The sequence below is a fragment of the Streptomyces sp. NPDC127117 genome, from assembly GCF_042677325.1.
Lineage (GTDB): Bacteria > Actinomycetota > Actinomycetes > Streptomycetales > Streptomycetaceae > Streptomyces.
In genome coordinates this window covers 112,494-225,632 of sequence record NZ_JBHXTM010000001.1, presented here as the reverse complement: position 1 = coordinate 225,632, position 113,139 = coordinate 112,494, and the positions used below count along the sequence as shown (strand labels likewise).

The following is a 113,139-nucleotide window of genomic DNA, read 5'->3' as shown; positions in this document are numbered from 1 at the left end:
TCGGGCGGCTGGCGGTGGGCCGGCCAGGGAGCCGACGGAACACGCGGTGAGGCCGACAGCGCCTCGCACTACGCGACGAAGGAAGAGGCCGCCGCCCACGCGGGTGCCTTTCTGAAGGAGCACGCCACCGACGGACGGTAGGCGCAGCAGTCGCTCACGAGGGGCTGCGACGGGAAGCGGTCGACGCGCCGGTCACCACTGACCGATCACTCCACCGCCGGGGTCGACGCCGCGAGGACACACGCCCGGCGCGTGAAATCCCCACCGACGACGTCTCGCCGACGCGCCACACGCACATGCGCCACAAGCCGTGCACCGGGATGCCAGGGCGAGTTGCGGAATCGCTGGTCCCGAGCGCGGGCGCCGAGTTGTCAGTGGTGTGGTGCATGATCGGCATGTTGGCTTTTCGAGGAGATGGGGCACGATGCCGATCACGAACCAGCGGGTGGCTGAGCACGCCTTTCTGCGGCCGCTGTATGCGGACACCTACTTTCCGGACCACGTCCTCGACAAGGGCACGGCGATCCTGCTGAATCTGTGCGAGCGGATAGAGGCAGAGCAGCCGGCGGACCTGCCGGCGCTGTACGTGCTCACGAAGGCGGCGACGGAGCAGTTCAATTCGCTGGAGGCCGAGTTCGAGGCCGCAGGCAGCGAGATCGAGACCGTCGCCCGGGAGGAGATATGCGAGGACTTCTGGTTCGTGGCGACGGCGTACGGTTTCTCGGACGCGGATGCCGAGGAGTTGATCGCCGCCAGGGAGTGGTGAGCGGCATGTGATGAACGGAAGGCCGGGGGCCTCGTCGATCCACGGCGGGCACCACCGCTGGAGCCGGGACTCCACCGGTTCCAGTCCCAGCCAGGGCGCTTGTGCGGTCGCGGTCGCCCGACCCGGCGCTGGTCCCGACGGCTGACGCGACCGTCGGGATCCGGCACCCTCCGACTCTCAACGCTGAACGGTGTCAAGCGCGGCGAGACCGCTGCGGACAGCGGCAGATGCCTCGTCGAGCTGCTCTCGCCGATGAACGCGCCAGTCGGAGCCGATGCGAAACGGATCGCCGATGAAGCGGGGGATGACGTGGAGGTGCACATGGAAAACCTCCTGGAACGCCGCCTGGCCATCCGCAAGAAGCAGGTTGACCCCCTCACACCGCAGCCCTGATCGTCGCAACGCCCGCCCGAGCCGGTGCGCCACCTTCCAGACCTGGACGCCGTCGTCCTCCGGGAGATCTTCCAGCCCCACCGCGTGCGTCTTGGGAACGACCAACAGGTGACCGGGGTTGACGGGCCGGAGATCCATGAAGGCGATCACCGATTCGTCCTCATGAACGATGCTGGCATCCGCCCGGCCGCGAACTATCGCGCAGAAGATGCATTCGTAGCCTGCCATGAGCTGCCCCTCACGCTCCAAGTCCCTTGTGGCGTCCACCACATCAGATGACTCGAACGAGCGCGAACGAGTTCGTACGCATCTGCCGGCAGATATTGTCATGTTCCACGTTGAGAGGGGATCTGATCATGGCAGAAGGTGCCGTTGCGCCTCGGGTGGTGGCAGCGGAGCGTGTCGCCGCCGAGATGGGGTTCAAGAAGAGTTGCATCCCTGAAGTGGGCAGGCTGCTCAAACTGGCCGCTGCCGCGAAACCCGACGGAGTAATCGCGGAGAGTGGCACCGGCTCCGGAGTCGGCACGGCCTGGCTGCACAGCGGCCTCGGTCCCGGTGCACGTCTGGTCACCGTGGAGCGTGACGAGGAACTGGCCCGCCGAGCGGCCGGCATCTTCGCGGACGACAAGCGCGTCAGCGTGCTCATGGGGGACTGGCAGCTGCTTGAGCAGCACGCCCCGTTCGACGTCTTCTTCTGCGACGGCGGCGGAAAGCGGGACGATCCGCAGCGGGTCGTCGAACTGCTCACTCCCGGCGGCCTCATCATCATGGACGACTTCACCCCCTCGCCCCATTGGCCTCCTCGCTTCGAGGGTGAAGTGGATGAACTCCGCACGTTCTACCTCACGCATCCGGACCTGGATGCCACCGAGGTACTCACAACACCGGCCAGTTCAGTGGTTATCGGGGCACGCCGCCCCTAGCCGACAGCCAACGTCGTACGCGCACACTCTCACCGGACCCCGGGCCGGACCAGGTGCCATCACCCAGGCCCCTGTTCGGTCCCGCCCAGCTGCTCGGTGGAGTGGGAGCGTCGGTGGGCCGAGACCCGTTCGCGGGTTGCGCATCGGCGGGAGCAGTAGCGGCGTTCCGGGCCACTGCCCTGCGTGATGAAGACGTTCCGGCAGCTGCGTGATGAGCAGATCCTGCCGGGCGGACGTTGGTGTTCCCAGACGAGCACGGCCAGGGCCATGCACGACGAGGCGAGGAGCCACTCGTCCCAGGGGGCATCGTCGTCCTGGTCGAGATGGGGGTGCCAGGGAGAGCTGCCGCCGTGAGAAGTCAGGCGGAATGGGCCGGTGTGTTCCGCCAGAAGGCGATTGAGGTGGCCGGCCGCACCGTCTGCAGTCTCGGCGGCGAGGACCTCCCGCAGCAGGACTGCGGCCGCACGCATCCCGTCGACATCGCAAGCGGTGAGCTCGGTGTCGTCTGCTTCACCGTATGCGCGGAGCACGACGGCGACTTCACTCGGATCGGGACGGTCGGCATCGAGAGCATTGATCAGATCGGCGGTTCGCCGAGCCATGGCCAATACGGAGTGCCTGGTGGACCAGTCGTCGATGTTTGGGGACACATGCGCAATGTAACGCATATTGCAGAGGTTTGAGTTACCTACGTAACGTCCAGCTCATGGGAACGCGTTACGCACTTCGTGTCCATCTCGTCGGAGCAGTGGCGGCTCGCGCCGGGGACGAGATGTCAGGACCGGCGTTGATGCTGGCCGGTTTCGCGCTGACCGGATCCACTACCGACGCGTCGTCGCTGCTCGCGGGCATCACGATCTCCGCCGCGGTAGGAGGGCCACTGCTCGGGACGCTCATCGACAGAGCCCAGCGACCGGGCAGCCTGCTCGCCGGAGCGCTTGTCCTGTACGCGGCCGGCCTGGGGGCGACCCTCGTGGGACTCGGGCGTCTGCCGTTCGCCGTCACCATCCTGATCGCAGTCCTGACGGGACTGCTGGCGCCGGCGCTGTCGGGCGGATGGACAGCCCAACTGCCCCGGGTCGTAGCGGATGGCGGCCTGCCCCGGGCGAACGTGCTCGATGCCATGACGTTCAGTGTGGCGAGCCTGGCCGGTCCGGCCCTCGCCGGTGGAGTGGCGGAGGCGCTGGGGGCGCCGACGGCAGTGGTGGTCTCCGCGGGGCTCATCGGCTTGGCGCTACCCGCTGCGTTGATACTCCCCGCCCGTCCCGTACGGGCACATGGTCTTCGGCAGACCTCGGTGGTCAGCGACCTCGCGGCCGGAATACGGGTCATCGTCAGGAGGCCGCCACTGGCCCGGGCGACTCTCACCTCGGTCGTCTCCTGCGTTGCGCAGGGCATGCTGACGGCCTGCATGGTGTTCGTCGGCGAGCATGTCCTGGGCGGAGCCGGTCGCGGCGCGATGTTGCTCTCCTGCGCGGCGGTCTCTTCGCTCATCGCCAACGCCGTACTGGCGAGGTTTCCGCACTCGCTCGCCCCGGACACCGTCATCTGGGCCGGTGCCCTGGTCCAGGCCGCCGCGATGGCCCTGGCCATCCCGGAGCAACCAGTGCTGCTGATCATGGCCCTTCTGATGCTCGGGGTCGGCGAAGGACCCCAACTGGCCGCATTGTTCGCAGTCCGCCACCGGGAGGCCCCGGAGCACCTGCGCGGCCAGATCTTCACCACCGGCGCCAGCTTGAAGATCACCGGATTCGCCCTCGGAGTCGCGGTCGCCGGGCCGGTCGCCACCTGGTCCCTGCGCGGCGCCATGGCCCTCGCAGCGAGTGTGGCGGCCTTCGCGGCGCTGGCCTTCTTCGCGCGATCGGGCAGGCCTACGGACGGCGCCCCCAAGCGGAGACCATGGGAGCGGTCGCAAGGTCGAGGCGTCCGGTGGCGACGTTCGCCAGGTGGCGGTCGATCTCTTCGTCGGTGGCAAGCCCTTCCGCCACCAGACGGCTGCGGATCTGCCGCACGGTCGCGGCCTCAAGGACGGAACAGGCCGGCGAAGTGATCGGGAAATACGCGTCGGCCTGAACGTCCTCAAGACCCGCCTCACGCAGCAGTCTGGGGAGCGTCCGCCCGTACGCGAGGTCCGCTCCGCGTGCCGCCATCAAATCGCGGAAGCCGGATCGCAGCCGGTTCGCAAGCCGCTGTTCGGGACCGGACTCATCCGGACACAGCAACGGCTGCAATCCCGGGTCGGCATCTTCCAGGAGCAGCCGGCCGCCGGGCCGCAGAGCCCGGACCATCCGACGCAACGCCTCGGCACGATCGGCGACATGTACCAGGACCAGTCGGGCGTGGACGAGGTCGAAGCCACCGGGCGGCGGCGGGTCGGCCGCCACGTCGTGCCGCAGAACCTCGATCACGCCACCGCCGACCTCCCGGGTCCACGACACATCGATGTCGGTGGCGACCACCGCACCCTTCGGGCCGACCCGCTCGGCCAGCCCGAGGGGGACGGACGGAGAGCCGGCACCGACCTCCCAGCACCGCATGCCGGCGGCGATCCCGAGCTGGTCGACGTGCCGGAACGTCACCGGGTCGAACAACTCGCTGAGGGCACCGAAGCGGATACCTGCCTCCGATTGCCGATTGTCCAGCAGGTAGCCCTGATCCGCGTTGTGTTCAGCCATGTGGCGATTCTGGCAGAAACAGCAGTCGGACCCCGGCCACCGAACCGTCCTGTCGGCCGACCCTGCGGGCCGATCAACATCGCATTCCGGCTCTGTCGCGGGTCGGTGCGGCGCCGGCATCGGCTCCAGCCGAGTCGCATACGCCCTTGTGGAAGGGGCGGGCCTTCTCGCATCGACCTGCTGGCGGTGCCCCTCGCCGCAGTGCTCAGGACACTCCCCCCGACCTGACCCAGCTGCACTCCTCTGGAGCGTACGTTCGTACGCTCCAGAGGTGTACGATCGTACGCATGCCGACGGACCACTTCGCGCAGGACCCCCGCACCAACCTCGAACGCATGCTGGCGGGCGACCTCTACATTGCCGACGACCCCGAGATCGCCGGCCGTCAACAGCAAGCCGTACGCCTGTCCGCCCGCTACCAGGCCACCTACACCGAAGACGCGGAAGCGGCCCAGCCCCTCCTTGCCGAACTCCTCGGCTCGGTAGGGGACGAGGTTCACGTGCGGCCGCCCCTGTACGTGGACTACGGGAGCAACATCGCCATCGGGGCGCGCACCTTCGTCAACTACAACTTGACCGCACTGGATGTCGCGGCCATCACCATCGGCGAGGACTGCCAGATCGGCCCCAACGTCCAGCTGCTCACCCCGACGCATCCCCTGGAGCCGCAGCCGCGTCGTGACAAGCTGGAAGCCGCGAAGCCGATCACCATCGGCGACAACGTATGGATCGGTGGAGGCGCGATCGTGCTCCCCGGGGTGACCATCGGGGACAACTCCGTCATCGGCGCCGGTGCCGTCGTCACCAAGGACATCCCCGCGGACGTCGTAGCAGTCGGCAACCCCGCCCGCCCTGTCCGCAGCCTCTGAGGCCACGACGACCATGGCTACCGGACACACCGATCCGCAGCGCCGCGAACGCATCCTCACGGCCACGCTCGACCTCATCGCGGAGGAAGGCACCGCCGGTGTCTCCCACCGGAAGATCGCGGCGCGTGCGGACGTTCCGCTGGGCTCGATGACTTACCACTTCAGCGGGATCGACGAGGTACTCCGGGAGGCCTTCCGCCACTTCACCGAACACATCGTCGCGTTGTTCGACACGCACCTCGCCGCACCGGCCGACCGCGACCAGGCCCGAGAAGCCGTGGCCGACCTCATCCACGTCCTGTCCGACGGAAGCCGACGAGACCTCATCCTCACCCAGGAGCTCTACACCCTCGCCGCCCGCCGGCCCTCCTATCGGGAACTCACCCACGAGTGGATGGCCCGCAGCCGCAGCCACCTGGAGAGGCACTTCGACCCGGACACGGCCCGCCAACTCGACGCCCTCATCGAGGGGCTGACCCTCCACCGCGCCCTGGCCACGGAACCCCACGACCGCGTGCTGACCCTCGACGCCGTCATGCGCATCACCGGGCCCTCCGGTTCCGGCGCAACCACATAGCCGCCCGTGCGGCACACACCTGACCGCTGTGCCGCACGGGCACCACTTGGATGCTACGACTCGCACACCACCCGCGCTCTGCTGAGCGACCGCGGACTCCACAACCGCATCGCGCAAAAAGGCGAGAAGGCGCCGATCCAGGCCAGCCAGCATTGGCACGTCGAGCGCAGGCACGCCTGGCAGAACGCCTTTCACCGACTGGCCCGCTGCTACGAACGCCGCGCGACTTCTTGATCAGATCCTGCCCGGTTCCGGCAGGAGCGGCCTGAGTCGCCGTCACCGCGTCCGTCGCGAGGCACACATCTCTCGCGCGACTCGCCGACCGGCGTGGTCGGGGGAGTTCTACCGCCTCGGTAGTCCGGCGAGTCCCAGCGTCACAGTTCCGGCGACGACCGAGGGCAGCCGCCTCAGGGGTGATCATTTTGGTCCAGGTGGTGTCCCTGCCGGCTCTGCGGACGTCACGGTGCACAGCTGGGAGGAGCGGTGGAAGCGAACCGCCGCGATCTGCTTGTCTGAGGCCACATGCTGCGACGTGACCGTGCGGCGGGACTCGCCTTGGACTGACGCCGTGCCGGGTATCCGTGCCAGAACGAAGCAGACCAGCCGCGCAACCCGGTCCTCGGCGATCCGCGCAGAGCTGGTCGACTGTAGCGTCCGTGTGCCGCCTTTGCGGCGAGCGGAGGCCCGCTATCCAGGGAACGGGGAGATTGCCTCTTCGCCGGCCAGCGCGTTGAGTCGTCCGGCCGCGTAGTCGTCGAGAAAGAAGAGTGTCATGGCCTGGCCGTTGTGCCGGACGTGGAAGCGCCGGTCTCCGTGTTCCAGCTCGTCGATGAGGTAGCCGACCACCATCAGGTCGGCCCAGTCGTCCCTGACTTCGACGGGCCAGTTGACGCGGCGGCCGTCGGCCGTGTACTCGATCCACGCCTCCTCCGCGCCGAGGTCGACGTGGTCCCGCAGGTCGGACAGGCCGTCCGGCAGGCCGGAGATCCGGCACAGCTGCCTGGCGATCGCCACGTATGAACCCTGGCCGCGGACGCACTCGGTGTCGAAGTGCCATGCCCGGTCGCAGAACCACCGCTCCCACGGCTCGTCCTCGACCGCGCAGCCCAGCGCGAACAACACCAGGTCGAACGGCTTGCGCTCGTACGCCTCCCGCGGCCACGAGTACAGCAACTCGTCCACGGTCCGGCCGGCCGCGAGCGGCATCCCCAGTTCCGCCAGTTTGTCCAGCTGCTCTTCAAGACGCATGCTCGGGATCGTAACCACCACCTCGGACTCGCACACCCCCGCTCCGTCCGCCCATATGCGAGGCCTCTAACATCATGTGGCGTTTCGCCGTCGGACGCCGATGCCTGCCTGGCCGCGTCCGTCGCCCAACGCCGACGACATCCGCCGCACAGCGGTGGAGTCGGGTATCCAGCAATCGAGGAGAGGAACGTTCATGCGTGCTCGGAGCATCGGCGCGGCCGCCGCGACAGCATTGGCGCTGGTGGCCGCCCGCGACCTCGTCCAGAAGAAGCACGCGCTGCTCAGAAACTTCCCCGTGGTCGGGCACGCCAGGTACCTGTTGGAAACGATCGGGCCGGAGCTGCGGCAGTACGTCGTGACGTCCAACGAGGAGGAGCGCCCGTTCAGCCGTGACCAGCGCACCTGGATCTACGCGTCGGCGAAGGAGGAGAACAACTACTTCGGGTTCGGCACCGACGTGGACGTCGAGCACGTGCAAGGGCATGCGTATGTGAAACAGCGGACCTTCGCCGGTACGCTGCCCGATCTGCACGACCCGCAGGCCCCGCTGCCCTCGGCCAAGGTGCTGGGCGGTCCGCGCGGGCGTGCCAAGGCGTTCCGGCCGGCGAGCGTCGTGAACATCTCGGCGATGAGTTTCGGATCGCTGTCCGGCGCGGCCATCACGGCGCTCAACAAGGGTGCGGCGCTGGCCGGCGCGATGCAGAACACGGGCGAGGGCGGCCTCTCGCCGTACCACCGCAACGGCGGTGACCTCGTCCTCCAGATCGGAACGTCGTACTTCGGCTGCCGCAACGAGGACGGCACCTTCAACCTCGACAAGCTCAAGGACGTGGTCGCCGGCGCCCCGGTCAAGGCGATAGAGATCAAGCTCTCCCAGGGCGCCAAGCCGGGGCTCGGTGGGATGCTGCCGGGCGCGAAGGTGACCCCCGAGATTGCCGAGATCCGCGGCATTGCGGTGGGCAAGGACTGCGCATCTCCCTCTCGGCACACCGCGTTCCACGACGTCGACTCGATGCTCGACTTCGTGGAGCTGCTGGCTGCCGAGACCGGTCTGCCGGTCGGGATCAAGAGCGCTGTGGGTGAGATGAGCTTCTGGCAGGAGCTGGCCACGCTGATGGCCCGGGGTGATCGCGGGGTCGATTTCGTGACCATCGACGGAGGCGAGGGCGGCACCGGGGCGGCTCCCCTGATCTTCACCGACTCGGTTTCGCTGCCGTTCCGGATGGGCTTCTCCCGCGTCTACAGCACGTTCGCCGAGCGAGGTCTGGCCGACGACCTCACCTTCATAGGCTCCGGCAAACTCGGCCTGCCCGAGAACGCTGTCGTTGCTTTCGCTCTGGGTGTCGACATGATCAACGTCGCTCGCGAGGCAATGCTGTCCATCGGTTGCATCCAGGCGCAGAAATGCCACACCGACAAGTGCCCCACCGGCATTGCCACCCAGAACCCGTGGCTGGTACGCGGCGTCGACGCGCCCTCGAAGGCCACCCGGGCCGCCGTCTACCTGCGCACCCTGCGTAAGGAACTGCTGAAGGTCTCGGGAGCTGTCGGCGTCGCCCACCCGGCACTCATCACCACCACCGACATCGAGATCATGAACGGCGACTATGACGCCCGCACTCTGGCGAGTGTCTACGGCTACAAGGACGGCTGGGGTGAACTCGGCCCGGAACTCGCCCAGGAGATCACCGCGCTGCTCACCACCCGACCTGACTCTCTCCAGAAGCCTGCCGACTGACGCGTGACATGCGACGCGTGCCGAGTTGCCGGTTCCTGATCTGCGAGGTCGGGCGGTACGCGGCGGCGGTCAGCCGCATCGACTGCGAGCCAAGGTCTGTTGCCCCGGGCAGGTGGGGCCGGCACAGCGGCGTCCCGTAGCGTCCGGCCACGACGTGCTCGGGGGCGGTTCGTCGTTGACGTAGCCGAGTTGCTGGACTGCCTCGGAGCGAGTGGGACTCCGACAGACCGGCCGGTGGGTCTCCGGGAACTTGTTCGAGAAATCGTTCGGGATCGTGGCACGATGTACGTCATGACGACGAACCGAAAGGTCCATGCCGCGTAGACGGCCGGGACACGTCCGGTCCGGTATTTCCCACCACCGGACACCAGATGCAAGACCAGCCATCGACGGCTTGTCCTCGCGTGCACTGTCCGAGATCTTTCGTCTCGAACGTACCCGTAATTATCTGCAACCAGGAGACGTCAGCGCGGCCGTGCGCTTGTGGAAGGACTACGTCCACCGTCCTGAGTGCGAGCTCTGGCACGACTACGAGTGGGGCGATGTGCACTGGTACTGCTGCGGCAATCCGTTCGAAGCCCGCGCCCTGCTCGAAACCGTGATGCAGGCGATGACACCACGAAGCGCCAGTGAACTCCGCCAGATCATCCGCCGGTTCGACGCAGTCTGGAACCAAGCATCACCCCCGTACGACGCGGACGGAGACCAAAGAACAAGCTGAGAGCGTGTCGAGGAAGGATGCCGCCCTCGGAGCGGCCCACCGGCCCTGGGGGATGGTGGACCGCTGCTCGCCGTTTCAGCCGAGGACGTTTTTGACTTCGGCAGGGTCTGCGCCGGGAAGTGGGCGGTGCCCTTCGGCCCAGTGGTTGGACCACCCGCAGAGTCCGCACGCGTACCGTCCGTCGAGCCCGTGGACTTCTGCGTCGCAGCCGCTGCACCGGGTGGTCGTGATCTCCGGGGTTGCTGCGACAACGCGGGAAGACCAGCCACACTGATTTGAACAGATCCAGGACCCGTCAGGGCCCTGGCCGGCGGCGGCGCCGCAGTTTCCACACGTCATGGAGCAGTCTCCTTCGAGGGCGGAGCCGCCAAGAGTGCGGCGGGTCCTGTCCATTTTGGCAGGCGTGCGAGGTGTGGAGGTAGGCCGTGTCGGGGGTGCGAATGGGGGCTGGGGCGCGTAATTCGCATCCGATGCCCAGATCGCGCTCCGTCAGCCCCGCGCCGCGTACGACAGGTGCTCCATCACGCTCCCGTGGTCGGTCGCCTGGCCGATGCCCGTATGGTGCTGCGGCACCCCGACGGCGAGGCGGCGTGGCCATGCCCAGCAGCATGTCGGAGCCGGACGGGAACCGGGCCCCGGCCCAGTGGCTGGTGCTGTTCGAGGACTGTGACGGCGCGGGCGCCGGGGCTCCGATGATCCAGGTGGCAACGGTGCTGTGGGGGTCGTGCTCGCCCGTGAAGGCGAGGCCGGTGACCGTCCAGGGGCAGCAGGGGCAGGGGCAAGGGCGGCCGGAGCAGGCGAGCAGTGTGCAGGTGCTGCCGCGGCGCAGGTGCTTGATCTGGCTGTCACGCATCCCTGATAGGTAGGCGATCAGGATGTGGCAGGCGCCGTGGAGCAGTTGTAATGGACCTGGTCGCCTGGTCGCCTGGTCGGTTGGCGGGTCGGGGTCAGACCGCTGACCAGCCGTCGTCGACGGGGAGGACCGCGCCGTTGATGAAGGCGGCAGCATCGGAGGCGAGCCAGACGATTGCGGCAGCCTGTTCATCGGCGGAGCCGAGGCGGCCGATGTTCGCACCGATGAGGCTCGTGACGACGGCGGGGCCCTGCGCGTCGGGGTGGCTGTCGACGCTGATGCCGGTCGCCGTCGGGCCGGGCGCGATCATGTTGGTCCGGATGCCTTGCTTGCGATACATCACTGCCAGGTTCTTCACCAGCCCGGTGATCCCGTGCTTGGCGGCGGTGTACGCGGCTCCGGCAGCTCCGCCGCGCAGGCCCGCCTCGGAGCCGGTGAAGACCAGACAACCGGCGCCGACGGTCAGCATGTGCGGTAGTACGGCGCGGGTGAGGAGAAAGGGAGCCGTGAGGTCGATCCGCAACACCCGTTCCCACTCGGCGTCGTCGGTCTCGTGTGCTGCCGACATACGGTCCATGACGCCTGCGTTGTTGACCAGGACGTCGATCCCGCCGAACTCTGCGACCGCCCGGGCCACAACGGCGTCCACCACCCGCTGTTCTCCCAAGTCACCGATGGCCGCCAGCGCGACGCCCCCGGTGGCCGTGATCTTCCGTACGGTCTCCTCGGCGCCGTCCGCGTCGAGGTCGGCAATCAGGACACGGTCACCCTGGGCAGCGAAGGCCAGGGCGGCGGCCCGGCCGATGCCGGACGCGGCCCCGGTGACGATCACGCTCCGACGGGCGCGAGGGGCAATCTCCGCATCGGATATGGGTGGGGTCATGGGGCGGTCCTCCGGAGGCGTGCGTGTGGGGGATTGGGGTGAACGTCCGGTAGTAGCCGAGGCAGGGACCGGTGCGGATCCGTCACAGGGCAGTCCTGGCCTGGAGGATTTCGCCCACGGACTCCTCGCGCCACTGCTTCAGGAGTTGATGGAAGGCGACGGCGCCGTGCGGGTAGGCGTTGGGGCCGTTGGGCCGGCCGCGTCCCTCGCGGTTGTAGTAGCCAGGGGTGCATTCGGCGTGGAACCACTCGTGGTCGGGGGCGTCCTCGGCCAGGACGGCGAGCCAGGCGTCCTCGGTCTCCCGTGACGGTTCGATGAGGGCGCCCTCGGCTTCGGCGGCCGCGACGAGGGCGGCGGCATGGATGGCCTGCTCGTCCAGGATGTGGGTGAAGTTGACGCTGCTGGCGTTCTGGAGGGGGCCCAACTGGATCAGGTTCGGGAAGCCGTTGCTGGTGAGACCGTGGAGCGTGCGGGGGCCCTGCCGCGCCCAGGTGTGCAGCAGTTGGACGCCGCCCCGGCCGTGCACGGGGAGCTTGCCGGAGTGAATGCCAGAGGTCCCGACATTGAACCCGGTGGCGAAGATCAGGCAGTCCAGTTCGTACGCGGTGTCGCCGACCACGACGCCGTGTTCGGTGATGCGCTCGATGCCGTGGGTGTCCGCGGTGTCCACAAGGGTGACGTTGTCCCGGTTGAACGCGGGGTAATACAGATCGGAGAACGTGGGGCGTTTGCAGGCGTAGCGGTACCAGGGCTTGAGCTTGCCGGCGGTCTCCGGATCGGTGACGGTCTGCTCGATGCGGGCGCGTAGCTCGTTCATCTTGGCGGCATCGGCCACCTCGTAGGCGGCTTCGAAGGTCTTCCGGTCGCCCTGGCGCCGGAAGCTCGGCAGGAGCTTTTCCAGCAGGCCCGCCGAGGCGGTCCACTGGTCCGCCACGAGGTCCCGGTCTTCCGGTTCGCCGGAGACGATGCGGAGGTAGTTCTCGCGTCGCTCGTGGGCCCAGCCCTCACGGTCGGCGCCGACGTCCCTCGCGGTGGTACGGCGGTTGGCCCGCACGTCCACGGTGGAGGGGGTGCGCTGGAAGACGTAGAGGTGCGCGGCGTCCTCGGCCAGCAGTGGAATGACCTGGATGCCAGTGGCTCCGGTGCCGACGATGCCCACCCGCTTGTCCGCGAGGCCCGACATGCCGCCCTCCGGGGTGCCGCCTGTGTAGGCGTAGTCCCACCGAGAAGTGTGGAAGGTGTGACCCTTGAACTCCTCTATGCCGGATATCCCGGGGAGCTTCGGGTCGGTGAGGGTGCCTGTGGCGGTGACGACGTACGTGGCGCGGAAGGCGTCACCGCGGTCGGTGGCCACGACCCATGTCTCGGAGGCCTCGTCCCAGGTCAGAGCAGTGACAGCGGTGGAGAACAGCGCTTCCGGGTAGAGGTCGAACTTGCGCGCGATCCGCATCACGTGGCGGCGGATCTCGTCACCGGGGGAGTACTTCCACTCCGGTACGTATCCCGTCTCGTCGAGCATCGGCAGGTATACGTGTGCCTCGATGTCGCAGTGGACGCCCGGGTACCGGTTCCAGTACCAGGTTCCCCCGAAGTCGCCGCCCTTGTCGATGATCCGGACGCGCTCCACTCCCTGCTGCCGCAGCCGCGCCCCGGCGAGAATGCCGCCGAACCCGCCGCCGATCACGGCGACGTCGACGGTGTCGTGAAGAGGATCGCGCTCGGCCGGCCCCTCTATGTACGGATCGGCGGCGTAGTAGCCGAACTCGGCGTCGGCGTCGCGGTATTGGGCGGCGCCGTCGGGGCGAACGCGTCGCTCACGTTCGACTCGGTAGCGCTGCCTCAGCGCGGCGAGCTCGTGGGGAGTCGGAGCGTGAGGGGTCGTCATGTGGGGGGCCTCGATCCTGGACGGCGGGGCCACCACGAGTGGGCGGCCGTCCGCTACGGTAGCAACTACCGGACAGTGGTGTCCGGTTGGAGTTCGGTGGTACGGCGAAACTCGGCCAGGGAGCGTTCACGCCTCCGGCGCGCCACGTACCCCCTGGCCTTCGGAACCAGCGCAGCGGACAGGAAGAGTGATCCCCCATGCAGCGACTTTCGGCCCGATCCTTCGCCACGTTGGCCACGATCGGCACGCTGGTGCTGACCGGATGCGGCACGGAGAGCGGCGAGACCCAGGGAGAGGCGGTGTCCGTCTCCGCGGGCAGGACCATCCGCGCGCAGGAGTTCATGCAACTGACCCAGGTGCACAGCGAGACCGGGATGACCCTGCTGGAAGGTCCCACGTTCGGCAAGGACGGCGGTCTGTTCGTCGTCGATGTCACCGCGCCCGAGGGCAAGCCCAAGGTCCTGCGCGTCAACGTCAGGAAGAAGACGTCCCGGGCGGTCCACACCGACGGGCGGGGGGCATACACCTCGGCGCAGTTCAGTCCGTACGACGGACGGCTCTACCTCAGCGACTTCGCCCACGGCGAGGTCGTGAGCCTGGCACCCGACGGCGGAGACAAGCGGACCTTCTTCTCCGGCGAGGTCGACGGAGCGCAGATGAATCCCGACGACATCGCCTTTGATCTGGACGGCAACCTGTACGTCAGCGATTCACGCGGCCTGTCCGAGGGCGAGGCGCACGGAAGGGTGGTGCGGATCAGCCGCGACGGCGCGAAGGCCACCGTTCTGGCCAAGGACCTGGCCGCGCCGAACGGGATCTCGTTCGACGCGGACCACCGCGGTCTGTGGTTCAGCGAACTCACCGAGAACCGGATCTCCTACCTGCGCCTCGACGCGAAGGACGAGGTGACCTCCCGGCACACGGCCATCCGTGTCGACGGCGGGATCGCCCAGACCGACTCGATCGCCGTGGACGCGGACGGGAACCTCTATCAGGGACTGCACGGCCGGGCAGCGATGGCCGTGTACGACCGGCATGGTGAGCGGCTGGCGACAGTCGAACTACCTGCACGGGCTGAAGGGCTGGAGTCGGCGACGAACGTGGCCATCACGCCCGGCGGGACCAAGGCGTACATGACGGTGAGTGGCCCCGCCGGAGGATACCTGTACAGCTTCGACGCGCTCGCGGAAGGCATTCGGCAGTCCAACGGCGGCTGACACCCGGCGTCCGCTCAACCTCCGAAGGCCCGCACCGGCCCCACCTCGACACCGAGCAACCGCCAGGCGGCCAGCGCCCGGCGTTCCCGCTCCTTGCGGGTGGGGCCGATGACTGCGGCGGAGACCATGGCGACCGCGAGCACGAGGTCGTTCGCGGCGCTCAGCCGATGACCGTCGGGCAGGTGTCTTCGCAGGGCGCGCTCGACGCGCTCGGACAGGGCCAGCGCGTGTGCACGGATGCCGGAGCGGCTGTCCGCCCGGTCGGCGTGCAAAAGACCGATGAAGGCTGCCGACTCCACCAGATGCCAGGTCAGCACACCGAGAACATCGGCGAAGGTCGCCCCCTCGGCGTCGGCCGCCTGCTCGATCTGCCGCACGTTCTCCTCCAGAACCGCAGCCACCGCAGCAGTCCGGTCCGGGAAGTGCCGGTAGAGAACGCCCTGTCCAACCCCGGCCTTGCGCGCGATCGCGGAGAGCGGCGCCTCCAGACCCTGCTCAGCGAAGATCTCCCGGGCAGCGACGACCAGAGCAGTCCGGTTACGGGCGGCAGCCTTCGGCCCGTCGTTCGCGGGTCGCCGCCCCTCCCGCTCGGTGTGCTCCATCACCCCGGAAGCGTACCGGCCGGGCAGCCGCGGCTTTCCCCTGCCCACGCAGGCTGAGCGCGTGTGGCGGCCGGGGTGCTGCGCCGAGGCCTGGGCATCGGGCGATCGGCGGGGCCTGGACGGCGACTGGGCGACGCCCGGGAGGACACTGTCGTCGACCGGTGAGCTGCTCGTAGGCGTAGTCGAAGTGGAAGTTCGGGTCCACGCGGTCGAGCGCGGCGCGGTGGGCATCGGCGGCCGGCTTGGTCCTGGCCGGCGGTAAGTGGCCGATGGTCGGCGCCCGTTCAACGAGTGCGGAAGTGGGGGAAGTCGGTCGGCAGCCCGGCGTCGAGGCAGCCGTGGGGCAGCAGGTCGTCCAGCCGTACAGGCCTTCAGCCAGCACAGTTGCCTGCAGTCCCGGAATCCGCGCTCCAGCTGAGCTTCAGCCGCAAGAGGAATCCGACGCGTCTCGTGGTCCCCCGCTCCCCCTGCCTCCGCTACGGACACGCGTGGGGACGTACGGCATGCCCGTGCGCGCGTCGTCCAGTGTCATCGCCGTGCTGCTCGCCGTGGTCTCGGGGGCGAGGCGGGCCCCGGGAATCAGGCCGCGGTGGCCGGCTGGAGGGCGCGACCCGGTCAGCGAGCTGGTTCAGCTGCTGATGCCGGCGGCGCTGCGGCTCGTGGCGGTGCTCTTCGACTCGCTGTGTGTGCCCCTGCGACGGCCCTCCTCCGCGCGGAAGGCACTCAATAGTGCCCGAGGGATGTGGCAGGCCGCGGTGCCGGCCTGCCGCACTGCTGCACGAATAGCTCGGCACCGTACTCGCCGCAGTCAGCATCCCCACTCTCGTTGAGAACTACCGACGGGCTGTCCCTCGGCGGTGTGGAATGCCCCTGCGAGGCATCCGGCCGAGGCTTGGTGGGGTGTATTCAGCCGTCACGGAAGGTCGGTGCGGCCCAACCAGGCCGGCCGCACCGGTACTCCGTCCGCATAGCGTTCCGTTGCTGGCGTCGAGGGCGGCGGAGGTGGCACCGCTTCTGCCGGATCCGGTTCGGCCTGCTGTGGAGCCGCCTCCGTCGTCGGCGGGGTCGGTGCGGCGCTGTCGTCCAGCAGCTCCGCCACCGTGAACCGTGTGCTGAACGACTGCCAGGCGCCGTCGATCACCAGAAGGAAGCCATCGCCTTCCCGGAAGAGCCGACGGCGCTTCGGACTCCTGGGGTGCTCCGGCGTATGTATCCGGGCACGCCGCTCCAACTCCGCCAGAGCCTCTTCGCGCGTACCCTCCACATGCGTCAGCACGTACGCCTCAGCGTGCTTGCGCTCTCCGACACCCACGGTGGTTTCGACGACCAGTCCCCAAATCGCCACGCTTCGGCCCCTCTCGTTCGGATCAGGGAAGAGACTAAAGCGTGTTGCAGAAGACTGTGGGTGCAGGTATCTATCCTGTACGGGCGGGGTGTTATGGGTGTGGAGATGGGATCGCGGTCGCGCCGCGGCCAAGAGCGCCGGTCTGACGGTGACCGGCCGACCGGACGCTGCAGGTGTGGATCAAAGTCGCAGCCAGGGATGTGACCGAGCGATCCCAGCCCGGCAAGGTGTCCTGGATCGAGTTCCAGCCCTTTTGGCACCGCGTCCATGGCTCCTTCATCGCGCACCGCCGCAGGCACAGACACGCTTGCCTGGCGGTTCGACGCCATCGTGGACACCCCCATGCCACTCTGCCTCCTGCGGCACCCCGCCCCATGTCGGCAGGAGAAGTAGCGGTGTGCCGCGAACCGCCCCACGATGACCACCCTGGGTGGAGCGTGACGCACGGCCCGGCGGCTTTCGCCGTCGAGCCGTGCGTCCGAGTGTTCGAAGGCGGGGTGACGGCCGGCCGATTGGACTGGAAGGCCGTCACAAGTCCATCGGCGGGACCTCAGCAGCCTGCGGTGACGTTCTCGCAGTACACCCAGCCCGTATTGCCGTTGTCGTTCTTGACGTAGTACCACTTGTTGCCCGCATCGTTGTACGCATAGTGCGACCACCAGACGGGCATCTCCGGGAAGATGACGCCCGTCGACGCGCAAGTAGCGCGGTAGCACTCTCGGATGTTGGCGTACTTCGTGGCCTCTGTGGGTGTCCACGTGGCGGCCTGGGCGCTGGTCGAGACGGACAGCGCGACAGCGACGGCGCCAAAAGCGCCAAGAACGGCAGTGCGTTTACGCATGGTGAAAGTCTCCTTCAACGTCGGTTGTACCGCTGCAACCTTTCCGGCTGCAGCTCACTCTGGACGTTCGCCACAGGGAATGACCAGGAGTTCGGCCTGTCCCGGACATGTCCCACCGCCGGCGAAGCCGTTCCGGAGACGCCCCCCCGCGCCACCGCAGCGTCCGACTGGTGGCGGGCCTGCCACATGGCCCCTGTCACCGACGACCTCCGGGACGGGCCGGTAGCCGCAGACGCGAATCCTGCGAGTGACCAGCCGTCGGGCCGGTACAGAGCCGTTCCACCCTCGCAAGACGGGACCTACCGCCCAGGCGCTCGTCGGCCCGACAGGACGACGCACGACACGGATTCGTACCCAGCAGCAACCTGCTCGGCCTTACCGACCGCCCGGACCTTCGAGGGATCGCCCGGGACCGGCGGCTTCGCGTCGACGTTCCGTCGGCCAAGGCCGGCCAGCGGCCGACGGCGCCCTGCTGATCCGCCGGCCGCGAGGCACATAGCAGGGGCCACGGCCTTCGATGGCCCCGACGGTACCGCCGCGCTCGTGCCGCGGGCGGCGCTCTGCGCCTCGTTCGGCTCGGGCTGGCACCCCGACGGATCACCACACCCGCAGGACGTCTGGACCTCCGCGGGCACGTCCTGATGTTCCTGCCAGTCTTGCGGGCCATACAGCCGGACTTTGAAGAGGAACGTCCATGGAGGCCCTTGTCCGCGCCGATCCGACCGTGCTGCATCCCCTGCCCGACCACCCGCGAGTGGTGCCGCTGAAGCCGTTGATCACTTAGCTGTTGATCGGGGCCAGGGAGTACCCGTATTACGACGACCCGCGCGATCCGAACGAGGCCGTACTGTCCGTCCGCCGCGCGGAGGCGAAGCTGTTCGCGATGTTCACCGACGCGGACGTCATCGAGGCCGTCCGCCGGCGGTATTGACTGTCTACTCCTCGGGCTCCCAGACGATCAGCTGCTCGAACACCTGCTGGTTGCCCTCGATCTTCAGATCGCTCAGCGTGAGGCGGCCCCAGACGAAGAGGAGCAGCTGCTCGGCCGTGCCCGTGGCCGAAGCGGAGGCGGGCGCGGCGTCGTCCGTGAGGGGTGCGGGCCAGGCGCCGGTACCGTCCAGCGCGAGGAGCCAGGAGCGGCCCTCGGTGGCGTGGTAGTGGATGGTGGCGGCCTCGTGCGGCCAGGCCGCCGGGGTGGAGTTGCAGGTGTCGAGAAACTCGGCCACACCGTCGATCGCGACGTCCGTCGGCATCGGCTGCACGGCGCCTGCGGCTAGCTGGGCGTCGTAGGTGTGCACCAGCAGCTCGTGCACCCGGCGCCGGGCAACGCCCCAGGCATTCGCCGGCGACACGCCGGCGGCCCACCATGCCCAGCACTCGCGCTCCGGGCCGGCCTCGCGCAGCGCACTCAGCAGCAGCTCGTTCGACTCGGCGTACCAGGCCAGCAGCGCCTCGACCTCGCGCGGCGCCTCTGCGGCATCCTTGGCCTGCGGAGCCTCGGCCGGGCCCGCGGCGACGATCGCGGCCCACCACCGCTGGCCCGTACCCAGGTGCTGCACCAGATCGAACAATGTCCACTCGGGGCAGGATGGCACCGGCGCGTCAAGGCTGGGCGCGGCGGCAACCGCACTCCGGAACGCGGCCGACCGCCCGTCGATCAGTTGCAGCAGGGCGGAATACTCAAGTCTCTCTGTCACATCGCTTGCCTAGCACCCCGGATCAGCCGACCGCACCCTATTTTCCAGGACGTCAGCTGCGGGAGTTGGAGCACCTGATGGAAAGCCTGGCCGTAGCCATATTCCCTTCCCCATGGCTCGTTGAACGAGTCATGGGGAAGGAGAACGGTCCTCCGTGGACGGTGCCGGATAACCTGTGGCGGCGGATCGAGCCGTTGCTGCCGGTCAGGCAGCGGCGTCCGCGCCATCCCGGTCGGCCGCCACTGGACAACCGTGGTTGCCTGCAGGGCATCCTGTTCGTGCTGCACACCGGGATCCAGTGGGAGTAGCAGCCGCAGGAGCTCGGCTGCTGTACATCTCCCGCGGTGACCGGCGCAGCTATGACATCGCCCAGCGCCGCCTCGAAGGCGCCTGCCAGGCCGATTACGGCTTCCGGGCCATGGCCGGTCTGTTCGCCGGGAACGGGCCGACCGCCGACACCTCGGCCCGGGACGTCTACATGGCCGAGTCCGTCCTGTGGCACATGGAGCGCATCGAGCCCGGAACCCGCATCGTGCTGGCGGCCCACAACGCCCACATCCAGAAATCACCGATCTCCTCCAACGGCCACCTCACCGGGTTCCCGATGGGGCAACACCTCCACGACGTCCTCGGCGACGACTACTTCGCCCTCGGTCCGACCAGCTCCGGCGGACACACTGCGGAGATGGTCCGTGACGAGCAAGCGCGCTTCGGGTTCACCGTCGGAGACACCGCGCTGCAGCCGCCCGAGCCGAGCAGTATCGAAGCCGCCTTCACCGCGGCCGGTCTCGGGCTCAGCGTCGCCGGCTTCCGCCAGGCGCGCACGCGGGCCGCCGCCCCTGCCTCTGCCCCTGGCCCCGGCCGAATCCGGCTGCAGAGCACCTTCCTGCACACCCCTGTACCGGACGCGTTCGACGGCATCCTGCACACCCCGGCCTCCACCGTGGCCGACATCATCGAATCCGAGCCGTCATCGCCATGACGCAGCACGATGCCCGTCCCGGCCACGCCGCCGTCGGGCCATTGTCGCGAGGTGGCAGGGCGCCGCCTGCCGACGCACCGGTCGGGCACGGGCGGCCCGGCGACAGCGGTGCAGGCAAGGCCGCGTTCGACGTTCCCTGGACCGGCACCCGTTTGTGATCGACTTCCCGGCCCGCGTTGCGGTGAGTGGGCGGGCGCCCGCCGAACACGTCATGCGCACGCCGCGGGCCTTCTTGCCGTGCCTGAACCCGGCCGCCCGCCGGGCAGTCCCCGGCGGGCGGCGCACGGGACCACGATGCCGGTGGACAGCCCGTCATCTGCGGTGCGGCGGTGGCCTTCGGGGCGACGCCGAGCATTGTGGAGAGCGACGGCTACCGCTTCTCCGCCGGTCTGCGCAGTGCCCCTTCTTCGCCGACCTCGACGGAATCGTCAATGACTTTCAGCGGGCCGGCAACGGCTTCGGCATCGACAAGAACGTCTTCGGCATCGTCCTTGAGGACCCGGACAGCGAACCGGGCGAAGGGCCGATCGGCGTGTGGGCGCGGGTCGGCCCGAGGCAGAACGATGCACTCGTCTCCGTCGACCGTGATGCCCACCCCTCGCTGACCGCGTATCTGCTGAGCGCTTTCCCCTACCTCGGCCACCCACACCCAGCGTCCTGAACGGCCAGACGATGGCACGGCCTCACCAGCGCCAGGACGAGCAGCCCCGAGGCCGACGCCGCGTGCGGCCGGTAAGCGTGCGTGTCCAAGGTCGGTGATCCTTGAAGCTGCGGGCGGGTGCAGGTCACGTACTCCGATCTTTTCCGCTGAACAGCCTGTCCAGATGCAGATCGATCGCGGTGAGCGCGTCCTGGGGCCCGATCACGGCCAGTTCGATCAGGGGGGTGAAGCCTGTGAGGGCGAGGAGCAGGTTGGTCTCGGTCGCCGGGTCGCGGTCGGAGTCGATGTGCCCATCGGCGACCGCATGGCGGACCAACTGCTCGACTAGGGCCCGTCCTTGTACGAGGCCGCGGCGCGCCTGCTCGTGGACGGCCTCGTCGTGCAGTGCCTCCAGGACGTAGGCGGCACTCATCCGGCTGGTCGCGCGGGCGTCGGCATGGAGGGGGAGCATTTCCGCGAGCGTCAGTCGCAGCACGTCACGGGGGTGTGGACAGTCGCCGAGCTTCTTGAGTCCCTGCTCGACACGTAGCGAGGTCTGCTCGGATGCGAAGTCCATGGCGAAGGAGAGCATGGAGGCCCGGGAGGCGAAATAGTGCTGCAACTGCCCGAGGGAGATGCCCGCCTCCTGTGCAACCACGCGCATCGTCAGATGCGCGACGCCGCGTTGCTCCACCACCCGCCACAGTGCGCGGGCGATCGCTTCGCGGCGTCCGCGGTGATCCACCTGTTTCGGCATCGCCGGCCTCTCCTGCGTTCTTCGCGACCTGGAGCTTTTCCAATACAGTTGACATAATACACTTGACCTGTGACCCTGCGGTCATGCCTGGACAACTGCCTGAACAGCCAAGGGTTCAAACCACGGAAGGTGTCGTGCAGGGGTGTCGGCGGCAGGGGCACGCGGTGTTCCGCGGTATCCCTTATGCCCAGCCCCCGGTGGGAGCGTTCCGCTTCGCCGCGCCCGCCCCGCCGCGCCCCTGGGAGGGGACGAGGCAGGCGGTGGAGTTCGGCCCCGTGGTGCCGCTGTCCCTGCCGGTCGACACGGGTCCGCCGCAGGGCACGGACTGGCTGACCCTCAATGTCGGCACTCCGGATCCGGGCGCGGCAGGACTACCGGTGCTGGTGTGGATCCCGGTGGGCGGCTATATCTCGGCGGCGTCGAGCGACCCGATGTACGACCCGGCAGCGCTGGCCGAGGCGGGACTCGTCGTGGTCACCATCAACTGCCGCGTGGGCGCGGAGGGTTTCGCGTTCCTGGACGACGCGCCGCCCAACCGCGGATTCCTCGACCAGATCGCGGCGCTGCAATGGGTGCAGCGGAACATCGCCGCCTTCGGAGGCAACCCCGACCAGGTCACCGTGGCCGGACAGTCCGCCGGAGCAGGGTCGGTCGCCGCCCTCCTCGCGATGAAGTCGGCGCGCGGCCTGTTCCGGCGGGCCATCGCCCACTCGGTGCCGGGGCTGCACAGCACCCCCGCGCTGGCACGGCAGGTCACTGCCGCGCTCGCGGACCGGCTCGGCGCGGCGGCCCCCACCGCGGCGGCCCTGCGCGACATCGACCCCTGGCACCTGGCCGCAGAGCTCACCGCCTTCAACGCCGACCTCCATGCACACCGGGGGAGCTGGGGGCGGCTCACGGAGACCGGCACCGCCCTGTGTCCCGTCATCGACGGCGAGGTCCTCACCGAAACGCCCTGGCCCGCGCTGACCAGCGGGCGCGCGAGCGGGACCGAGCTACTCGTCGGCCACACCCGGGACGAATTCCGGCTGTTCAGCGTCATGGGCGGACGGCGGGGCACCTTCACCGAGCAGGACGCCCGTGCGGCCCTGGAACTGCTCGCCCCGCAGCCGCACGGAGCGGAGGCGTACCGTGCCGCGTTTCCGCAGGCCGGGCCGGAGGAGTTGGTGGAGACGGTGTACTCGGACGCCCTCTTCCGTATGCCGTCACAGAGGCTGGCCGCGGCGAACGCCGCAGCCGGCGGCACCTCGTACCTGTTCGAACTTCGCTGGACCGCCCCGGTGCTCGGCGGCGCCCTGGGCGCCTGCCACAGCCTCGATGTCCCTCTGGCGTTCGGCACGTTGGACAGCCCCGTGGGTGCGCAACTCGCCGGAGACGAGCCCACCCCCGAGGCCGTCGCGCTCTCCCACGAAATCAAGGAGGCATGGATCCGCTTCGTCACCACCGGCGACGCGGGCTGGGCCGCCTACCGACCCGACCAGCAGCTCACCCGCGTCCTGGACGCCGAGTCGGAGACTGTGCCCTACCCCGAACAGGCCTCCCGCCGGATCTGGGAGGGCCACGCCATCGCCCCCTTCGATCTCTCGTAGAGCCCACGACGTCCAGTACCGGCTCCGTGGCCTCGACTTCGATGAGACGGCTTCCTACGGGCTGGGGTCATGTCGGAGGCACTGACACCAGCTGCCGGAACCGCTGAGTGGTGTTCATCATGAAGTCGCAGTTCACGGGGCTGGTGCGCGGAGGCGTCGGGAGGGTCGGACAGGCCCGGGACGGTAGTCCTCCCACAGGATCGTCCGTCAGCGGTCGCCTTCCCGGTCCGCCAGCAGCCGCAGGGCTTGTATCAGCGGGCTCGCCCGCTCCGGGGTCGTGCAGACCTTGCCGAGGAAGCGCCAGTTCGTCAGATGGGCGAAGTCCTGCCCGACCGGGGCCCACACCGAGGCCGGCGCCTTGCACGACGTAGGTTGCCACGTCCCACCAGTGCAACCTCTTCTCCCGGGAGATCTGGTCTTCTACGGCAACACCCCGGCCAACGTCCACCACGTCGGGCTCTGCATCGGCGGCGGTCTCATGAACGACGCGTCCGGCAACGGTCAGCGCGTGGGATCCGCGCCCCACACCGAAGCAAGGTGTCTGCGGGTGACCCGGCCGGGCGGCACGACACGTGGCCGACGGAACCCGAGGTCACTCCGGCCGGCATGAACCGATAGTCGCGTGGGATCAGCGAGACAGGGCGAGGAGTTCGTCGATCTCCGGCTCTGGACCGTCAGAAGTGAGGTGCGCGATGGCTGCCATGGGTGCGATCACCCGGCTCCAGCCATACAACCGGTCCCCATCGAGCCCGCACGCGGTCGCCACCCGTCGGCAACGGGCCTCGACCCCCTCTTGTCCGGCGCCGGCCACCACGTAGTCGACGGCGTCGAAGCATGGGTCGCCCATGCATGCCTTGGGGTCGATCGCGATCAGACCACGTGAGGGGCCGCCGTCAAGGACGTTGCCGAGGTGCAGATCGCCGTGCAGCAGAACGAGCCTGGCCTGACTGTCCAGCAACGTCTCGCAGCGCCGTATCGCCCGCCGCCACGTGGCCTGGTCGATCCGTGCGCCGATGACCGGCTCGGACAGCCGCCGGCCGATCCGGGCGAAGGCCTCGTCACACCGACCGCGCAGGTCCAGTGGCCAGTGTGCGGGAGGGACCACGGCGTGCAGTGCGGCGAGCAACTCTCCCCACTGCTGCGGCAATGACGTCTGCGGCATGTGCTCGGCCTCGGTGCCGGGCAGAACCTCCTCCAACACCATCGCCCCGGCCTCCGCGTCAGCGGACAACACGGCCGGAACCCGACCCGACGGCGCGAAAACGCGCAGCATCTCCACCTGCTTGGTCATGAGCGCCCGATCCGGACTGAGCTTGAGAACCGCTGGCGTTCCGTCAGGCCATTGACAGCGCAGGACGACGGAGGAGGCTCCACTCCCGAACAGCTCACCGAGCACGAATCCCCACCGCGCGGCCAGCCGCGCAGCGAGGTTCGGAACGTCGGCGAGCCAGCTTTCCGCCTCGGGGCCGAATCGACCCACCAACCGTGCGCCGACCTCTCCCATATTCACCCCGGTAGCTTGCACCCCGAACTGCCGCCCTGCACCCGCATATCGACAGAAGCGATGTCACGCAACGCGCGCCGGGCCGTGATCCGTACCTCAGGGCGGCTTACGAGCGGCCGGGAACGGGCGCCTCGGTGCGCGGCAAACCGGAGCCGCTGCGGGCGAAGACGACCACGCTCGCCGGCCGCCGCCGGCGGCGGCACAAGCGTCTCGACAGGGATGGCGCTCGGACTGGACCGTCGATTCGTCTGCGAGAGCGCGTTGCGCGAACGGTGGACCTTCGTTGGGCGGATGGCCCGGCTGATCCGACGATACGGTCGGTGGACCGAGCGGCTGCGGTCGACGTTGTCGCCGCCGGGTAGGAGGGATCCGCCTCCTGACCTCTGGAGACGGGCCCCCACTCATGCCTTGGCCCGCGCGGAATCACGGGTCCGGCGCAGAGCCTGGTACACCGACCAGGCGACGGACACCAGCGGTACTGCCACCACCGCGCCCAGTACCCCCGCAGTGATGGCGCCCCCGACCACGGTGAGCGCGACCGCGACCGGATGCAGGCGGACGGCCCAGCTCAGCACGAGCGGGTGCAGCAGGTGGCCCTCGATCTGGCCGATGACCACGATCAGTGCCACGACGACGCCCGCCACGAGCACACCCTTGGACGCCAGAGCCACCACGGCGGCGACTGCCAGCGCGATGGGTGAGCCGATCAATGGGATGAAGGCGGCGAAGAATTCCAGCAGGGCCAGAGGCAGTGCCAGCGGCACGCCGAGTGCGAAGAGTGCCAGTCCCACAAGAGTTGCGTTGGTCGCCGCCACCAGCACGATGCCGCGGGTGTATCCGGTGAATGTCCGCCATGCCGCACTGCCCGCGATCGTCACCCGCACCCGGGCCGTCCGCGGAAGCTGGTCGCTGAACCATTTCCACAGGTGGTCGCCCGAGTGAATGAAGAAGACCGAGCAGAACAGGGCGAGGGCGAACACCGTCACCACCTCCACCACCCGTCCCACGCCGCTGAGAGCCGTGCTGATCAGCGCGGAGCGGTGGCTCGACAGGAACTGCCCGGTGCGGGACTGGAGATCGTCGAGCGCCTTGGGGTCCAGTCGGAACGGCGGGCCTTCGAGCCAGCGCTCGATCCGGCGCAGGCCTTCGCCGAACTCCCGCTCCAGCCCGGCGCTCTCCCCGGCGACTGCCTCGCCGACCAGGGTCAGGATGCCGAGAACGAGGACGATGCTGCCGAGCAGCGCCAACGCTACGGCGAGCGGCCGCGGCATCGCACGAGCCAGGAGGTCCGCCACCGGGCGCAGCATCGCGGTGCCGACCAGGCCGAGGAAGACGGCTACCGCCACCTCGTGGAACCGCCCCAGCACCGAGAAGGCGGCATACACCGCGGCACCCACGACGAGGATGCGCCAGGCATAGGCGGCGGTCGACCGCAGTGCGGGGTTCACGCGCGGCTCGTACGGAGTTCCGGACCCGTGCTGCCTGACGGGGTTCCATGTCGAGGGGCGGGGATAGCCGCGCAGCGCCTGACGTGACGACGTGCGGATCCGGAGCCTCCGTCCTTCGGACGGCCGGCCGGAGGACGTGTTCTCGGGCTGCAGATACGATCGCCTGGGCATTCCTTGCTGGTATCAGCACGGAATGCGTTGCTTTGGGCTCCTGAAGCGACATGCGCAGGAATACACCCTACGGGCGGAGCCGTCGGACGAGGCAAGCCTCCGGGGCACGCTCGCGGTCAGCCGCAGTGAGCAGAGCATGCGAAGAGTATGTGTGTCACACGTTCCGTATCTCCCGCCGTGAGGGGCTGGCGCATACTGGGGGGACGTGCGGGAAATCGTACGGGATCGGAGGGCGCCATGATCGTCCTCGGCGTCATTCTGTTGCTGCTCGACCTGCTGACCGGCATCTCGATCCTGTGGGCGATCGGCATCGTACTTGCCGTGATCGGGATCGTTCCTGGGCGCGGTCGGGCATGCGGTGGGCGGACGGCAGCACTACTGGTAGAGGGCGCTGCGGGCAGTGTGTGTCGTTTCGGCGCGTGCCCCCACAGATCTCGGATGTTCACAGACCTCAGGTCAGGTCTTCAACAAGCGGTTGAAGAACGAACGGTAGCGTTGGAGCGCGACACGCAGTTCCTCGGTCGGGACTTCCTCGCCTCGCTGCCACTGGCCTTCGAGCCCCTGCTTGCGCTCGGAGAACGTCGTGGCGAGAGCCTGCATCACCTCGGCGACAAGAGTGTCCGCCGCACCGACCGCCTCCCGAGGATCATCCACGAACGTGCCCTGGATCCTCTGCCAGCGGTCACGGAACCCTGCCTGCTCGGATCCGAGCAGTGGCTCCTCTCCCTCCTTCGCTTCCTCTCCCGCTGCGCTCCGGTCCGTACCTGACGGCGGTGGGCGGTCACCCTCCCCGGTGGGCCGGTCCGTGTCTGCTTCTGTGGCTTCCCCGGGAAAGGTCGGCGGAACAGAGAGGGGTTCGTGTCCTTCCGTCTCTGCCGCTTCCTTCTTCGCTTCCGCTTCAGGCTTCCTGCTGCCCGTGCCGGTCAGATCCTCGGTGGACGGACTGCCGGCGTCGGTTTCGGGTAGATCCCTGCGTCCCATTTCACCTCTCCGCCTTTCCATCTTTGTGGCGCCATCGGTTGGGGCCGGTGGACCTCTGCTCCTGGTGTATTCGCTTTCTCGAAGCTGCTATTCGTGTGGTTGCTGGCCGTTGTGAAGCAGTTCGTCGAACAGGGCGCGGTAGTGAACCATTGCACCCCGCAGTTCCTCCGTCGTTGCTTCATGCCGGTCGCTGCGGGCAGTGACCTCGTGGGCGGCCCGGTAGTGCTCCAACGTGCGTCCGTGTTCCACCGAAAGGTCGCTGGCCTGCTGCTCAAAGCCCTTGGTCGGGTAACCGCGCTCTCCCATCAACGCGGTCACCAACTGGTCGGCCTCGTGGACCGCTTCGTCGGGCTGGTCGACGAACCGCTCTTGCGCGCGTCCCCAGGACTGGGCGTATTTCTCCCGCTCCGACGCCGAAATCTGCTTGATCTCCAGTGCGTCGTGGCGCTGTTCTCGCTCACGCAGTTCACGCTCGGCCGCCGGACGGCTCTGCTTCTCCTCCACGGCCCGCTCGTACTCCGGTCCGAATTGTTCCTTGAGGTGGCGCCGACGTGAGACGGTCCAGGCCACCACTGCGCAAATCAACAGCACGACCACGATGGCCACGATGATTGCAATGAGGGTTCCGGTCGACATGACTCCTCCGCTTGTAGTTCTGCCGAGAAATGAAGAATGACCAGAGAATCTCCTTTCCTTCCCCTGGCTACGTAATTCTTACGGCGGTTCCAGATGGCACCAGATGGCAACCGCTACGTGACAACCCCGAATAACGCGCCCAAGAATCCGGATTCGTCGATAAAATTCTGTCGAACTCTGATCGGATGATCAGGAATCATCGGAAAAGGAAAAGCCTCGCGAATCCCATGGCGGCCCGGCTGTTCCAAAGCGATCACCAGCTGCTCAGAGCTCTGATTTCTGCACTCTTCTCACTCTCGTCCCCGCACGCTGTGAGAGCAACCGCTCGCCACGACCGCCGAGCGACGCGAACACGCGCCCGCAGGCGTGCTGCGAAGCGCTTCGCGGGAGGGCGGCCACACGCTCCTGGAAAGGCGCTGCGATGGCAGCCGGCGGCGATGTGATCGCGGAGGTTGTGGCTGATCATCGTGAGCCGGAAGCGCTGTTCGACCAGATCGAAGCGCAACCGGTCGATCCCCCCGGCGACGAGCGTCGGCGAACCGTCTGAATGCAGAACCGGTACGGCCCGCGGTCGTCGAGAAACCGCACATCCACCCCCTGGTCACCTGCTGCGCAGCCACGTAGCGCACGGTGCGGCAGTGGCCGACGGAGGACTTGCCGACCACCATGCGGTCTGAGAAGGGGCACGAATGCGTCCGGAGCAATCATGCAGGCGGCAGCGCCGTGGCTACGAGAAGGTGGGCGACTCCTTCGCGAGGCTGCTTTCGTGAACCGCCAGCCACTCCCGCAGGTCGCCGCAGTCGGTGAGCCCACGGCCCGGGTACTCCACCCGGTATCCGTTCGTGTTACCCGGCAGGCCTGTCTCCAGGCACTGTGCGGCGTAGGGCATCGTGAAGGCGATGCCGTGGGAGTTCTCTCTCACTGCCTCGCTTTCGTGGCTCTGCAGGATCACCGCCGCCGAATTCGCCCTCGCCGCCAGGTCGTCGGTACCCGCCGTGAGTTCCCCGACGATCGCCGGATCATGCCGGGACTTCGCATCGAGCCTTTCGAAGCGCTGCATCAGGAGGCGCATGCGAGTGGAGGACTGGATCAGTTCGCCGTAGCGGGTCACCTGCTCACGCGCCCGGTCCCGGTCCTGGCGGCCGTCCACCTCGTTCCTCGTCGCTTCCAGGACACTTGCCGCCTGTCTCTCTCCGGTCTCCAGAATGCCCTGTGCCTGCAGGTGCCCGGCCATGACCGTGCCGATCACGGCTGCGAGCCCGACGTATGTGGGCGCGTGAGCCCGGAGGTGAATGCTCAACTGCGTGGCTGTCAGCATGAGTTGACCGTACTCTCGGATGCGGCGACTGGGCTGCGGAACGGGTCTGTATGCCCACGCTCGACCGGCTCGCCCTGGCCAGGTTGATCGAGCGTGGGCGCTTCGACCATCACCTGTGCCGCACGCGCCACCTGTGCCGCATGCGTGCCATCACCGAGGGCTCAGCTGCCGTTGGCGACCTGTTCTCAGGCGGGCCGTAGAGTACCGGCCCGTGTCCGACAACATCGCGATCGCCCCGGCCGACGTAGCGCTCGTCCTCGACGGCGTCCACAGCTCCGCCGCACGCCTCGGCGCCACTCTTGACGCACTGACCGACCTCCGGGCCCGCGAGCCGTCGGCGCTGACCGGCTGGAGTCGCGGCCACATCCTCACCCACCTCGCCCGCAGCGCCGATGCCTACCGCTGGCTGCTGACCCTCGCTCGCACCGGCACCCAGCCCGACCCTCGCGCCGACGCCGTCACGCTGGACCGCGCGCTGCACGAAGGCGCCGGGCGCAGTGGCGCCGAACTCGTCGCCGACCTGCGTACCAGCCTGGACCGACTTCTGGACGAGGCGGCGTCCATGCCCGCCGAACGCTGGAACATCCTGGTCAGTGCGCTCGCAGGCTGGCGCCACCCGGCATGGTTCACCCTGCACCGCTGCCGGCGCGAACTCGAAACCCACCATGCCGACCTGAACCTCGGCTACACCACCGCTTGCTGGCCCGCCGACTACGTCACCTGGGCGCTCGACGGCACTCTCACCGCGCTGGCGGCCCATCACTTCCCCGTGGCCCGGATCGACGCCGAGGACCTCGGCCGGTCATGGACTCTCTCCGCGACCGGCCCCACCGTCACCGGCCATGGCCACGCCTTGCTCGCCTGGCTCGCCGGACGCGGCAGAGACCCGCGACTCCGCTCGGACCTGCCCCTGCCGACCCCGCCGAGGTGGCCGCTCCCACCGGAACCCGGCTGGAGCTGACACGTGCAGTCGATGACTCCGGAGAGGATGCGCGTATCGGGCGGCTGATCACCACTGAGGGTCGGCTGATCACCACTGGGGGTCGGCTGATCACCACTGGGGGTCGGCTGATCACCACTGGGGGTCGGACGCGGCCCTCGGCCCGTGTCTACACATTGACGGTCTGCGTGCCGCAGTGGTGCGCGACGGTCTCGGCGAAGGCTCGGGCCAGCGGGGCGAGGGCGTCCCAACGGCGCACCGCCCAGCCTGCTGTGAGGGCCGGGAGCGCGGGGATGGGGATCAGCCGCAGGTCCGGGTGTCCGGGACCGCTCCAGGCGGGCAGGGCCGGGACGACGGCGTGGCCCAGTCCCAGCTCGGCCAGGAGAATCGCAGTGTCCCAATCGGCGACGCTGGTGTCGAACACCGGCCGGATCCCGGATTCCGCAAGCCAGGTGCCGAGTTGCTGCCGGGAGGTCGAGTTCTCCGGGAGTCCGATGAGTCGGGCGTCCTGCAGGTCGGCCGGTTCCAGGAAGGCCTTGACCGCCAGAGGATCGGCTGCCGAGACGGCAAGCGACCAGGGAAGCTCGACAACAGGGCGCTGCTCAATGGTGCGAGTCGCGGGCCCCAGGGTGATCCAGGCGAGGTCGACGCCGCCGGCAGTGAGCGCGTCGAAGCAGCCGCGACTGGAGGTTTCGGTCTGGAATTCGATGCTGGCCTGGGGAAATCGCCGCCGGAAGTCGACGACGGCCGCGGACATGAAGTGCCGGACGGTCGTGGCGCCTGTCGTGACCCGCACCGATCCGCCTTCCGCGCGTGCCACCTCTTCGAGCCGGCGCAGCGCGTGGTCGATGCAGCCGAGGCCCTCGGTGACCGCCGCGTACAGCACACGCCCGGCCGGAGTCGGCACCACCCCCCGCGTGTGCCGTTCGAGCAGGCTCAGTCCCAACTCCCGCTCAAGCCGCTTCACATGCTGACTGACCGCGGACTGCGTGCAGGACAGGTCGCGGGCAGCCGCACTCAGTGAGCTGGTCCGGCAGACCGCGGTGAAGACACGGAGATCGTCAAGAGTCATGCGATCCAAGGTATCGCTTGGGTCTTTCCAGTAAATGCCTGGATTGACTTGGGTTTCCGAGATGCTTGATCATCGTTGCAGGGCCCAGGGCGGCAACCCGCCCGCTGCATTCACCCGATCCGGACGCGGTGAACTCATGGCGGGTGCCGACCCGTGTCACCGGACGCGGTGAACGCATGGCGGGTGCCGACCCGCGTCACACTGAGAGGGAAGCGCCGTGGTCCACCAGCAGTTCCCACCGGCAGCACTCCTCCCCACTGCACTCACCCAGGAACGACAGGAGCGCACATGACTACAACCAGAGCGACGGTGGCCATCCTCGGACCCGGCGGGGTCGGGGGCCTGATCGGCGCGCTGCTCGCCCGTGACGGTCACCGCGTCGTCTGTCTGGCCGGCCAGGAAACCGCCGCGGCATTGAGCCACAACGGCCTGCGCATCGAAAGTACCCAGTATGGGGACTTCACCGCAGCGGTGCAGGCCGACACGCAATTGCGAGAGCCTGTGGACGCCGTCTTCGTGACGGTCAAGCAGACCGCACTGGACCAGGCGCTCGACCGTGTCCCGGCCCCTGCCCTCGGTGACGCGATCGTGATCCCGCTGCTCAACGGCCTCGACCACATCGCCCTGCTGCGCAAGCGCTACCCCTCGGCCAGGGTCGTCGCCGGTACGATCAAGGTCGAGGCCACCCGCACCTCACCGGGGTGCGTCATCCACTCCAGCCCTTTCGCCAATCTCGAACTGGCAGCGCCGCTCGACGACTTCGCGGACCATTTGCGGCACGCCGGCCTGGGCGTGACCCTGCGCACCGACGAGACCGCGATGCTCTGGGACAAGCTCGCCTTCCTCGCCCCGTTCGCCCTGCTGACGACTCGGCACCGGAGCAACGTCGGAACCATTCGCAGCGACCGGCGCCCGCAACTGCTCGCCGTGCTCGACGAAATCACCGCCGTGGCACAGGCCGCCGGGGCCCCGGTGACGACCGACACCGTGCTCTCGTTCTTCGACCGGGCCCCGCACACGATGAAGTCCTCGATGCAGCGCGACGTCGAGGCTGGACGCCCGTTCGAACTCGATGCCATCGGCGGAGCAGTCCTCCGCGCCGGAGCCGCCCACGGGATCGAGACCCCGGTCACGGCCCGGCTGGTTGCAGAAGTGGCTCACCAGGCCAACCAGGAGGCCTGATGCGGCCGGCCGATCCGCCCGACGACGGCAACCCGAAAGGCGGCTGCGGCCCTGCGGCGGTGTGGCCGGCCGTCGAGGAGTTCCTGCGCGCCCGGGGTGCCGGCGAGATGCCCCACCCCGGCGGAACCCTCCTGGACCATCTGATCCGCGTCGCACGTCTCCTGGGCGAGTGGGGCGCCGATTTGGACCTGCAGGCCGCGGGACTGTGTCACGCGGCCTACGGAACCGACGGGTTCGACCAAGCCCTGGCGGACACCACCGAGCGCGCACTCCTCGCCGAGCTGATCGGCGAACGGGCCGAGGCGCTGGTCCACCTCTACGCGAGCTGTGACCGCAGCGTCGTGTACCCGCGCTTGGCAAACAGGCGACCGGTGGTCTTCCGTGACCGCTTCACCGGCCGTGAGCACACCCCACCGGAACCGGACGTGCGCGCCTTCCTGGAGATCACTGCCGCCAACGAGCTCGACGTGCTGGCGCACAACGCCGACCTCGCCGAACGCTACGGTGCCGCCCTGCACCGGCTCTTCACCCGCTCGCGCGACCTGCTCTCCGCTGCGGCGCGGGATGCCTGTGGGCAGCAGCTCAGCGGGTACGCCCCCGACGCGGGGCCGGGGATCCGGATCACCGGCCTGGATCACCTGGTGCTGACAGTCGCCGACATCGATCGGTCCATCGGCTTCTACGAACGCGTCCTGGGCATGCGCCCGGTCGTCTTCGGCGACGGGCGCCGCGCGCTGGCCTTCGGCACCAGCAAGATCAACCTCCACCAGGTCGACCGTGAACTCCTCCCGCACGCCACGCATCCCACCCCCGGCAGCGCCGACCTGTGCCTGGTCACCGACACGCCGCACGGGCAGATCCTGGCCCACCTCGCCGCCGGGGGAGTGCCCGTGGAGGAAGGCCCCGTGCCGCGCACCGGTGCCCGAGGCCCGATCACCAGCACCTACCTGCGCGACCCGGACGGCAACCTGATCGAGATCAGCACCTACGACCGTCAGGCGCCGACCGATACCTGAATCCGAGCCGTCCGCATGTCGGTGAAGCCGACCCCCACAGTCGTCATGGAGGCACGGGACCGCCGAAGCACAGCTGCCCCGCCAGGCGCCGACGTGGTGAGCCGGAGAAGTCGATCGTAGGAACACAGTGCCGCAGCGAGGCTGAAGAAGGCGCCCCCGGCGAAGCCGTCGATCCCCGCACCATCGCAAGCATTCGTTCGGGGGGATTGGTGCCATCGGGGGGATACGGAGGGCAGTCCTTGCACATGATGCCGTCACTGAACGATCACCTGCTACGGAGGCTTCGACGTGACTGCTGAGGACCATGGCATCACCGAGACTGACGAGGAACCACTGGACCTGGCCGATGGAGAGCTGGTTCGTGATCCGTTCTCCGCCTACGCACCCGTCCGTGAAGGGGAGAAGATGGTGCGGGGGCATGTGCAGGGTGTCGACCCGATGTGGGTGGCCACCCGCCACGACGACATCCGTACGGTCATGAGCGACTCCTGCTTCACCATTGACGCCACGACCGTCCCCGGCGCGCCGGTGGCTCACCGCACCGAACAGACCTGGCAGGCCCGCGGTATGTACTCGGGGCACGAGAAATATCTGCGCGCCGGAATCTTCGACGCGGACGGCGCCGATCACCGACGTATCCGCGGCCTGGTAACCGCCGCGTTCTCCCCAGGCCGCGTGGCCGCACTGCGTCCCAGGATCGAGGCAATCGCTGAGCAACTGCTCGACCGCCTGCCGGGCCACGCGGAGAACGGAGTCGTCGACCTTATCGAGCACTTCGCCCGGCCGTTGCCCATCACCGTCATCTGTGAGCTCATCGCCGTCCCTGAAGCCGACCGCGACCGCTGGCGGGAACGGAGCGCCACACTGACCGCCGGTGTCTGTGGTGACGAACTGGGCGCCGCGCTCGCCGGCATGGTCGAGGACGCCCACACCCTCGTCGCCCACCACACCGACCACCCCGGCAACGACCTCATCTCCGAACTGCTCGCGCCCCCTCACCATGACCGGCTGAACACCGACGAGTTGGTCGCCCTCATCACCAACCTCGTCGTCGCCGGACACATCACCACCGTCAACCTCATCGCCAACAGCACCGAAGCACTCCTCACCCACCCCGACCAGCTCGCCCTGCTGCGCGACGACGCCACCCTCATGCCACACGCCGTCAACGAACTCATGCGCTACTGCGGCCCTGTGGTACGCGCGCTGCCCCGCTACGCCACCCGCGACACCACTGTCGGCAACACCCCCGTACGTAGCGGGGAAGCCGTCCTGCCGATCGTTTCCGCAGCCAACCGCGACCCGGCCGCCTTCACAGACCCCGATCGCCTCGACCTCGGCCGCACCCGAAACGGCAGGGAGTCCCACCTCGGATTCGGGCACGGCACACACCGCTGTCTGGGAGCGCACCTCGCCCAGGAAGAGACCGCCGTGGCTCTGACCGCGCTGCTCAACCGTGTCCCCAACCTGCGGCTTGCCACTGACCCGAAACACCTGCAACGCGGAACCAACCCCGTCAACTGGCACCTGAAAACCCTCCCCGTACGCCTGTAACTCTGGTCCTCCGCGGTGCGCGGTCCCTCCCCGGTGAATCTCCTGCTGTCTGCGTTACGGCGCACTGGCACGGACATCAACTCGCCAACCGCCCCTCAGGGACGCCGCTTGGGATCCAGCAACTGCTCACGCAGCGCGGTGAGCTGGTGCGAGGATTCCACCGCCCGGGTCTCGTCGAGCGTGGCCAGCGCAAGCAGCAGGGCGTCCGCGACGAGCAGCCCCGTCAGCGATTCCGCGGTGATCCCGGTCGGGGTGTGCGGCGCGGTCAGGACCGCCTCGACCCGGTCCGCATACGCCTCGCCCAGTTCGTCCGTCACGAGTACGACCTTGGCGCCGACCGCACGCGCCCGCTCCATCATGACGCTCAGCTCCACCAGCCGACGGCCCGGCTGGAAGATCACCACGCTGTCGCCCTGCTCCAGAGCCAGCAACTGGTCCGCGAGGGCGAAGCCCGTCTCGGAGACGAAGCGGGACCGTCGGCCGATCCGGCCGAGCGCCAACGCCAGGTGGCGGGCGCCCGGTTCGGAGGCGGCAACTCCGTAACAGAAAACTTCGCGCGCCTCGGCGAGGGCGGTCACGGAGCGCTTCAGAGCTTCCGGTTCAGTCAGGCGCCTGGTGTGGTCGATGCGGTCCTGGGCCTCGTCGAAGACATCGGCCCAAATGGACTCCAGGTCCTGGCCCACATGCGCGATGCGCTGCTTGAGACGCTCCTCGGGAGCGACGGCCGCAGTGAAGTCGTTGGCCAGCTCCCGCTTCAGGGCGGGCAGTCCCGCATACCCGAGGCGTTGCAGCGCTCGTACGACGGTGGCGTTGCTGGTGGAGCTGGCGGCCCCCAACTCCTGGGCGCTGACGAAGAGCAGTTGCCCGACGGGAGCGCTGACCAGGTACTGCGCGACGGCTCGCTCGGACGCGGACAGACCCTCCCATTGATCGCGAATCGCAGCGCGCAGCCGAGTCGCTCCGGCCCCATTATCTGGAATCTCCATTACAACCATTGACTTCCGTGTGACCGACGTTACTGTTCCTGGGCAGTACGTTCCAACCGGAACGCAACTCGTAATCGACGTTACAGGATTGTCCGTGGTCCTGCGGCGCCGTTCGGAGTGCGTTCCAGAGCGAGGAGAAGCATGGCACTCCGTCCCACGGCCCCCGGGCCCGCCCGGGTCCTCCCGGTCATCGAGATCTCCGGCAGCCCGCTCCAGCGCGGCCGCCAGTACGGCGAGGCCGTGCGGCCCCAAGTGCATTCCGCGCTCGGCTACTACGAGGAGGCCTTCGGCCAGTCCGCAGGACTGGCCTGGGACCGGGTCACCGCCCGAGCCGCCCACTGGCTGGAGCCAGTACGCGACTACGCACCCCACCTCGTCGACGAGATGCAGGGCATCGCGGACGGCGCCGGCGTCAGCCTGCTGGACGTCCTCGCCCTGAACGCCCGCGGCGAGGTCATCTACGACAAGTCCTTCGCACAGATGGAAGCCGACGGACGAGCCAGCGATGAGGAGCCCGCCGAGGGCTGTACCTCCTTTGCCGTCCACGGAGAGGCCAGCGGCGACGGGCACGTCTACGCCGGGCAGAACTGGGACTGGCGGGCCGGCGTCGCCGACACCATCGTCATGATCAGGATTGTCCAACCCCCCAAGCCGACCCTGATCATGCAGGTCGAAGCCGGGCAGATCGGCCGCCAGGGCGCCAATTCCGCCGGACTCGCCTTCAACGCCAACGGCCTCGGCGGCCGATTCAACGATGCGATCGGGCTGCCCCAGACCGTCGTACGCCGAAATGTCCTGGACCAGAGCAACATCACCGACGCCCTCGATGTGCTCTGCCGAACCCGGGCCCATATCGCCAGCAACGCCCTGCTCACCTGTCGTGAGGGTTTCGCCATCGACCTGGAGACCACCCCGGCCGGGCACGGCTGGATGTATCCGACCGATGGCCTGCTGGTGCACGGCAACCACTACCAGGCAGGAATTCCCGCACCGCTGGCCGCCGCCGGTTACCGGCCCATGTCGTCCGATTCCCTGGTCCGCGTCCCCCGAGCCGCGGAAGGGCTGAAGGCGCTGCGCGGCTCCGCCGGCCCCGACGAGTCGCGCAGGATCATCCGCCGGGCGATGTCGGATCACCTCGGCCACCCCGAATCCCTGTGCACCCACCCCGATCCGCGCCGGCCGCAGCTGGAGCGGTGGACCACTCTCGTCTCCTCTCTGGCCGACCTCACCTCCGGTGACTATCACGTGACCGCGGGCACCCCCTGCGACCGCGAGTACCAGCACCTTCCCTGGAACCTCTACGACGGCCCGTACGGCCAGAACTGACAGGAACTCAGTGATGACGCACACCTCTTCAAGAAGGTCGGTCCTGGCCGCGGGCCTCGTCGCGGCGACCGTCGTCGCGGCCGCGGGCTGTAGCGGAGCGACCCAGAACACCGCAGGCGCATCCCGGACCGCCGACGCGGCCACGCTCGACCTCAGCCCGACCACCACGCCGGCCAAGGGCGAACTCTCCAACGCCAACTGGCTCCTGGAGGACGAGCCGGACTCGCTCGACCTGGACACCCAGGGATCGAGCGCGGGCCGCGTCGTCCTCACCAACGTCTGCGAGCGGCTGTACCAGCTCCAGCCGGACATGTCGACGAAGCCGTTCCTCGCCGAGAAGGCCGAAACCCCGGACGACAAGACCCTCGTACTGACCCTGCGCTCCGGTGTCACCTTCCACGACGGCACCCCGATGACCGCCGACGACGTGCTCTGGAGCCTGAAGCGCCACGCCGACCCGGACATGGAACAGGGCGACGAGTTCGGCAACATCGCCGCGATGGAGAAGACCGGCGACCGCCGGATCACAATCACCTTCAAGGCGCCGGACGCCATGTTCTTCAAGGCACTCGCCGGTGACGCGGGCATCGTCTGGAACAAGGAGCAGGTCGAGAAGGCGGGCAAGGACTTCGGTACGCCGGGACAACCCGACGCCTGCACCGGCCCGTACAGGCTGAGCAGTTGGAAGTCCGGCGACTCCATAACCATCGAGCGCTACGACGCGTACTGGGGCAAGAAGCCCCTGACGAAGCAGGTCACCTTCCGCTGGGCCGCCGACAGCGCCCTCGTCAACGCCCTGACGACCGGTGCCGCCGACGGTGCCTACGCCGAATCGCCCAACACGGCGGCGGCTCTCCACGACAAGAAGGGCATCGAGCAGCACTATGGTCCCTCCACCGCCTCCCTCGTCCTCGTCCCGACCGAGCGTGGCGGACTGAAGGATCCGAGGATCCGCCGGGCGCTCTCGCTCGCGCTGGACCGCAAGGGCATCGCCGCATCCGGCTACGGCGGCATGGTCCAGCCCTGGGGCACCCCGGTCGGCTCCGGTGCCTGGGGCTACGAGAAGCCCGTCTTCGAGGCCGCCCAGAAGACCGTCGCCTACGCCCCCGCCGCCCCGACCGCCGACGATCTCGCCACAGCCAAGAACCTGGTGAAGGAGGCGGGCGCCGACACCACCGAGCCGGTGGTGATCGGCACGGACGCCAGCCAGGGCCGCTCCGTCGTCGCCAATGCCGTGCGCGCCGCGCTCCAGCGGATCGGCCTCAAGGGACAGATCAAAACCGTGCCGACCTCGCAGTTCGAGCAGTTCTACAGCGATCCGCAGGCCCGCGCCGACATCGATGTGCTGGTCGGTGACTGGTACATCTCCAAGGCCGATCCCATGGGCTTCTACGACAACGCGCTCTCCGACTCCTCCAACAACTGGGTGGGCTTCAAGGACACCGCGTACGACACAAAGGTGAAGAAGGCGCTCTCCACGCTCGACGACGCCGAGCGCGCCAGGCTCACGGTCGACATCCAGAAGACGTTCACGGACGCCGCCGTCTGGATCTCGGTCGCCCAAGTGCCTTCCGTCCTCGTACTCAACGAGAAACTGACCGGACCGCCCGCCTCCATGGCCTACCTCTACTACCCGTGGGCCGCCGAACTCGGCTCGAAGAAGGGCTGACCGCGCATGCTCGCCCGGATCTCCCGGCGGCTGGCCGGACTGCTGGCCACACTCCTCGCCGCCTCCTTCGTCATCTTCGCCGCTGTGTACGCGGCGCCCGGCGACCCCGCGGTCTTCCTTGCCGGAGGCCGCGACAAGCTCTCCCCGGAAAAGCTGGAACTGGTCAGGGCCCAGTACCACCTCGACGAGCCCCTCGTCGTGCAGTACGGGCGCTGGCTCGGCGACTGCGTTCAGCTGGACCTCGGCCGCTCCTTCAAGTACAGCGACCAGGTCGCCGATCTGCTGGCCGCCCGCTTCCCGACGACGCTCACCCTCGTGACGTACGCGACCGTGCTCTTTGTCGTCCTCGGGGTCGGCGCCGGCGTGCTCGCCGCCGTCCGCCGCGGCACCTGGATCGACTCGACCGTCGTCGGCGGCACGACCCTGGCTGCCTCTGTGCCGTCCTTCGTCTCCGCCATCGCCCTGGTCGCGGTCTTCGGAGTCCAGCTCGGCTGGTTCCCGGTCACCGGCAGCGGCGACGGGTTCGCGGGCACCATGCACCATCTGACGCTTCCCGCTCTGTCCCTGGCGCTCGGCGCGCTCGCCCTGATCAGCCGTGTGACCAGGCAGTCGATGGTCGACGCGGGCGCGGCCGACCATGTCGAGGTCGCCCGCGCGTCCGGAATCCGCGAGCGGGACATCGTGGTCCGGCACGTGCTGCGCAACGCGCTCGGTCCGATCGTCACCATGTGCGGTCTGGTCATGGCGGGCATGCTGGCAGGCACGGTCGTCGTGGAGACCGCCTTCGGGATCAGCGGCATCGGCTCGCTGCTCGTCGGCGCGATCAACACGCATGACTTCCCCGTCGCGCAGGCCGTACTCCTGCTCATGGTCACCGGCTACATCGTCGTGACCACCCTCGTCGACCTGGTGCACCCCCTGCTCGACCCGCGGGTGAAGGAGGCCTCCGCATGAGCGCGCCCACCCTTGACCGCGTCAGTCCGAAGACCGGGAAGGAGCGGTGCCCGGCGGGTGTGGTGATCGCCGGCGGGACGCTCGTCGTGGTCGTCCTGGCGGCGCTCCTCGCACCGCTTCTCGCTCCGTACGCCCCCGATGCCATCGACCTCTCCGCGTCACTGGTCGGCACCGGCCCGGAACATCTGCTCGGCACCGACTCCTCCGGACAGGACCTCCTCTCGCGGGTGTTGTACGGGGCACGCACCAGCCTTGTCGCCCCGATCCTCCTGCTGGCCATCGCAGCTGTCCTGGGTGTCACCCTCGGCACACTCGCCGCATGGCGTGGCGGCTGGGCCGACACGGTGGTCTCCCGCCTCACAGACGTCATGTACGCCTTTCCAGGGCTGCTGTTCACCGTTCTGATCATCGCCGTCCTCGGAGCCGGAATGACGACCTCCGTGCTCGCGCTCGGTCTCGCCTACACACCGACCGTCGCCAAATACACCCGCTCGGTGGCACTCTCCGAACGCCGCAAGCCCTACATCGACGCCTATGGCGTCCAGGGCATGGGCGGGGCCCGGATCTGCGCCCGATACCTCGTCCCCAACCTCGGCCGTTCGATCATCGGCTATCTGGTCGTGCTGTTCGGCGAGGCCCTGATGTCCCTGGCCACGCTCTCCTATCTGGGCTTCGGCGCCCAGCCGCCCAGCTCCGACTGGGGTCTGATGGTGCAGGAGGGCCAGGCAGCCGTCGTCCAGGGCGCGCTCCTGCCGGCTCTGGTGCCCGGCTTCGCCATCGCCCTCGTCGTGGTGTCCTTCAACGTCGTCGGGGTCTGGGCCGCCGACCGACTCGGCAGCAGGAGGTAGCCGCATGCTCCTCGACATCGAAAACCTCACCCTCGAACTCCCGGGCGCCGCCCGGCCCGTCCTCAACCGGGTCTCCCTACGGGTGGCAGGTGGCGAAGTGGTCGGACTGGTCGGCGAGTCCGGCTCGGGCAAGTCGACGACCGCCAGGGCGGCACTGCGTGCTCTCCCCGACAAGACGGTCGTCTCCGGTTCGATCCGCGTCGATGGCACGGACGTCCTCGCGCTGACCGGCGACGCCCTGCGCCGGCACCGGGCCCGCACGGTCGCGATGGTCCACCAGGATCCGCGCTCCGCTCTCAACCCGGTCCGCCGCATCGGCGACTTCCTGGTCGAACGGCTGACGGGGACCGGACTCGACAAGAAGGCGGCTCGCACCCGAGCCGTCGAACTCCTCGACACGGTCGGCCTCTCCGACCCGGAACGCCGGTTCCGCCAGCACCCGCACGAGCTCTCAGGAGGCATGCTCCAGCGCGTCGTCATCGCCGGTGCGCTGGCCGCCGAGCCCAGGCTGCTCCTCGCCGACGAGGCGACCAGCGCCCTGGACGTCACCACTCAGGCCGAGATCCTCGCTCTCCTGCGCACCCTGCGGGCCGATCGGAGCCTGGGTCTTCTGTTCATCACACACGATCTCCAACTGGCCGCTGCTTACTGCGACCGGGTGTACGTGATGTACGCGGGCCGGGTCGTCGAGGAACAGCCCGCCGGCGGCCTCTTCGACCGGCCCCGCCACCCGTATACGAAGGGACTCCTGGCCTGCTCCCCGGCGCTCGGGGAGGGGCAGCGCGAGATCCTCCCGATCCCGGGGCGCCCGCCGTCGCTCGCGGACGCGTTCGGCGGCTGCGAGTTCGCCGACCGCTGCCCGGATGCCGAACCGGAGTGTTCGACCTGGCGGCCCGAGCCGGTGCCGCTGGACGATGAGGGCGCCGCGACCTGCCGCCGCCTGCCCGTGGTGCCGGGTCCGGACACCGAGAAGAGGAGTGACCGATGACCACCGCAATACCGGACGCCGCGCCACTGCTGGCCGTGGACCGACTGCGCAAGACATACGGGCTGCCCGGCGGAGGCCGCCTCACCGCTGCCGACGGCATCACCTTCACCGTCCCGGCGGGCGGCTCACTCGGAATCGTCGGCGAGTCCGGGTCCGGCAAGACAACCGTGGCCCGGATGCTGGTAGGTCTCGTACGTCCGGACGCGGGCAGCATCGCCGTCTCCGGGCGGCCCCGCGCCCCCCGCGCCCCGCGCGGCCGGGAGGCCCGATCGGCACGGGCCCGGGAGATCCAGATGGTGTTCCAGGACCCGTATGTCTCCCTGGACCCCCGGCTCACCGCTCGCCAGTGCCTCACTACGGCCCTGCGTCTGCACGGCCGGGAAACGACCGTGGCCGACGGGCTGCTCGACCGGGTGGGCCTCGGTGCCCGGGAGGCGGAGGCCAGGCCACACGGTCTCTCCGGCGGTCAGCGGCAACGGCTGGCCATCGCACGGGCGCTGGCGGTCGACCCGAAGGTATTGGTCCTCGACGAGGCAGTGGCCGCGTTGGACGTCTCGATCCAAGCGCAGATCCTTCAGCTCCTGAGCGAGATCCGCCGGGACACCGGGGTGGCTCTGGTCTTCGTCAGCCACGACCTGGCGGTCGTCCACCACATCACGGACGAGGTCTTGGTGATGCGCCGCGGAACGGTGGTGGAGCAAGGACCGACGGCCGAGGTGCTGGCCGGCCCGCAAGACCCGTACACCCGGCTGCTGCTGGCCTCGGTACCACGAGCCGGCTGGGATCCGGCGGATGCGGTCACTGCCCGGGCCGCCATGGCCTGAGTCACTGACCGGACGCCTGCGATGAAGCAGGCGTTTCGCTCACCGTTCGTCCGCCACGTCCACGTTGCGCGGCTGCTGGACGAGCGTGACAGCCACGAGCGTGCGGTGGTCGAGCCTGGCCGTCGCCTTTTGGGGCCGATGTCGGGAACCGTGCTGACGGCGACGAGGCGCATGGCGTGTTCGTCGCCGAGCTGCCGCACGTGCCGCGGGCCGGGGAGCCGCGGCCTCGGCGCGCTCCTGAACCTCGGCCAGTTCCTCGTCCGTCAGCGGATCAGGGGGTGTTCATCACCCCCTTCGGCACAGTCAGGTAAGGCAAGCCTAATTTCCTCTACGATGAGGTGCATGGGCTTCTGGGAGCTGATCGGCGTCAGTGTTCGGTACGCCTCTGTGTTGGTGGCGCTGTTCACCGCCGTAGTCCTGGGCTCCTTCCTTGTGGCCCGGGACGCGCTGCTGTCCGACTATCCGGCGGCCATACAGCAGCGGTACGGGCAACAGAGCGCACGGGGGAGGCGGACCGCGACAGCCGCCGGCTTGTTGAATCTGCTGGTGTTCATCGCCGTGCCGGTGTTCGGTGTCGTGGGGCTGCGTGACCGGGTGGACGGCCCGCTCGGCTTCTGGCCGCCGTTCGGCCTCGGCACGGTCGGCTTTCTCACCCTCGTGGTTTTCGATCTGTTGGTGCTGGACTGGTGGCTGTTCTGCGTCGTGCAGCCGCGATTCATGGTGCTTCCCGGTACGGAAGGCATGCCGGAATACCGGGACTTCGCCTTCCACGTACGGGTGCTCGTCCCGCGCCCGGTGCCGTGGCCGTTGCTGGCCATTCCCGGGTACGGGGTGGTGGTGGGCGCTGTGGCGTACGGATCCGAGGCCCTCGCCGGCTGACCGTTGCGCCGAGCTGACGGGCGCCCGGGAAGGCCGGCCGAAGTGGCCGCTCCCTTCCCGGGCGCTCGGTCAGACGGCGGCCAGTTGCGGCTCCCGTTGCACGGTCAGGCGTCCGCCGCGAGCGAGCACGGCGACCGAGGCCGCGCAGGCGAGCCCGGTCGCGGTCAGCGTGCACCAGGTCACCCACAGGGCGTTGTGCCGCGCGGCGAAGTCCCACAAGGCGCCGGTGGCAAGGTTGCCGAGGGTGATGCCCAGGCCGGAAACGGTGTTGTAGAGGCCGTAGTGGGTTGCGACGAGACGGTTGCCGGAGAGCGTGACCACCGTGTCCATCTCGAACGGGTAGACCACCGCGCTGCCGGCCGCGAGCAGCGCCACCGCCGCGACCAGGGCGGTGAGCACGGCGGCCGGAACACCGGGTGGAGTGAGGGTGAGGGGCAGGAAGGCAAGGCCCATCGCGGCCAGTCCGCGCACCAGAGCCTGGGCGGGGCTCCACTTCTTCTTCGCCCAGCCCGTCAGCCGTAGCTGCCCTGCGACGGCGACCACGGCCGAGACGACGAACAGTCCGCTGGTGGCCCAGGTTCCTCTGGATCCAAGGGTGTCGGTGGCGGCCAGCGGGAGGGCCAGGTAGACCTGGAAGGTCAGGACGTACGAGCCGATCATCGCGGTGGCGAAGAGGAGGAAAGACCGGTTGGCGAGCACGGTGCGCCACTGGGCCAGCACGTTGTCCGGCTCGGAGCCGACCGTCTTTGCCTGGCGGGACGGCAGCGAGCGTGCCTGCAGCACCGTCAGCACGGCGAAAATCGCGGCGGCGACGGTGCAGACGAGGCGGAAGTCGGCGGCCAGCAGAGCGAGTCCGACGAGCGGGCCGAGGAGCATGCCGGCCTGGTAGTAGACGTTGAAGGTGGCGAAGGCGTCCACGCGCCGCTCCCCGGCCTCGGCGGCGAGGTAGGCCCGGACAGCGGGGTTGAACAGGGCACCGGCGAATCCGGTGGCGGCAGAGGCCGCGATGAGTGCAGGGAGGTTGTCGACCCAGCCGAGCAGGCCGAAGCCGATGGTCCGCAGCAGGCAGCCGGCCATGATCGGGGCCTTGTAGCCGAAGCGGTCGGCGATGGTGCCGCCGATGAGGAACATGCCCTGCTGGGAGAAGTTGCGGACTCCGAGGACGAGTCCGACCGCCCAGGCCGCCAGGCCGAGCCCGCCCGAGAGATGGGCGGCGAGGTAGGGCATGAGCATGTAGAAGGCGAGGTTGATGGCGAACTGGTTGGCCATCAGCAACCGTGCGGCGGGCGGGAAGGAACGGGTCTGCTGCCACAGGCTCATCATCGAGCGGCTCCCGCAAGTACCTGCGTGCTGGTGGGGGAGACGGGGTCGGTGACGTGGGTGCAGCGTGTCCAGCGGGTCACCGTCCGTTCACCGGGGTGGGCGATCTCGTCCGGATCGTCGGCGGGCAGGCGGCCGAGCAAGCCGTGCTCGCGGCAGTAGGTGTCGTCGAATACGGTACCGACATACCGCTGCGGGCCGTCGGGGAAGACGGCGACGATGCGGTTCTCGGCGGGCAGGGTGTGGGCCAGCCAGCGGGCGACGAGCGCGACCGCGCCGACGCTCCAGCCGCCGGTGGTGTAGTGGTCGCGGGCCAGACGGCGTGCCGCCCATACCGCTTCGGGGGCGGCGACCCAGTGGACCTCGCCGAAGAGGTCGTAGGCGACGTTGCGGGGGTAGATGCTGCTGCCCAGCCCGCGCATCAGGCGGTGTGCCGCGGGCTGGCCGAAGATGGTCGACCCGGTGGTGTCCACGCCGACCACCCGCAGGTGGGGGAAGAAGCCGCGCAGGACGGAGGCGATACCGGCGGAGTGGCCGCCGGTGCCGACGGAGACGACCAGTGTGTCGATACGGCCGAGCTGGGCGACGAGTTCGTACGCGAGCGGGGCGTAGGCGGTGACGTTGTCCGGGTTGTTGTACTGATCCGGGCACCAGGCGTCGGGGTGGACGGCGAGGAGTTCCACGACGCGGCGGCGACGGGCCTCCTGCCAGCCCCCGGTCGGGTGCGGCGTGCCGACGAGTTCGATGTCGGCCCCGTAGGCGGTGAGCAGGCCGGTCATGAGAGGTTCCATGCCGGGGTCGGTGACGACGGTGACCGGGTGGCCATAGGTGGCGCCTGCGAGGGCCAGGCCGAGGCCCAGGGTGCCGGAGGTGGACTCGACGATGCGGGCGCCCGGCAGGAGCTGTCCGCGCTCACCGGCTGCGCGGACCATGTGCAGGGCGGTGCGGTCCTTGATGCCGCCGGGGTTGTGGCCTTCGAGCTTGGTCCAGAAGCCGCGCCCGGTGGCGGTGAAGGGGGAGCCGATCCAGAGTACGGGGGTGTCGCCGACCAGGCCGGCCGGGGTGAGCATCGGGCGTTTGGTGTCGGCGAGGAGCTGGGCGGGTGAGGTGAGGCTTGCTGTGGGCGTGGTCCGGTTCATGGCGTGCTTCTCCCGCAGCCGGCGGCGTGAGCGGTCGCCGGCCGTTGAGTGGTGGATAGGGCTGTGGACTGATCGGGAGCCGTCGCCGGGCGTACACGTGACGTCCGGGACCGCGGCTCAGGGGTCGATCAGGTCCGCCATACGCCCAGTTGGGCACGCTCTTGCTGAACTGAGGACGCCGGGGGAGCGGGGGACGGCGGCAGCAGAGCTCCTGACCGACCGGGAAGCTCGGCGACACGTTCTGCGGGCAGCAGCAGAGAGTGGGCCCCGTCGGCGAGAAGCGCGATGTCCCGCGGCGGCTGCGCCGTCGGTCCGTCCGCGCTCCAGCAGTGCGTCCCGCCGTTCCCGGCGGGGGCGAGGCCCTTGAGCGCCGAATCGGTGCCCGGTGCTGTCGGCTGACAGCACGATGCGGCAGAGACGACAGGGATGGCGTCCGCCCGGCCCGCTCCCGTCGCGGCGGGGCCGTGGGCACATCCCAACAGGTGCACCAGAGCGGCCAACAGCATCACCAGCGCCGCCCCCGTCCATGACAGGGAGCGGCGCTCATGGGTTACCGGCCGAAGCGTCATCGCTGCACAAGGTAGTCGATCGCTTACGAACGGTGTGCATAGGTGGGTGTGGGTTCAAGGCCGAGGTATCACTTCTGAGTCCCTGCGCAGAGGCCCTCTGCCAGTCGCCACAGGGGGCGTGACGTTGGGGCCGCATTGTGCGGCCGGTCACTGAAACGGGTGAAAGGAACCATGCGTCTCACTCACCCGTCTGTCCCCGCCCGGCCAGGTTCCCGCACCACGCCACCACGGCCGCCCCTCGGCCTGCCCCGCCTTCTGCTCACTGCTCCAGGACGGCAGCGTCCTGTTCCACCACGTGCTGCACTACCCGGCCGCCACCATCGCCTCCCTGACCGGACAGGAACCCTGGGAGTGGTGCTTGCCCTGGGCGATCATCCTGGCGCAGTAGGCCCGGCAGGCCGGGCCGCCCGGGGAAGCGAACCTGACGTCATCCCTGCCGCGTCCCCGCCAGGCGCCCCCGTGCGGCGGCCTGGATCCGGGAGGGCCCGAGCCCCCACTGGAGGGTGCGTCCGACGGCCGTCGCCAGGGGCCGGTCCCAGCCGGTGCGGACGAGGGCCGGGCGGTGGATGCCGAGTTCGGTGCGGGCCCAGTCGGGGAGGAGTCCGACCGAGGCGTTCGTGAGCAGGCCCACGGCCAGCCGCTCCCGTCGTGTGCGTCCGAAGCGGCGGAGGAACAGCACCGAGTCCAACGCGGCCGGAGTGGCGTGGAGTCGGGGGCGGAGGCGAGCCAGGTAGCGCTCGGCTTCGAAGGACGTGCGCGGTACGTTCCGAGCGCCCAACGCCTCGGCCACGGGGGCGGCTTGGCGGTAGTAGGCGTCGCACTCGGCGGGGGTCAGCCGAAGCGGCCGGGGTGCGTAGGCCTGGTGGCCGGCGAGGAAGCTGCTCACCTCGGCGGTGTGCACCCAGGTGAGCAGGTCGGGGTCGTCCGCGCGGTACGACCGGCCGTCGGGGGCGGTGCCGTGCACCCGGGTGTGGATCCGCCGGACGAGGTCGATCACCTCGCGGGCGGCGGCCGATGAGCCGAAGGTGGTCGTGGTGATGAACCGTACGGTCCCGTTCAGCCGCCCGACCGGATCGGCGCGGAAGTCGGAGTGCTGGTCGACCCCCGCCATGGCCAGCGGATGCAGCGACTGGAGCATGAGCGCGGCGAACCCGCCGACGAGCATCCCGGTCGCCTGCCCGTGCACCCGCCACACCGGATCCCCCGGCACGATCCCGAACAGCCCGGGATCACCGGGCGGCCCCGAGTACCGCTCCAGCTTGAGATCCCCGCCGTGCATGGTCGCCGTGAGTTCCGCCGCGATCCGTTCCCGCAGTTCCACCAGCACCTCCAGCACCTCCAGGATCGGTGTCCCTCAGCCGAGGGTACCGACCCGCCCGGCGAGCACGGCCACGAGGATGAGCAGTCCGCACAGAGGATTGGTCGCGAACGCCCGCCCGCAGGCCCCGGCATCCGCAGGGGCGGCCCGCCACACCTGCCATCCCAACTGCCCCGCGACCACGCACAGTCCGGGCCAGTACAGCGGCCCGAGCCCGGCCACGACCCCGAACCAGGCGAGCAGCACCGCACACCCCGCGTACGCGCCGCCCACCAGCACCCGGCTACGCCGCCCCAGCAGCACGGCGGCCGACCGCACCCCGGCCCGCACGTCGGCCTCCCGGTCCTGGCAGGCGTAGATCACGTCCGTTCCCACGGCCCAGCAGATCAGTGCCACGTACAGCATTCCGCCCCCGAGTCCGAGCCCTCCGGTGAGCAGGCCGTACACCAGCGGAACCGTCCAGTTGATGGTGATCCCCAGCCACACATGCGGCCAGTGGGTGACCCGCTTCATGCACGGATACACCGCCGCGAGGGGCGCCCCGGCCGCCGCCCACACCACCGCCTCCACACTCCAGAACCCCATCACCAGCGGAGCGACGGCCCCCAGCACGACACACACCACCAGCGCCCGCCCGGCCGCCAGCCGCCCGGAGGCGACGGGCCGACCCGCCGTACGCGGCACCTGCGCGTCGAACCGAGCGTCCAGCACATCGTTGAGTCCGCAGGCGGCCCCTCTCGACAGCACCCCGTACACCAGGAGCAGCAGCCCGAGCAGGCCGCCGTCCCGGGGCTCGGCGATCGCTCCCAGGGCTATCCATCCGGGCACTATCAGCAGCCAGGCCCCCACCGGCCGGTCCAGCCGCAGCAACTCCAGATATGGCCGGACCCCGGCGGGGGTCCGCTCCACCAGTCGGGCGGCACGGCCGCGGGCCGGGACTTGAGTCGGGACTCGGGCCGGAGTCCGTGAGGTGACGGTCATGCCGATTCATGTCCCCGTCCAGGGGGATTGCATGCCGATCGGCCCAACCTGGCCCCGGCCGGATGGTGCCTTCAAATGATCTCGATCGGTGAATCATGGTCGGGTGATTCTTCGCCATGAACTGCCTCATGCCGGGTGGGAGTTCGCCCGGCCGCTGCTGCCCGAGTTGTCGCGGGGCGGGATGCGGTTCTGGACGAGGTGGCAGCAGCGCTGCCACCCGGTGTCCCATAACCGGCACCGTCCCGGATCGATCGCCTTCGGCTCATCCCGGCGCGCCTCGGCCATCGCGTCGGCCGCCGGAACCTCGGCGCCACAGCACGGGGTGGCCGCGGACGTCTCCTCGGTGTGGCTCTCAGGCGGCGCGCGACACCCATTGCCGGTCCGTCAGCACGGAGCCGAGGGCGCAGACCACCGCGCAGCCCGCGCTCACCACCGGACGCGCCGGAACGTGCAGAGCAGTGACGGAGAACACCGAGGCGCTGAGCCAGCCCGTCGTCGCGCCCATGCACAGGACGGACAGGCGGTCGAACCGGGCGGACCTGCGGGCCCTTCCGTCCGCCCGCCGCCAGCGCATCAACTGAACGGGCAGCAGTAACGCGAGCACGGACAGCCAGGTGATCAACGGCGCGTGCAGCGAGCCCGGCAACGGCAGCTTGTAGGAGAGAGTCTGCACCGCGGCCAGGGCCGTCAGCAGCGACCCGAGTACCGCCCCCTGAACGACGGTCGTGCGCTGTTGGAGGAGCGCCAGTCGCTGCCGCACGATCGACTCGGTCGTCCGGGAGATCTCGTCCGCCTCGCGCTTGACGGATTCGGCATGAGCGATGTCGTCGTCGATCAGGGCGAGGAGCGAGCGTCCCAGGATCTGGTCCGGGTCGGTGCCCGCTCCGGCGGCAGACGGCAGCAGCTCCGCCAGGGAATCCAAGGTGATCCGCACCGACTGGCGCATGTCGCGAAGATCTCTCAGCGACTGGTTGAGCCCTTGGTCGCCGACGTACAGCGTGGCGATGGACGCGTCCGCGGCGATCAGTTCGTCCGGCCCGGAACCGGCGGCGAGCACGTTGCCGCACAGCCCGGCCAACCCTTCCGACGCGGCCGAGAGACGCCCGCACAGGGAGTGGAAGGCTGGTTGGTGCGCGCGGTGCACGGACGCGTGGTGCCGCAGCCGCGCCGCCCCCTCCAGACAGCGGAGGAAGGGCGCGACAGCACCTGAAGGACCGATGTGCCACAGCCAGGCGTCGAAGTCCGCCTCGCCCGATGCCTGCCCCACGACCACGGCCGCACCGACCGTCCCCGGTCCCGCGGTGCGCGTGAACCGGACCAGGTATCCGTCGGGCGACCGCCGCCAACTCCCCTCCGGCGACGCCCCGGCCGCCGGAACCGAGGTGAGCAGACGGTCCAGCCGGCCTGCGCCGGGCGGCGTCCGCCCGCTGTCGAGCACGCGGTGGACGTACGTGGTCGAGGAACCCAGCCGCTCGGGCAACGGCGCCACCTCGTCCCAGCGGCGGCGTAGATCCCCCCAGGAGACGCCAGGTCCCGGGAACAGCACGACCGTGATGCCGATGGCATCGCCACGGCGGTACGCGAAGGCCTGCGCGGGCGACGGCCCCGTGCACTGGCCCGCCGCGAGCAATACCTGGCCGGCGGCGCTGCCCGCCGCGGTCGGCGGTGCCAGGGCGGGCAGTTCTGCGGAGCCGAAGCCGGGGACCGGATCGGTCACGCCCAACCGGTTACCCAGCCGCTCCCACAACCGACGCACGGAAAGCCCTCCACCCACCTCGTCCCGTACCGCCGCGGCCAGCGGAACGAAGGTGTGGACGATCAGGGCGTGGCCCTCGAAGCGGCTACGTGGCACGGTCGCCCGGGCCGCCCGCCGACTCGGTGGAGTCCACCGGAACCGGGGCGTCCTCGTCGTCCGCGACCGTTCCCCGGATACGGTTCACGAGCCGTTCGACCCGGTCGGCGAGTCCGGCCGGCGGTGGCACCGGAGCACCGGCCCCACCGAGCATACGCATGCGCCCCGACGGCAGGGAGTCCTCCAACGCGTGCAACGCGCGTCGCAGGGTGGCGGCGTCCCCGCCGCCCAGGGCGCTGTCCACGTCGTCGAGCGCCAGGCCCACCCGGGCCCAGACGCGGGGACTCGCCGACTCGATCGCGCCCACGGCGGCCAGTAGCGGGTCCGCTTCCTCACAGGCGTCCGGCCAGTCGGTCACGCAACCCCCAACCAATCTTACGATCCTCAACAGCATGCCATCATAAGGAGGTTACGGCCGATCGCGCACACATCCACCAGTGACGGGAAGCGTTCATGACGGGCTCGCCGGAAGCTCCTATGACGATACGTCAGATGGCCGAGGCCGGCCTTGCGAACTACCGCCGTTGGCAGAACCACCAGGACCCCGAAGCATTGCGGACCTCGCTGCGCATGTGGTCGACACTCAGAGAGGTCGTACCGCGCGGATCGGCCCTCCGGCCCCCGTTCCTCACCGAGTTCGGCCGGGCGCTGCGCGGCTGGGCACGGCTCACCGGCGACCGGACATGGCTCGACCGTGCCGTGGAGGTGAGCACCGAGGCGGTGCGGGAGGGTGAGGAGCAGGAACACCCCTACTTGGACGAGCAGTTGTCCAACCTGGGCCTTGTTCTCTGGGAGCGGTTCCGGGGCGCGGGCCGCATACCCGATCTGGAGGAGGCGATCACCGCGGCCCGGCGCAGCGTCGCCCTCACCGCCCTTGATTCGGAGCAGCGCCCCGGCCGCCTCGACAACCTCGCCCAGATGCTCCTGAACCGCTTCGACCACACCGGGTCCGGCGAACACCACGCGGAGGCGTTCGCCGCGACACGCGCCGCCGCCGCAGCCATGCCGCCGGGACACCCACAGGCCCAGGTGACCCACTTCCATCTCAGCGAGCTCGCGAGGGTGAGTTACGGAAAGACACACGACCCGGGCGATATCGACCTGTCGATCGAGGCGGCCCGCCGTGTGATCGGCCTGACCGGACCGGAGGAGCCCCGCCACCCCTTGGCCTGGGCGGGACTGACCAGGGCGCTGCTGATCAGAATGCGGTCGCGGCGAAGCTCCGGGGATACCGTCCCGGCGGACGAGATGGACGACATGGTCCGGGCGGCACGCCGAGCCGTCGAACTGGGCGCCCCCGACGACCCGGAACTCGGAAGCAGCCGGCTGCTGCTCGCCCAGAGCCTGCTGTTCCGTGCCGAACACACCCTGGCGCGGGCGGACCTGGACGAGGCGACGGCCCTGTACGAGCGGCTTCTGCCGGAGTCCGCCGGAACCGATCAGGAGGTATCGGTGCGTGCGGAGCTCGCCCTGTGCCTCGTCCTGTGCCACCACCGGACCGGTGACGTCCGTGACGTCCGAGCCGCCGTCGGCCTCCTCCGCTCCGCCGTTCGCGAACCGTCCGGCACGGACGAGGAGACGGAAGCCCTGCTGGTGCTCGGGTCGAGCCTGCACACGCTCTACAACGACCACACCGCGAGTGTCACGGACCTGGACGAGGCGATCGAGGCCGTGCGGCGGGGCGCGGCGCTGAGCGGCGACGGTGCGGAGGGCAGCCTCGCCCTGGCGATGCTCGGTGAGCTGCTGTGCCGCCGTTTCGAGGACTTCGGGGACCGCGGAGATCTTGACGAGGCGGTGATGGTCGGCCTCCGGGCCGAGCGGGGCGCGCCCACCGGGAGTTCCCACCGCCCGCTCGTCCTGCACGCGATGAGTACCGTGCTGCGGGTGCGCGCCCTGCACACGGGCGATCGGACGGATTTCGACAGCGCCGTCGATGCCGCCGCGGCATGCGTGGCGGGTATGCCCGATGAGGGCCGGGAGAGAGCTGTCGCGCTGAGTGGTCTGGGCAGCACCCTGCAGGCGAGGTACGAGCACCGCGGCAGCTTCGAGGATCTGCGGGCCGCGGTGGACGCCAGGCGCGAGGCCGTGCGGATGAGCGGAGACCACGTGGCACTCCGGGCCATGTGCCTCAACGGACTCGGATTCGCCCTGCAGGCCCGGTTCGAGCACACCGGGGACGGCACCGACCTGGCGGCCGCTGTGAATGCCTGCGACGAGGCAGCGCGGACCGTCCCGCCCGGCCACCCCCTCCAGGACCGGTATCTGGCCAATCTGAGCCTGGCGCTGCTGAGCGCCCATCAGCACCGCGGACGACCCGGTGACCTGGACCGGGCCGTCGAGGCCGCCCGGCTCGCGGTCGCCGCGACCCTGCCCGGTTCGCACCGGCGGGCGATGAACCTGTCCAACCTCGGCATCGCCCTGCTGAATCGCTTCGACGAGGTGGGGAACGAGGAGGACCTGAACACTGCGATCCGGTCCATGAGAGAGGCGTCGGAGGCTGCCCAGGACGACCATCCGGACCAGGTGAAGTTCCTGTCGAACCTGACTGGGATGCTTCGACGCCGGTCCCGGCACCCCGGCCGGGAGCACGATCTGCGCGAGGCACTGGACCTGGGCCGCCACGCGGTCGCGCGTTGCCCCACCGACCACGCGAGCAGGGCCGGATGCCTGTTCGACCTGGGGCACACGCTTCGCGAGGCGGGGCTGTCGGCCGAGGCGATGGACGCCTTCCGGGAGGCCGCACGGCTTCTCACCGGGCCGATGTCGGTACGGCTGGGGGCAGCCCTGCGCTGGGGTGAACTCGCCGCAGCGGACCGGCGGTGGACCGATGCCCGGCAGGGCTACGGATACGCCGTCGAACTGCTGCCCCAGGCAGCGTGGCACGGTCTGGACCGGGACGACCGGGCCCATTTCCTGGCGGATGCCAACGGCCTCGCCCCCGATGCCGCTGCCGTCGCCATCGAGCAGGGCGACCTCGTCTCCGCGGTGGAACTGCTGGAACTGGGGCGTGGCGTCCTGCTGGCACAGGCCCTCGACGCCCGCACCGAACTTGACGAACTCCGGGAACGGGACGCCGGCCTCGCCGACCGTATGGAGGAGGTCCGGCATCTGCTCGACCGGGCGGGCACGACCGCCGACGTACGGGAGTCCCCGGCCGCCACGCCGGCACCGGAGGCGCAGGGGAGACGTGAAGCCGCCGCCGAATGGGACCGCCTGCTGGTACGGGCCAGGGCGCTGATCCCGGAGTTCCTGCTGCCGCCCCCCTACCACCGGCTGCGGGAGGCCGCATGCGACGGCCCGGTCGTGATCGTCAACATCGGACGACACCGCTGCGACGCCCTGGTCGTGACCGCCGAGGACGACGCGCCGCCCCGAATCGTCCCGCTGGAGAGGATCACGCGCGAGGTGGTCGACAGCCGTGCCCGGGAACTGATCAAGGTCTTCAGCAGCGGTGCGGACACCACCGCGCAGGAGCAGAACGAGGTGCTGCGAGCACTTCTCGCGTGGCTCTGGACCGACATCGCCGAGCCGGTCCTCACCGCACTCGACTGGCCGGCGCGCCCGGAGCAGGGACGGGAACCTCGTCTGTGGTGGTGCCCGACCGGTGCGCTCACCCTGCTCCCGCTCCACGCGGCGGGCGAATACCCGCCTGCCGGGGGCGGCCTGGCCCGCCCCGCCCCGGATGCCTCCGGCCTTCTCGACCGTGCGGTCTGCTCGTACGCCCCGACCCTGCGCGCCCTCGTGGCCGCGCGGGAACGCGCGGCCCCCGCTGCCGGCGGACTGCTCGGGGTCGCCGTGCCGAGCGCCCCGGGCATGACAGCGCTGCGTCACGCGGTGCCGGAAGTCGGTTCGCTGCGCGAGGAGTTTCCCACCATGACCGCGTTGGTCGGCCCCCTGGCCACCCGTGCGTCGGTCCTCGAACAGCTCCAGTGCCACAGCCGGCTTCATTTCGCCGGCCACGGTTCGCAGTACTCGCTCGCCGGCGGCGCACTGCACTGCACGGACGCATCGATCAGTCTGCGCGATGTGACTGCCCTCCGGCTCTCCGGCGCCGAACTCGCCTTCCTCTCCGCCTGCGAGACGGCCCGCGGCATCACTGGCCTGGCCGACGAGTTCGCCCACCTGGCCGGGGGACTCAACATCGCCGGCTTCAGCCATGTGATCGCGACCCAGTGGCCCATCAGCGACCTGCGCGCCCCTCAGGTCGCACGGGACTTCTACCGCGCGCTCCGTCACGAACCGCCCCCCGGCGACCGCCGACTGCCCGCCGCCGCGGCCCTGCGCACCGCAGTCCTCCGGCTCCGCGCCGCCCGCCCGGAGTCCCCGGTGCTCTGGGCGCCGTACATCCACACCGGCCCCTGACCCCATTTCTGACCAATTGCATTTCCTCGTCGCCGATGAGAACCGAGTGCTCGGGCAGGGCGATCTCGCCCAGCTGCTCGACGAGTGCGCCGCGATGCGTCCCGCGCCCGCCCGACGTCCACGGGCCGGACGCCAGTGGACGTCGACACGCGTGCCTCCCGGTACACCGGACCGGCGGCGCTCCGTCTCGTGGCACGCAGGACGGAGTTCCTGCGCCAGCTGGAGGGACGCGGACGACGCGCCCCTCCGTCAAGCGATGCACGGCAGGCGTCGATGCCGCGTGCCGGTCAGCGCTGCGTGTGCAAGCAGCCTCGCCGGTCCGGGAGCGAATTCCCCACCTGCGAGCGATTCACGGTCGGCCGGAGCCATGCCTGGGTGATTGCGTCGTTGATCACGGGCAGGGTCCGTGACAGTGCGGGCCCTTTCCCCGAGGGAGTACGAGCCCGTGAAGTTCTTGCCGCGTCCGGTTGCCGCCGCTCTCGTCGCCTGTGCCGCCCTGGGCGTGCCTCTGGCCTCACAGTCGGCGAGCGCCGCAAACCCCACACCCGTGGACAGGTCCATCCCCAGGACGGACCTGCCGGCCGCTCGGGCATTCCTCGACGGGAAGCCCGCCGACCTCGCGGCGGCCGTCGCCCACTGCGAAAGCGGGCCGAACGCCTGCACCTTCACCGCCGACAAGGACAGCACGTTCCGCTACTACGACCGGGCACGCGTCGCCGGGGATGCGTTCGTCAACTGCACCAGGAACACTGCGGAGCACCCGCGGACACTCCGATACCAGGAAGACGCCTTCGACAGCGTCAGCCAGAAGCGGACCGGCCTCTTCGCCCACCCGGTCCTCGCCCGGCCCGAGAACACCGGAGCCATGTCCCACCAGCTTGAGACGGCGCTGACACAGACCGGCGGAGCATGGACCTGGACGAAGTCCGCAGTACGGGATGTGACCGAGCGGATCCGGCCCGGGGAGGTTTCCTGGATCGAGGTCCAGCCCGCCCGGCACCGCGTCTACGGCTCCTTCACCGCCACAGGCACGGACGCGCCCGACTGGCGGATCGACGTCATCGTGGACGCCCCCCACGCCGCCCTGCCCGACCGCGTCCTCCAGCGCACCGGACCCATGTCCGAAGCCGAGAAGCAACACTGCGCCGCGAACCGTCCGGTCAACTGAACGGCCACGCCCGCGCGTTCGCCTCCGACCTCTGCCGGTGCGCCGACCGGCTGCCGAAGAACAGTGGGCGCAAGGAGCTTGCCGAAGTCGGCCTGGGTTCGGCAGCCGGCGTGGTGTGATCGTGCGTGACGTCTGCCAACGGTTCACCAGCCGACTTGTCCCGACGTGGTCCCGCCGCCGCAGGACGCGCGGACGACCAGGGTGGGCCACAACTGCACACGGTGCACGGGACGTTCGGTCGGGTCGGCCATGCGTGCCAGGGCCATCTCGGCTGCGACCGAGCCGAGCCGGTGTTTGGGCGGGCGGACAGCAGTCAGCGGAGGGTCGGACGCCGCGGCGACTTCGTCGTCGTACGAGACGACGGCCAGGTCGTCGGGGACGCTGAGTCCCCGGTCGCGGGCACGCTCCGTCAGGCCGATGGCTTCTCTGTCGGAGTGCACGAACAGCGCCGTGACCCCTGCGTCGTAGCAGCGTTGCAGTACGGCGTCGTACGCGTCGGTCCAGCCGGGGGAGCCGTAGGCGGGGACGTCGAGTTCGAGGCCCTCACGGCCGGGCGGGCCGAGAGAGGCGACGGTCTCCCGCCACCCTTCGAGCAGGGCCTGGGTCGTGGGGCTGAAGCGGGCGGTGATGAAGGCGATCCGGTGGTGGCCGAGCGCGACAAGGTGCCGCACCGCCAGGCCCGCCCCCAGGCTGTGTGCGGTGGTCACCGCGTCGAGCGGCAGTGTGGGCAGTGCCGGTGGCGGAAGACGCTCCACCAGCAGGACCGGGACGGTGAGGCCGCCGAGCCAGCGCAGCAGATCCAGGCCGGCCTCTCCGGTGGTGGTGGGGGCGATCAGCAACGTACGTGCCCCGCGGTCGAGGAGTGCGGAGACCTGGCGCCGGTCCTCCGCGGCGTCGTAGGAGGAACCGCGGAGCGCCAGTCTTCCGCCCGCGGCGGCCACGGCCGACTGGGCGCCCTGGATGACGGGCGGCCAGTAGAACTCGACCGTGGGGACCACCATGCCCACCAGGGCCTGACCCGGCAGTCGCCCGAAGGGGGAGGAAGGAGCGAGGGCCCGCTGCTCGGGGAGATGGCCACGGTGGGGCTGGGTGACCCCACCGTGCACGCGCCGCACCAGGCCCCGGTCGGCCAGGATCGTCACGTCCCGCCGTACGGTCACCGCGGTCACGCCCAGCCGTGCGACCAGATCGGCCAGGCGTACGGTTCCCCGCTCCCGAACGGCGGCGAGGATGAGTTCCTGCCGTTCCGACGCCAGCGTCATGCAGTCACTCCCGCTGTTCTGGTGATCGTTTCGCTTTGTTCGGCTTCTCTTTGTCGGTCCTGTTCTACCGCACCGTCCCGACGGCGCGGAAGGCGGAGTTCTCCTTCATCCCGCGCTCGGGGCTGCTGACCAGGTATTTCGATGGGCAGGCCGACCCCTGTCGCGAGGCCCGGTGCGTCGTGCGGGTCGGGGTTCGACCTGCCTTCCGCCTTCGTTCTCTATCGATATTGATTGCTTGCTTTCGTTTCCGTTGACCAGGGGCTTCCCCGGCGCTGAAGTGTGCGAACAGCTCGCTGCGTGAAAGGAAAATCATGGTGCTCGGCATCCCACCCGACGCCGGTGGCGGAGAAGACGATCCCCGGACGCGCTGGTCCAGGAGGTCACTGCTGCGTACCTCCACCGGCCTCGGCGCGGCGCTTCTCACCGGAGGCACTCTCAGCGGTTGCGTGGACGCGTCCTCCGGAGCCACCCGGGTCCGCCTGTGGTCCTGGCTGACCGGGATGGACCAGTACGTCGACGCGTTCAACTCCGCCCAGGGCGACGTCCACGTCGAACTGAGTGTGATCGCCGCCGGAGTCGCCGGCGGCTACGCACAGCAGACCAACGCCATCCGCGCACACAACGCTCCCGACATCCTGCACGTGGAGTACCAGGCACTGCCGCAGATCCTGACCACGGGTGGTCTGCGCGAACTGACCGACGACATCGAGGACCTCGCCGACGGGTTCCTGCCCGCCGCCTGGCAGAGCGTCCGCCCGGACGGACGTACCTGGGCCGTACCCATGGACTTCTGCCCGATGGCCTTCTTCTACCGCAAGGACCTCTTCGACGACGCGGGAATCCGGGTGCCCCGAACCTGGGAGGAGTTCAGGCAGGCGGCCTCGGCCGTCCGCCGGGCCGAACCGGCCGCACGGATCACCACCTTCCCCCTCAACGACGGCGCGTTCCTCGCCGGAATGGCCTGGCAGGCCGGGGATCCGTGGTGGCGGATCGCGGACGGCTCCTGGGAGGTCGGCATCGACCGTCGGGGCACCCTGCGCACCGCCGACTACTGGCAGGACATGATCGGTTCCGGCCGCGTCGGCAGCGGCAGCACCGGCACGCAGAGCTGGACCGCCGCCATGCACAAGGGCGGGCTGTGGGGGCTCCTCGGCGCGACCTGGAGCGTGGGGATGCTGAAGAAGTCCCTGCCCGAGGACACCGGTCGATGGGCCGTCGCGCCGATGCCCACCTGGGACGACGAGCCGGCCAACGGCGTGCACGGCGGTTCTGCCTTCGGGATCTCGGCCGAGAGCGACGTACCCGAGGCGGCCCTGACGTTCTTGCGATGGCTGAGCACCGATCCCGCCGTTCCTCGTATAGGGGCGAAGGTCACATTCCCTTCGCCCGCCTACCGGGCCGGCAGGCGCGTCGCCCGTGAGGCGTACGACGATTCCTACTTCATCGGCGACCCGGTGTACGACGTGCTGGACGAAGCGGCGACCCGGGTACCCGAGTGGACCTGGGGCCCCAACGCGCTCAGCGTCTTCTCCGCCGCCGCCGACGCCCTGGGGCCCGTCCCCACCGGAGCGACCACGATGCCCAGGGCGATGCACCGCATCCAGTCATCCGCCGTCGCCACCATGCGGGCGCGTGGCCTGGCCGTGACGAACGAGGCCAGGACATGACCACGACCGCAATCACGACTCCGACCACAACGCCCGCTCCCTCGCCGAGGCCCGCGCCCGCCGTCGCTCCCGCAGGTCCGCCCCGTCGGACGAGCGGCCGACGACTGTCCGGTATCGCTCTGGCCGCACCGTTCGCGCTCCTCTTGCTGTGCACGGTGCTCGTGCCCATCGGATACGCCCTCTACCTCAGCCTGTTCACCGACCGGCTCTCGGGGCTCGGCTTCGACGGCTACCGTGAGGTGTTCACCGGCTTCGACAACTACACGTCGGTCCTCGGTGACCCCGCCTTCCTCGACAGCGTGGCCCACGTGGCCCTGTACGCGCTCGTTCACATCCCGGTGATGTTCGCGGGCGCCCTCGTCATCGCCCTGCTCCTCGACTCCGTCGCCGTACGGCTGCGGCAGATGTGGTCGCTGGCCGTCTTCCTGCCGCACGCGGTGCCCGGGGTGATCGCCGGACTGATCTGGGGCTACCTCTACAGCCCGGGAATCGGCCCGCTGAACGGCATCCTTCCGGTCGACCCGCTCAGCGACGGCGGTGTGCTGCCCTCCATCGTCAACATGGCGACCTGGCAGTGGATGGGCTACAACATGATCATTTTCTACACGGCCCTGCAGACCGTGCCCCGTGAGGTGCTCGAAGCCGCCCGCGCCGATGGGGCCGGTGCCCTCCGTACCGCACTGGCCATCAAGGTCCCCATGATCCGGCCGACGATCTTCGTAGCGCTCGTGTTCACCACGATCGGCTCGCTCCAACTGTTCACCGAACCCCTGGTGCTGCGGACCTTCACCGGCACGGTGACCAGTACCTGGACCCCCAGCCTCTACATCTACGAAGCGGCCTTCATCAGCAACGACTACGGGCGGGCCGCCGCCGCGTCCATCCTGCTCGCCGTCGCCTCGGCCCTGCTCTCCGCGCTGGTGATGCGCCTGTCCGCCCGGAGGTCACGATGACAGCATCCACCACGACGCCGAGAGCCGCCGGCCGGCCGTGCCGTCCCATCGAGCCCCGGTGGGGCGTGGGCTCCCGCCGGACCTCACGGGGTGCCGTCCACGGCGTCCTGCTCCTCGGCGTGCTCTACAGCGTGCTGCCCCTGGTGTGGCTGGCGACATCGGCCACCAAGTCCGTCGGCGACTTCTCCACCACCAGCGCCTTCGAGTTCGCGGACTGGAACCTGTGGAACAACCTGCGGGACCTCTTCACCCGGGAGGACGGAGTCTTCCTCGACTGGATCCGCAACTCCGTCCTCTACGCGGGTGCCGGTGCCTTCCTCGGAGCGCTGATCTGCACCGCCTGTGGCTACGCGATCGCCAAGCTCGACTTTCCCGGACGGCGCGCACTGTTCGCGGTGACCCTGGCCGGCGTGCTGGTGCCTCCCACGGCTCTCGCTCTGCCGCTGTACCTTCTCGCCTCACAACTGCACGTCGTGGACACCTTCTGGGCGGTGTTCATCCCGCTGCTCACCAACCCCTTCGGCGTCTACCTCGCACGGACCTTCGCCGAGGCATCCGTACCCGACGAGGTACTTGAGGCGTCACGACTCGACGGGGCCAACGAGCTGCGCACCTTCGTGCGGATCGCCCTGCCGGTGATGCTGCCCGGCTTCGTCACCATCCTGCTGTTCCAGTTCGTCGGCATCTGGAACAACTTCTTTCTGCCCCTGGTGATGCTCACCGACCCCAAGCTGTTCCCCATGACCCTGGGGATCTACCAATGGGGCACCCGCGCACCCCAGTTCCCCGACTACAACCCCCTGGTCATCACAGGATCCCTGCTCGCCGTGGTCCCGTTGATCGTGGCGTTCATCGTGCTGCAGCGTCAGTGGCGCAGCGGCCTGTCCGCCGGGAGTGTGAAGTGACCGCCTCCGGCCGCAGGCCCGAGACAGCGTTGCTGATGAGCCGCCAGTTCCGGGAGTCGCAGTTCGGCCCGGAGGAAATGGCCCGCCTGCGTGCCCCGGCCGGCCCGGGGGAGCCGCTCGCCGCCGAGGATCTGGGATCCGGACGCGTACTCGCGCGCCTCGCCGACACAGAGGTGCTGATCACCTCGTGGGGCTGTCCGGTGCCGGAGGAACCGGTGCTACGGGCTGCCCCCGGGCTGCGTGCCGTGCTTCATGCGGCGGGATCTGTACGCGGTCACGTACCGGCCGCCGCGTTCGACTGTGGCCTCCTGGTGACCACGGCGGCCGGCGCCAACGCCGAACCCGTCGCCCAGTACACGCTCGCCGCCGTATTGTCGTCGGTCGCCAGGGCCCCTTCCCCAGGCGCTCGGCTCCGTTCGAGCAGGGGAGACCCCATCCGGCTCCCTCGTCCGCCTTGCGATGCACGACACCGGACCCCGCTCCCTTTCCGGCCTGATCCAGACGAAAGACCCCAGCCGCGTTGCCTCCCGGCACGGTACTCGGCAGCACCGCCCGAGGCACCGTGATCGACCACGCCGCGCTCGAAGCCGCCTGCCACGAGGGCCTGCACGCCGTCCCCGACGTGACCGATCCCGAACCGCTGCCGGCCACCAACCCCCTGTACGACCTGCCCAACGTACTTCTCCCACCACCCATCGCCGGCTCGCTCGGGTCGGAGACCAGGACGATGACCGCCGCGGTCCTCACCGAACTCGAACGCTACGCCGCGGGCCTGCCGCCCCACTCCCCGGTGACGGCGCAATCCCTGGAGACACTGACGTGACCACAGAGGACGACCGCGACTCCGAGGCACGGCAGACCGCCCTCCCACGAGGGCCTCCGCCCGCACACCGAACCTGCGCGCGACTCCGCACCGATCCCCGGCCACTCCCGGTGCACCAGCTGCCGCCCGCCCACCGGGACGGGCAGCACCCCCCGCCACGCACTCCGCAGAAGAACACCGGAGGAAGCCATGTCCCACCCCCGCATCAGCCGACGACACGTGCTCCAGGCAGGAGGCGCGGCCGGTCTGGCCTCAGCGCTCGGCCTCGCAGGACAGCCCGCAGCGGCCTTTGACCGGCCCACGGCCCGGATCACCGATCTCGGCCCCGCCGTGGTCCAGTTCTCGCTCATGAGCGCGGTGCTGATCGGCGACACCGTGTACATCGGATCACGGAACGTCGACCCCGTGCGCATCATCGCCCTCCACCTGCCGACCCGCACCGTCGTGGCCCAGACCGATCTCAGCAACGGCCACTCCGTCCAGGCCCTGGCAGCCGACCCGACCGGCAGGTATCTGTACGCAGGCGTCCTGCAGAAGGCGGACGTCGGCAAGCCCAACCTGTTCCGCTGGGACCTGACCACGCCCGGCACCCCCGCCGAGGCCATCGGCCGCATGGGCGACCGCGACGTGCGAGCCCTCGCCGTGGCGCCCGACGGCGTCCTGTACGCCGTGGGCGGCGGTGCCGAGACGGCTCCCGCACTGTGGGAGTGGAACCCCAGGACCCGCGAGGTCCGCAACGCGGGCACCCCGGGCCCCAAGGGCACCCTCGTGCGTGCCGTCGCGGCGACCGGCACGACCGTGTTCTTCGGCGCGGGAACCACCTTCAACGGCGGCGGCGACTCCGGCAGGGCCGCCCTCTACGCCTACGACCGGTCCGCCGCAACCTTCACCTCGGTCGCACCCCCGGAGATGGAGAACGATCCGAGTATCCGGGACCTGGCGGTCATGGGCGACACACTCGTCGTCGGCTCCGCCGGGTCCACGGAGCCGTCGAAGGTCGCCCTCATGGACCTGAACGACCTGTCCTCGTACACCATCGCGACGTCGACCGGGACGGTCGCCAAGTCGTTCACGGAGATCGACGACACGGTGTACTTCGCCGGTGAGGACGGCATCCACGGCTACGACAAGCGGACCGACACCATCGCGCCGGTCGAGTTCGACGGACCTGACCCGGGCGAGATCTGGGGCGTGGACAGCCGGGACGGAAAGATCGTCGTCACCTCGGCCTTCGGCTTCGTCGCGGAGATCGACCCGGCTGCGGGCACCTGCGCGGTCACCGAACTCGGGGAAGCGGGCGCCCCCGAGACCCCGCAGACCGCCATGGGCCTCGCCGCCGGCGACGGTTATGTCTACGTCGGCGGGACGGGCACCCTCGCCCGCCACTCACTGCGCTCCGGCGAGGTCGTCAACCTGCGCGCGCCCGGCGAGGCCAAGGACTGCGTCGTCCATGACGGAGCTCTGTACACCGGCCAGTACAACTCGCAGGGCATCTGGCGCTACGACCCCCGCCACGACAAGCAGATGCGCCAGGTGGCCGACTTCCTCAACGAGCAGAACCGGCCCCTGGACGTCACCCTGGACCGGACGAACGGCCTCGTGCTCGTCGGCGTGCAGTCCGACACCGAGGGCGGCGGTTCGCTCTGGACGTACCACCCGGCGACAGGCCGGTCCCGGTGCTTCGTCGACCCGGTCGACGCGATGCAGTGCGTGCGCGGTATCGCGAGCCAGGACGGCGTGGCGTATCTCGGTGGTGACAACACCCTCGTCACCGGGCCACGCAGCACCGTGGTGGCGTTCGATCCCGTCCGCGGCAAGGCGCTCTGGCGGATGGACCCGCAGCAGACGGCGGGCACGGCCGCTCTGACGGTCAGGGGACGCCACTTGTACGGTCTGTCACGCAAGGGCGGCCTCTTCGTCATCGACCTCCGTCGGCGCACCCTCGTTCACCGGGCGGACATCAGGGAGGTCTGCAACGGCTTCGCCGCCCTGGTGACCAACCGCGGTGTGGTGTACGGAGTCTCCGATACGACCGTGTTCCGCTTCGACCCCCGCACCTTCGCCGTCAGCACCGTCGTTCCCGCCGTCAACGGCAGCTGGTACAGCGGCTCCCACCTCACCAACGACGAGGCCGGCCATCTCTACACCATGCGCGGCCGCAACCTGATCCGGATCACCGACAGGCCGGGCCGCTGAACGTACGACCCAGCGGGGAACGACTTCAGGAAGGACACGGAAATGAACAAGAAAACAATGGTGCGGGCCTCGACCGCCCTCGTACTGGCAGGGGCACTCGGCGTGGTGGGCCTGAACACCGCCGACGCGGGCCAGGACAGGCCGGACCGATCCGCGGCGCAGCAGTCCCGGAACAGCGCGCGTTCCACACTGCTCGACATCGACTACAAGGACGGCAGCCTCAACTCGGGAATCCCCGGACTGACGACGACGCACGCCACCGCGCACGACGCCTCGTCAGTCGTCAGGTTTGGCGACGACTACGCCATCACGCACAAGGTGACGCTGGGAGATCCCGACTACGAGTCCGACGGGGCCCCGCGCAGTGAGAGCGCCACGAACAACATCCCTCAGGGAGTATTCCATGTGGGCGACGTGCGCCGTTACGAGTTCAGCATCCTCCTGAAGGACTGGAAGACCTACGAGCCGGGGGAATCGGAGAGCGGCGACATCATCTTCCAGGGGAAGCACGCAGGCGGGAACCGGCCGTCCTTCTACCTGATGGCCAAACGCAACAGCATCGCCTTCCGGTCACCCGCGCTCGAACTGCAGGCCGATGTGGTCGATGACTTCCGCCCGTACGTCAATCAGTGGATGACGTTCCGCGTGGACGTCCGCTGGACGGACGACAGGACCGGCCACTACAGGATCTCCACCCGCACGCCCGGCGAATCGGAATTCACCCTGCGCAAGACGTACGAGCACGTGCAGACCTTCCACCCCAAGAACCCCACGAATTTCGGATACATCAAGTGGGGCCTCTACCGCCCCGGACAGAGCATCCAGAACGGAGACGTTCCGACGCGGATCGTGCAGCACGACAACATCAGCATTCAGGATCTCGCGGGCGAATAAGCCGGAAGGAGGCGGGGTTCGGCCCGCCCCGAGATCTCCCTGCTGCCTGTCTCGTCCGGCACGAAGTCCGCTCCGGATCGATCCAACCGTCCCCTTGATGAAGGTCTGGTGATCGGGTCAACTGGGCGGCTCGACGCCCGAGCGGACCGCCTCCGGGAACGACCTGATGCACTTGCAGCCGACCGAGGCATCGGGCTGCGGTGTCCGGGTGAAGGGCGACACCAAGGTCCCCGGAACCCGGTACCCGTCGCTTCAGGCGTACCCCCTCACCCGTATCGAGGCGAGTACCCTCAGCGGGTGCTGGGACTGCACACCGGCGGCCCCTTGGGACCGGTGATCTCAGTGATCCGGAGCAGCAAGCGGCAGCCGTGTACGGGAACGGACGGACGGCGGCCGGGAGGCGGTGTCCGTCGTCGGGGTCCGGGATCTCTACCCGGTCGGGGGCTGATCAGTGTCAGTCTGATCGGGATGCTCGGCGGCATGGCGCCTGGTGGGGCGGTTCGAAGGTTGAGGAAGCGGCAGCCGCGTTGCCAGGCTGGGCGCTGGTCGCGTCCGGATGTTGTGATCTGACGGGTGGGTCGGCCCTGTGGAACGTGCGAGGTGACCGCAGGGCCCTGAGCACCGTGCCCGACCGTACGAGCAGCAGCGGCTCACCGCCCGGTGAGCTGCTGGATACGCGCAACCCCAGCCGCAGGCGCAGCGGGTGAGCCGGCGGTTGCAGGCACCGCTACCTGGCTGCCTTTGCTCCCGCAGGACCGGCCCGGCCGTCCAGGCGCCGTGTCGGCCCGGATACGACGACGCACGGCACAGCCCCCGCACCCAGTGGCACAGCAACGGGTACGTGTATCCGTCTGGCACGTGAACGGATTCGGTGGCCGGGCGTCGTGGACCGGGCCCACCAGATCGTGGAGGGCAACGAGGGTGGCGTCACGCCGCGCCAGGTCAGGTATCGCCTCGTTTCCGAGAGCGTGCTGCCGCGCACCCCGTCGATGTACCGGCACCTGTCCGCCCACCCCGCCCGGGCCGCCGAGCGGGCGACTTGCCGCCTGCCGGGCGAGCGCTCGGCTTGCGGGGTCGGCCGAGGACAGAGCGGTCCGAGACCAGTGAAGCGATCGCACGATGGGCCTCGGCGCCCCGGTCGAGCCGCATCGCGGAGTGCGTCGTAAACCACTGGCCGATCGCATCATCCTGGAGGGAAGCTGGGCCCCATGACGACAACCTTGATCACCGGAGCCAACAAGGGCCTCGGCCGCGAGACCGCCCGTCGGCTCATCGCCGCGGGCCACACCGTCTATTTGGGAGCGCGCAATATCGAGCGCGGCGCGGTGGCCGCGGCCGAGCTCGGCGCCCGGTTCGTGCAACTCGACGTCACCGACGATGCGTCGGTCGCCGCCGCGGTGGCCACCATCGAGGCCGACGGCGACCTGGACGTCTTGGTCAACAACGCCGGAATCGAGGTGCGGTCACCGGGAGGAGACATCATCGGTGCCGCGGAGCTGACCGCCGATGTGATGCGGGAGGTGTTCGAGACCAACGTCTTCGGCCTGGTCCGGGTGACCCACGCCTTCCTGCCACTGCTGGAACGCTCCGCCGCCCCGGTCGTGGTCAATGTCAGCAGCAGGCTGGCCTCGCTGGCCCAGGCCGGCGAGGGGTACCCGGGGGTGGCCTACCCGGCCTCCAAGACCGCGGTCAACATGCTCACCGTGCAGTTCGCCAAGGCGTTCCCGCAGATGCGGATCAACGCCGTGGAGCCCGGCTACACCGCGACGGACCTGAACCAGCACGAGGGCACACAGACCGTCGAGCAGGGCGCCGAGATCATCGTTCGGATGGCTCAGCCGGGGCCGGACGGCCCGACCGGCGGCTACTTCGACGCGGCGGGCCCGCTGCCCTGGTAGGTGGCGAGGCCTACGACGGGATCCGCGATGCTGCTGGACCAGGGCCCCATCTCAGGTACGGCTACGCCGATGCCGTCCTGACCACCGCCCTGTCCCTGGCCGCGGATAGGTACTGCGGTACCCGGTTCTTGGCCGCGGATGCGACGGACCGGCCACGACACTGGTACGAGTGTCGTTTCTTCTCCGCCATCGACCACTTGCACTGCTTCGAACGGCGCTGATCGCGTCCGTCGAGTGGGCGGTCGGGTGCCGGCCGGTCCGACATGCCGGGCAGGCCGAAGGGCCCACCCCGCAGCGGAGCTTCCGGCACCGGGATCCGAGTCACCGCAATGGTCCCTCCACGGCGAAGACGTGGCTGTAACGTCAGCCGCGAGCCCTCGCAGGGAGGGTCATCAAGGCAGGGGGAGGACTGTGTCAGAGATTTCCCGGCGAGCACTCTTGGGTGCCACCGGCGCAGTTGCCGCATCGACACTTCTCACGACAACCGGACCAGCGCAGGCCGCCGATACCGAGGGCGGCAAGGGCGGGAACACACCACACAGCACCTCGAAGGAGGACGAGACACCCATGGCCAGTGGCAGCCAGACCCTCAAGTACGTGGCATACATCTCAAGTCCCGACACGGAGGTGCTGAACGACGCGACGTTCGGCGTCGGTGCCGACCCCGCCGACATGTGGGCGTATCTCGACGATGCCACAGCACGCCTCCGGGCGAGACATCCCGCGTACTCCTTCACCCCCCGTCTCGTCAGGTATGACCAGGTCACCACCGAGATACCGCGCCCGTAGCACACACTGCGCCGGCCCCGGCCCCCAACTGGGCCGGCGCATCCCCTTACCCCGGTTCCGGGTCTGCGCACGGCGCGCCACCTGGTAGCGGCAGTCAAGGCGTCAACCGGCACACCGACGTCCGCTCCCAGCGCTTCGTCGGCTCCGTGCCCTGAGGCGGGGGCGACCCGGCCGTGGGGATTGGGTGGGACGCCGGGGTCCGCCGGTTCCGGGATGAAACAACGGGAGAAGCAGCCTCTGGGCGGGATGGGCGACTACCAGGTTGCGGGAAGGTGCAGAGGGCTCCGTGTGAGGGCGCTCCTGCGCCATTCGACGGCGTCGGCCGGCACTGCAAGGCGCAGGCTGGGGAGCCGGGCGGACAGTCGGTTGAGGGCGAGGCGGAGTTCCGCGCGGGCCAGCGAGACGCCCAGACAGTAGTGGTGTCCTCCACCGAAGGCGAGGGTGGGGTGCTCCAGTGGGGCGAACAGGTCGGCGAAGGGGGCGGCGGGGAACGCCGATGGGTCGCGGTTGGCCACGCCGCGGTCGAGGGTGACGAGGTCTCCGGCCCGGATAGCCGTGCCGGCGATCTTCAGGTCCTCGGTGGCACGTAGCGGGTTGGTGCGCTTGCCGGGGTCGTTGAGTGGGATCAGGTGTGTCAGACGGTCGGCCAGCGTGCCTGCGGCCGCTTCGTCGGAGCCCAGGCGGGCCCACTCCTGCGGGCGTTCGCTCAGAAGATAGAGGAGGCTGTTGCCCAGCATGGTCATGGTGGTGTCGTAGCCGGCCACGACGAGGGTGGTCACGAGGTTGACGAGCTGGGACTCGGGGATGCCGCCTTCGCGGTCGGCGGCCTCTACGAGGGTGCTGATCAGATCAGGCCCGGGGGCGTGTCGGCGGTCGGCGATGAGGCGGGTGGTGAACTCGGTGAACTCCTGGGCGGCCTGCGCAGTTTCGTTCTGCGGAACCGAGGCGTCGGGGAAGGCGAGTTCGGTCCAGTGCAGCAGTCGGGTGTCGTCGAGGTCGTGGATTCCCAGCAGCTTGTTCATGACGGCGATGGGAAGGGGCCGGGTGTAGTGGTCGACGAGGTCCGCGGGCGGGCCATGGTCGACGAGGTTTTCGGTCAGCCGGTCGGTGACCTCGGCGATCAGCGGTGTGAGGCGGTCGATCGCACGGGGGGTGAAGGCCCCTTTGGTGGTCTGGCGCAGTCGTGTGTGAGCGGAGCCGTCCTGCTTGGCCATGGCGTCGGTGGTGTCGGAGAGGGGCGAGGCCGCTGCCGCGGGCAGAATGGCGCGGACGAACCGGGTGTCGGCCAGCACCTGGCGGACGTCGTCGTAGCGGGTGAAGTGCCAGGCGGGGCTGCCGTCGGGCAGGGTCGTGCGCCGGGGCGGGCCGGGGGCATCGAACGTCAGCCGGTGCAGGGGAAGGACTTCCTCGTCGTCGGTCATGATCCTCCTAAGCGAGCGGTGGCCTGCGACGCAGGGGCGGCGGCATTCCGGCTCCCCGCATGTGGACCTGTGCGGCGGAGTGGGGCAGGTGCTGCGGTCGGGCGGCGAAGGGAACGTGGTCGTCGCTTCCGGTCAGGGGCCGCGCAGCCTCGGTACCAGCCCATTCACACCTACTGGGACAGAGAGTGCATGAATGATCACTTTACGTGTCATGTGTGTGGTTGTCGGTGGTGGTCATGGCCGAGTCGCACTTGCCGCGACTCTTCTGCTCGCGGACCGGGAACGGCAGGTCACCGGGCTGATCGGCTGCCCAACAGGCCGACGACCTCCTCGCCGCCGGTCTCCGGCTACACGTACGCCCCCTCCCGACACCCCGACCACCCCTGACGCCCGGCCGGAGACATCGAGGACGGCCAGGAACACGAGGACGTCGCCGCAGTGCGCGCCGAGCTGGAACGCGTGCAGCACGAGCGGGAGTCGGCGAAGGCGGCACATCTGAAGGCGCGGCTGACAGGGCGTGGCGCGCGCATCGAGGATCCGCGGCGGGCGTCGGCCGCCCTGATGCCCGCCCCTGGAACGGGGCGATCTGACGGGCCGCCCATGCCCGCGCAGGCCGGACCGTACGGTCAGTACGCCTGTGACAGAACGAAGACGCCGCAGAGGACCGTCTGTGACTCGGTGCGGGATACAAATACTTTCGACCGCATGCACCGCGTTACTCATGGGGGAACACCGTGAAGTACACCCGCATCACTGCTCTCGCCGCCATCGGCGTCGCCGCCACTCTCTCGCTCACCGCCTGTGGCAGCGACAGCTCCGGGAAGGTCTCGTCCTCCAAGGGCTCCTCGTCCTCGTCTTCTTCGTCCTCGGACAGTGACTCGAAGCCGGAGGGCACCTCGGGCTCCGACGGCTCGGAGGCCGGCAACGCGAAGTCGGGCTCCGGTGAGGACACCGAGGCAGAGGCAGCCGCGAACAGCGCGACGAAGACCGGCGCCAAGGCCACATTCTGCAAGACGGGGGACCTGGCCATCGAGGCGACGGACGCCGCTCCCGACAAGGAATCCGGCAGGATCGACATCACCATGATCAACCGAGGGTTGACCACCTGCTCGGCAACGGGCTTCGCAGGCGTCGACATCAAGGACGCCGACAACACATCGAACCCCATCGAGCGCGGCCACGCCCAGCCGCGCATCACCACCCTGAAGCCCGGTGACGCCGCTGTTTTCAACCTCGCCTACGACATCGACAACTCGGGCGAGAGTCTCGCGTCCCCGACCAACATCCTGGTGACGCCCCCGAACGAGACCCACACCGTGACCCTGAAGTGGCCTGCGGGTGCGGGGGAGATCAAGGGCGCCTACACCGACGTTGAGGTCTACCCCACGCACACGACCAGGTAGGGGTGGTGCGCGCGGCCGGGCCCGTGGCTGATCGCCGGATCCGGCCAGGGTCTTGCCCATAACGGGGTCCTCGGCAAGGTCGGGCTCACCGGCATGATCGATGTCGCGACCAGGAAACCATCGGCGGTGGTTCTGCCGCCGACGACGAAGTCGGTGGACGCGACCTTGCCGGCCGCACTGTCACTCCCGGGCCAATGAGGCCGGGTTGGGTCGACGCTGAATGTCCCGGTCGGTGCTGCCGCACCGCAGCCTGGAGCAGGGGCTGCTGAAGGGCGCTGAAGTGGAAGAACGCAGGGGCTGCGGGGTCTCGATGACCCACCGAAAGCCGGTTCCCACTCGCAAGTGATGCTCGGGCACCTGCCAGCAGTTTTGGGTTCCGCCGGTGGGCGGACTCCGCGACTGCACCGGGCGGGCCACCAGTGGTCCAACTTCAGTGGCAAGCCGCGCCACTTCGCCGTCACAGGCCAGCCGCGCCCAACAGAAGTTCACGGGTCGGTATCGGAATCAGGTGGAATGTCACGCCGTCGCCTTCCGCCATGTCTCCAATGCTCTGACCGCGTGGGTTCGCCGGGCCAATTCAGTCGAGACAGGTCCAGCAGTCTGAGTAGCCTCGCCCTGTGGTGGATGAAGCGGCGTACGTCCGGTATCGGGAAGACTCGAAGGTGCTGGCAGCGATCGGGGAGCATGTCGACGCCCAGGTCGGCCGTGTCACGGTGCGACTGCCCAGGGCTGTGGCCGAGGCCGCGGTGGACGCCTGGGAGCGTGACGAGTTGGGTGACCTCGGTGAGGAGACCCATGAGCAGTACGCGCTGCGGGACCAGGCTGGTGATCTGGCACTGATCGGCCTCGTGATCTCGGAGCGAGGCCGCTGGGAGGGTGAGGAGGTCGTGATCGACCTGGATCTCGTCTTCGCGGGGGCAGCCGTACGGGCGTCGTTGTGAGTCGGGCCGCGGCGGCCACCGGGCTGCCGCCGCCCAGCCCTGCCAGGTGGTCACCGGCCACGCTGCACCGCCGGTGGCTTCGTTCACTTCCAAGGGTTCTGGCTCACTTCCCGCGGAGGGCTGACTGAGTGTGAAGAGGAGTCCGGCCCCGCGCGGCGGGGGTTCTTGGGAGGGTTTTCGGGGAGCTTCGGGCTCGTTGATGACGCGGTCCGACCAGTGAGCCGCCGCCTCTTGCCTCACGACACCACGATCGCCACAACCGCCCGAGTTGCTGGATGCCTCGTTCTTCTCTACGGGCAGCCCTGCACCCGTATCGCGGCCCTGACCACCTCGCACTCATGGAGCCCGCTGGTGAACTCCCCGCTGCCGTCCTGAGCGACCTTCTCGGCATCCACATCGGCACCGCCACGCTCTGGTCCCAGGAGTCGGGCAACACGCACCCTGGCTACGCGGCAGAGACGGCACGGAGGGAACGCAGGAACTGATGGCCGGGGTTGCCGATATGCACCCCGGAAGGTGACGTCACACTCATCATGACAGGTCAGAGGGTGCTTTCGTAGGAGGAACGGCACACGTGACCAGCCTTGTTCAGCCCTCTGTGGGGCATCCAGAATCTCCGTCATGAATCACTCGGGGAAAGTCGATCAGGACGACATCGTGCGAGCGCGGAATGTGCTGCTCGCGTCGGGACGCCGCACGCCGCGCGAGGAAGTCGACGCCTACCGGGTGCTCGCTCGGGTCAGCCCCGCCTCGTACCTGCCGCTCTTGGCCCGGGCGCTGCAACGTCTGAGCTACGACACCGGCTCCGGCAAGAGGCATGCGTTCTCTCTGGCGTTGTGCGAGGAGGCAGTGGCCGCAGCGCGGTCCATCGATCCGGCCGAACCTGCCCGTGCGGATGTTCTGTACGAGGCCCTCAACACGTGCCAGAGAGAGCTGTACGGCCTGGGCCGACGCGCCGAAGGACTCGCTATGCGTGCCGAGATGCTCGCCATTGGCCGTGCAAAGGCCGAACTGTCCGGAGATCCCGTGGTCAACGGGTTGAATGAGTGGGCTGCCGGACTCTCCGAGGAAGGCCGGTATGCCGAGGCTGCCGATGCCATGACCGAGTTGGTCGCAGGGATCCTGCCCGACGGGCCCCGCAGTGGGGCTCTCGCCTGGTCACTCCTGGAGTGGATCGCCGCTCTCCATGACGCCGGCCGGTCCGGCGAAGCACTCGCCGCATTCGAGACACTCGTCAGCATGGAAGCGGCCGAAGCCGCGAACGACCATGGGCCGATGGCCTGCCATCTCTACTCGCTCATCGGGTACGCCCGGATGCTCGACACCCACGGCCGAGGCGAGCAGGCGGTTCTCGCGCGGCAAGAGGCACTGGACTTGCTGAAGGAGCTGGCCGATACCGGTGAGCGGAAGTCCTGGAGTGGCTATCAAGCGTCGTATTGGGCGGTGCTGCTGTCCCTCTCCGGCGCCGAAAGCGATCGGCCTGCGTCCAATGGACCGCGTCCGCCTTCGGGAGCGGCGCCCATCCAGTGGTCACCCGATGCCAAGCAGCGCTACTTCGACAGCCGTCATACCCTCCGCGAAGAGCTGGAGACCCTCGCTCCGCGAGCCACTGAAGATCCGGACCAGCACCTGGCCGAACTGGTCCGCCTGCATCGCGTCCTCACCATCCGCTCCGCCGTCTACTGGGAGAACCGCACCCATCTGTTCGCGGAGCAAGTGCACTCCCTGTTCGACGAGGGAGTGAGCCTGGCCCGCCGACTTTCTCAGCACGACCCGGCAGAGGGAACACGAACACTGGCCACGAGCCTGATCGACCGATCGACCTTCCACACCGCCGCCCGCGAGTTCAGGCCCGCCCTCGACGACTTCCGCCAAGCCCTGAGCTACCTGGGGGAGGCCGGTTAGCCCGAGCCGGCCATCGTCCGCGGGCCTGGACGACGCCTGAGGGAGGGGCATGATCATCGCTTTGTGGTCGCAGTGGGGGCAGTACGAGTACGTCACCAACATCGGCTTCTTCGCCTGAACAGCGGTCTCCCCTTGCCGAGCCGTCGGCGGTCTCCCAGCCCGGGGCGGTCAGCACTTACCCGGCGTGGTGACCCGTACCTGAAAGCCACGCCGAGGAATTCGTCCGTCTACTTGTTCTGCGACTTCTGCTACAGGCCCGGGCCGGCCTCGTCGGCTCTTCGCTCCTCCTGCGGGTCATCGCTCGTCGTGCTCGACAAAGGTGACCCGGTGGCCGGCACATACGCGAAATGCGGAGGGCGATACCCAGGCTCCTCGCCCGCGCGCCCGAGGTTCTGGCGGCCGCCGTGCGGGCATGCCGTACCCCGCTACGAGAACACCTGTCGCGAACATCGTGACGCACCCCGCTGACTGGACAGGCACCTCAGACGACCACGACCCGGCGCCCGCGCGTGTGACCGGCCTGGCTGTCGATGTGCGCGGCCGCGGCCTCGGCGAGCGAGTACGACTTCTCGACCGGGATGTGGAGCTTTCCCCGCGAGATGAGGCCGGCGGCCTCGGCGAGCGCATCCGGCACGCTCCCGGCCACACCGGAGAACCGGACACCGAGCTGCGGCGCATCGAGATCGGCGATGGAGATCACCTTCTGCGGATCCCCGGTCAGCTCGATGAGCTCGCGAATCACGCCCGAGCCGGCCAGATCGAGGGCCGCGTCGACGCGGCCGAACTGCCGTATCCGCTCGACCCAGCCCTCGCCGTACGTCGTGGCGAGGGCACCCAGGCTCCGTAGATAGTCCTGGTTCGCGGCTCCGGCGGTGCCGATCACAGTGATGCCGCGGTCGCGGCCGATCTGAAGCACCGCCGATCCGACTCCTCCGGACGCACCGCTCACCAGCAGTGTCTGTCCGGGCCGCACACCGACCTCGCGGATGATGCGCAGCGCGGTCTCCACCACGGAGGGGTATCCGGCGGCCTCTTCGAATGTCAGACCCTCGGGCATACGGGCCCAGGCCGACAGCACGGCGAACTCGGCGTAGGTGCTGGAGCCTTCGCCGAACACATGGTCGCCGACCTCGACCCCTTCGACGCCCTCGCCGACCTCGTCCACCACCCCGGCGGCGTCCAGTCCGACTCCGGCGGGCAACTCGATCGGATGGGCCTTCAGTATCTGACCTTCACGGACCCTCCAGTCGACGGGGTTCACGCCCGCCGCCCGCACGGCGATGCGCACCTGGCCGGGGCCCGCGTGGGGCTCCTCGGCATCTATGAGTTGCAGAACGTCCGGACCGCCGAACTCGGCGAAGCTCACTTTCCTCATGCGGCCGACCGTAACACTAACGGTTAGTGTTTTGGAACTGCTTCGACTTCCTACCTGATAGTGTTGCGGGCATGACCGTGCCGTCCGGGCGCCGTGAGCGCAAAAAGGCCGCGACCCGCCAGAAGATCGCCGACTCGGCCCTGCGACTCTTCCTGGAACGCGGGTACGACGCGGTGGGTATCCGTGAAGTGGCCGCTGAGGCCGACGTGGCCGTGACCACGCTCTTCTCCCACTTCGCCTCCAAAGAGGCCCTGGTGTTCGAACAGGACGAAGACTTCGAGAAGCGCCTCACGCAGGCGGTCACCCGTCGGGCGCCGCACGAGCCGCTCATCCCTGCGCTGCGCCACGAGATCCAGGCACTGGTGCGACACTGCACGGCGGACAGCGCCGCCCCGATCTGGCGCATGGTCGACGAATCACCCGCCCTGCGGAAGTACGAGGAGTCGATGAGGCTGCGCCACGCGGAGACGCTGGCAACAGCCATCGCCGACGATCCCGAACTGTCACAGACCGCAACGGCGAGCCGGACGATCGCGAGGTTCGTGATCGACGCCTATTCGCTCGCCCGCGAGGCGGCCGATCCGGAGGCCGCGGTGGACGAGATCTTCCGGATGATCGAGGCAGCCTGGGAGGTCACCTGCCCTTCTCGACGTGTGTGAGGAACTGTTCGTCCAGCGAACTTTCTCCACTCGTCGGCGAGCTGCGCCGCCGGCACCGTGCACTGGTGTGTTCGGCGTGGTTGGTGCTGTGGAGCTTCAACCGGCCCCGGTATTTCGAGGTGACGACCCGGATTCCGGAGTGGCCGAGCGCGGGGTCTCGCCGACGGGACGCCGGTGCCGACCCGGACGTGGCGTTCTCCCCGCCAGGCCATCGGGCGGCTCCCGTCCCGACCGGCGTGGCCGCGTGGTCGGCATAGGAGGTGCCCGAGTTCGCTTCTGCGGCAGGCAGCCTGCGACCGGCGGCTTCAGTCGGTTGACGAGTTCGACCAGTCGGCGGCTGCGGCGATTGACGACTTTCGATTCGCGCTGCACCGGGACCTGTGGAAGATCCAGCACGGGGTTCCCACAGCCATCCGGCGCCGACAACCTCTCGTAGTGGACGGCGGTGCGAGCAGGAGTCGGCTGATCGGGGGAGTCAGGTGTAGCTGTCCTCGACGGCGACTCGTCGCACGGTACGCAGCGTCGCCTGGAGACTGTTCAGATCGGTCGAGCCCAGAGCGAGGCGGATCGCCTGCGGTGTGTGCGTCGAGGTGCTGAACGGCTCGGCCGTGGTGACCGAGATGTGCTGGCGCGCGAGGGTGGCGGTCAGGCGATCGGCGCGTGCGTCCTCGGGCAGCGGCAGCCATGTGAAGTAGGACGAGGGGTGGCTGATGAGTGGTAGCCCTGCCAGCTCCTGTCCGGCGAGTGCTTGGCGGGCCTTGGCGTCGTGTCGTTTCTGCGCTTCCAGGTGGTCCACCGTGCCGTCGTCGAGCCAGCGGCAGGCGATGGCCGTGGTGAGGGCCGGAGTGTTCCAGGTAGTCGCCCGAATCGCGCGTTCGAGCGAGGGCACCGAGGACGGCGGGGCGACGACGAAGCCGACCCGCAGGCCGGTGGCGATGTTCTTGGACAGTCCCGAGACGTAGACGGTGATGTCCGGCGCGGTCGCAGCCAGAGGCGGTGGAGGGTCCTCGACCGGGTAGGCGTAGGAGGCGTCTTCGATGATGAGCGGACCGTGCTGCCGAGCGATCTCGATCAGGCGGGTTCGGTCGGTTGCCGGCATGACCCAGCCCAGAGGGTTGTGCAGGGTGGGCATGGTATAGATCGCGCGCACCGGACGGGTTTCGCACAGCCTCTCCAGGGCATCGAGATCCGGTCCGTCGGCAGTTGCGGGTATGGGCTCCAGATCGATATGCAAGGCGTGCGCGAGCACCTTGAACCCCGGGTAGGTGAGTGCGTCGACCGCGACGACGTCGCCGGCGTTGAGTGCGGCCATGACGGTGACGGCCAGGCCGTGCTGCGCACCGTTGACGATGAGGACCCGATCCGCGTCAGTGGTGATTCCCCGGCGCCTCAGGTGCCGTGCGATCGCGGCTCTGTCCTGAGGACGTCCTCGATGCGGTTGGTAGCGCAGAAGTGAGTCGAGATCACCAGTGGTGGCCAACTCTCGCAGGGCCTGCCGTAGGAGATCGGCCTGGCCGGGCAGCGACGGATAATTGAAGTTGAGGTCGACCGCATCCGTGGCGACGACCTGCTGGTCGATACCGTGACCGGCGGGAACCGCGATGTCACGCACGAATGTGCCGCGGCCCTGCTCCCGGCTCACCAGACCCATCGTCTCCAGCTCGGCGTACACCCGGGTCGCGGTCACCACGGCGATGCCCTCACTGGCGGCGAGCCCGCGGTGTGTGGGCAGCCGCGCACCCGCGGCGAGCCGCCCGGTCCGGATGTCGGAGGCGAGCGCGTCGACCAGCGTTTTGTACCGCGAGGCTGCCATGCATCGGATTGTACGCATGACAATTCTTTGACTGTCCTGCTGGCGGATCCATACCGTCAAGATCCACCCACCACCCGGAAGGACAGCCGCCGTGCACATCGCCATCCTCACCTTCGAGGGCTACAACGAGCTCGACTCACTGATCGCGCTCGGTGTGCTCAACCGCATCAAGACCGACGGCTGGCGCGTCACCATCGCTACCCCAAGCCCCAAGGTGACGTCGATGAACGGAGTGACCATCGAGCAGATGTCCACTCTTGAGGAGGCGTGCTCCGCTGACGCCGTCATCGTCGGCAGCGGCATCGCCACCCGCGAGGTCGTCGAAGACCCGGCGATCATGAACGTCCTGCGTCACCTGGATCCCTCGCGCTGGCTCATCGCGGCACAGTGCTCCGGCGCGCTCGTGCTGGCCAAGCTCGGCCTGCTCAACGACATCCCCGCCTGCACCGACCTGGTCACCAAGCCCTGGGTCGTCGCCGCCGGCGTCGAGGTGCTCAACCAGCCCTTCTACGCCAAGGGCAACATCGCCACCGCCGGCGGCTGCCTGGCCTCCCACTACCTCGCCGCCTGGATCGTCGCCCGCCTGGAAGGCCGCGACGCCGCCGAAAGCGCGCTGCACTATGTCGCCCCGGTCGGGGAGAAGAGGGAATACGTCGAGCGTGCCTGGCGCAACATAGCCCCCTACCTGCCCGCTCCCGCACCGGCGCTCGTCTGAACTCCTGCTCTGCCGGCGAAATACGTTCGTCGCCGTGCCGACCGTCAGACCCGCTCGCCGCGGAAAGGGGCCACGATCATGGCCGAGGAGATCGGACAGCTCAGGCACGATCAAGCCGCTCATCGGAGGACTCGCCCCCGGCGGCGAGCTGGGCCTCGCCGCCTCTGAGGGACCGACCGGCTGGTCGGCCCTGGATTTCCTGGCGGACAGGCAACGGCCAAGGGCGCGTTCACCGACATCAACGCGCTGGACGCGGCTGTGAAGTACGGCGTCCTCACCGACACCCACCCGCTGGTCGAGGTCTTCGCCCACCCGCCGCTGAAAGGTGAGTTCAGCCCTCACTCAAAGTGGTCGCATCACAGAAGTCAGAAGTTGTGACAGAAGCGGAATCAAGCCAGTACGGCACCAGGCATGATGCAGGCATGATCACTGTTCATCTGAAGTACGAGATCGACGCCGACAAGCTTGCGGACTTCGAAGAGTACGGTCGCCGCTGGGTCCGGCTCGTCAACCGTTTCGGCGGGACGCACCACGGCTACTTCCTGCCGAGTGAGGGCGACAGCGACATCGCCTACGCCCTCTTCTCCTTTCCTGGCCTGGCCGCTTACGAGCAGTACCGCACGGACAGCATGTCCGACCCGGAATGCCAGGAAGCATTCCAACTGGCTCGTGACACCCGCTGCATCAAGCGGTACGAGCGCCGCTTCCTCCGGCCGCTGGACGGCCTGTCCTAGGCCGTCGGGAGGTGCGTAGTACGACCCCCTGCCGCGCCTCCGGCGGCTACGTGCCGTTCGCCGCGCAGACCGACCACCGCGTCAAGGCGGTCGCCACCGTCAGCGCCGTCGACGTTCGCAGCCTGCTGATCGAGGGCCTCGGCCGCACCCAGGGTGCCGAGGTCCTGCAGTCCCTGCTCGACCAGGCCGGCCCCGCGCGCACCGCGGAAGCCGAGGGCAGGGCACCGGCCGTGCTGAACTGGGCCCCGGAAAGCCCGGAGGGCCTTGAGGAGGCGCCCACCCTCTACCGGGAGGCACAGAACTACTACCGCACCCGCGCGGTGGTCACCACAACTCCACCAACGAATGGCCGCTGCGCAGCATCGACCACATCGCACAGTTCGACCGCTACGCCCTGATCGAGCTCATCGCGCCGCGCCCGCTGCTGATGATCGTCGGCTCCGATGCGGACACTGCCTACTTCAGCCGTGAGGCCATCGAGAAGGCGCGGGAGCCCAAGGAACTGTTCGTCGTCGACGGCGCCACCCACATCTCCCTGTACGACCAGAACGCGCACGTCACCCCTGCGGTCACCAGGCTCACCGACTTCTTCGGCAAGCACCTGGCCGCCTGACGCGCCCGAACACTCCGGCGCCGTCCCACAGCCGATCGCAACCAAGGAAGAGAGCAGAACGATGCGGAAGGAATCCACGCGCTTCAAGAACCGGACCTGGGATGTGGCCGCCGACGTCCGCCTCCTGGACGGGTGCGACCCGGCAAAGAAGTACCCGGCCATCATCTGCGCTCACCCGATCAGCAGTTGCAAGGAGCAGACGTCGGGAAATGTCTACGCCGAGAGGCTGATCGAACTGGGATACGTGACCCTTGCGTTCGATGCCTCGCACCAGGGAAGGAGCGGCGGTGAGCCCCGCTACCTGAAGGATCCGGCCCGGATCGCCGAGGACCGCTAGGTTGCGGCCGACGGCGCCGTGACGACGACATGGCCGCTTTACCAGCGCATGTCGAGCGAGGTCCTCCCCATGGCCGACGACATCGCCGTCGGCCATGGAAAGTGTCCGGTCGGCCTGGACGCGGTCCTGGACGCGGCGGATACACCGCTGCCACTCGGTGGCCCACACCGGCCACCACCCCGGATCGATCGCATCCGGCTCACCACGCCGCGCCTCGGTCATGGCCCGGCCGATGAAGGGACGGACAGCCGGACGCGCGCAGCTCCTCCGCGGGACGCCGGTACCGCGTACGTGCATCCTCAGCGGATCGGCGGGGCGGCTACCGCAGGACGAAGCCGGTGCCGAGGTCGTCCGCGGGATCGAGCTCGAAGCGGTGTTCGCCGGTCCGGTACGCCTTCCCTGTGACCTCCGCGACGACGGCGGCGTAGCCGTCGACGGCCAACTCCGCGACGATCCGCGCGTGGAAGCGGGTGCCGACGATCGAGTCGTGGACGAGAACCTGGCCCGGCTTGAGGTGACCGGTCGCCGCGAGCACGGCGACGCGGGAGCAGGTGCCGGAGCCGCAGGGGGAACGGTCGACCTGGCCGTCGGCGAAGATGGTGACGTTGCGCTGGTGCGGGTTGCCGTCCTCGTCGGTGCCGAGGTCGTCGTACAGGATGGTGCCGTAGATGCCGCTGAGGCGGTCGTCGACGGGGTGACGGGCGTGCTCGCTGTCGTTCAGCGCCCACTTGACTTCGCGTCCGATCGAGATGAGGTCGGAGTAGTGCTCGGGGGTCACGGACAGCCCCACGCTGGATGCGTCCAGATGTGCGTAGATGGCGCCGCCGTAGGCGATATCGACGATGACGTCTCCGCGGGACGTGGCGGCGGTGACGCGTTCGGCGAGCCGGTAGCTGGGGACGTTGACGAAGTCGACGCCGGTGATCTGTTCACCGACGGTGTGCACGCGCAAGGTGACCCGGCCTGACGGCACGTCGATGACGACTGTGGTGGAGCCGGAGGGATCGCGGGCGACGCGGCCGGTCTGTACGGCCCAGACGGCGAGTGCGATGGAGCCGTGGCCGCAGGCCGTTGAGAAGCCGTCCTTGTGCCAGAACAGCACGCCGAAGTGGGCGCCTTCGTCATCGGGTGGGGTAATGAACCCGCCGTACATGTCGGCATGTCCGCGGGGTTCGAAGCACAGCAGCTTGCGCAGGTTGTCCACGTCGGGATTGCCGATGGCGAGCATGCGGCGTTCGGCGACGGTGGCCCCCTTGATGGCGACCGGCGGTTCGGGAACGATACGGAACGGTTCACCGCCGGTGTGATAGTCGGTGGTGAGTACCTGATTGGTGGTCATGAGGTCCTCCACAGAGCTGAAAAGGGCAGGGTACGAGGCAGCCGGAAGCGGCCGGCGTCGACGAACTCGGCCGGCCGGGGATCGCGCGAGGTGGAAAATCAAGCGAGTACGGCGGAGAAGAACCCAGTGACCCAGTGGACCCGGGGCCGGTGACGATGCTGCCAGCCGGCGAACCGGGCTGTCCGCGCCGCGACTTCGTCCGCCGACAGGTTCTCGTGACCGTCCTCGGTGACGACCGGGTCACCCTCGATCCGGACATCGAGGCCGCGCCACCCTTCGGGCACAATGAGGCTGTCCGCATGGGCCGGCGCCGCTCCCCCGCCAAGTCGGAGCTTGTGCTCGATCTGCCCTGCCAGGACGTCCGTACGGCGGCCGATGACCTGACCGCCGCCGTCGGTGAATCCGCCCGTGGTGGAATCCACAGTCCTGCGGGGTTCGGCGATCTCCCTGTCCTCCTTGTCTTCCTTGACGATGTGGAGACCGCTGAGCGCCTCTTGAGTTCGGCATCACGTTCTCCTCCTCGGTGGCGACGGCGGCTTCCCAGTGCGGCTCGGGTACCCTCGCTGCCGCCGTTCGGTGACGGCTCCCGGACGGTATCTCGCACCGGCCGCGCTCGGTGCCCAGGAGCGCCACTGGCATAGACCGGCCACAGCCTTGACCGGAGCCGTCGACGCCGCTGCTCGGTGAGCTTGCCGGCCCGATTGCGCGCGTTGCCGAGCCATGTGCCGAGCTCGACCACCACGACCCCGTCAGCACCGGCCTGACGGCCCGTCGGGACCGCCACCGCCTCCATTGTCCGAGGTCTTCGCCCTGCACGATCACTTTGCCGGCTGCTGCCGGAAGGGCCCCGCCGCTCTGGAGGACGCTCTGGGCGAGGCGGCAGCAGCGCTGCCATCCCGTATATCCCATACCGCGCACCGATCCGCCGCTACGGCCCGACGCCGGGCGGCGCCGTGGGCTGCACCGTGCCCGGGGCGTTGTCAGGAGCTGCGACTGATGGAAGCCTCCACTGCCCGGGACCGTCGGCCGGCCGCCAATTCGTGCCGGTCGGTGCAGGCTACGGCGTTTGCAATACAGGTGGGGCAGAACTCTGGAACGCGTCCATGGGGTGACCGACCTGACCGCGGAGCAGGCCGACAAACCCCGTACCCTGCCGATCCCGCGAATGACCAGCCCGGACCCACGCTTTGAAGCAGGACAAGCTCAGCGCCCCTTCTCCGCGTCGAGCGCCCTGTCGAGGGTGATGGCGGCCATGATCAAGGAAAGATGGGTGAATGCCTGGGGGAAGTTGCCCAGTTGCTCCCCGCTCGGGCCGATCTCCTCGGCGAACAGCCCTACGTGGTTGGCGTAGGTCTGCATCTTCTCGAAGGTGTAGCGGGCCTGGTCCAGCCGACCTGCTCGGGCCAGCGCGTCGACGTAGAGGAAGGTGCACAGGCTGAAGGTGCCCTCCGAGCCGCGGAGGCCGTCCGGCGATGCTGCCGGGTCGTAGCGGTAGACAAGGCTGTCGGAGACAAGCTTGCGGTCCATCGCGTCGAGCGTGGAGAGCCACGTCGGGTCACGAGGAGCGACGAACCCGACCCTGGGCATGAGCAGCAGCGAGGCGTCCAGGACCTCGCCGTCGTAATGCTGGACGAAGGCGCGTTCCTTCTCGCTCCAGCCGTGTGCCATCACCTGTTCGAATATGGTGTCCCTCGTCCTGCGCCACCGCTCCAGGTCGGCCGGCCTGCGGAAGAGCTCGGCCAGACGCAGCCCGTGGTCGAAGGCGACCCACGACATCACCCGGCTGTAGGTGAAGTCCTGGCGACCGCCGCGGGTCTCCCAGATGCCCTCGTCCGGCCGGTCCCAGGCGTCTGCGAACCAGTCCAGCGTCCTCGTGAGCGCCTGCCATCCCTCGAAACTGGCCTGCTGCGCGATCTCGGCACCCTGGGACACCGCATGGAGCGCTTCGCCGTATATGTCCAGCTGAAGCTGGTCGGCGGCGCCGTTGCCGATGCGGACGGGGTAGGAGCCGCAGTAGCCCTCGAAGTGATCGAGCGTCTCCTCCGGCAGGTCGGGGCTGCCGTCGACCCGGTACATGGTCTGGAGCGGCTCGCCCTCCTTGCCCACGCGCTCACGCAACCTGTCGACCAGCCAGTGGACGAAGGCGGTGGCCTCCTCGACGAAGCCGAGGTCCAACATGGCCCGCACGGACAGCGAGCCGTCGCGTACCCAGGTGAACCGGTAGTCCCAGTTCCGCTCTCCGCCGACCTGCTCGGGCAGGCCCGTGGTGGCCGCTGCGATCAGGGCGCCGGTCGGGGCGTAGGTGAGGAGTTTGAGGGTGATGGCCGATCGGTGCACCAGCTCGGGCCACCGTCCCCGGTAGCGGGACCGGCGCAGCCAGTGCCGCCAGAACCGGGCGACTTCGTCGAACTGCCCGATGAGCCCGTCGACGGTGAGGGGGGCGGGCGTCTCGCCGTCGGATGCGCAGACGGTGAAGACGGCGCCCCCGGACTCGCCGGCTCTCAGCGTCACCTTTCCGCGCACGTCCCGGCCGTCCCGCTCCAGCGGGAAGGTGGACTGCAGGTGCCCGTCTATCCCGGGGGCCCGGAACAGAGCGCCGTTCTCGCCGAGTTCGAGTTCGTGCTCGGCGCGGCCGTAGTCGAAGCGCGGCCTGCACTCAAGGGTGAAGTCGACGGTCCCTCGCACGGCACGGACGCCGCGGACCAGGGTGTGCCGGTCGGTGGCGGTGCGGGTCCGGTCCGGGGGCATGAAATCGACCACCTCGCCCACGCCGTTCGGCGACAGGAACCGGGTGACGAGGATGGCGGTGTCGGGGTAGTAGAGCTGCTTGCACGTCCCGTCGGAATGCTCGGGGGCCAGCCGCATGTACCCGCCGCGCGTGTGGTCGAGCAGGGCCGCGAAGATGCTGGGCGAATCGAACCTCGGAGCGGCGAACCAGTCGATGACGCCCTGCGACGAGACGAGCGCGGCAGTCTGCAGGTCACCCACCAGGCCGTGCTCGGCGATGGGAGGGTAGCGGTCCATTGCGGCTCCGAGGTCTCGGAAGGGATCGATTCTCCAGGCAGAGATCACCACTGAGGTGAGCGAAACGCTGACACTCGTTGCTGCTGCCCCGGGCTGCTGTGTCTGCCACTAGCTCTGTGTGATGTGCAGATGGATGGGACCTCGCAGGATGGGGCTGGGCCGGTACGGTGGCGGGTCGGCGACCAGCCGGGGCCGGTCCAGGCGGCGTACCAGTTCGGTCAGTGCGATCTGGGTTTCCAGCCGGGCCAGTGGGCCGCCGAAGCACAGGTGGATACCGCTGCCGAAGCCCAGGTGCTGGTTGTCCCGGCGATCGGGGTCGAAGCGGTCGGGATCGTGGAAGCGGTCCGGGTCGCGGCTGCCCGAGGCGAGTATGAGCATGATCTGCGAGCCCTTGGGGATGACCGTGTCGGCGACGGTGATGTCGCTGTACGCCGCCCGCCAGGGAATGATGTGCACGGGGGGTTCGTAGCGCAGCAGTTCCTCGACCAGGGGCACGATCAGGTCCGGTTCGCTGCGCAGCCGTTGCAGCACCTGCGGGTGGCGCAGGAGCGTCAGCATACCGTTGGTGATGAGGTTGACGGTCGTCTCGTGGCCGGCGATGAGCAGCAGGTTCGCGGTGCTGACGATTTCCGCGTCGGTCATCCGCCCGTCGGGTCCGTCGTCGTTGGCCAGCCGTGTCAGCAGGTCGTCGCCGGGCCGGCCGTGGCGTTGTTCCAGCAGCCCGCCGAGGTACTCGCGCAGGTCTGTTGTGGCCTGTACGCCGTTGTCCAGTTTCTCCTTCGGGTCGGTCTCGGGGTCGTAGTCGAGCGAGTCGATGACGGCGTTCACCCACACATGGAACTGCGGTTCGTCCTCACGCGGTACGCCGAGCAGGTGGCAGATCACGGTGACGGGGAACGGGTAGGCGAAGTCATCGACGATGTCGATCTGCTGTTTGTCCGCGAAGTTGTCGATCAGGCCGCTGACGGTGCCGGTCAGGTCCGGTTCCATGCCGGTCACCAGACCCGGGGTGTGCGGGGGGCCGAAGTGGCGCATCGCCAGGCGCCGCAGGCGGTCGTGCTCGGGCGGGTCGAGGTTGATGAACGACGGCGTGGTACGTGCCTCGGCCGCGGCCATCGGCCGTGACAGGTTACGGACGTCGGAACTCAGGTGCGGGTCGTGCAGTATGCCGGTGAGTTCGCGGTAGGTACTGATGACATAGCTGCCATCCTCCTGCAGAGCCACCGGCGTCTCGCGCAGCTCGGCGTACAGCGGATACGGGTCGGCGCGAGCGGAGTAATCGAGGATCCGCCGCAGGACGTCCGGCGTCTCGGTCGTGGTCATGTCGCTTTCCCTCCTACCGGTGCTGCCACGCGGCCGTGACGCGTCGCTCGCCCGGGTCGTGGCCGGTGACGACCACTGTGGCCCCCTGTGCGAGCAGAGTGGGGCCGGGGAAGTCGACAGGCACCGGCTTCGCGTCGACGGGTTCGTCGGGAGTGGGACAGGGGGGCGGGAAGGGCGCGGCGGTCTCGATCAGCTGCCGGTAGTGGTCCAGCCACTTCGCGTTGTTGAAGCTGACAGCGGCGGTGACGCGGCCCCGGTATCCGTATGCGGCGACGAAGCGGTGGTCGGGCACGGATCCCTGGGTGACGATGACCTCGTCGGCGTAGGTCGGTACACCGACGGACTTGATGTTGACGCCGAACTGGATCGACCAGAACGTCGGGATGGACAGGTGCGGCCAGCGGTCCGCCTGGGTGCTGACCATGTTGTGCGCCGCGACCTGGGCCTGCTCCACGGCGTTGACCCAGTGTTCCAGCGAGATGAGCCGGTACTCGTAGATCGGGTTCGGGCAGCGTGCCACGTCTCCGGCGACGAAGATGTCGTCGGTGATCAGGCCGTTGAGGTCGAGGGCGCGGCAGCCCGTGTCGCAGGCGATGCCCCATGGGCCTGCCGCCAGCCCGGAGTCGCGCAGCCACTCGGTGTTGCGGATGCCGCCGAGGGCCACCACCGCCACGTCGGCGTCGATGGTGCTGCCGTCGTCGAAGTGGGCGCGGTGAAAGCGCCCTTGCGCGTCGCCCTCCAGCCGGGTGACCTTGGCACCGCAGCGCAGGTCGACGCCGTGGGCGCGCTGCATCTCTGCCGCGACGTCACCGATCACGGCGCCGAGCGCCCCCACCAGCGGGGCCGGCCCGAGCTCCGCGACAGTCACCGGGATATCCCGCTCGCGGCAGATGGAGGCGATCTCGGAGCCGGTGAAGCCCGCGCCGATGACCAGTACGCGGGAGGGTCCGTCGGCGAGGGCTCGCTGCAGGCCCTCGGCGTCCTCGCGCGTGCGCACGACGAACACTCCGTCCAGGGCCGCTTCGGTCTCGACGAACCAAGGCCGGGCCCGTACCCCGGTGGAGATCAGAACGCGGTCGAAGGGAATCTCGCGGCCGTCGGCGAGATGCACATGGTTGGTTGCCAGGTCCAGCCCGTCGGCGGGCACACCCAGCAGCCACTCCGCATTGATGTCACGACGTCGCGGCAGCGTGGTGCCCCCGGCCGGCACCCACCCGGTCAGCACCTGTTTGGACAGCGGGGGACGGTCATAGGGCTCACCCAACTCGTCACCGATCATGGTCAAGGCCCCGGTGAACCCCTCATCGCGCAGAGCCTCCGCGGCTCGCAGGCCCGCCAGTGACGCCCCGACGATCACGACGCGCCCGTCGCGCTTGAACCCCTTCAGGGTGTCGGCACTGGTCATGACTGCGACGTCCCCACCGGCGCGTCCCGCCCCTCCGACCGGTCGACCAGAATCGCCTGGAGCGGGCAGGCTGCCGCGGCACGCAGCACCTGCTCGCGCTGACCGTCGTCGGGGTTCGGGTTGTACATCAGCGCTTCTTCACCGTGCATCCGGAACGTGTCAGGAGCCAGGAACGCGCACTGCGCATACCCCTGACACCGGGAAAGATCAACGACAACTCTCATCCCGAACTCCATTTCAGGGACACGAAACTGCGGACCCTGAGGCAGCACCACCACGGCGCCCAAAGCGCGAGGCACGCCTTCGAAGAAGGGAATCGGCTGTTACTCACTCCTGCGAATACGAAGGAGTGCACCACGCACGTCAAAGGTCTCCGCAGGCAGAATTGACCGCCGCGAAAGCGGACCGGGCGTCTGTACCACCACCCGGAGAACCTGACCTCACCGTCAAAATGCTATCCCGCGCGCACGGCGTCCGCACCCCGGGAAAGGGACGTGCGGATGTCTGTCTCCCCGGCCTCCGAGGACTGACCCAATGAGGAGAACCGTGCCTCTGAGCTGGGCGGATAGGGTTTGCTGAAGGGGCTTTCCACCGCGGTCCAGCAAGCACTCCCGGAGCTATCTGGAGCCTCCCTTCGGTGACCGGGCATACCCGGTCTGTACGAGTGCGGCGTCTTTCTGAGTGCCACGTCGATGGGTGAGGTGGTTCTCGGCCCGATGAGTTTCAGGTCGAGGACCATGACTGCGCCGTCATTCCCCCCACGGTGCGATCCCCCACCGGACGGTGTGCCGCTCGCCGGGTCCGAGGCTGACGAGCGCCGTGCCGCTGCGGAAGGCGTCCGGCGGGCAGGTCATCGGTTCGACGGCGACCGCGTGACGGCGTTCCCCGGGCGGGAGGGTGTCGCCGGTGTAGAGCTGCACGTAGTCGGCTCCCTCACCGAGCCACGCGCCCGTACCGAACGAACCGGAGGGATGGGCCAGGCGTACCACGGCCCGCCCGTGTTCCGGTCGAGGTCGGCGAACGGAGTGTCCGGTCGGCGCGTTCCGACAACCTGCGGCGTACGCAGGTCGCACGGCGTCCCGCCAACCGGTCCGGCGGCCACCGGCAGGCCGCGCTCATCGGTGCGCAGCCACGTCCGGGCGGGGACGGTCAGCACCGACTGGTCGACGACCGCGGTGCCGGCCGTGACACAGGGATGCTGACCGAAGCCGTGGGGCGCGGCGCTCTCGTCGAGGTTGCGCGCGGTGACAGTTACTTCGAGCCCGTCCTCACCGAGTGCGTGCTGGGCCAGGACGTGAAGATGGAACGGGTAGCCCGGCTGCGGCCACAGCGAGGCGCCCAGGACGCCCCGGCTGTTGCTCGCCTCCACGACCTGCCACGAGGTCCACCGGACCAGTCCGTGGATGGCGTTGCCACCGGACGGCTCGGTGAGCGGCAACTGCAGATCCTGCCCGTCCGACCGGTACCGGCCGTTCCGGATCCGGTGGGCCACGGCACCAGGATCCGGCCGCGCCCGGCGGTGATCCGGTCCTGTGCAGCGAATCCGTGGACCACGGCGCGTTCACCGACCGAGTACGACCGCGGCGCCGCGCCCAGCTCTGCCACGACCGCGCGTCGCGCGCCGTGACTCAGGGTCAGCTGCCGACCGGTGCGGCTCTCCTGCGGCCGGACGCCACTACATGCGGCACAACAACCTGGCGCTGATGGCGGTGGCGAGGGAACCGAACCCCACCAGCTTCCAGAAGACCCTGTCGCTGTACGACTGATATCCGGGAGCGGACGACTGGGACTTCCCGCTCGGCGGAATCCAGACGCTCGGCAAGTCGGACGCCGACCGGATCCACGGCGAGGCGCCACGCCGGGACGGCGCGGCCTGGCCCGACACGCTGTTCGAGAAGCCGGCGCACCACGCCGTCGACCTCTGGCTGTGCGGGGAGGACCTTCGGCTTTTCCCGAGCATCGGCATGGTGAACCCCTCGCTCACCGCCGGCGCGCGGCGCTGTACCACGGTCACCGCGACCGATGACAGCCGCAACGCGCGAGCTGTGAACAACCCGGCGAACCCGCGGCCGAGGATCACCACCCGGCGGCGCGTCACGTGGTTTTGCTCAGGGGATCAGCCTCCGGTGGCGAAGCCGGGGAAGAGCGTCATGCCACCGTCGACGTAGAGAGTGCTGCCGACGACGTAGTCGAGCAGGTCCGAGGACACGGCGACGACGGCGTTGGCGATGTCTTCCGGGTCGCCCACGCGGCGGTACGGAATCAGCCGCAGCAGGTCGGCCTCGGCCTCGGGGGTTGACCAGGCGTCGCGATTGATCGGCGTACGGATCGCACCGGGTGCAATCGCGTTGACCCTGATCCGATGGGGGGCCAGCTCCTGGGCGAGGGTCTGCATCATCATCCCCACACCGCCCTTGGAGGAGGCGTAGTTCACGTGCCCCGACCAGGGGATGATCTGGTGTACCGAGCTCATGCAGATGATCTTCCCTGCCGACCGGGACACTTCTTCCACCACGCCGCGCCGCATGAACTCCTTGGCGGCCTCCCGAGCACAGAGGAACTGCCCGGTCAGGTTGACGTCGATGACCTTCTGCCACTGGGCGAGCGTCATCTCCGTCACGGCCGAGTCCCGCTGGAGGCCGGCGTTGGCCACCAGGATGTCGATGGTTCCGAACTCCTCGACCATCCGGGCGACCATGGCGATCACCTGGTCCTCGTTGGACACGTCGGCCTCGTGGGCGTAGGCGCGAACCCCGAAGCCCTCGATCTGCGCACAGACCTTCTCGGCCTCGTCCGCGCCGACGACGTAATTCACCACCACGTCCGCTCCGGCCCGGCCCAGAGCAATGGCAGTCGCCTCGCCGATACCCGAGTTGGCACCGGTCACCAGCGCCTTCTGGCCTCTGAGCAACTGCGCGGACATCGCCTCACGGTTCTCGCCGGAGTTTCCTGCCACCACGATCTCTCCTCTCGGCATTTCGGACGGCACACCCTCAGGGAGCGGGTGCGCCTGGGGAAGACCAGGCGTAGGCCGTCCCGACAGGACAGGTTCACGAGCCGTCGCACACCCTGTCCCCAGACGAAAGCACCCTCGGCCGCAGGCGGGACAGACCGGCGCGCAACGCAGCTGTATTCGTCCGGGCACCTCACACGGTCGGGTTACGAACAGCCCTCACGGGGCGCGGGTTGTTGCACACAGCCTCCGGGTCTCAAGGGCGCGGGGTGTCTCGTCCTCCCTGCCGAAGCCGTTCCTGCCTATGAGTGTTCGCCGAGTTGGAGGAGGCCGGCGAGGCAGAAGCACAGGGCGCCTTTGAGGGTGTCCCGGTTGGCGATGTCGGCGTTGACCGGGCTGCCGGTGGCGGGGCGGGTGAAGGCGGCGATTGCGGAGACCACGAACAGGACGGAGCCGAGCTGGTTGACGGCTACGATCCACCGGCCGAGGTTGCGCGGGCGGGCGCACTCGGTGGCGTCGCCGGCGCCGAACCGGGCGTCGGCCGAGCCGGTCGCGAAGAGGGCCCCGCCGATGACGAAGGCGAGCGCGGCGGTTGCGCTGAGTCTGCGCAGCCGGGTGATGGCAACGGCGTCCGCACGGGTGTGCCGAGTGGCCGTCGCACCGGGGGGACGGACGGCGAGAACTCCGCGCCGCCGCGCGAGCGGGGACTCCCACACGGCGGTGCCGCCGCCGGAAAGGTGCCAGGCGAGCCGGGTGGTGAACGGTCCCGCGCCTTCGGCGCGCTCCTCCAGTTCGGGGCAGCGGGCCAGTACCTCCTTCACACCAGCGCGGTCGTCCTCGCTCAGCGCGGTGGGGTGGCGGGTGAGCCGACCGGTCACCTGCCGCACCGTCGGTGGCCGTGGAGGTGCGGCGGACGGAGCGCCGCGCAAGGTGGCGATGCGGGCGCGGACCATGCAGTAGGTGATGGGAGCTTGCTGGGCAACCAGCTCACTGTGCAGTCGGGTGACGCTGGTGCATCCCTCGGTGAATCGCCGCCCCAGGTAGGGCTTGTAGGGGACCAGTCTGCTGGGCCGGGGCTTGTTCTCGCGGATGGTGTCCTGCCAGTGTGCGGCGCTCGTGTACCGGAGCACGGTGTCGAGGCCCCAGCCCAGGTGCCGGGCGATCGCACGGCATGAGTGGCCTTGGGCGAGCGTCTCGTGGACCAGGGCGTGTGCTGCCTTCTTCCGCTCGGCCCGCCGGCCGACGGGGTCCGAGCGGTTCCGCGTCGGGCCAGAAGTCCGGGCGGGGCGTCTCCGACAGTGTGCCGCTGGGCGACGGGTTGCGCAGGCAGTCGCGGTTGGCGGCGATGCAGGTCTCCACGGCCCGGCCGAGTTCCTGCCACAGATGGAACCGGTCAGCGACCCGCAGAGCATCGGGGGCACCGCGCCGGGCGCCCTCGGCATAGGCGCCCGTCCGATCCCGGCAGATGATCTCCACACCGGGGTGGCGGATCAGCCAGGCGGCCGGCGGCCCGGCTTCACGCGTCAGCAGCACGTCGACCACGCGATGATCTCCGCCGCTGGTCAAGACGGTGGAGTAGGTCCGGCCGCGGCGGATCGCGAAGTCGTCCACGCCCAGTACCCGCGGAGTGCTGCACTGAGGGTCGGGCAGCACCATGACCCTCCGGAGTAAGGTCATCCGTCCCGCGCCGAAGCCCGGCCGGCCGGCCGGGCGGGCGCCGGCCCGTCCGGCCGGTGCGAGCCCCACTCGCTCCAGGGCGCGGTTGAGCCGAGTTGTGAACCGTGCGTACGGGGCGGTCAGCCGGGAGAACGGCTCGGCGAACGTCCGGCGCGGACCGTCCGCCGCCCCACAGATGAAACGCCGGACCGTCAACCGGATCACAAAGCCCTGTTCAGCGAGCAGAAAGTCCTTCAGCCTGGGCTGGTATCGGTCGTGGAATCGGTCTGAGAAGCGGCCGCAGTCCGGACACGCAGCCCCGGCGGCGCGGCCTCTCGCCACCACCTCGACCGTGCCGAACGCGGCCGCAACCGCCTCGATATCCACCTCGTCGATCCCCTCGAAAACCAGCGAGTCCCAGGACGGTGCGTCGGTCTGCATGACCAGCATCATCACTGCTCACAACGGTCCACAGCGGCGGCAAGCAGACACCTGAGGGATGCGTCAATTCCTGTTGCCAGACGACAAGGCGTACGCGGTCTCACGCGAGCCTTTCTCCTCACAATCGAACAACGCAGTAACGCTCCGCGACGACTCCCCGAGATCTGTGCCAGAACCTGACTCTCGGCGACAGAGTCAGTTGTCCGGACCGTCTGGCGCGCCTCGGGGATCCAGTCGTCGGCAGAACCCCGCCGTCCTGCGAAAGGGCTTCGGCCACGGGGGCGGGGCGATACTGGTCGTGACAGTTGCCCCGCTGCCGGGCCGGTCCCGGACGCGGGCCCGGTCGTGCGGGAGCACGCTTGTCGATGTCTCCGAGGGGAGCCGTTCATGACCACGGCGAAGGACCTGTTCATCATCGCCATGGACCTGGAGCATTCCGTGGGTCAGGGAGATCTGTCCCTCGCACTCGCGGGAGCCGAGCTGATCGATCTCATCGGTGCGGGGGCGGTCGCCGTGGACGGCGACCGCATCGTGCCGGGTGGACCGCCGACGCTGGACGATCGGCTCATGGGCCAGGCTGCGGCAGGGCTCACCCGGCAGGCGCCCTACGAGCGGATCGAGGACTGGCTGTGGCGCCGGGGCCGAGACCTCTCGGCCGCGTACCAGGCCGGCCTGGAGGAGCAGGGTGAGCTGAAGCCGCAGCGGAGCGGCCGGTTGTCCTTCGGCTCGGAACGCGTGGAGCCGGTCGATTCGCCCGCGCGCCGCCGTGCGGCCGACCGCTGGAAGGAGAAGGAACCTGTCCTGGCTGCCCTCGCCTCGGTCGTGGGCATCGACGACGAACGATCCGACGATGAGGACGACCTCGATGACGAGGCGGTGACGACCGTGGTGGCTGCCGTCCACGACGCGGTGATGGAGCTGGAGGCCGTACGTCAGAGGCGGACCATCGAGAACGCGGCCTTCGCCAACCTCTGGCGCGGACCGTGAACCGGGCCCGCCCTCGGGGGCGCGGTCGACTCCGACGGCGGCGGTGAGCGGTCGGACGGCCGCTGGGGCGGCGCTACGGCATGTCCGTGGACCAGTTCCGGTGTAGGCCGCGTGGCCTGCACCGGGAAGTGGGAGCGCGTCCGGCCCCGTGGTGCAGTGGTCCGAGTGGCGGCTGCGTCAGGTCCGGGGCCGGATCCGGACCTGGAGAACAAGGAGCAGCGTGCCCGGGACACTGCCCACGTACCGAAGAACGGCTTTCGTGCGTCTCTCCTTCCAGCAGGGCGTCGGGCAGGCCGGTGAGCCGGCCGCAGCCGGGCATCCACCCGCCCTCGGTCACATCGACGGTCCGGGAGTGAGGATCTTGATCCACGCGGGGGAGAGGACGCCGGGTTCGTGCACCGGCGCAAGCCGCTTCGCGAGCACACCCTCCAGCCCCGCGGCCCGGGGCATCCAGCATCTGCTCGCCGTGCCCGACGACCTCTGCGGGGGTCGACCCATGCCTCACGTCCAGTCCGAGCGCCTCCAGGAGGGCGCGGAGCTCGCTGTACGGCAGCCCGGACAGGTTGTGCGGTCCAGGTGTACGGCGTCGCATACTCGGCCGCTGTCCCCGTAATACGTTGTCGCCGGCACAGGGGTGATGGGTTTACGCCGGGGCCTCTGGTCCTGCCCGCCCCGCCGGTGTGGGGCAGACAGGTGAGCCGTCAGGGCTGCCCGGCGTCCTGGGTGATGGTGGAGTGGATGAGATCGGCGGGGCGTACGGGCGCCCCACACGAGCGAACCCCGGCCCGGGAAGCCCCGCAGTCAGTTGATGCCCTTGTCTTCATTTCGTCCGGACTCCGGCCCGGCGGCGGGCGAACCGGGGCCCTCGTTACTTCGGTGGCAGGACCAGCCGGAACAACGCGCCGCCGCCGGGTGCCCGGTGTGCCGTCAGGTCGGCGCCGTGGGCGCGGGCGATCTGGCGTGCCATCGCGAGGCCGAGGCCCGAGCCGGGCAGTGAACGGGCCTGTTCCGCGCGGTAGAAGCGGTCAAAGACATGGGGAAGGTCGTCCTCCGCGATGCCGGGCCCGTGATCCCGCACCGTCAACTCGACTACGGAAAGACCCACTTCAACGGGAGCGCCGGGTGGGCTGAACTTCGCAGCGTTGTCCAGGAGGTTGGAGATGAGCCGAGCGAGGCGGGCAGGGACGCCGGGCAGGGTCGTGGAGTCATCGGCCACGTCCAGTCGGAAGGGGGTGGACGGCCAGTGCGTGCGGGCCCTGTCCACCGTGTACGCGAGCAGCGGAGCGAGCCGGACGTTCTCGACCAGCGGGGTGGGTTCCTCGTCCCTCGCCAGGTCGATCAGGTCGTTGACCAGAGCCGACACTTCGCGGATCTGCCGGCCGAGCGCGGCGGAGGCCCGATCCCGCTGGGGCGTCGTCAATCGATCCACTCTGGCGAGGAGTTCGGCGTTGGTACGCAGTGCCGTGAGCGGGGTGCGCAACTCGTGGGAGGCGTCGGCGACCAGCCGGCGCTGGGCCGTCACGGACTGCTCCAGTGCGCCGAGCATGATGTTGAAGGTCGCCGCGAGACGGGTGACCTCGTCCTCCTTGGCCGACGGGCCCGGCGGAAGTTCGATGCGGTGGCTCGGGTCGCCGGTGGCTGCGATGCGCTCGGCGGTGGCGGTCAGGCGGGCGACGGGGGCCAGGCCGGTCCGCGAGACCCAGTAACCGAGGACGGCGGCCATCACGATCCCTGCCGCACCCACGGCGCCGAGCAGCCAGGCGGCTTGGCGCACGCCCCGGTCCACGGTGTCCGAGCGCAACGCCACCTGCAACGCCTTGTCACTGCCGAAAGTGGTCGTCAGTATCCGGGCCGGGTGGCCGTCCGAGAGGCGGATGTCGGTGTAGTACGGGCGCCGTTCGCCCGAGGCGACCTCGCGCACCGACTGGGTCACGGGCAGGAGGTAGCGGGCATCAGGGTCCTCGGCCGGGGAGGCCGGGACGATCTGGGTACAGGCGGGAGCCGACAGGAAACGGCACTCGCCGGACAGCACGCCGGGGGCGGCACCACGGTTCTGCTGGGTAGCCAGCGTCGCCGCCTGGGTGAGGTTGAGTTCGAGCTGATGGTAGAGCTCGTAGCGGATGACGAAGAACGCACCCGCGCAGACGCCGGCCGCGACCAGGGCCACCGCAGCCGAGGCGGAGAGCGCGAGGCGGGTACGCAGCGGGCGGTGGCGGCGCCAGCGGGCGCCGAGGCGCCGGGTTCCGCGTGGTCGGCCGCGCCCCGCGCTCACAGCGCGTCCAGGCGGTAGCCGACGCCGTGCACCGTGTGGACCAGGCGTGGCTCGCCGTCCGCCTCCAGTTTGCGACGCAGGTATCCGACGTACACGGCAAGGGAGTTGGAGTCGGGCCCGAAGTCCTGGCCCCATACGAGTTCCAGGATGAGTTCGCGGGGGAGTACCTGGCCGGGGTGGCGCAGGAACAGTTCGAGCAGAGCGAACTCGGTGCGGGTGAAGTCGATCGCCCGCCCGCCCCGGCGGGCGCTGCGGCTCACCGGGTCGACGGTGAGGTCCGCGTACGAGAGCTCCGCCGCCGCGGATGCGGGCTCGGGGGCCGAACGGCGTAGCAACGCCCTGACCCGGGCCACGAGTTCGTCGAGGGCGAAGGGCTTGACCAGGTAATCGTCGGCGCCCGCGTCGAGGCCGTCGACGCGCTCGCTCACCGAGTCGAGGGCGGTGAGGACCAGGAGCGGGGTGCGGTCGCCCACCGCCCGCAACCGGCGGCACACCCCGAGGCCGTCCAGGACCGGCATCATCACGTCGAGCACCACCGCGTCGGGCTGCCAGCGGGCCACCTCGGAGAGCGCCGCCAGACCGTCGGAGGCGCCCCTCACCTCGTACCCCTCCACGGCGAGGCCGTCCTCGATGGCTGCCCGCACCTCTGGCTCGTCATCGACGACGAGAATCCTGGCCGTGCGCGAAATGCTCATGGGTAAAGCGTGCCAAACCCGGCTCTTAGAACCCTCTTAAGACACCCCACGAAGCTCTTGCCCCATGCGCACACCATCGTCAGCAGTACGCACACCACTCTCCGTGGTCATCGGAGCGGGCGGCACCGGCGGGCACATCTACCCGGGGCTCGCGCTTGCCGAGGCGCTGCGCCGGGCCGTCCCGGACGCGGTGATCTCCTTCGTCGGTACGACGCGGGGACTGGAGACCGAGCTGATCCCCGGTGCCGGGTTCCGTCTCCACACCGTCGACATGATCCCTTTCGATCCCTCTCTCGGTGCCAAGCGGTACCTGCTGCCCGCCGCACTGCTGAAGGCCAGCGCTCAGTGCCGGGCCATCCTCAAGGCGCAGCGCGCCCAGGTCGCCGTCGGCATGGGCGGTTACCCGAGCGCGCCCGTCATCGTGGGTGCCCGGATGGCCGGAATGCGGAGCCTCATCCACGAATCGAACGCGGTGCCGGGCCGTGCCAACCAGTTCGCTGCGCATCTCACTCCGCATATCGCGGTCGCTTTCGACCGCAGCCGTGCGCATCTGGCGGGTGGCGAGGACGCCGTCACCACCGGGATGCCCATCGCTGCCGCGATCGCGGCCCTGGACCGGAACGCGATGCGGGCTGAGGCTCGGCAGGCCCTCCAGGTGCCACCCGGTGCGCGCCTCGTCCTCTTCAACGGTGGCAGCCTGGGCGCGGCCCGGCTCACCGAGGCCGCGCTCGGGGTGGCGACCCGCTGGCGCGGGCGTGACGACGTACATCTGCTGATCAAGACGGGACCGGCCGCGCTCGACGAGACCCGGCGCCGGCTTGCTTCGGTGCCGCCCCGGCTGGCTCGGGCTGTGCCGTATTTGGACCGGATGGACCTCGCGTACGCCGCCGCCGACCTGGTGGTGTGCCGGGCAGGTTCGGCGACCGTCGCCGAACTCGCCGCGACTGGGGTACCCGCCGTTCTGGTGCCCTACCCGCACGCGCCCGGCGACCACCAGACGCACAACGCCCGGGTGCTCTCGGACGCCGGCGCCGGCCTGCTCCTGCCGGACGCGGACACCAGCCCCGACCGGCTCACCGAGCTCCTGGAACCCCTGCTCGCCGACCCCGCCCGGCTCGCCGCGATGAGCGGAGCCGCAGACCGGGGCAGCCATGCCAGGGCCGCCGACCTGCTGGCCGCCAAGGTCCTCGAACTCGCCTCCGACTACACCTCCCATCCCGCCCCGCACACCAAGGAGCACAACGCCGCATGAAGTCCCAGCTGAACTGGAACAACCGGACCGTCCTCGTCACCGGGGCCGAAGGCTTCATCGGATCGACGCTCGTCGATCTGCTCGTCGAACTCGGCGCGAACGTGAGGGCGTTCGTCCACTACAAGCCGTACGCCGAGAAGGGCAACCTGGCCCATCTGATGTCCCACCCCTCGGTGGAGACGGTCGCGGGCGACGTGCGCGACGCGGGCCGCGTCTCGGACGCCGTGGCCGGCTGCGACACCGTGTTCCACCTCGCCGCCCTGATCGGGATTCCGTACAGCTACGATTCGCCGGGCGCGTACGTCCAGACGAACGTGGTCGGAACCGAGAACATCGCCGAGGCGTGCCGACGCCACTCCGTGCGACGGCTCGTCCACACCTCCACGAGCGAGGTGTACGGAACCGCCCTGACCGTGCCGATCGACGAGACCCATCCACTGCAGCCGCAGTCCCCTTACTCCGCCTCCAAGATCGGCGCCGATATGACGGCACTCTCGCACCGGCACGCCTTCGACCTGCCGGTCACCGTCGTGCGGCCCTTCAACACGTACGGACCCAGGCAGTCCGCGCGTGCCGTGATCCCCACGATCCTGGCCCAACTGCACTCCGGTGCAAGGGAGATCAAGCTCGGCTCGCTCACGCCGACCCGGGACTTCACGTACGTCACGGACACAGCGCGGGGGTTCTTGGCAGTAGCCGGGTGCGACCGGGCGCTCGGCGAGGTGGTGAATCTGGGCTCCGGGCGGGAGATCTCGATCGGTGATCTGGCACAGGCGCTGATCACGGCCTCGGGGCGGGAAGCTTCGGTGGTGGTCGACCCGGCGCGGCTGCGGCCGTCGGGCAGTGAGGTGGAGCGGCTGCTCTCGGACAACTCCCGGGCGCGGGAGTGGGCGGGCTGGCAGCCGGAAACGCCCCTCGGAGAGGGACTGAAGCGCACATCGGAGTGGGTGACCGAGAACCTCGCACTGTTCGCACCGGAGCGGTATCAGGTCTGAGCACCGATTGCCCCGCCGGCTTCCGGCGGGGCAATCGCCGGGTGTTCTCCTTCATCCCGTTGCCCCCGTGGCCGATGGACAGCGCGCGTCGATCACGGTCGATGATGACCGTGCTGCAGGTGACGCGGCCGGGCAGCGTGGCACGACTGCACGGGTTGTCGACACTGTCCAGGACGGACAGCGACCAGGCCGGGCCCCCCGCTCATCCGGATATCGGGTCAGAAGAAGCCTGGCGGGATGGCGAGTTCACGCCTGGCTCGGACATCTGCAAGGGCACTGGGGCCGCTCATGTGCGCGTCACGTCCTTCTCGTCGTCCGGCTCGGACGTGACCTGGTAGGACAGCAACTGCTGGAAAAGTCCGGGCTGTTGGGCGAGCTGCTGGTAGGTGCCCTCCTGAACGACTCTGCCTTCGTCGAGCACGACGATCCGGTCGGCCACGGCAACGTTGGTGATGCGGTGGGTCACCAGCAACACCACCCGGTCCCGGGCCAGGTCCCGCAGCCGCCGGAAGATCCGGTACTCCGCGCGAGGATCGAGATTCGCGGTCGGCTCGTCGAGAACCAGCAGCCCGGCCTCCCGGAAGAACGCCCTTGCCAGGGCGATGCGCTGCCACTGACCGCCGCTCAGCTCCTCCCCGTTGAGCCATTCACGGGCGAGGAGCGTGTCCAGCCCGGCGCCGAGCCCGTCGACGACCTCATCGGCGCCGGCAGCCTCGCACGCCTCACGCACTGCCACGTCACCGCGAGCCGTGGGCTGCCCCAGGGTCACGTTCTCGCGCACGGTCAGCGGCCAGTGGGCGTAGTCCTGCGGTACGAGGGCCACCTGCTCCCACAGCGCCTGGGGGTCGGCGTCGCCGGTAGGTACGCCGTCCCACAGCACCTGTCCGCCGGTAGGCAGGTACAGACCGCTGACCAGCTTCGACAAAGTCGACTTGCCCGACCCGTTGAAACCGACCAGGGCGGTGACCTCGCCGCGGCGCAAGGTGAGCGACACGTCGGACAGCGCGTTGCCGTCCTTGCCCGAGTAGCGGTGGGTAACCGACTTGATCACGATCTCCTGCGGCGCCTCCGGACGGTGCGAACCCCGACGCAGACGGAACCCGCCGGCCTTGTCCAGAAAACCGCTCCAGTCATCCATGTACAGGCCCGTGCGCACGGCGCGCGCCCCGACGGATACAAGCCCCCGGACCGACTGCCCGACCGTCTGAAGAGCGAAGACAGCCGTCCCCGCGTGCCCGACACTGATACGGCCGTTGGCCAGCAGCCACACGACCGCCGACCACACCACCGCTGACCCCACGCCACCACACAGCGCACCGACCAAAGACATACGGGCACCCGTGTCGGCCGCGGCCCGGTCCTCGCGATTGATCCGGGCGACCGTCTGCCGGTACCGGCCGGACAGGAACGCGGCCATGGTGCCTGCGCGGATCTGATCGGCAGCCGCCTTTGTGAAGATGTGCCAACGCAGCACCGACAGCATCCGGTTGTCGCCATTGCTGCGCAGATTCGCCAGGTACCGCACCCGGGCGGCACTGACCTGGGCCAGGGCCTGCGGAAGACTGGCCGCCACCAGGAGCGGGAGGAGGACCCAGTGCACACCCGCCAGCACGACGGCCCCGGCGAGGAAACTGGCACTCGACGCGATCAGGTCCTGGCCCTCGTCGATCAGATCCCCGGTGACCTGAGCCCCGCGGTCGGCGGCCTCGCGGTCGCGATTGAAGTCGGGCTCGTCGTAGGCGCACAGCTCCACCCCGGCGCAGCCGGTGAGCAGCATCTGCTCGGCCTCGCGCGACATCAACGGGCCCAGCCGGGAGGACAGCCAGCTGACAGTGATTCCCAGGAGCGCACGAACACCGGAGGCACCCGCCAGCAGGGCCACGGACGGCCACGCCTCCAGAAGGCGGTGGTAGACGTCTCCGCTGCTCAGCAGCGCCGTCAAGGTGCCCGCGATGGCGACCAGGCCCAGGGCCTGCATCACTCCGGCGATGGCCTGGCACAGCAGGAGACCGATGGTCGCGCGCCGGTCGACCTGCCAGGCGAGTGCCAGCGAGCGACGCACCAACTGGGGCAGGCGCCGGGCCATGTCGCGCATCCGGATGGAGCGCCCCGCCGCTTCACGGCTGCCGGTCAGATCGACGTACCGCATCTGCGGGGCGGAGATGTCGGCCGCGGGATCGGTCTCGGAGGAGGAGCCGCTCGTAGCACCTTCCGGCCGGCCGGGAGTTGTGGCTGCGTTGTCCCTTGAAGGGGTTGTGCGCGGTCCTGGCACATTGCGGGCTGAGGCATCGGGCTCGCTCACGCTTCCCACCCCTTGTCCAGGCCTGCTGCGGTACGGATGCTGTCGAAGTTGAGCGTGATCGAGCTGGGCCGTTCGATTCCGGGAGGCCGGTTCGTGGGGGCGGGGCCGGGGTGCATGGCGTCCTCCGTCTGGGCGTCGGTGTGGCACTGGTGCACTAAAAACGTGGCTCGCGGCTCGCCGTAACGGGTGACGGCGAGGGTGGTTCTGGGCATTTGTGCGAATATCGCGGTTCGCGCCGGGGGATGCGGTGCGGGGCATTTGAAACGCCCTCGTTCGATGGATGGTCGCCCGCTCGGCCACGTCCCCGAGGGTTTCCGGCCAACCTGAAAACCAGGCCGAACCGTGCAGCAGCTGCACGGCGACGGCGCGCGCCGCACGGAGTCACGGCGGAGGCAATGGCCCGATTCAATGCGGTCGCACCACGGTCACCAAGGAGGCGTGCCAGGCTGCCGACCCCGAGGCGCACTCACATGCCCCGGACTCCGCCCGCCGCCCCGCCCGCCCGCGGCGAGCCGACGCACGCAACAACCCTGCCGCGACAGCAAGGAAACCCATGCCGAACGACGAAACACCCACCCGAGAGGTGTTCACCGGCGGATGCCTGTGCGGACACATCCGCTTCGAAACGACCGGAGAGCCCCACGACCCCCACGTGTGCGCCTGCCCTCACTGCTCTCGCCTGTCCGGTGGTCCGCTCATGGCCTGGGTGGGGTTCCGTCGGACCGCCTTCAGCTGGACCGGGCCCGGGACACCCTGCTCGTACCGGTCCTGGCCCACGATGGAGCGCTGGTCCTGCCCCGTGTGCAGCACGCCGCTCGGGGCAGCGGCCGACGGTGAGGAGTACCTCGGGATCTGCCTCCCGGCCCTGGACAACGGCTCCGGGATCACCCCCGTCGGGCACAGCTTTCGCCACAACACCGCCGCGTGGCTTCCGCCCGTCCCCTCCACCCTGCCGCCGTCCTGAACTTCCGGACGGTCACCGGACCGGGTCTATGACCCCAAGGGCGGCCGGCTGCCCGAGTACGGGGGGAATCTTCGGCGACCGACGAGACGGCCGGCGATTTCGATCTCCTGGCGTCGGTCGTCGCGGCCGACCTGCCCGCCCTCGGCCGCTCGGTGCACGGCCTGACCGGCGGCCTGAAAGGCGTACGGTCCACCCGCACGCGCCTCGGCATCACCCTGTACAGCGAAGGCGGCTACTGGCGCATGCGGGCCATGGAGCCCTCCGGGCACGCGGAACTCTCCGCTCCGCGCATCTCACGCCCGACCGCGTACAGCGCTCACATGCACCACCGGCCGCCGCCCGAGGACCAGGCCCTCCTGGAAGCCTTCGGCCGCGACGGACGCTCGGTTACACCGACCTGGGCGCCGCGACCGGCATGAGAGAACACACCGTCCGACGCCGACTCCAGCGGATGATCCGGGACCGGGGCATCACCTTGCGCTGCGACCTGGCCCACCCCCTCGCCGGGCTCTCGACAGTCGTGCTCCACCACACGCAGTCCCGCACACCCACCTCGAAGCCACGGGCAACGCGTCGGCCCGAAGGGAAGAGGTGCGCCTGGCCGTGTCCGTCAGCGGCTCCGACAACCTCCTCGTCATGGTCTGGCTGCCCGGCCTGCACGCCATCTACCCATTCGAAGCGCACCTCGCGGAACGCTTCCCGCACCTGAAGGTCAGAGACCGCACCGGCTTCCTCCACTCCCGTAAACGCATGGGCCGACTCCTCGACGCCACCGGCCGTGCCATCGGGCACGTCCCCTTCTCCTCGCCGCAGGTCCGAGCCCGGCGCGTGCGGATCGCCGCGCTCAGCAGGCGGAAAGAGTTCGACGCGCCGCGACCAAGGTGAGGGATCGCGGGAGCGCCGTACGGCTGATCTTTCCGGTCCGTCCGGCGACAGCCGTCCATCGCCGGTCTTGCGACCGCCCCATCCGGTCCATCCGCAACGGACGACCCTCCGCATTGCCGGGATCGCGTCGGCCAGGACCGGACCCCGACCGTCGCTTCGCGAGCTGCAGGGCGAACGTTGCCTGCTGCGGCACTGACTCGGTCGGTCGACGAGAGACCCTTGCCCCGGCCGGCCGGATTTCGTGCGCGGACCCGGCGATCGCACTGGTCGACGAGATCGAGGTGTCCCGCCATCACCGGGCCGCTGCCGGCGTGCGGGGTGTGTGACCCCCGATGTCCTCGACGGATGGGGGAGTGGGGGGGGGGGGGGCCGGGGGGGGGGCCCCCCCCGGGGGGGGGGGGGGCGGTGGGGGGGTTGCGCCCCCTCGGCGTCGCGGGCGTTGTGGTGGGGTCGGGTCTGTGCCCCGGGGCCCCCCCCACCCCTGTGGCTGAGCGCGTCGCCGGTTCTCGCGGTGGACGGTCCGTCGACCGGCAAGCCGAGTGCCAGGCGAAAAATGCGCGGTCACGACGTGGGCCAGCCCCGCGTTCCTTCACTGTCGGATGCGGTTGTGGACGGTCGGCCAGGCACCGAACTCCTTCGGCATCTCCCGCCACTGTCCGCCCGTCGCTCACTCGGCAGGTGGGAGCCGCGCCACCGACTGCGCGGCTCCCACCCGGTCGGTTACTTCCGTACGCCTACCGCGCGGATGATCTCCTGCTTGACCGAGCCGCCCTTGTTGTCGGCGGCCGAGGCCCGCACGGAGATGTACTGAGCGTCGTTCGGTACCCGCACCGCGCCGGCCCAGGCGGCGGACTTGCCGCGCACGCCGTCGAGTTCGACGGATGTCCATGTCGCGCCGTCGTCGAAGGAGACCTCCAGCGTGGAGCCGGTGATCTTCCCGGTGTCCGATGCGCCCTTGACGTACTCGGAGAAGATCCCGAAATCGAGACGCTTGCCGGCCCGCACATCACCGTGCAGGTCAGTGTCGACGTCGAACCCGAGGTTGAGCATCGGCAGATACGTCCACCGGTCGGCCGGCGTGGCGGACGACTTGAAGACCCATTCGGAGTGGCCCTTCGTGGAGAGCCGCCAGACGTCCGGGTCCATCGTGGTGTCGGTGACGACCTTGAAGTCCTGCTCGGTCGGCTTGACGCGCCGGGCGTGCACCCCCGAGCTCTGCTTCCGGTCGACCCGCACCCCGTCCACGTACACCTCGGTGAACTGGGTCAGCGACTTCTGGTTGAACACCTCGCCGAAGCCGGTGTGGTCCGGTCCCGAGTCGCCCCAGCCCGGCGTGTTGAACTCCAGGTCGTTGCCCGCGCGCCGCTGGCCCCAGCCGAGACCGGTACCCAGCCACGGGTGCAGGACCGGCTTGAACCAGTCGACTCCGGAGCGCTTACCGCCGGGGTAGTGCACGACGCCACTGCGCTCCTCCAGGGCACCCGGACCACTGGACATGGACTCGTGCCAGCCCTGGCCGGGGCCGGCGCTGACGTAGTCGGTGCGCTCCGCGGGGAACTTGATCTTCTCCTGGAATCCGATGCCGTAGGGGAAGCTGTCGGTGATCGAGTAGCGGAACTCGCCGCCGTCGGCGGGCATCGGCGCGTGGAACTTGTTGTTGACCACGGCCAGTTCTCTCTTGCCCGGCCTGTACGTCAGATCGGCGGGGATCGCCCCCGGGTAGCCCTTGCTGAGGTCGTAGACATACGGCGTGAACTCGGTGCCGGTCAGTTCCACACCCCGGCCGAGCCGAGCGGACTCGATCAGGCGCGCCCCGTCCTGCGCGTTCACCGTCGCGCTGTACAGGGGACGAGTCTCCCCGTCGGCCCCGCTGAAGTTGGCCATCAGCCGTCCGGGAGCCTCGTCGGTGACGAACAGAGCCTTGGCGCCGGCGTCACGGGCATTCTGGGCCAGCGCTTCGGACGTGATCGCGTCGGTGCGGCGCACGACGACCGCTTTGCCCGCCACGTCCTTGCCGGTGTAGTCGGCGGTGGATCCGGCGCCCGCGTCCACCAGGGCCATCCGCTTCTGCCCGGTGAACATGTCCGATCCGTACTGCACGGTCGTCTCGCCGAGCTGCTTGCCGCCTGCTTCGACATCGAGCTGAGGCTTGCCGAGCCGCCAGATGGTCCGGTACTCGAACGTGCCTGTGGCGGGCTTGCGGGTCGACGCGGCGAAGATGCTGTCGTACATCGGCGGGACCTGCACGGACTGAGTGAAGGAATCGCCGTTCGCGGCCCGGTTCACCCTCATCATCAGCTGACGGGTCTGGTTCCGCCGGCCCACCTCGGCCCGGATCTCCCGCAACTTCGTCCCGTCGAGGGTGACTTCGCGGTCACGGTCCATGGTGACCTCGGGCTCGGTGAGAAGTCCGAGGCCGAGCGAGTCCTTGCCCTTGCTGCCGTGCACGTCGAGGAAGCTGGACAGGGTGTACATGCCGGGCGGCAGACGCAGCTTGAGCGTGCCGGATTCGCCGACCGAGACGGGGAGGGGGTCTGTGTCCTTGGCCAGCTGCTTCACGGTCAGGTTCGCGGCGGACGCCGCGCCGTCCCGGTCCTTGACGTGGACGGTGAGGATGTAGCGCTCTTCCTCCTTGGCCAGGCCGAAGGCCGTGTGCGCGACGACCGTGTCGCCGTTCCTGGCGACGATCCGGCCGGAGGTGGCGCCGACAGGTGCGGCGGTGCCGTCACCGGTGACCGCGGTCTGCGCGGTGCCGTGTGCCGGCACGGTGAGGGTGGAGTCGGCGAGGGTGACCACGTTGCTCGGAGCGCCCTCGACGGCCAGCGCCAGGGTGACTGGCTGGTCGGAGACGTTGCTGTAGGTCAGCGTCTTCGTGACCGGCTTGTTCCCCTCGTACGGCCAGCTGAAGAAGCCGAGGTCGGCGCTGCCGGTCGCGGTGATCTGCGCGGCGATCGCGGACGGGACGTCCACCCGGCCCGCACCCACCTCGTACGACGTGCCGCTGATCTGCTTGGACGTGCTCATCAGCCCGTCCTTGATCTGCTGTCCGCCCCAGTCGGGGTGCTTCTCGGCGAGCAGCGCCGCCACGCCCGCTACATGCGGGGTGGCCATGGACGTACCGCTCTTTGATGTGTACGGGCCGCTGCCGCTCACGAGCTGCGAACGGGCCGCGAGGATGTCCACGCCCGGTGCGGACAGGTCGGGCTTCAGCGCGTTGTCGCCGAAGCGCGGACCCTGGCTGGAGAAGGGGGCGCGCCGGTCGGCGGAGTCGACCGCGCCGATCGTCAACGCGGAGTCGGCCGCGCCGGGGGAACCGATGCTGCCGGGGGAGTAGGCATTGCCGGCCGCGATCACGAACAGGGCGCCCGTGTCCTTGGAAAGGGTGTTCACCGCCTGGGCCATCGGGTCGGTGCCGTCACTGCCCTGCGACGATCCGAGGCTCATGGAGACGATCTTGGCGTGGACATCCTTGGCCGCCCACTCCATTCCGGCGATGATCTGCGACTCGGTGCCGGAACCCTGGTTGTTGAGAACCTTGCCGACGGCGAGCGTGGCGCCGGGCGCGACTCCCTTCTCCTTGCCGTCGGACGCCGCGCCACTGCCACCGACCGTGGACGACACATGCGTTCCGTGCCCGTTCCGGTCGGCGACCTCCTGCCCCTCGATGAAGCTCCTGGTCTCGCTCACCCGGTCCTTGAGGTCGGGATGGGTCAGGTCCACACCCGTGTCGAGGACGGCGACCTTGACACCCTTGCCGGTCAGCCCGGCCTCCCAGGCGGCGGGGGTACCGATCTGGGCGTTGCTGGACTCCATCGCGGTGTCGACGCGGGCGTCCAGCCAGATCTTTTCGACGCCGCCCGCCAGACGCACACGGCCCGAAGCCGCGCTGCGCGCCCCGGAGGTGATGTCCGGTGCCACCGTGCGCCAGAACTCCCCGGACTTCGACGCCTCCAGGGCCGCACCACCCACGCTGGGCAGACCACGGACCTGGCGGGCTCCGTGGGGCGTCGCGCCGCGGGCGTTCTTCGTGTAGGTCACGATGAGTGGGAGGCCGTCGGTCGACGGGCTGCCGAGCCCCTGCTCGATCAGAGCGGTGACGTCGAAGAGTTCGGCGTCCAGGACGCCTGCCTGGAGGTAGGGCCGGGCCTCGTCGGGTATGACGGTGATCCGGCCGTCGGAAATGTCGCTGCGAACCGCTCCGGTCGCGCCCTCGGGACGCTCCACGGCGACCGACTTCCGGCCCGCGCCGAGGTCGGTCACGGTCACCTGGTCACCGGTGATCAGAGTGACGGTTCTCGCGGTGCTGGGTGCGTGCACGGGTGAGGTGGCACGGTCGGTGCCCGCCCCCGCCGTCCCCGACGCCCCGGCTGCTACGGCCTGCCCGGCCGGTAACAGTACGAGCGACAGCCCTGCGGCCAGCAGCCGGGACCTCCGCCTCGCGGATGATCTGGTCATGGATGACTCTCCTCCACGCACCCGGCGAATGGGTGGTTCCGGGTGCTGCGAAGAGTTTTCGCGGTGGCAACCTGCGTGTCGACCGCTCTGCCCTGACGGATCACCGACTTGGCAGGTATCCGTCACCTGTGGCCGCGGAGCACGGGACTCGCTCGGGTGAGGCGTTCTTCAGGGCCCCGCGCTCCGACCGGCGTCGGCGGACAGCCGAAGCCCTCCGGGCGAGGGGGAGGCCGACAACCTGCGCGGCCCTGCTTCGTGACGATGGTCTTCTTGGGCCGGCGGGGCACGGTCTTGGCCTCGTCGAGGTGCCCGTACACCGGTCGACCGCACACCTGGAGGAGATCGGCGATCTCTGTGGTGGTCGGCGACTCGATGCCTCGTGATCACCAGAGGCTGTGCCGGCATCTGCATCCGGGCCCGTGGCAATCCCTTCCCAAGCCCACAGGCGCCCCACCCCTCACCCAACTCATTCCCCGCTAACCGTTCGGGCGCGAGGACATCCAGGCCTTCGTCATGGAGCAGGACTGGGCACCTGCGGAGGAATCAGCCCGAGGGGCCCATCGAGGAGCTGGCGTGGGTTCTCGGGCTTGCCGACGCCGAGAGCCCCGAGGACACCGAAGTCGTCGAAACGGTGGTGGTCCACTGGATCGAAGACCAGCGTTTCCAGGTCAACTGTCTGGCGGTCGAAGGAGACGATCCGGAGTCGTTCGCCGACTGGCTGCGCGGCGAACTGCCCGCTCACTCCCACCAGTCCCTGTCGCACATGGCGGCGAACACGCGCGACGACATGGCTCTCATGCGCGCTCTGCGCAGGCTGGGCATCAACCACGCCGGCAGGGAGCTCGGCAGTGTTTCGTACGGCCTGCTGCGCTGGGCGCTTCACGACCCCGAGCTGCTGGTCCGGCGGAACGCTCTGCTCGCCGCGTCCCTTCTGAACCGGCCTCAGCTGTGGCCCTGCTGACGTATGTCAACGAGATCGAGAACGATCCCGCCGTCGGAGAGGAGGCCGTGACCACCCTAGACATCGTCCGCGATCGCATCGTCCGTCAGGGCTCTGCTTCACCGAAGGGCAGCGGCGAGTGACCTGCTTCCTGGCCAGGGTCCGGCTGACGTGGGCGAAGTACCTCGCCCACCGCCTAGCGGAGGCGCGGGGCCGGGAAAGCGGCGCCAGCGGCGAGGCCGGCACCGCTCGCCCATCGCGTCCAGCAGCCCGTACAGCGTGTCCCACAACCATTGGTTCGATCTGCCTGATGCTCGTCCGGCTCGCCGGGCAGCCATCGCGGTGAAGTCACGAAACCCACCGCAAGACAGCCCGGACCAAGACCGTTGAGGACCGCGTCGCGGCGTGATCAACAGTCACCTGACAGGCTCTCAGCCGGGGCCGGGTCCGCCGATGGCGGACCGGTAACCGGGCTCCCTGCGATCGGGCGGTGCCGCATTCCGGTACCAGCCAGGATCCGCCGCAGAACTGCCCTACCGGATCGGGGTGGTGAAGCTCCTCCCGTAATCCTGTCCTCGCGGCGGCCCCTTCGGTCCGGGGGCCTACGCGTCGGCGAGCAGTGGGTCATAGGCGGTCGAGCGCCGGCGGCCCGACATGAAGGAGAGGAAGTCCTTCACGAACGCGCTGCGGGAGTACCTCGCGTCGGTGTCGGCCACCGTGCGCCGGAAGCCGGTCCGGAACAGGGTCCGGTACTCGTCCGCGTCGATGAACTGGTTGCCGTCCGCGTCGGTGACGTCGAAGAGCACTTCGGCGACCCTGATCAGCGCGGGCCCGGCGAGGGAAGGGACAGCGGCGGCGTACTCCTCCTTGCTGATGCGGCCGTCACCGTCGGTGTCGAGGGCCGCCTGGAGTTCCCTCCACCACTCGGCATACGCGTTGTAGAGCCTGGTCTCCTCCGGCTCGTCCAGATCGAGGCGGGAGGACAACTCCCGTGCCATGGCGGCGAGATCGGGCCAGTCCAGGTAGCCGTCGCCGGTCTGGTCCAGCACCGCGGCGAAGAATTCGTCAGCGCTCCGCTGCGACCCGGTTCCCTCGGCGGGACCGTCCTGCACGGGGAACGGTGTGACCAGCCGGAACAGGGCGCCGGCCTGCTTCATCCGGCCGCGCAGCGCGGTGAGCGTCGCGGCTTGAGGGACGTCGCTGTCCGAGGTCAGGTGGAGCAGGCCGGTGAGGCCCTCGGCCCGGAACCAGTTGTCGGGCAGGAAGCGCGCCAGGCCGACGGCCACGTAGACGCTCTGCATCAGCGTCCGGGCACCAGGGATTTCGGGCAGACCCGCCCGTCGGCGGAAGGGCTCGGGGAGGGACGCCACCGTGATCGTGCCGATGACCGGGCCTGCGAGCGCGCGGCCCGCCGCCCAGACGGTGGGCAGGCCGTCCAGCAGGGGCGGTGCCGGGAGATGGTCGAAGAGCTTGTAGAGAATGATGCGCAGCGCCTCCGTGTCCTCCAGTTCCTCCTGGACCATGTGGTCGTAGTACTGCCAGAACTCCTGCAACGTGGGCGGCAGATGACCGACCCCATCTCCCAGGACCGCGAGAAATGCCTGGTATTCGGTGTAGAGCCGTTCCATGGAGGTCTGGTCGAGCGGCTGCCCGCTCAGTCGGCACATGGTGACGGAGCTCTCGAAGAGAGTTGCGACCACCCAGGCGCGGACCTGGGGGTCCATCGCGTCGTAGGGCCGGTCCTGTGCGTCGGTGCCGCTCAGCCGCGCGTGCAGGCGGTTGAGCCGCGCCGCCTCCCTCTGCCGCTCGTGATCGTCGGTGCCGAACATGCGCTGCAGGCTCACGAGGGTGTTGCGCAGCCGTCGCCACGGGTGCGCGACGAACGTCGAGTTGTCCATCAGGGCCGCGCCGATCTGCGGGTGGGCGGCCTCCAATACCGTGGCCCTGACCATGGCCAGTGCCCAGCGCGGATCATTGAAGAACCGGTGGAACTGCGAGTCAGGACCGAACGGGGATTCGGACTGTGCTTCGGGGGTCGGCCGCGCGGGGTCACCGTGGTGATCGGTGTCTCCGGAACGCGTGCGCCTGGGGCGGCTGCTGGCTGTGTCCATCAGGGGTGAGGTTCTCCGTTCGCGTGCGGCGTCACATCGCCGAAGCGGCGATTGCGTTGCTGGTAGGCGTGCAGGCACTCCAAGAAGTGCGGCGCACGGAAGTCGGGCCAGAGCACCGGCGGGAAGATCCACTCGGCGTAGGCCACCTGCCAGAGCATGAAGTTGGAGATCCGCTGTTCGCCGGACGTCCGGATGACGAGGTCCACATCGGGCGTGTCGGAAAAGGGCAGGTGAGCGGCGAAATGCTGCTCGTCGACGTCGTCGGCCGGTACCCCGCTGCGGATGAGGGACCGTGCCGCCTCGACGATGTCCCTGCGTCCGCCGTGGTCGAATGCCACGGTCAGTGTCATGCCCCGGTTCGTCCCGGTCAGCGTCATCAGGTCGGCGAAGTCCCGGGCCAGTGGCCCGGGGATCCTCGGGTCCGCCACTCCGAGGAACCGGCAGCGGATGCCGCGCGCGTGCAGCAGCGGGGCGTGTTTGCGTACTACGCGGCGCACCAGTCGCATCAGGAAGTCGATCTCGCTGCTCGGGCGTCGCCAGTTCTCGGTGGAGAACGCGTACAGGCTCAGCCACTCCACTCCCGACGTCCGCGCCGCCTCGATGACGTCGATCACCGTTGTTTCCGCTGCCCGGTGACCCGATGTACGCGGTAAGGACCGCCGTGCCGCCCACCGGCCGTTCCCGTCCATCACGCACGCGACATGGCGCGGCACACCCCTGTGCCGGTCCTCACCGGTTGGGCGACGTGGAGGTGTATGGGCCGACGGCGAGGCAGATGTGCCTCCCACTCGTTCAATCGTCATCCGTGCTCCCCGGCTGCCGCAACACAGTCCCCCTCCGCTTCGCACCCACCTACTGGTCGCAGCGCCCCCTTGCCGCAAGGTTCTGCCGCAGCGGGTCCGGACAGCGCCCCGTTGTGTCCGGACTCTGCTGAGCGCGTTGCGCAGCCGCCGCGATCCTGTCGAGGCTGCGGACGGGTCTCGCTCCCGCAGACGGCGGACCGGCTTGCCTCCGCCAGACGGTCCCCGGGGGATCCTCGGCCGCAGCGCCACTCGGATCGACACTCAGCAGAGTGTCGGTGCCCGGCCCCGGACACATTGCAATCTCCACATATTCACCTGTAGTACGTCAGTCCGCTTTGAAGACCTCGTGATGGCGTCTTGACCGGAATCGGGTAGTATCTGACGGTTTGGCACCGCCAACACCCGACTCCGCTGTTTCGGCCGAGCCGGTTCCGGCTACAAGGCCTCACGCTGGCGCCGAAGAATCGACCGGCATTCACCTGATCGACCTGCCCACGCTCCGTGGGCAAAGCAAGGGAAGCCGGGCAATATGTCGAGGGCCCCTATCGCTCGCGGTAGGGGCCCTCGACGTTCTCCGGGCCGGTTTCCGTCTCGGTCGAGTTCTGCGGCACCGCCGCCGGCTTCTGCCGGTGCGGGGCCTGATACCCGGCCGACACAAATCCGCGCCGTGCTGGATGCACGGAATTCCCGTCCATGGATGCTCGGCCCCGCCGGGGGCAGTGCGGCCCCCAGCTCGCGCCGGCGCCGCGTGCCGGGGCACGGACGGGCGCGGTGAGGGCGATCGGCATGGGGAACGCCACCTGTCAAGGGTGACCCGGTAGCGTGAATTGATTGGGGAGGCGCAATGCTCAAGCGGGCACGTTGCGAATCATCGAGGAAGCATTGGAAAGCGGGGACGCACGCTCCGGCTCATCGTCTTCATGCAAGCGGCCATCTGCACCGCACTCACTCTCGGTGGTGGCGCCTGGCTCGCGGGACCGCTGGAGCGGTGCTGAGGCGCGATCCAGACTTTCCGGAGTCCGGCGGTCTGAGGATGTCGAGAACGTGCCGTCGGCTCCGTCCCAGGGACATCAGCGGCCACCACCGGCCGCACGAGGAAGAAGGAGAAACCAGCATGGCGATTCAACGGATGGACAACGTCGGCATCGTCGTCGAGGACCTGGATGCCGCCATCGCGTTCTTCGTGGAACTCGGTATGGAGCTGGAGGGCAGGGCGGAGGTGGAGGGCCTCGTCGCCGACCGGTGCACCGGACTCGACGGCGTCCGCTGCGACATCGCGATGGTCCGCACCCCGGACGGTCACAGCCGGATCGAGCTGGCGAAGTATCAGAGCCCCGCGGCGACCAGCGCCGGGCCACGCAACCCGCCGCACAACATTCTGGGCACGCACCGCATCATGTTCGCCGTCGACGACATCGAGGACACCGTCGCCCGCCTGCGCCCTCACGGCACCGAACTCGTCGGCGAGATCGCCCGGTTCGAGGACAGCTATCTGCTCTGCTACATCCGCGGCCCGGAGGGCATCATCGTCGGACTGGCCGAGCAACTGCGCTGAAAAGCAGAAACCGAACCATGCAGCCGAACGAGATCACCGACGTTCTGAACCGCCCGATCAGCCAGGGGCTGCTCACCCGTGACGTGACCCGCCTGGCGTACGTCCGCCAAGGACGGAACCCTGCGCAACGTACCGATCGCCTTCACCTGGAACGGGTCGCACATCGACATATGTACGGCGAAGAACGCGCCCGAACTCCCGTGGCCCCCCTCGCGCACAGGCTCCTGAAACGACGGCACCAGTAGGTGAGACACATCTCAGTATGTGGCGAACCGTCCTGCTTCACCTCGAACGCCTACCCGTTCTCCACGGCCGCGGCCGCCAGTCTGCCCGGCGTCGCGAGCATCGGACCGATCCGCGGCAGACTCACCATGACCATCCCGCTCAGGCGCCCACTCAGGACACACTGCGCCTCCTCGCGGCCGTGGTCTTCTTCGCGGTGGGTTTTCCTGGCCGGGGCGGCCTTCTCGGCCGTGGTCTTCTTGCGTGGCTGCATCGTGTACACGGGGGCGTCCTGTTCCTGGTCCTGGCCGTGCTCGCCGCGCGAGTTACCTGGCCGCTTTGACGGAGGCGTTCAGGGCGGCCATCAGGTCGACGACCTACCCAGAACGAGTCCTGCTCGTCAGCCCCGAACCGGCCGACGTCCTGTCCACGATCATCCGTCGCGTCCGCGACCCCCACGACGGCACGATTCCGCTCCTCGCCGCCGACGCCTACGCGAAACGGGAAGACTTCCTCGGCCACTTCGAACGCCGCAAACTCTCGGTCGGCACCTGCGCCTACGGCACCGCGTGCATCCACGAACACGCTTGCTTCTCAGAACTAGGCCATTTCCTGCGGGGCACCGTCGGAGTCGTAGGCCAGCGGTCCCGGGAACGCCACACTCACCTCACACCTGCTTTTCCCCTGCATTACGGCTCGAAGGTTGCGATGGAGTAAGCGATGAGAATCGCCAGAATCGCCAGTCCAACCAGAAACCCGATGGCCGCAGATCTTTCGGAGCGCTCCCGGTGGGCGCGGTCCTCTCTCAAATCCTGCCTGTGCTGAATGCGCGCATAGATCTCTGTCGCGGCCGGGTCTTCGGCCAGTTCATCCATGCCGCGTTTCACCAGGCGCGCAAGATCTTGATCCGTGACCTTCCTCGACGGGTCGGGAGCGGAGTCATCTTCCATAACCCACCTCGCGCCTATCTGCTCTGCGACATCTTCGCATCTGGAACAGGCTCGTCAAGCTTCCCTGCTCATGCTGTGGAAGCCGCCCTTCTTCTGCCCGC

The 113,139-nt window shown here is 69.2% G+C and carries 103 protein-coding genes and 5 pseudogenes (2 of these 108 running past the window's edge); 59 read left to right on the top strand and 49 right to left on the bottom strand.

From position 1 onward, the window contains the following. Positions 1-141 carry the 3' portion of a hypothetical protein gene (locus ACFVH0_RS01100; RefSeq protein ID WP_385817331.1) on the top strand. Its footprint begins 390 nt before the window's first position, so only the last 141 of its 531 coding nucleotides appear in the window; its start codon lies beyond the left edge, outside the window; its stop codon occupies positions 139-141. Between the two features lie 283 nt (positions 142-424). Next, positions 425-766, top strand: a complete 342-nt coding sequence (locus ACFVH0_RS01095) for a DUF5713 family protein (protein ID WP_385817330.1) — start codon at positions 425-427, stop codon at positions 764-766. A gap of 177 nt (positions 767-943) precedes the next feature. On the opposite strand, the gene ACFVH0_RS01090 is transcribed toward ACFVH0_RS01095, so the two are convergent. Further along, positions 944-1,387, bottom strand: coding sequence for an HIT family protein (locus tag ACFVH0_RS01090; RefSeq protein WP_385817329.1), 444 nt, complete (start codon positions 1,385-1,387; stop codon positions 944-946). Between the two features lie 128 nt (positions 1,388-1,515). Here ACFVH0_RS01090 and ACFVH0_RS01085 point away from each other — a divergent pair, with 128 nt between their 5' ends. Continuing rightward, positions 1,516-2,082, top strand: a complete 567-nt coding sequence (locus ACFVH0_RS01085; RefSeq protein ID WP_385817328.1) for an O-methyltransferase — start codon at positions 1,516-1,518, stop codon at positions 2,080-2,082. A 59-nt stretch (positions 2,083-2,141) separates the two neighbouring features. On the opposite strand, the gene ACFVH0_RS01080 is transcribed toward ACFVH0_RS01085, so the two are convergent. After that, positions 2,142-2,750: a CGNR zinc finger domain-containing protein gene (locus tag ACFVH0_RS01080; protein ID WP_385817327.1), complete on the bottom strand. Its 609-nt coding sequence runs from the start codon at positions 2,748-2,750 to the stop codon at positions 2,142-2,144. A gap of 38 nt (positions 2,751-2,788) precedes the next feature. Between ACFVH0_RS01080 and ACFVH0_RS01075 the strand changes: the two are divergent. Next, a pseudogene (locus ACFVH0_RS01075) lies at positions 2,789-3,931 on the top strand (MFS transporter); the annotation flags it as partial. A 22-nt stretch (positions 3,932-3,953) separates the two neighbouring features. On the opposite strand, the gene ACFVH0_RS01070 reads toward ACFVH0_RS01075, so the two are convergent. Then, on the bottom strand, positions 3,954-4,757 hold the full coding sequence (locus ACFVH0_RS01070) for a methyltransferase domain-containing protein (RefSeq protein WP_385817501.1): 804 nt from the start codon (positions 4,755-4,757) through the stop codon (positions 3,954-3,956). A 287-nt stretch (positions 4,758-5,044) separates the two neighbouring features. Here ACFVH0_RS01070 and ACFVH0_RS01065 point away from each other — a divergent pair, with 287 nt between their 5' ends. The 3 genes and pseudogenes from ACFVH0_RS01065 to ACFVH0_RS01055 all read left to right on the top strand — a co-directional run. Further along, positions 5,045-5,626, top strand: coding sequence for a sugar O-acetyltransferase (locus tag ACFVH0_RS01065; protein WP_385817326.1), 582 nt, complete (start codon positions 5,045-5,047; stop codon positions 5,624-5,626). A 13-nt stretch (positions 5,627-5,639) separates the two neighbouring features. Then, the gene (locus tag ACFVH0_RS01060; RefSeq protein ID WP_385817324.1) at positions 5,640-6,203 is read left to right on the top strand and encodes a TetR/AcrR family transcriptional regulator; all 564 of its coding nucleotides are present in this window, start codon (positions 5,640-5,642) and stop codon (positions 6,201-6,203) included. A 54-nt stretch (positions 6,204-6,257) separates the two neighbouring features. Further along, positions 6,258-6,425 (top strand): annotated as a pseudogene (locus tag ACFVH0_RS01055) (IS5/IS1182 family transposase); the annotation flags it as partial. Between the two features lie 465 nt (positions 6,426-6,890). Here the strand turns inward: ACFVH0_RS01055 and ACFVH0_RS01050 are convergent. Further along, a complete protein-coding gene (locus tag ACFVH0_RS01050; protein WP_385817323.1) occupies positions 6,891-7,451 on the bottom strand; it encodes a hypothetical protein in 561 nt (186 codons plus the stop codon). Positions 7,452-7,644: 193 nt separating this feature from the next. Here ACFVH0_RS01050 and ACFVH0_RS01045 point away from each other — a divergent pair, with 193 nt between their 5' ends. From ACFVH0_RS01045 to ACFVH0_RS01035, 3 genes are all read left to right on the top strand, one after another. Further along, complete coding sequence (locus ACFVH0_RS01045) at positions 7,645-9,189, top strand: FMN-binding glutamate synthase family protein (RefSeq protein ID WP_385817322.1); 1,545 nt, start codon at positions 7,645-7,647, stop codon at positions 9,187-9,189. Between the two features lie 475 nt (positions 9,190-9,664). Next, entirely contained in the window at positions 9,665-9,910 is a 246-nt protein-coding gene (locus tag ACFVH0_RS01040; protein ID WP_385817321.1) for a hypothetical protein, read from the top strand. A gap of 596 nt (positions 9,911-10,506) precedes the next feature. Continuing rightward, positions 10,507-10,776, top strand: a complete 270-nt coding sequence (locus ACFVH0_RS01035; protein WP_385817320.1) for a hypothetical protein — start codon at positions 10,507-10,509, stop codon at positions 10,774-10,776. An 81-nt stretch (positions 10,777-10,857) separates the two neighbouring features. Here ACFVH0_RS01035 and ACFVH0_RS01030 read toward each other — a convergent pair whose 3' ends face one another. Continuing rightward, positions 10,858-11,646 carry an SDR family NAD(P)-dependent oxidoreductase gene (locus ACFVH0_RS01030; protein ID WP_385817319.1) on the bottom strand — a complete coding sequence of 263 codons (789 nt, stop codon included), beginning with the start codon at positions 11,644-11,646 and terminating at the stop codon, positions 10,858-10,860. 82 nt (positions 11,647-11,728) lie between these two features. Further along, the gene (locus ACFVH0_RS01025; protein ID WP_385817318.1) at positions 11,729-13,531 is read right to left on the bottom strand and encodes a flavin-containing monooxygenase; all 1,803 of its coding nucleotides are present in this window, start codon (positions 13,529-13,531) and stop codon (positions 11,729-11,731) included. Positions 13,532-13,728: 197 nt separating this feature from the next. Here ACFVH0_RS01025 and ACFVH0_RS01020 point away from each other — a divergent pair, with 197 nt between their 5' ends. Further along, the gene (locus ACFVH0_RS01020; protein ID WP_385817317.1) at positions 13,729-14,748 is read left to right on the top strand and encodes an SMP-30/gluconolactonase/LRE family protein; all 1,020 of its coding nucleotides are present in this window, start codon (positions 13,729-13,731) and stop codon (positions 14,746-14,748) included. 14 nt (positions 14,749-14,762) lie between these two features. Here the strand turns inward: ACFVH0_RS01020 and ACFVH0_RS01015 are convergent, their stop codons facing one another. The 3 genes from ACFVH0_RS01015 to ACFVH0_RS01005 form a co-directional block, all read right to left on the bottom strand. Further along, positions 14,763-15,353, bottom strand: coding sequence for a TetR/AcrR family transcriptional regulator (locus ACFVH0_RS01015; protein WP_385817316.1), 591 nt, complete (start codon positions 15,351-15,353; stop codon positions 14,763-14,765). A gap of 910 nt (positions 15,354-16,263) precedes the next feature. After that, the gene (locus ACFVH0_RS01010) at positions 16,264-16,695 is read right to left on the bottom strand and encodes a hypothetical protein (protein ID WP_385817315.1); all 432 of its coding nucleotides are present in this window, start codon (positions 16,693-16,695) and stop codon (positions 16,264-16,266) included. A gap of 550 nt (positions 16,696-17,245) precedes the next feature. Beyond that, the gene (locus ACFVH0_RS01005; RefSeq protein WP_385817314.1) at positions 17,246-17,536 is read right to left on the bottom strand and encodes a hypothetical protein; all 291 of its coding nucleotides are present in this window, start codon (positions 17,534-17,536) and stop codon (positions 17,246-17,248) included. A 694-nt stretch (positions 17,537-18,230) separates the two neighbouring features. Here ACFVH0_RS01005 and ACFVH0_RS01000 point away from each other — a divergent pair. Both ACFVH0_RS01000 and ACFVH0_RS00995 read left to right on the top strand, forming a co-directional pair. Next, positions 18,231-18,317 (top strand): annotated as a pseudogene (locus ACFVH0_RS01000) (antibiotic acetyltransferase); the annotation flags it as partial. 6 nt (positions 18,318-18,323) lie between these two features. Continuing rightward, positions 18,324-18,467, top strand: coding sequence for a hypothetical protein (locus tag ACFVH0_RS00995; RefSeq protein ID WP_385817313.1), 144 nt, complete (start codon positions 18,324-18,326; stop codon positions 18,465-18,467). A gap of 4 nt (positions 18,468-18,471) precedes the next feature. Here the strand turns inward: ACFVH0_RS00995 and ACFVH0_RS00990 are convergent, their stop codons facing one another. After that, positions 18,472-19,233, bottom strand: coding sequence for a maleylpyruvate isomerase family mycothiol-dependent enzyme (locus ACFVH0_RS00990; RefSeq protein ID WP_385817312.1), 762 nt, complete (start codon positions 19,231-19,233; stop codon positions 18,472-18,474). 131 nt (positions 19,234-19,364) lie between these two features. Here ACFVH0_RS00990 and ACFVH0_RS00985 point away from each other — a divergent pair. Further along, positions 19,365-19,538: pseudogene (locus ACFVH0_RS00985) on the top strand (transposase); the annotation flags it as partial. Positions 19,539-19,651: 113 nt separating this feature from the next. Further along, positions 19,652-20,215: an erythromycin esterase family protein gene (locus tag ACFVH0_RS00980; protein ID WP_385817500.1), complete on the top strand. Its 564-nt coding sequence runs from the start codon at positions 19,652-19,654 to the stop codon at positions 20,213-20,215. 370 nt (positions 20,216-20,585) lie between these two features. Here ACFVH0_RS00980 and ACFVH0_RS00975 read toward each other — a convergent pair whose 3' ends face one another. Both ACFVH0_RS00975 and ACFVH0_RS00970 read right to left on the bottom strand, forming a co-directional pair. Continuing rightward, positions 20,586-20,858 (bottom strand): hypothetical protein, encoded by a 273-nt coding sequence (locus ACFVH0_RS00975; RefSeq protein ID WP_385817311.1) that lies wholly within the window; start codon positions 20,856-20,858, stop codon positions 20,586-20,588. Between the two features lie 142 nt (positions 20,859-21,000). Further along, entirely contained in the window at positions 21,001-21,612 is a 612-nt protein-coding gene (locus tag ACFVH0_RS00970; protein ID WP_385817310.1) for a TetR/AcrR family transcriptional regulator, read from the bottom strand. 83 nt (positions 21,613-21,695) lie between these two features. On the opposite strand from ACFVH0_RS00970, the gene ACFVH0_RS00965 reads away from it, so the two are divergent. Beyond that, positions 21,696-23,201 (top strand): carboxylesterase/lipase family protein, encoded by a 1,506-nt coding sequence (locus ACFVH0_RS00965; RefSeq protein WP_385817309.1) that lies wholly within the window; start codon positions 21,696-21,698, stop codon positions 23,199-23,201. Between the two features lie 207 nt (positions 23,202-23,408). Here the strand turns inward: ACFVH0_RS00965 and ACFVH0_RS00960 are convergent, their stop codons facing one another. Continuing rightward, complete coding sequence (locus ACFVH0_RS00960; protein WP_385817517.1) at positions 23,409-23,546, bottom strand: hypothetical protein; 138 nt, start codon at positions 23,544-23,546, stop codon at positions 23,409-23,411. Here ACFVH0_RS00960 and ACFVH0_RS00955 point away from each other — a divergent pair. Next, entirely contained in the window at positions 23,488-23,811 is a 324-nt protein-coding gene (locus tag ACFVH0_RS00955; RefSeq protein ID WP_385817499.1) for an NlpC/P60 family protein, read from the top strand. The genes ACFVH0_RS00960 and ACFVH0_RS00955 overlap by 59 nt on opposite strands. 18 nt (positions 23,812-23,829) lie before the next feature. Here the strand turns inward: ACFVH0_RS00955 and ACFVH0_RS00950 are convergent, their stop codons facing one another. From ACFVH0_RS00950 to ACFVH0_RS00935, 4 genes are all read right to left on the bottom strand, one after another. Beyond that, a complete protein-coding gene (locus ACFVH0_RS00950) occupies positions 23,830-24,705 on the bottom strand; it encodes an aminoglycoside phosphotransferase family protein (RefSeq protein ID WP_385817498.1) in 876 nt (291 codons plus the stop codon). Positions 24,706-25,106: 401 nt separating this feature from the next. Next, positions 25,107-26,324: an AI-2E family transporter gene (locus ACFVH0_RS00945; protein WP_385817308.1), complete on the bottom strand. Its 1,218-nt coding sequence runs from the start codon at positions 26,322-26,324 to the stop codon at positions 25,107-25,109. 456 nt (positions 26,325-26,780) lie between these two features. After that, complete coding sequence (locus ACFVH0_RS00940) at positions 26,781-27,305, bottom strand: hypothetical protein (RefSeq protein WP_385817307.1); 525 nt, start codon at positions 27,303-27,305, stop codon at positions 26,781-26,783. A gap of 87 nt (positions 27,306-27,392) precedes the next feature. Further along, positions 27,393-27,941 (bottom strand): hypothetical protein, encoded by a 549-nt coding sequence (locus ACFVH0_RS00935; protein ID WP_385817306.1) that lies wholly within the window; start codon positions 27,939-27,941, stop codon positions 27,393-27,395. A 421-nt stretch (positions 27,942-28,362) separates the two neighbouring features. On the opposite strand from ACFVH0_RS00935, the gene ACFVH0_RS00930 reads away from it, so the two are divergent. After that, positions 28,363-28,488 carry a hypothetical protein gene (locus ACFVH0_RS00930; protein ID WP_385817305.1) on the top strand — a complete coding sequence of 42 codons (126 nt, stop codon included), beginning with the start codon at positions 28,363-28,365 and terminating at the stop codon, positions 28,486-28,488. Between the two features lie 180 nt (positions 28,489-28,668). On the opposite strand, the gene ACFVH0_RS00925 is transcribed toward ACFVH0_RS00930, so the two are convergent. Further along, entirely contained in the window at positions 28,669-29,259 is a 591-nt protein-coding gene (locus ACFVH0_RS00925; RefSeq protein WP_385817304.1) for a hypothetical protein, read from the bottom strand. Positions 29,260-29,309: 50 nt separating this feature from the next. Between ACFVH0_RS00925 and ACFVH0_RS00920 the strand changes: the two genes are divergently transcribed. After that, positions 29,310-29,459, top strand: coding sequence for a hypothetical protein (locus ACFVH0_RS00920; RefSeq protein WP_385817303.1), 150 nt, complete (start codon positions 29,310-29,312; stop codon positions 29,457-29,459). A gap of 11 nt (positions 29,460-29,470) precedes the next feature. After that, positions 29,471-30,220, top strand: a complete 750-nt coding sequence (locus tag ACFVH0_RS00915; protein WP_385817302.1) for a maleylpyruvate isomerase family mycothiol-dependent enzyme — start codon at positions 29,471-29,473, stop codon at positions 30,218-30,220. Positions 30,221-30,368: 148 nt separating this feature from the next. Here the strand turns inward: ACFVH0_RS00915 and ACFVH0_RS00910 are convergent, their stop codons facing one another. Then, positions 30,369-31,271 (bottom strand): LysR family transcriptional regulator, encoded by a 903-nt coding sequence (locus ACFVH0_RS00910; protein WP_385817301.1) that lies wholly within the window; start codon positions 31,269-31,271, stop codon positions 30,369-30,371. A 288-nt stretch (positions 31,272-31,559) separates the two neighbouring features. On the opposite strand from ACFVH0_RS00910, the gene ACFVH0_RS00905 reads away from it, so the two are divergent. From ACFVH0_RS00905 to ACFVH0_RS00895, 3 genes are all read left to right on the top strand, one after another. Then, on the top strand, positions 31,560-32,453 hold the full coding sequence (locus tag ACFVH0_RS00905; protein WP_385817300.1) for a ketopantoate reductase family protein: 894 nt from the start codon (positions 31,560-31,562) through the stop codon (positions 32,451-32,453). Next, entirely contained in the window at positions 32,453-33,469 is a 1,017-nt protein-coding gene (locus ACFVH0_RS00900) for a DUF6817 domain-containing protein (RefSeq protein ID WP_385817299.1), read from the top strand. Before ACFVH0_RS00905 ends, ACFVH0_RS00900 begins: the two co-directional genes overlap by 1 nt. Before the next feature lie 288 nt (positions 33,470-33,757). Then, the gene (locus ACFVH0_RS00895) at positions 33,758-35,023 is read left to right on the top strand and encodes a cytochrome P450 (protein WP_385817298.1); all 1,266 of its coding nucleotides are present in this window, start codon (positions 33,758-33,760) and stop codon (positions 35,021-35,023) included. A gap of 95 nt (positions 35,024-35,118) precedes the next feature. Here the strand turns inward: ACFVH0_RS00895 and ACFVH0_RS00890 are convergent, their stop codons facing one another. Then, on the bottom strand, positions 35,119-36,009 hold the full coding sequence (locus ACFVH0_RS00890) for a MurR/RpiR family transcriptional regulator (RefSeq protein WP_385817297.1): 891 nt from the start codon (positions 36,007-36,009) through the stop codon (positions 35,119-35,121). A gap of 141 nt (positions 36,010-36,150) precedes the next feature. Between ACFVH0_RS00890 and ACFVH0_RS00885 the strand changes: the two genes are divergently transcribed. The 7 genes from ACFVH0_RS00885 to ACFVH0_RS00855 all read left to right on the top strand — a co-directional run bounded on the left by ACFVH0_RS00885 (position 36,151) and on the right by ACFVH0_RS00855 (position 43,497). Further along, positions 36,151-37,335: a C45 family autoproteolytic acyltransferase/hydolase gene (locus tag ACFVH0_RS00885; RefSeq protein ID WP_385817296.1), complete on the top strand. Its 1,185-nt coding sequence runs from the start codon at positions 36,151-36,153 to the stop codon at positions 37,333-37,335. A gap of 13 nt (positions 37,336-37,348) precedes the next feature. Then, positions 37,349-39,004, top strand: coding sequence for an ABC transporter substrate-binding protein (locus ACFVH0_RS00880; RefSeq protein ID WP_385817295.1), 1,656 nt, complete (start codon positions 37,349-37,351; stop codon positions 39,002-39,004). Positions 39,005-39,010: 6 nt separating this feature from the next. Further along, positions 39,011-39,958, top strand: coding sequence for an ABC transporter permease (locus ACFVH0_RS00875; RefSeq protein ID WP_385817294.1), 948 nt, complete (start codon positions 39,011-39,013; stop codon positions 39,956-39,958). After that, positions 39,955-40,806 carry an ABC transporter permease gene (locus ACFVH0_RS00870; RefSeq protein ID WP_385817293.1) on the top strand — a complete coding sequence of 284 codons (852 nt, stop codon included), beginning with the start codon at positions 39,955-39,957 and terminating at the stop codon, positions 40,804-40,806. The genes ACFVH0_RS00875 and ACFVH0_RS00870 overlap by 4 nt, the downstream gene beginning before the upstream one ends. Before the next feature lie 4 nt (positions 40,807-40,810). Further along, the gene (locus tag ACFVH0_RS00865) at positions 40,811-41,794 is read left to right on the top strand and encodes an ABC transporter ATP-binding protein (RefSeq protein ID WP_385817292.1); all 984 of its coding nucleotides are present in this window, start codon (positions 40,811-40,813) and stop codon (positions 41,792-41,794) included. Continuing rightward, positions 41,791-42,618 carry an ABC transporter ATP-binding protein gene (locus ACFVH0_RS00860; protein WP_385817291.1) on the top strand — a complete coding sequence of 276 codons (828 nt, stop codon included), beginning with the start codon at positions 41,791-41,793 and terminating at the stop codon, positions 42,616-42,618. Before ACFVH0_RS00865 ends, ACFVH0_RS00860 begins: the two co-directional genes overlap by 4 nt. 342 nt (positions 42,619-42,960) lie before the next feature. Beyond that, entirely contained in the window at positions 42,961-43,497 is a 537-nt protein-coding gene (locus ACFVH0_RS00855; RefSeq protein ID WP_385817290.1) for a hypothetical protein, read from the top strand. Between the two features lie 69 nt (positions 43,498-43,566). On the opposite strand, the gene ACFVH0_RS00850 is transcribed toward ACFVH0_RS00855, so the two are convergent. From ACFVH0_RS00850 to ACFVH0_RS00825, 6 genes are all read right to left on the bottom strand, one after another. After that, on the bottom strand, positions 43,567-44,820 hold the full coding sequence (locus ACFVH0_RS00850) for an MFS transporter (RefSeq protein ID WP_385817289.1): 1,254 nt from the start codon (positions 44,818-44,820) through the stop codon (positions 43,567-43,569). Further along, positions 44,817-45,956 carry a PLP-dependent cysteine synthase family protein gene (locus tag ACFVH0_RS00845; RefSeq protein ID WP_385817288.1) on the bottom strand — a complete coding sequence of 380 codons (1,140 nt, stop codon included), beginning with the start codon at positions 45,954-45,956 and terminating at the stop codon, positions 44,817-44,819. The genes ACFVH0_RS00850 and ACFVH0_RS00845 overlap by 4 nt, the downstream gene beginning before the upstream one ends. A gap of 996 nt (positions 45,957-46,952) precedes the next feature. Further along, positions 46,953-47,852, bottom strand: a complete 900-nt coding sequence (locus tag ACFVH0_RS00840; RefSeq protein ID WP_385817287.1) for an oxygenase MpaB family protein — start codon at positions 47,850-47,852, stop codon at positions 46,953-46,955. A 27-nt stretch (positions 47,853-47,879) separates the two neighbouring features. Further along, positions 47,880-48,824, bottom strand: coding sequence for a 4-hydroxybenzoate octaprenyltransferase (locus ACFVH0_RS00835; protein WP_385817286.1), 945 nt, complete (start codon positions 48,822-48,824; stop codon positions 47,880-47,882). A gap of 352 nt (positions 48,825-49,176) precedes the next feature. Continuing rightward, positions 49,177-50,676 (bottom strand): CATRA conflict system CASPASE/TPR repeat-associated protein, encoded by a 1,500-nt coding sequence (locus ACFVH0_RS00830; RefSeq protein ID WP_385817285.1) that lies wholly within the window; start codon positions 50,674-50,676, stop codon positions 49,177-49,179. Then, entirely contained in the window at positions 50,666-51,034 is a 369-nt protein-coding gene (locus tag ACFVH0_RS00825; RefSeq protein WP_385817284.1) for a CATRA system-associated protein, read from the bottom strand. The genes ACFVH0_RS00830 and ACFVH0_RS00825 overlap by 11 nt, the downstream gene beginning before the upstream one ends. 119 nt (positions 51,035-51,153) lie before the next feature. On the opposite strand from ACFVH0_RS00825, the gene ACFVH0_RS00820 reads away from it, so the two are divergent. After that, positions 51,154-55,038, top strand: coding sequence for a CHAT domain-containing protein (locus tag ACFVH0_RS00820; protein ID WP_385817283.1), 3,885 nt, complete (start codon positions 51,154-51,156; stop codon positions 55,036-55,038). Between the two features lie 445 nt (positions 55,039-55,483). Then, positions 55,484-56,206 (top strand): hypothetical protein, encoded by a 723-nt coding sequence (locus ACFVH0_RS00815; RefSeq protein WP_385817282.1) that lies wholly within the window; start codon positions 55,484-55,486, stop codon positions 56,204-56,206. A gap of 143 nt (positions 56,207-56,349) precedes the next feature. Here the strand turns inward: ACFVH0_RS00815 and ACFVH0_RS00810 are convergent, their stop codons facing one another. Further along, positions 56,350-57,468, bottom strand: a complete 1,119-nt coding sequence (locus tag ACFVH0_RS00810) for a substrate-binding domain-containing protein (protein WP_385817281.1) — start codon at positions 57,466-57,468, stop codon at positions 56,350-56,352. Between the two features lie 311 nt (positions 57,469-57,779). Between ACFVH0_RS00810 and ACFVH0_RS00805 the strand changes: the two genes are divergently transcribed. The 8 genes from ACFVH0_RS00805 to ACFVH0_RS00770 all read left to right on the top strand — a co-directional run bounded on the left by ACFVH0_RS00805 (position 57,780) and on the right by ACFVH0_RS00770 (position 67,593). After that, complete coding sequence (locus tag ACFVH0_RS00805; RefSeq protein WP_385817280.1) at positions 57,780-59,135, top strand: ABC transporter substrate-binding protein; 1,356 nt, start codon at positions 57,780-57,782, stop codon at positions 59,133-59,135. Then, positions 59,132-60,088 (top strand): carbohydrate ABC transporter permease, encoded by a 957-nt coding sequence (locus ACFVH0_RS00800; protein ID WP_385817279.1) that lies wholly within the window; start codon positions 59,132-59,134, stop codon positions 60,086-60,088. Before ACFVH0_RS00805 ends, ACFVH0_RS00800 begins: the two co-directional genes overlap by 4 nt. After that, positions 60,085-60,993: a carbohydrate ABC transporter permease gene (locus tag ACFVH0_RS00795; RefSeq protein ID WP_385817278.1), complete on the top strand. Its 909-nt coding sequence runs from the start codon at positions 60,085-60,087 to the stop codon at positions 60,991-60,993. Before ACFVH0_RS00800 ends, ACFVH0_RS00795 begins: the two co-directional genes overlap by 4 nt. A gap of 520 nt (positions 60,994-61,513) precedes the next feature. Then, entirely contained in the window at positions 61,514-61,816 is a 303-nt protein-coding gene (locus tag ACFVH0_RS00790) for an NAD(P)-dependent oxidoreductase (protein ID WP_385817277.1), read from the top strand. A gap of 189 nt (positions 61,817-62,005) precedes the next feature. Next, positions 62,006-64,012: a PQQ-binding-like beta-propeller repeat protein gene (locus ACFVH0_RS00785; RefSeq protein WP_385817276.1), complete on the top strand. Its 2,007-nt coding sequence runs from the start codon at positions 62,006-62,008 to the stop codon at positions 64,010-64,012. 42 nt (positions 64,013-64,054) lie between these two features. Beyond that, positions 64,055-64,906, top strand: coding sequence for a heparin lyase I family protein (locus tag ACFVH0_RS00780; RefSeq protein ID WP_385817275.1), 852 nt, complete (start codon positions 64,055-64,057; stop codon positions 64,904-64,906). A gap of 1,208 nt (positions 64,907-66,114) precedes the next feature. Then, positions 66,115-66,804 (top strand): SDR family NAD(P)-dependent oxidoreductase, encoded by a 690-nt coding sequence (locus ACFVH0_RS00775; protein WP_385817274.1) that lies wholly within the window; start codon positions 66,115-66,117, stop codon positions 66,802-66,804. A 567-nt stretch (positions 66,805-67,371) separates the two neighbouring features. Beyond that, entirely contained in the window at positions 67,372-67,593 is a 222-nt protein-coding gene (locus tag ACFVH0_RS00770; RefSeq protein WP_385817273.1) for a hypothetical protein, read from the top strand. A 254-nt stretch (positions 67,594-67,847) separates the two neighbouring features. Here the strand turns inward: ACFVH0_RS00770 and ACFVH0_RS00765 are convergent, their stop codons facing one another. After that, a complete protein-coding gene (locus ACFVH0_RS00765; RefSeq protein ID WP_385817272.1) occupies positions 67,848-69,014 on the bottom strand; it encodes a cytochrome P450 in 1,167 nt (388 codons plus the stop codon). 734 nt (positions 69,015-69,748) lie between these two features. Between ACFVH0_RS00765 and ACFVH0_RS00760 the strand changes: the two genes are divergently transcribed. From ACFVH0_RS00760 to ACFVH0_RS00745, 4 genes are all read left to right on the top strand, one after another. Next, positions 69,749-70,417, top strand: coding sequence for a DUF4232 domain-containing protein (locus ACFVH0_RS00760; protein WP_385817271.1), 669 nt, complete (start codon positions 69,749-69,751; stop codon positions 70,415-70,417). A 617-nt stretch (positions 70,418-71,034) separates the two neighbouring features. Beyond that, the gene (locus tag ACFVH0_RS00755; protein ID WP_385817270.1) at positions 71,035-71,358 is read left to right on the top strand and encodes a hypothetical protein; all 324 of its coding nucleotides are present in this window, start codon (positions 71,035-71,037) and stop codon (positions 71,356-71,358) included. A gap of 338 nt (positions 71,359-71,696) precedes the next feature. Continuing rightward, positions 71,697-71,843: a hypothetical protein gene (locus ACFVH0_RS00750; RefSeq protein WP_385817269.1), complete on the top strand. Its 147-nt coding sequence runs from the start codon at positions 71,697-71,699 to the stop codon at positions 71,841-71,843. Positions 71,844-71,979: 136 nt separating this feature from the next. After that, positions 71,980-73,263 carry a hypothetical protein gene (locus ACFVH0_RS00745; protein ID WP_385817268.1) on the top strand — a complete coding sequence of 428 codons (1,284 nt, stop codon included), beginning with the start codon at positions 71,980-71,982 and terminating at the stop codon, positions 73,261-73,263. A 481-nt stretch (positions 73,264-73,744) separates the two neighbouring features. Here the strand turns inward: ACFVH0_RS00745 and ACFVH0_RS00740 are convergent, their stop codons facing one another. Beyond that, positions 73,745-74,638 carry an NADP-dependent oxidoreductase gene (locus tag ACFVH0_RS00740; RefSeq protein WP_385817267.1) on the bottom strand — a complete coding sequence of 298 codons (894 nt, stop codon included), beginning with the start codon at positions 74,636-74,638 and terminating at the stop codon, positions 73,745-73,747. Between the two features lie 71 nt (positions 74,639-74,709). Between ACFVH0_RS00740 and ACFVH0_RS00735 the strand changes: the two genes are divergently transcribed. Continuing rightward, on the top strand, positions 74,710-75,297 hold the full coding sequence (locus ACFVH0_RS00735) for a TetR/AcrR family transcriptional regulator (protein ID WP_385817266.1): 588 nt from the start codon (positions 74,710-74,712) through the stop codon (positions 75,295-75,297). A gap of 475 nt (positions 75,298-75,772) precedes the next feature. Here ACFVH0_RS00735 and ACFVH0_RS00730 read toward each other — a convergent pair whose 3' ends face one another. Continuing rightward, a complete protein-coding gene (locus tag ACFVH0_RS00730; RefSeq protein WP_385817265.1) occupies positions 75,773-77,110 on the bottom strand; it encodes a PLP-dependent aminotransferase family protein in 1,338 nt (445 codons plus the stop codon). A 91-nt stretch (positions 77,111-77,201) separates the two neighbouring features. Between ACFVH0_RS00730 and ACFVH0_RS00725 the strand changes: the two genes are divergently transcribed. The 5 genes from ACFVH0_RS00725 (at position 77,202) to ACFVH0_RS00705 (ending at position 79,509) form a co-directional block, all read left to right on the top strand. Next, positions 77,202-77,825: a DJ-1/PfpI family protein gene (locus ACFVH0_RS00725; protein ID WP_385817264.1), complete on the top strand. Its 624-nt coding sequence runs from the start codon at positions 77,202-77,204 to the stop codon at positions 77,823-77,825. Positions 77,826-78,247: 422 nt separating this feature from the next. Continuing rightward, the gene (locus ACFVH0_RS00720) at positions 78,248-78,559 is read left to right on the top strand and encodes an NIPSNAP family protein (protein ID WP_385817263.1); all 312 of its coding nucleotides are present in this window, start codon (positions 78,248-78,250) and stop codon (positions 78,557-78,559) included. 11 nt (positions 78,560-78,570) lie between these two features. Next, positions 78,571-78,957 (top strand): hypothetical protein, encoded by a 387-nt coding sequence (locus ACFVH0_RS00715; RefSeq protein WP_385817262.1) that lies wholly within the window; start codon positions 78,571-78,573, stop codon positions 78,955-78,957. Between the two features lie 29 nt (positions 78,958-78,986). Next, the gene (locus ACFVH0_RS00710; protein ID WP_385817261.1) at positions 78,987-79,172 is read left to right on the top strand and encodes a hypothetical protein; all 186 of its coding nucleotides are present in this window, start codon (positions 78,987-78,989) and stop codon (positions 79,170-79,172) included. A 61-nt stretch (positions 79,173-79,233) separates the two neighbouring features. Further along, on the top strand, positions 79,234-79,509 hold the full coding sequence (locus ACFVH0_RS00705) for an alpha/beta hydrolase (RefSeq protein WP_385817260.1): 276 nt from the start codon (positions 79,234-79,236) through the stop codon (positions 79,507-79,509). Between the two features lie 319 nt (positions 79,510-79,828). On the opposite strand, the gene ACFVH0_RS00700 is transcribed toward ACFVH0_RS00705, so the two are convergent. From ACFVH0_RS00700 to ACFVH0_RS00670, 7 genes are all read right to left on the bottom strand, one after another. Beyond that, on the bottom strand, positions 79,829-80,848 hold the full coding sequence (locus tag ACFVH0_RS00700; protein ID WP_385817259.1) for a proline racemase family protein: 1,020 nt from the start codon (positions 80,846-80,848) through the stop codon (positions 79,829-79,831). Between the two features lie 98 nt (positions 80,849-80,946). Then, a complete protein-coding gene (locus ACFVH0_RS00695; protein WP_385817516.1) occupies positions 80,947-81,270 on the bottom strand; it encodes a hypothetical protein in 324 nt (107 codons plus the stop codon). Between the two features lie 781 nt (positions 81,271-82,051). Further along, complete coding sequence (locus tag ACFVH0_RS00690; RefSeq protein ID WP_385817258.1) at positions 82,052-83,872, bottom strand: glycoside hydrolase family 15 protein; 1,821 nt, start codon at positions 83,870-83,872, stop codon at positions 82,052-82,054. Positions 83,873-83,980: 108 nt separating this feature from the next. Continuing rightward, positions 83,981-85,195, bottom strand: coding sequence for a cytochrome P450 (locus tag ACFVH0_RS00685; protein ID WP_385817257.1), 1,215 nt, complete (start codon positions 85,193-85,195; stop codon positions 83,981-83,983). 13 nt (positions 85,196-85,208) lie between these two features. Then, complete coding sequence (locus ACFVH0_RS00680) at positions 85,209-86,600, bottom strand: NAD(P)/FAD-dependent oxidoreductase (RefSeq protein ID WP_385817256.1); 1,392 nt, start codon at positions 86,598-86,600, stop codon at positions 85,209-85,211. After that, a complete protein-coding gene (locus ACFVH0_RS00675; RefSeq protein WP_385817497.1) occupies positions 86,597-86,824 on the bottom strand; it encodes a ferredoxin in 228 nt (75 codons plus the stop codon). Before ACFVH0_RS00675 ends, ACFVH0_RS00680 begins: the two co-directional genes overlap by 4 nt. 626 nt (positions 86,825-87,450) lie before the next feature. After that, positions 87,451-88,092, bottom strand: coding sequence for a hypothetical protein (locus tag ACFVH0_RS00670; protein WP_385817255.1), 642 nt, complete (start codon positions 88,090-88,092; stop codon positions 87,451-87,453). A 163-nt stretch (positions 88,093-88,255) separates the two neighbouring features. On the opposite strand from ACFVH0_RS00670, the pseudogene ACFVH0_RS00665 reads away from it, so the two are divergent. Beyond that, positions 88,256-88,543, top strand: a pseudogene (locus ACFVH0_RS00665) (dehydrogenase); the annotation flags it as partial. Between the two features lie 173 nt (positions 88,544-88,716). On the opposite strand, the gene ACFVH0_RS00660 reads toward ACFVH0_RS00665, so the two are convergent. The 3 genes from ACFVH0_RS00660 to ACFVH0_RS00650 form a co-directional block, all read right to left on the bottom strand. Beyond that, positions 88,717-89,523 (bottom strand): SDR family oxidoreductase, encoded by an 807-nt coding sequence (locus tag ACFVH0_RS00660; RefSeq protein ID WP_385817496.1) that lies wholly within the window; start codon positions 89,521-89,523, stop codon positions 88,717-88,719. A 332-nt stretch (positions 89,524-89,855) separates the two neighbouring features. Next, positions 89,856-90,344 (bottom strand): hypothetical protein, encoded by a 489-nt coding sequence (locus tag ACFVH0_RS00655; RefSeq protein ID WP_385817495.1) that lies wholly within the window; start codon positions 90,342-90,344, stop codon positions 89,856-89,858. Positions 90,345-90,540: 196 nt separating this feature from the next. Then, positions 90,541-91,650, bottom strand: coding sequence for an ISL3 family transposase (locus ACFVH0_RS00650; RefSeq protein WP_385817254.1), 1,110 nt, complete (start codon positions 91,648-91,650; stop codon positions 90,541-90,543). A 387-nt stretch (positions 91,651-92,037) separates the two neighbouring features. Between ACFVH0_RS00650 and ACFVH0_RS00645 the strand changes: the two genes are divergently transcribed. Next, positions 92,038-92,637: a GPP34 family phosphoprotein gene (locus tag ACFVH0_RS00645; protein ID WP_385817253.1), complete on the top strand. Its 600-nt coding sequence runs from the start codon at positions 92,038-92,040 to the stop codon at positions 92,635-92,637. Positions 92,638-93,505: 868 nt separating this feature from the next. On the opposite strand, the gene ACFVH0_RS00640 is transcribed toward ACFVH0_RS00645, so the two are convergent. After that, complete coding sequence (locus ACFVH0_RS00640; RefSeq protein ID WP_385817252.1) at positions 93,506-94,909, bottom strand: sensor histidine kinase; 1,404 nt, start codon at positions 94,907-94,909, stop codon at positions 93,506-93,508. Beyond that, on the bottom strand, positions 94,906-95,604 hold the full coding sequence (locus tag ACFVH0_RS00635; protein WP_385817251.1) for a response regulator transcription factor: 699 nt from the start codon (positions 95,602-95,604) through the stop codon (positions 94,906-94,908). The genes ACFVH0_RS00640 and ACFVH0_RS00635 overlap by 4 nt, the downstream gene beginning before the upstream one ends. Positions 95,605-95,668: 64 nt before the next feature. Here ACFVH0_RS00635 and murG point away from each other — a divergent pair, with 64 nt between their 5' ends. Next, complete coding sequence (gene murG / locus ACFVH0_RS00630; protein WP_385817250.1) at positions 95,669-96,856, top strand: undecaprenyldiphospho-muramoylpentapeptide beta-N-acetylglucosaminyltransferase; 1,188 nt, start codon at positions 95,669-95,671, stop codon at positions 96,854-96,856. Beyond that, on the top strand, positions 96,853-97,851 hold the full coding sequence (locus ACFVH0_RS00625; RefSeq protein ID WP_385817249.1) for a GDP-mannose 4,6-dehydratase: 999 nt from the start codon (positions 96,853-96,855) through the stop codon (positions 97,849-97,851). Before murG ends, ACFVH0_RS00625 begins: the two co-directional genes overlap by 4 nt. 286 nt (positions 97,852-98,137) lie before the next feature. On the opposite strand, the gene ACFVH0_RS00620 is transcribed toward ACFVH0_RS00625, so the two are convergent. Then, positions 98,138-100,000, bottom strand: coding sequence for an ABC transporter ATP-binding protein (locus ACFVH0_RS00620; protein WP_385817494.1), 1,863 nt, complete (start codon positions 99,998-100,000; stop codon positions 98,138-98,140). 433 nt (positions 100,001-100,433) lie between these two features. On the opposite strand from ACFVH0_RS00620, the gene ACFVH0_RS00615 reads away from it, so the two are divergent. Both ACFVH0_RS00615 and ACFVH0_RS00610 read left to right on the top strand, forming a co-directional pair. Beyond that, a complete protein-coding gene (locus tag ACFVH0_RS00615; RefSeq protein ID WP_385817248.1) occupies positions 100,434-101,117 on the top strand; it encodes a GFA family protein in 684 nt (227 codons plus the stop codon). 603 nt (positions 101,118-101,720) lie between these two features. Further along, positions 101,721-102,002, top strand: coding sequence for a hypothetical protein (locus tag ACFVH0_RS00610; RefSeq protein ID WP_385817247.1), 282 nt, complete (start codon positions 101,721-101,723; stop codon positions 102,000-102,002). Between the two features lie 720 nt (positions 102,003-102,722). Here the strand turns inward: ACFVH0_RS00610 and ACFVH0_RS00605 are convergent. After that, complete coding sequence (locus ACFVH0_RS00605; protein ID WP_385817246.1) at positions 102,723-106,457, bottom strand: S8 family serine peptidase; 3,735 nt, start codon at positions 106,455-106,457, stop codon at positions 102,723-102,725. A gap of 631 nt (positions 106,458-107,088) precedes the next feature. On the opposite strand from ACFVH0_RS00605, the gene ACFVH0_RS00600 reads away from it, so the two are divergent. Continuing rightward, positions 107,089-107,418 carry a hypothetical protein gene (locus tag ACFVH0_RS00600; RefSeq protein ID WP_385817245.1) on the top strand — a complete coding sequence of 110 codons (330 nt, stop codon included), beginning with the start codon at positions 107,089-107,091 and terminating at the stop codon, positions 107,416-107,418. Between the two features lie 581 nt (positions 107,419-107,999). Here the strand turns inward: ACFVH0_RS00600 and ACFVH0_RS00595 are convergent. Both ACFVH0_RS00595 and uppS read right to left on the bottom strand, forming a co-directional pair. Continuing rightward, positions 108,000-109,508, bottom strand: coding sequence for an oxygenase MpaB family protein (locus tag ACFVH0_RS00595; RefSeq protein ID WP_385817244.1), 1,509 nt, complete (start codon positions 109,506-109,508; stop codon positions 108,000-108,002). Then, positions 109,508-110,311 (bottom strand): polyprenyl diphosphate synthase, encoded by an 804-nt coding sequence (gene uppS, locus ACFVH0_RS00590; RefSeq protein WP_385817242.1) that lies wholly within the window; start codon positions 110,309-110,311, stop codon positions 109,508-109,510. Before uppS ends, ACFVH0_RS00595 begins: the two co-directional genes overlap by 1 nt. 1,114 nt (positions 110,312-111,425) lie before the next feature. Here uppS and ACFVH0_RS00585 point away from each other — a divergent pair. Continuing rightward, positions 111,426-111,866, top strand: a complete 441-nt coding sequence (locus ACFVH0_RS00585) for a VOC family protein (protein WP_385817241.1) — start codon at positions 111,426-111,428, stop codon at positions 111,864-111,866. 295 nt (positions 111,867-112,161) lie between these two features. On the opposite strand, the gene ACFVH0_RS00580 is transcribed toward ACFVH0_RS00585, so the two are convergent. After that, entirely contained in the window at positions 112,162-112,371 is a 210-nt protein-coding gene (locus ACFVH0_RS00580; protein WP_385817240.1) for a hypothetical protein, read from the bottom strand. Between the two features lie 56 nt (positions 112,372-112,427). On the opposite strand from ACFVH0_RS00580, the gene ACFVH0_RS00575 reads away from it, so the two are divergent. After that, entirely contained in the window at positions 112,428-112,805 is a 378-nt protein-coding gene (locus ACFVH0_RS00575; RefSeq protein ID WP_385817239.1) for a hypothetical protein, read from the top strand. Here ACFVH0_RS00575 and ACFVH0_RS00570 read toward each other — a convergent pair. Beyond that, on the bottom strand, positions 112,778-113,038 hold the full coding sequence (locus ACFVH0_RS00570; protein ID WP_385817238.1) for a hypothetical protein: 261 nt from the start codon (positions 113,036-113,038) through the stop codon (positions 112,778-112,780). The two genes, ACFVH0_RS00575 and ACFVH0_RS00570, sit on opposite strands and share 28 nt — an antisense overlap. A gap of 54 nt (positions 113,039-113,092) precedes the next feature. Next, a protein-coding gene (locus ACFVH0_RS00565; RefSeq protein WP_385817237.1) for a hypothetical protein crosses the window boundary here: on the bottom strand, positions 113,093-113,139 show its 3' end. 1,237 nt of this gene lie beyond the right edge of the window; the window shows 47 of its 1,284 coding nt (coding positions 1,238-1,284); the start codon falls outside the window, past its right edge — the gene reads right to left on this strand; its stop codon occupies positions 113,093-113,095.

Excerpts from the sequence above, each read along its gene's own strand:
- ACFVH0_RS01095 (WP_385817330.1), top strand. The coding sequence starts at position 425 with ATGCCGATCACGAACCAGCGGGTGGCTGAGCACGCCTTTCTGCGGCCG.
- ACFVH0_RS01090 (WP_385817329.1), bottom strand. The coding sequence starts at position 1,387 with ATGGCAGGCTACGAATGCATCTTCTGCGCGATAGTTCGCGGCCGGGCG.
- ACFVH0_RS01085 (WP_385817328.1), top strand. The coding sequence starts at position 1,516 with ATGGCAGAAGGTGCCGTTGCGCCTCGGGTGGTGGCAGCGGAGCGTGTC.
- ACFVH0_RS01080 (WP_385817327.1), bottom strand. The coding sequence starts at position 2,750 with ATGCGTTACATTGCGCATGTGTCCCCAAACATCGACGACTGGTCCACC.
- ACFVH0_RS01070 (WP_385817501.1), bottom strand. The coding sequence starts at position 4,757 with ATGGCTGAACACAACGCGGATCAGGGCTACCTGCTGGACAATCGGCAA.
- ACFVH0_RS01065 (WP_385817326.1), top strand. The coding sequence starts at position 5,045 with ATGCCGACGGACCACTTCGCGCAGGACCCCCGCACCAACCTCGAACGC.
- ACFVH0_RS01060 (WP_385817324.1), top strand. The coding sequence starts at position 5,640 with ATGGCTACCGGACACACCGATCCGCAGCGCCGCGAACGCATCCTCACG.
- ACFVH0_RS01050 (WP_385817323.1), bottom strand. The coding sequence starts at position 7,451 with ATGCGTCTTGAAGAGCAGCTGGACAAACTGGCGGAACTGGGGATGCCG.
- ACFVH0_RS01045 (WP_385817322.1), top strand. The coding sequence starts at position 7,645 with ATGCGTGCTCGGAGCATCGGCGCGGCCGCCGCGACAGCATTGGCGCTG.
- ACFVH0_RS01035 (WP_385817320.1), top strand. The coding sequence starts at position 10,507 with ATGCCCAGCAGCATGTCGGAGCCGGACGGGAACCGGGCCCCGGCCCAG.
- ACFVH0_RS01030 (WP_385817319.1), bottom strand. The coding sequence starts at position 11,646 with ATGACCCCACCCATATCCGATGCGGAGATTGCCCCTCGCGCCCGTCGG.
- ACFVH0_RS01025 (WP_385817318.1), bottom strand. The coding sequence starts at position 13,531 with ATGACGACCCCTCACGCTCCGACTCCCCACGAGCTCGCCGCGCTGAGG.
- ACFVH0_RS01020 (WP_385817317.1), top strand. The coding sequence starts at position 13,729 with ATGCAGCGACTTTCGGCCCGATCCTTCGCCACGTTGGCCACGATCGGC.
- ACFVH0_RS01005 (WP_385817314.1), bottom strand. The coding sequence starts at position 17,536 with ATGCGTAAACGCACTGCCGTTCTTGGCGCTTTTGGCGCCGTCGCTGTC.
- ACFVH0_RS00980 (WP_385817500.1), top strand. The coding sequence starts at position 19,652 with ATGGCCGGTCTGTTCGCCGGGAACGGGCCGACCGCCGACACCTCGGCC.
- ACFVH0_RS00970 (WP_385817310.1), bottom strand. The coding sequence starts at position 21,612 with ATGCCGAAACAGGTGGATCACCGCGGACGCCGCGAAGCGATCGCCCGC.
- ACFVH0_RS00965 (WP_385817309.1), top strand. The coding sequence starts at position 21,696 with ATGCCTGGACAACTGCCTGAACAGCCAAGGGTTCAAACCACGGAAGGT.
- ACFVH0_RS00950 (WP_385817498.1), bottom strand. The coding sequence starts at position 24,705 with ATGGGAGAGGTCGGCGCACGGTTGGTGGGTCGATTCGGCCCCGAGGCG.
- ACFVH0_RS00945 (WP_385817308.1), bottom strand. The coding sequence starts at position 26,324 with ATGCCCAGGCGATCGTATCTGCAGCCCGAGAACACGTCCTCCGGCCGG.
- ACFVH0_RS00940 (WP_385817307.1), bottom strand. The coding sequence starts at position 27,305 with ATGGGACGCAGGGATCTACCCGAAACCGACGCCGGCAGTCCGTCCACC.
- ACFVH0_RS00935 (WP_385817306.1), bottom strand. The coding sequence starts at position 27,941 with ATGTCGACCGGAACCCTCATTGCAATCATCGTGGCCATCGTGGTCGTG.
- ACFVH0_RS00930 (WP_385817305.1), top strand. The coding sequence starts at position 28,363 with ATGGCAGCCGGCGGCGATGTGATCGCGGAGGTTGTGGCTGATCATCGT.
- ACFVH0_RS00925 (WP_385817304.1), bottom strand. The coding sequence starts at position 29,259 with ATGCTGACAGCCACGCAGTTGAGCATTCACCTCCGGGCTCACGCGCCC.
- ACFVH0_RS00920 (WP_385817303.1), top strand. The coding sequence starts at position 29,310 with ATGCCCACGCTCGACCGGCTCGCCCTGGCCAGGTTGATCGAGCGTGGG.
- ACFVH0_RS00910 (WP_385817301.1), bottom strand. The coding sequence starts at position 31,271 with ATGACTCTTGACGATCTCCGTGTCTTCACCGCGGTCTGCCGGACCAGC.
- ACFVH0_RS00905 (WP_385817300.1), top strand. The coding sequence starts at position 31,560 with ATGACTACAACCAGAGCGACGGTGGCCATCCTCGGACCCGGCGGGGTC.
- ACFVH0_RS00900 (WP_385817299.1), top strand. The coding sequence starts at position 32,453 with ATGCGGCCGGCCGATCCGCCCGACGACGGCAACCCGAAAGGCGGCTGC.
- ACFVH0_RS00890 (WP_385817297.1), bottom strand. The coding sequence starts at position 36,009 with ATGGAGATTCCAGATAATGGGGCCGGAGCGACTCGGCTGCGCGCTGCG.
- ACFVH0_RS00885 (WP_385817296.1), top strand. The coding sequence starts at position 36,151 with ATGGCACTCCGTCCCACGGCCCCCGGGCCCGCCCGGGTCCTCCCGGTC.
- ACFVH0_RS00880 (WP_385817295.1), top strand. The coding sequence starts at position 37,349 with ATGACGCACACCTCTTCAAGAAGGTCGGTCCTGGCCGCGGGCCTCGTC.
- ACFVH0_RS00875 (WP_385817294.1), top strand. The coding sequence starts at position 39,011 with ATGCTCGCCCGGATCTCCCGGCGGCTGGCCGGACTGCTGGCCACACTC.
- ACFVH0_RS00870 (WP_385817293.1), top strand. The coding sequence starts at position 39,955 with ATGAGCGCGCCCACCCTTGACCGCGTCAGTCCGAAGACCGGGAAGGAG.
- ACFVH0_RS00865 (WP_385817292.1), top strand. The coding sequence starts at position 40,811 with ATGCTCCTCGACATCGAAAACCTCACCCTCGAACTCCCGGGCGCCGCC.
- ACFVH0_RS00860 (WP_385817291.1), top strand. The coding sequence starts at position 41,791 with ATGACCACCGCAATACCGGACGCCGCGCCACTGCTGGCCGTGGACCGA.
- ACFVH0_RS00855 (WP_385817290.1), top strand. The coding sequence starts at position 42,961 with ATGGGCTTCTGGGAGCTGATCGGCGTCAGTGTTCGGTACGCCTCTGTG.
- ACFVH0_RS00850 (WP_385817289.1), bottom strand. The coding sequence starts at position 44,820 with ATGATGAGCCTGTGGCAGCAGACCCGTTCCTTCCCGCCCGCCGCACGG.
- ACFVH0_RS00845 (WP_385817288.1), bottom strand. The coding sequence starts at position 45,956 with ATGAACCGGACCACGCCCACAGCAAGCCTCACCTCACCCGCCCAGCTC.
- ACFVH0_RS00835 (WP_385817286.1), bottom strand. The coding sequence starts at position 48,824 with ATGACCGTCACCTCACGGACTCCGGCCCGAGTCCCGACTCAAGTCCCG.
- ACFVH0_RS00820 (WP_385817283.1), top strand. The coding sequence starts at position 51,154 with ATGACGATACGTCAGATGGCCGAGGCCGGCCTTGCGAACTACCGCCGT.
- ACFVH0_RS00810 (WP_385817281.1), bottom strand. The coding sequence starts at position 57,468 with ATGACGCTGGCGTCGGAACGGCAGGAACTCATCCTCGCCGCCGTTCGG.
- ACFVH0_RS00805 (WP_385817280.1), top strand. The coding sequence starts at position 57,780 with ATGGTGCTCGGCATCCCACCCGACGCCGGTGGCGGAGAAGACGATCCC.
- ACFVH0_RS00800 (WP_385817279.1), top strand. The coding sequence starts at position 59,132 with ATGACCACGACCGCAATCACGACTCCGACCACAACGCCCGCTCCCTCG.
- ACFVH0_RS00795 (WP_385817278.1), top strand. The coding sequence starts at position 60,085 with ATGACAGCATCCACCACGACGCCGAGAGCCGCCGGCCGGCCGTGCCGT.
- ACFVH0_RS00785 (WP_385817276.1), top strand. The coding sequence starts at position 62,006 with ATGTCCCACCCCCGCATCAGCCGACGACACGTGCTCCAGGCAGGAGGC.
- ACFVH0_RS00780 (WP_385817275.1), top strand. The coding sequence starts at position 64,055 with ATGAACAAGAAAACAATGGTGCGGGCCTCGACCGCCCTCGTACTGGCA.
- ACFVH0_RS00775 (WP_385817274.1), top strand. The coding sequence starts at position 66,115 with ATGACGACAACCTTGATCACCGGAGCCAACAAGGGCCTCGGCCGCGAG.
- ACFVH0_RS00770 (WP_385817273.1), top strand. The coding sequence starts at position 67,372 with ATGGCCAGTGGCAGCCAGACCCTCAAGTACGTGGCATACATCTCAAGT.
- ACFVH0_RS00765 (WP_385817272.1), bottom strand. The coding sequence starts at position 69,014 with ATGACCGACGACGAGGAAGTCCTTCCCCTGCACCGGCTGACGTTCGAT.
- ACFVH0_RS00750 (WP_385817269.1), top strand. The coding sequence starts at position 71,697 with ATGGAGCCCGCTGGTGAACTCCCCGCTGCCGTCCTGAGCGACCTTCTC.
- ACFVH0_RS00745 (WP_385817268.1), top strand. The coding sequence starts at position 71,980 with ATGAATCACTCGGGGAAAGTCGATCAGGACGACATCGTGCGAGCGCGG.
- ACFVH0_RS00740 (WP_385817267.1), bottom strand. The coding sequence starts at position 74,638 with ATGAGGAAAGTGAGCTTCGCCGAGTTCGGCGGTCCGGACGTTCTGCAA.
- ACFVH0_RS00735 (WP_385817266.1), top strand. The coding sequence starts at position 74,710 with ATGACCGTGCCGTCCGGGCGCCGTGAGCGCAAAAAGGCCGCGACCCGC.
- ACFVH0_RS00730 (WP_385817265.1), bottom strand. The coding sequence starts at position 77,110 with ATGGCAGCCTCGCGGTACAAAACGCTGGTCGACGCGCTCGCCTCCGAC.
- ACFVH0_RS00720 (WP_385817263.1), top strand. The coding sequence starts at position 78,248 with ATGATCACTGTTCATCTGAAGTACGAGATCGACGCCGACAAGCTTGCG.
- ACFVH0_RS00710 (WP_385817261.1), top strand. The coding sequence starts at position 78,987 with ATGATCGTCGGCTCCGATGCGGACACTGCCTACTTCAGCCGTGAGGCC.
- ACFVH0_RS00705 (WP_385817260.1), top strand. The coding sequence starts at position 79,234 with ATGCGGAAGGAATCCACGCGCTTCAAGAACCGGACCTGGGATGTGGCC.
- ACFVH0_RS00700 (WP_385817259.1), bottom strand. The coding sequence starts at position 80,848 with ATGACCACCAATCAGGTACTCACCACCGACTATCACACCGGCGGTGAA.
- ACFVH0_RS00690 (WP_385817258.1), bottom strand. The coding sequence starts at position 83,872 with ATGGACCGCTACCCTCCCATCGCCGAGCACGGCCTGGTGGGTGACCTG.
- ACFVH0_RS00685 (WP_385817257.1), bottom strand. The coding sequence starts at position 85,195 with ATGACCACGACCGAGACGCCGGACGTCCTGCGGCGGATCCTCGATTAC.
- ACFVH0_RS00680 (WP_385817256.1), bottom strand. The coding sequence starts at position 86,600 with ATGACCAGTGCCGACACCCTGAAGGGGTTCAAGCGCGACGGGCGCGTC.
- ACFVH0_RS00675 (WP_385817497.1), bottom strand. The coding sequence starts at position 86,824 with ATGAGAGTTGTCGTTGATCTTTCCCGGTGTCAGGGGTATGCGCAGTGC.
- ACFVH0_RS00660 (WP_385817496.1), bottom strand. The coding sequence starts at position 89,523 with ATGTCCGCGCAGTTGCTCAGAGGCCAGAAGGCGCTGGTGACCGGTGCC.
- ACFVH0_RS00650 (WP_385817254.1), bottom strand. The coding sequence starts at position 91,650 with ATGCAGACCGACGCACCGTCCTGGGACTCGCTGGTTTTCGAGGGGATC.
- ACFVH0_RS00645 (WP_385817253.1), top strand. The coding sequence starts at position 92,038 with ATGACCACGGCGAAGGACCTGTTCATCATCGCCATGGACCTGGAGCAT.
- ACFVH0_RS00635 (WP_385817251.1), bottom strand. The coding sequence starts at position 95,604 with ATGAGCATTTCGCGCACGGCCAGGATTCTCGTCGTCGATGACGAGCCA.
- murG (WP_385817250.1), top strand. The coding sequence starts at position 95,669 with ATGCGCACACCATCGTCAGCAGTACGCACACCACTCTCCGTGGTCATC.
- ACFVH0_RS00625 (WP_385817249.1), top strand. The coding sequence starts at position 96,853 with ATGAAGTCCCAGCTGAACTGGAACAACCGGACCGTCCTCGTCACCGGG.
- ACFVH0_RS00620 (WP_385817494.1), bottom strand. The coding sequence starts at position 100,000 with ATGCGGTACGTCGATCTGACCGGCAGCCGTGAAGCGGCGGGGCGCTCC.
- ACFVH0_RS00615 (WP_385817248.1), top strand. The coding sequence starts at position 100,434 with ATGGTCGCCCGCTCGGCCACGTCCCCGAGGGTTTCCGGCCAACCTGAA.
- ACFVH0_RS00605 (WP_385817246.1), bottom strand. The coding sequence starts at position 106,457 with ATGACCAGATCATCCGCGAGGCGGAGGTCCCGGCTGCTGGCCGCAGGG.
- ACFVH0_RS00595 (WP_385817244.1), bottom strand. The coding sequence starts at position 109,508 with ATGGACACAGCCAGCAGCCGCCCCAGGCGCACGCGTTCCGGAGACACC.
- uppS (WP_385817242.1), bottom strand. The coding sequence starts at position 110,311 with ATGACGATTGAACGAGTGGGAGGCACATCTGCCTCGCCGTCGGCCCAT.
- ACFVH0_RS00585 (WP_385817241.1), top strand. The coding sequence starts at position 111,426 with ATGGCGATTCAACGGATGGACAACGTCGGCATCGTCGTCGAGGACCTG.
- ACFVH0_RS00570 (WP_385817238.1), bottom strand. The coding sequence starts at position 113,038 with ATGGAAGATGACTCCGCTCCCGACCCGTCGAGGAAGGTCACGGATCAA.